The 112,445-nt window shown below is 65.0% G+C and carries 104 protein-coding genes and 4 pseudogenes (1 of these 108 running past the window's edge); 68 read left to right on the forward strand and 40 right to left on the reverse strand.

Going from position 1 to position 112,445, the window contains the following annotated elements:
- Positions 1–27: 27 nt before the first annotated feature.
- From QJT82_RS18940 to QJT82_RS18955, 4 genes are all read left to right on the forward strand, one after another.
- Positions 28–498, forward strand: coding sequence for a chemotaxis protein CheW (locus tag QJT82_RS18940; protein ID WP_259244671.1), 471 nt, complete (start codon positions 28–30; stop codon positions 496–498).
- Positions 499–561: 63 nt separating this feature from the next.
- Positions 562–927, forward strand: a complete 366-nt coding sequence (locus QJT82_RS18945; protein ID WP_018273268.1) for a response regulator — start codon at positions 562–564, stop codon at positions 925–927.
- A gap of 154 nt (positions 928–1,081) precedes the next feature.
- The gene (locus QJT82_RS18950) at positions 1,082–2,248 is read left to right on the forward strand and encodes a chemotaxis response regulator protein-glutamate methylesterase (protein WP_028341268.1); all 1,167 of its coding nucleotides are present in this window, start codon (positions 1,082–1,084) and stop codon (positions 2,246–2,248) included.
- Positions 2,245–3,117 carry a protein-glutamate O-methyltransferase CheR gene (locus QJT82_RS18955; RefSeq protein WP_028341267.1) on the forward strand — a complete coding sequence of 291 codons (873 nt, stop codon included), beginning with the start codon at positions 2,245–2,247 and terminating at the stop codon, positions 3,115–3,117. The genes QJT82_RS18950 and QJT82_RS18955 overlap by 4 nt, the downstream gene beginning before the upstream one ends.
- 166 nt (positions 3,118–3,283) lie before the next feature.
- On the opposite strand, the pseudogene QJT82_RS18960 reads toward QJT82_RS18955, so the two are convergent.
- The 5 genes and pseudogenes from QJT82_RS18960 to QJT82_RS18980 form a co-directional block, all read right to left on the reverse strand.
- Positions 3,284–4,439 (reverse strand): annotated as a pseudogene (locus QJT82_RS18960) (glutathionylspermidine synthase family protein).
- A 33-nt stretch (positions 4,440–4,472) separates the two neighbouring features.
- Positions 4,473–4,805: a hypothetical protein gene (locus QJT82_RS18965; RefSeq protein WP_028341265.1), complete on the reverse strand. Its 333-nt coding sequence runs from the start codon at positions 4,803–4,805 to the stop codon at positions 4,473–4,475.
- The gene (locus tag QJT82_RS18970; protein WP_028341264.1) at positions 4,805–5,236 is read right to left on the reverse strand and encodes a hypothetical protein; all 432 of its coding nucleotides are present in this window, start codon (positions 5,234–5,236) and stop codon (positions 4,805–4,807) included. Before QJT82_RS18970 ends, QJT82_RS18965 begins: the two co-directional genes overlap by 1 nt.
- 16 nt (positions 5,237–5,252) lie before the next feature.
- The gene (locus QJT82_RS18975) at positions 5,253–5,657 is read right to left on the reverse strand and encodes a DUF350 domain-containing protein (RefSeq protein WP_016848561.1); all 405 of its coding nucleotides are present in this window, start codon (positions 5,655–5,657) and stop codon (positions 5,253–5,255) included.
- A gap of 168 nt (positions 5,658–5,825) precedes the next feature.
- A complete protein-coding gene (locus QJT82_RS18980; RefSeq protein WP_016848562.1) occupies positions 5,826–6,527 on the reverse strand; it encodes a response regulator transcription factor CtrA in 702 nt (233 codons plus the stop codon).
- Positions 6,528–6,894: 367 nt separating this feature from the next.
- Between QJT82_RS18980 and fliI the strand changes: the two genes are divergently transcribed.
- The 4 genes from fliI (at position 6,895) to QJT82_RS19000 (ending at position 10,477) form a co-directional block, all read left to right on the forward strand.
- Entirely contained in the window at positions 6,895–8,220 is a 1,326-nt protein-coding gene (gene fliI / locus QJT82_RS18985; RefSeq protein ID WP_028341263.1) for a flagellar protein export ATPase FliI, read from the forward strand.
- A gap of 108 nt (positions 8,221–8,328) precedes the next feature.
- Positions 8,329–8,748 (forward strand): flagellar export protein FliJ, encoded by a 420-nt coding sequence (fliJ, locus tag QJT82_RS18990; RefSeq protein WP_016848565.1) that lies wholly within the window; start codon positions 8,329–8,331, stop codon positions 8,746–8,748.
- Positions 8,749–8,959: 211 nt separating this feature from the next.
- Positions 8,960–9,505 carry a sigma-70 family RNA polymerase sigma factor gene (locus tag QJT82_RS18995; protein WP_028341262.1) on the forward strand — a complete coding sequence of 182 codons (546 nt, stop codon included), beginning with the start codon at positions 8,960–8,962 and terminating at the stop codon, positions 9,503–9,505.
- Between the two features lie 3 nt (positions 9,506–9,508).
- On the forward strand, positions 9,509–10,477 hold the full coding sequence (locus QJT82_RS19000; RefSeq protein ID WP_028341261.1) for an anti-sigma factor: 969 nt from the start codon (positions 9,509–9,511) through the stop codon (positions 10,475–10,477).
- 288 nt (positions 10,478–10,765) lie between these two features.
- Here QJT82_RS19000 and QJT82_RS19005 read toward each other — a convergent pair whose 3' ends face one another.
- From QJT82_RS19005 to QJT82_RS19020, 4 genes are all read right to left on the reverse strand, one after another.
- The gene (locus QJT82_RS19005; protein ID WP_028341260.1) at positions 10,766–10,966 is read right to left on the reverse strand and encodes a hypothetical protein; all 201 of its coding nucleotides are present in this window, start codon (positions 10,964–10,966) and stop codon (positions 10,766–10,768) included.
- A gap of 385 nt (positions 10,967–11,351) precedes the next feature.
- Positions 11,352–13,484, reverse strand: coding sequence for a flagellar biosynthesis protein FlhA (flhA, locus tag QJT82_RS19010; RefSeq protein WP_281446653.1), 2,133 nt, complete (start codon positions 13,482–13,484; stop codon positions 11,352–11,354).
- Between the two features lie 420 nt (positions 13,485–13,904).
- A complete protein-coding gene (locus tag QJT82_RS19015; protein ID WP_028341258.1) occupies positions 13,905–14,201 on the reverse strand; it encodes a hypothetical protein in 297 nt (98 codons plus the stop codon).
- 101 nt (positions 14,202–14,302) lie between these two features.
- Positions 14,303–14,512 carry a hypothetical protein gene (locus tag QJT82_RS19020; protein ID WP_155258534.1) on the reverse strand — a complete coding sequence of 70 codons (210 nt, stop codon included), beginning with the start codon at positions 14,510–14,512 and terminating at the stop codon, positions 14,303–14,305.
- 244 nt (positions 14,513–14,756) lie between these two features.
- Here QJT82_RS19020 and QJT82_RS19025 point away from each other — a divergent pair, with 244 nt between their 5' ends.
- The gene (locus QJT82_RS19025; protein WP_259266136.1) at positions 14,757–15,215 is read left to right on the forward strand and encodes a hypothetical protein; all 459 of its coding nucleotides are present in this window, start codon (positions 14,757–14,759) and stop codon (positions 15,213–15,215) included.
- Positions 15,216–15,327: 112 nt separating this feature from the next.
- Complete coding sequence (locus QJT82_RS19030) at positions 15,328–16,560, forward strand: MFS transporter (RefSeq protein WP_051447908.1); 1,233 nt, start codon at positions 15,328–15,330, stop codon at positions 16,558–16,560.
- A gap of 155 nt (positions 16,561–16,715) precedes the next feature.
- On the opposite strand, the gene QJT82_RS19035 is transcribed toward QJT82_RS19030, so the two are convergent.
- Positions 16,716–17,207, reverse strand: coding sequence for a MarR family transcriptional regulator (locus QJT82_RS19035; RefSeq protein WP_196238170.1), 492 nt, complete (start codon positions 17,205–17,207; stop codon positions 16,716–16,718).
- A gap of 329 nt (positions 17,208–17,536) precedes the next feature.
- On the opposite strand from QJT82_RS19035, the gene QJT82_RS19040 reads away from it, so the two are divergent.
- The 3 genes from QJT82_RS19040 (at position 17,537) to QJT82_RS19050 (ending at position 21,669) form a co-directional block, all read left to right on the forward strand.
- Positions 17,537–19,093 (forward strand): porin, encoded by a 1,557-nt coding sequence (locus QJT82_RS19040; RefSeq protein ID WP_028341254.1) that lies wholly within the window; start codon positions 17,537–17,539, stop codon positions 19,091–19,093.
- Positions 19,094–19,639: 546 nt separating this feature from the next.
- Entirely contained in the window at positions 19,640–20,113 is a 474-nt protein-coding gene (locus QJT82_RS19045; protein WP_028341253.1) for a MarR family winged helix-turn-helix transcriptional regulator, read from the forward strand.
- Between the two features lie 413 nt (positions 20,114–20,526).
- Complete coding sequence (locus QJT82_RS19050) at positions 20,527–21,669, forward strand: hypothetical protein (RefSeq protein WP_063607084.1); 1,143 nt, start codon at positions 20,527–20,529, stop codon at positions 21,667–21,669.
- 22 nt (positions 21,670–21,691) lie between these two features.
- On the opposite strand, the gene QJT82_RS19055 is transcribed toward QJT82_RS19050, so the two are convergent.
- The gene (locus QJT82_RS19055) at positions 21,692–22,096 is read right to left on the reverse strand and encodes a DUF4864 domain-containing protein (RefSeq protein WP_028341251.1); all 405 of its coding nucleotides are present in this window, start codon (positions 22,094–22,096) and stop codon (positions 21,692–21,694) included.
- Between the two features lie 120 nt (positions 22,097–22,216).
- Positions 22,217–22,648: a hypothetical protein gene (locus tag QJT82_RS19060; RefSeq protein WP_051447905.1), complete on the reverse strand. Its 432-nt coding sequence runs from the start codon at positions 22,646–22,648 to the stop codon at positions 22,217–22,219.
- Positions 22,649–22,769: 121 nt separating this feature from the next.
- Here QJT82_RS19060 and QJT82_RS19065 point away from each other — a divergent pair, with 121 nt between their 5' ends.
- Positions 22,770–23,540 (forward strand): helix-turn-helix domain-containing protein, encoded by a 771-nt coding sequence (locus tag QJT82_RS19065; protein WP_080686767.1) that lies wholly within the window; start codon positions 22,770–22,772, stop codon positions 23,538–23,540.
- Positions 23,541–23,841: 301 nt separating this feature from the next.
- Here QJT82_RS19065 and QJT82_RS19070 read toward each other — a convergent pair whose 3' ends face one another.
- Positions 23,842–24,570, reverse strand: a complete 729-nt coding sequence (locus tag QJT82_RS19070; RefSeq protein ID WP_155258532.1) for a hypothetical protein — start codon at positions 24,568–24,570, stop codon at positions 23,842–23,844.
- A gap of 67 nt (positions 24,571–24,637) precedes the next feature.
- Positions 24,638–25,186, reverse strand: coding sequence for a cupin domain-containing protein (locus QJT82_RS19075; protein WP_018273259.1), 549 nt, complete (start codon positions 25,184–25,186; stop codon positions 24,638–24,640).
- A gap of 160 nt (positions 25,187–25,346) precedes the next feature.
- Here QJT82_RS19075 and QJT82_RS19080 point away from each other — a divergent pair, with 160 nt between their 5' ends.
- The 3 genes from QJT82_RS19080 to QJT82_RS19090 all read left to right on the forward strand — a co-directional run bounded on the left by QJT82_RS19080 (position 25,347) and on the right by QJT82_RS19090 (position 28,650).
- A complete protein-coding gene (locus tag QJT82_RS19080; protein WP_035631725.1) occupies positions 25,347–26,675 on the forward strand; it encodes an aspartate aminotransferase family protein in 1,329 nt (442 codons plus the stop codon).
- A 106-nt stretch (positions 26,676–26,781) separates the two neighbouring features.
- Positions 26,782–28,047, forward strand: a complete 1,266-nt coding sequence (locus QJT82_RS19085) for a D-amino acid dehydrogenase (RefSeq protein ID WP_028341248.1) — start codon at positions 26,782–26,784, stop codon at positions 28,045–28,047.
- 156 nt (positions 28,048–28,203) lie between these two features.
- Entirely contained in the window at positions 28,204–28,650 is a 447-nt protein-coding gene (locus tag QJT82_RS19090; protein ID WP_028341247.1) for a GNAT family N-acetyltransferase, read from the forward strand.
- Positions 28,651–28,698: 48 nt separating this feature from the next.
- Here QJT82_RS19090 and QJT82_RS19095 read toward each other — a convergent pair whose 3' ends face one another.
- The gene (locus tag QJT82_RS19095; RefSeq protein ID WP_028341246.1) at positions 28,699–31,830 is read right to left on the reverse strand and encodes a multidrug efflux RND transporter permease subunit; all 3,132 of its coding nucleotides are present in this window, start codon (positions 31,828–31,830) and stop codon (positions 28,699–28,701) included.
- 390 nt (positions 31,831–32,220) lie between these two features.
- Entirely contained in the window at positions 32,221–32,424 is a 204-nt protein-coding gene (locus QJT82_RS19100) for a hypothetical protein (RefSeq protein WP_028341245.1), read from the reverse strand.
- A 158-nt stretch (positions 32,425–32,582) separates the two neighbouring features.
- Here QJT82_RS19100 and QJT82_RS19105 point away from each other — a divergent pair, with 158 nt between their 5' ends.
- The 4 genes from QJT82_RS19105 (at position 32,583) to QJT82_RS19120 (ending at position 34,622) form a co-directional block, all read left to right on the forward strand.
- Entirely contained in the window at positions 32,583–32,924 is a 342-nt protein-coding gene (locus QJT82_RS19105; protein WP_028341244.1) for a hypothetical protein, read from the forward strand.
- Positions 32,925–33,304: 380 nt separating this feature from the next.
- Positions 33,305–33,748 carry a hypothetical protein gene (locus QJT82_RS19110; RefSeq protein WP_028341243.1) on the forward strand — a complete coding sequence of 148 codons (444 nt, stop codon included), beginning with the start codon at positions 33,305–33,307 and terminating at the stop codon, positions 33,746–33,748.
- A gap of 36 nt (positions 33,749–33,784) precedes the next feature.
- Complete coding sequence (locus tag QJT82_RS19115; protein ID WP_028341242.1) at positions 33,785–33,970, forward strand: hypothetical protein; 186 nt, start codon at positions 33,785–33,787, stop codon at positions 33,968–33,970.
- 52 nt (positions 33,971–34,022) lie between these two features.
- Positions 34,023–34,622, forward strand: coding sequence for a hypothetical protein (locus tag QJT82_RS19120; RefSeq protein ID WP_051447904.1), 600 nt, complete (start codon positions 34,023–34,025; stop codon positions 34,620–34,622).
- A 119-nt stretch (positions 34,623–34,741) separates the two neighbouring features.
- Here QJT82_RS19120 and QJT82_RS19125 read toward each other — a convergent pair whose 3' ends face one another.
- Positions 34,742–35,374, reverse strand: a complete 633-nt coding sequence (locus QJT82_RS19125; RefSeq protein WP_028341241.1) for a TetR/AcrR family transcriptional regulator — start codon at positions 35,372–35,374, stop codon at positions 34,742–34,744.
- A 164-nt stretch (positions 35,375–35,538) separates the two neighbouring features.
- Here QJT82_RS19125 and QJT82_RS19130 point away from each other — a divergent pair, with 164 nt between their 5' ends.
- Genes QJT82_RS19130 through QJT82_RS19140 form a run of 3 tightly spaced genes read left to right on the forward strand, consistent with a single transcriptional unit; the run spans position 35,539 to position 39,350 of the window.
- Complete coding sequence (locus QJT82_RS19130) at positions 35,539–36,036, forward strand: (2Fe-2S)-binding protein (RefSeq protein ID WP_028341240.1); 498 nt, start codon at positions 35,539–35,541, stop codon at positions 36,034–36,036.
- Positions 36,033–37,079: a xanthine dehydrogenase family protein subunit M gene (locus tag QJT82_RS19135; RefSeq protein WP_028341239.1), complete on the forward strand. Its 1,047-nt coding sequence runs from the start codon at positions 36,033–36,035 to the stop codon at positions 37,077–37,079. Before QJT82_RS19130 ends, QJT82_RS19135 begins: the two co-directional genes overlap by 4 nt.
- 3 nt (positions 37,080–37,082) lie before the next feature.
- The gene (locus QJT82_RS19140; protein ID WP_028341238.1) at positions 37,083–39,350 is read left to right on the forward strand and encodes a xanthine dehydrogenase family protein molybdopterin-binding subunit; all 2,268 of its coding nucleotides are present in this window, start codon (positions 37,083–37,085) and stop codon (positions 39,348–39,350) included.
- Between the two features lie 174 nt (positions 39,351–39,524).
- On the opposite strand, the gene QJT82_RS19145 is transcribed toward QJT82_RS19140, so the two are convergent.
- Positions 39,525–40,172: a cupin domain-containing protein gene (locus QJT82_RS19145; protein ID WP_035631738.1), complete on the reverse strand. Its 648-nt coding sequence runs from the start codon at positions 40,170–40,172 to the stop codon at positions 39,525–39,527.
- A gap of 182 nt (positions 40,173–40,354) precedes the next feature.
- Between QJT82_RS19145 and QJT82_RS19150 the strand changes: the two genes are divergently transcribed.
- From QJT82_RS19150 to QJT82_RS19180, 7 genes are all read left to right on the forward strand, one after another.
- Positions 40,355–41,122, forward strand: coding sequence for an ABC transporter substrate-binding protein (locus QJT82_RS19150; RefSeq protein ID WP_028341236.1), 768 nt, complete (start codon positions 40,355–40,357; stop codon positions 41,120–41,122).
- Positions 41,123–41,290: 168 nt separating this feature from the next.
- On the forward strand, positions 41,291–41,944 hold the full coding sequence (locus QJT82_RS19155) for an amino acid ABC transporter permease (protein ID WP_028341235.1): 654 nt from the start codon (positions 41,291–41,293) through the stop codon (positions 41,942–41,944).
- Positions 41,941–42,672, forward strand: coding sequence for an amino acid ABC transporter ATP-binding protein (locus tag QJT82_RS19160; RefSeq protein WP_028341234.1), 732 nt, complete (start codon positions 41,941–41,943; stop codon positions 42,670–42,672). The genes QJT82_RS19155 and QJT82_RS19160 overlap by 4 nt, the downstream gene beginning before the upstream one ends.
- 226 nt (positions 42,673–42,898) lie before the next feature.
- Positions 42,899–44,191 carry an FAD-binding oxidoreductase gene (locus QJT82_RS19165; RefSeq protein ID WP_028341233.1) on the forward strand — a complete coding sequence of 431 codons (1,293 nt, stop codon included), beginning with the start codon at positions 42,899–42,901 and terminating at the stop codon, positions 44,189–44,191.
- A gap of 80 nt (positions 44,192–44,271) precedes the next feature.
- Positions 44,272–47,502, forward strand: coding sequence for an adenylate/guanylate cyclase domain-containing protein (locus QJT82_RS19170; RefSeq protein WP_028341232.1), 3,231 nt, complete (start codon positions 44,272–44,274; stop codon positions 47,500–47,502).
- A 48-nt stretch (positions 47,503–47,550) separates the two neighbouring features.
- Positions 47,551–48,045, forward strand: a complete 495-nt coding sequence (locus QJT82_RS19175) for a hypothetical protein (protein WP_028341231.1) — start codon at positions 47,551–47,553, stop codon at positions 48,043–48,045.
- A 7-nt stretch (positions 48,046–48,052) separates the two neighbouring features.
- Positions 48,053–48,751: a methyltransferase domain-containing protein gene (locus QJT82_RS19180; protein ID WP_028341230.1), complete on the forward strand. Its 699-nt coding sequence runs from the start codon at positions 48,053–48,055 to the stop codon at positions 48,749–48,751.
- A gap of 12 nt (positions 48,752–48,763) precedes the next feature.
- Here the strand turns inward: QJT82_RS19180 and QJT82_RS19185 are convergent, their stop codons facing one another.
- Both QJT82_RS19185 and QJT82_RS19190 read right to left on the reverse strand, forming a co-directional pair.
- Positions 48,764–49,135, reverse strand: coding sequence for a PaaI family thioesterase (locus QJT82_RS19185; RefSeq protein WP_028341229.1), 372 nt, complete (start codon positions 49,133–49,135; stop codon positions 48,764–48,766).
- A gap of 424 nt (positions 49,136–49,559) precedes the next feature.
- Positions 49,560–51,149 carry a gamma-glutamyltransferase gene (locus QJT82_RS19190; RefSeq protein ID WP_028341228.1) on the reverse strand — a complete coding sequence of 530 codons (1,590 nt, stop codon included), beginning with the start codon at positions 51,147–51,149 and terminating at the stop codon, positions 49,560–49,562.
- Positions 51,150–51,253: 104 nt separating this feature from the next.
- Here QJT82_RS19190 and QJT82_RS19195 point away from each other — a divergent pair, with 104 nt between their 5' ends.
- Positions 51,254–52,027: an enoyl-CoA hydratase-related protein gene (locus QJT82_RS19195; protein WP_028341227.1), complete on the forward strand. Its 774-nt coding sequence runs from the start codon at positions 51,254–51,256 to the stop codon at positions 52,025–52,027.
- 260 nt (positions 52,028–52,287) lie between these two features.
- Here the strand turns inward: QJT82_RS19195 and QJT82_RS19200 are convergent, their stop codons facing one another.
- The gene (locus tag QJT82_RS19200) at positions 52,288–53,301 is read right to left on the reverse strand and encodes an NAD(P)-dependent alcohol dehydrogenase (RefSeq protein WP_028341226.1); all 1,014 of its coding nucleotides are present in this window, start codon (positions 53,299–53,301) and stop codon (positions 52,288–52,290) included.
- Positions 53,302–53,503: 202 nt separating this feature from the next.
- Between QJT82_RS19200 and QJT82_RS19205 the strand changes: the two genes are divergently transcribed.
- Positions 53,504–54,373: a DUF2066 domain-containing protein gene (locus tag QJT82_RS19205; protein WP_028341225.1), complete on the forward strand. Its 870-nt coding sequence runs from the start codon at positions 53,504–53,506 to the stop codon at positions 54,371–54,373.
- 28 nt (positions 54,374–54,401) lie between these two features.
- Here QJT82_RS19205 and QJT82_RS19210 read toward each other — a convergent pair whose 3' ends face one another.
- Positions 54,402–55,355: a helix-turn-helix domain-containing protein gene (locus QJT82_RS19210; protein ID WP_028341224.1), complete on the reverse strand. Its 954-nt coding sequence runs from the start codon at positions 55,353–55,355 to the stop codon at positions 54,402–54,404.
- Between the two features lie 452 nt (positions 55,356–55,807).
- Between QJT82_RS19210 and QJT82_RS19215 the strand changes: the two genes are divergently transcribed.
- From QJT82_RS19215 to QJT82_RS19290, 16 genes and pseudogenes are all read left to right on the forward strand, one after another.
- A complete protein-coding gene (locus QJT82_RS19215; protein ID WP_028341223.1) occupies positions 55,808–56,347 on the forward strand; it encodes a hypothetical protein in 540 nt (179 codons plus the stop codon).
- A gap of 21 nt (positions 56,348–56,368) precedes the next feature.
- A complete protein-coding gene (locus QJT82_RS19220) occupies positions 56,369–57,361 on the forward strand; it encodes a formylglycine-generating enzyme family protein (RefSeq protein ID WP_028341222.1) in 993 nt (330 codons plus the stop codon).
- Positions 57,362–57,378: 17 nt separating this feature from the next.
- Positions 57,379–59,022 (forward strand): arylsulfatase, encoded by a 1,644-nt coding sequence (locus QJT82_RS19225; protein WP_245288735.1) that lies wholly within the window; start codon positions 57,379–57,381, stop codon positions 59,020–59,022.
- A gap of 90 nt (positions 59,023–59,112) precedes the next feature.
- The gene (locus tag QJT82_RS19230) at positions 59,113–60,123 is read left to right on the forward strand and encodes a MoxR family ATPase (RefSeq protein WP_051447902.1); all 1,011 of its coding nucleotides are present in this window, start codon (positions 59,113–59,115) and stop codon (positions 60,121–60,123) included.
- 8 nt (positions 60,124–60,131) lie between these two features.
- Entirely contained in the window at positions 60,132–61,118 is a 987-nt protein-coding gene (locus tag QJT82_RS19235; protein WP_028341219.1) for a DUF58 domain-containing protein, read from the forward strand.
- Positions 61,111–61,602: a DUF4381 domain-containing protein gene (locus QJT82_RS19240; RefSeq protein ID WP_035631723.1), complete on the forward strand. Its 492-nt coding sequence runs from the start codon at positions 61,111–61,113 to the stop codon at positions 61,600–61,602. The genes QJT82_RS19235 and QJT82_RS19240 overlap by 8 nt, the downstream gene beginning before the upstream one ends.
- Positions 61,595–62,593: a VWA domain-containing protein gene (locus QJT82_RS19245; protein WP_028341217.1), complete on the forward strand. Its 999-nt coding sequence runs from the start codon at positions 61,595–61,597 to the stop codon at positions 62,591–62,593. Before QJT82_RS19240 ends, QJT82_RS19245 begins: the two co-directional genes overlap by 8 nt.
- Positions 62,594–62,940: 347 nt before the next feature.
- Positions 62,941–63,669: a hypothetical protein gene (locus QJT82_RS19250; RefSeq protein WP_245288734.1), complete on the forward strand. Its 729-nt coding sequence runs from the start codon at positions 62,941–62,943 to the stop codon at positions 63,667–63,669.
- A 35-nt stretch (positions 63,670–63,704) separates the two neighbouring features.
- A pseudogene (locus tag QJT82_RS19255) lies at positions 63,705–64,401 on the forward strand (HAD family hydrolase).
- 45 nt (positions 64,402–64,446) lie between these two features.
- The gene (locus QJT82_RS19260) at positions 64,447–65,889 is read left to right on the forward strand and encodes a DUF1254 domain-containing protein (RefSeq protein WP_028341216.1); all 1,443 of its coding nucleotides are present in this window, start codon (positions 64,447–64,449) and stop codon (positions 65,887–65,889) included.
- Positions 65,890–65,978: 89 nt separating this feature from the next.
- The gene (locus QJT82_RS19265) at positions 65,979–66,218 is read left to right on the forward strand and encodes a DUF3302 domain-containing protein (protein ID WP_028341215.1); all 240 of its coding nucleotides are present in this window, start codon (positions 65,979–65,981) and stop codon (positions 66,216–66,218) included.
- Complete coding sequence (locus tag QJT82_RS19270; protein WP_028341214.1) at positions 66,218–67,159, forward strand: efflux RND transporter periplasmic adaptor subunit; 942 nt, start codon at positions 66,218–66,220, stop codon at positions 67,157–67,159. The genes QJT82_RS19265 and QJT82_RS19270 overlap by 1 nt, the downstream gene beginning before the upstream one ends.
- A gap of 190 nt (positions 67,160–67,349) precedes the next feature.
- Positions 67,350–68,537: pseudogene (locus QJT82_RS19275) on the forward strand (DUF1254 domain-containing protein); the annotation flags it as partial.
- Positions 68,538–68,624: 87 nt separating this feature from the next.
- Entirely contained in the window at positions 68,625–69,599 is a 975-nt protein-coding gene (locus tag QJT82_RS19280; protein ID WP_155258537.1) for a DUF1254 domain-containing protein, read from the forward strand.
- A 49-nt stretch (positions 69,600–69,648) separates the two neighbouring features.
- Positions 69,649–70,674, forward strand: coding sequence for a transporter (locus QJT82_RS19285; RefSeq protein ID WP_028341213.1), 1,026 nt, complete (start codon positions 69,649–69,651; stop codon positions 70,672–70,674).
- Positions 70,675–70,695: 21 nt separating this feature from the next.
- Positions 70,696–72,798 (forward strand): adenylate/guanylate cyclase domain-containing protein, encoded by a 2,103-nt coding sequence (locus QJT82_RS19290; protein WP_028341212.1) that lies wholly within the window; start codon positions 70,696–70,698, stop codon positions 72,796–72,798.
- Positions 72,799–72,937: 139 nt separating this feature from the next.
- Here QJT82_RS19290 and QJT82_RS19295 read toward each other — a convergent pair whose 3' ends face one another.
- The 8 genes and pseudogenes from QJT82_RS19295 to QJT82_RS19330 form a co-directional block, all read right to left on the reverse strand.
- On the reverse strand, positions 72,938–73,219 hold the full coding sequence (locus tag QJT82_RS19295; protein ID WP_028341211.1) for a hypothetical protein: 282 nt from the start codon (positions 73,217–73,219) through the stop codon (positions 72,938–72,940).
- Positions 73,220–73,414: 195 nt separating this feature from the next.
- Complete coding sequence (locus QJT82_RS19300) at positions 73,415–73,927, reverse strand: MarR family transcriptional regulator (protein WP_028341210.1); 513 nt, start codon at positions 73,925–73,927, stop codon at positions 73,415–73,417.
- Between the two features lie 77 nt (positions 73,928–74,004).
- Positions 74,005–75,318: an MFS transporter gene (locus QJT82_RS19305; protein WP_028341209.1), complete on the reverse strand. Its 1,314-nt coding sequence runs from the start codon at positions 75,316–75,318 to the stop codon at positions 74,005–74,007.
- A gap of 37 nt (positions 75,319–75,355) precedes the next feature.
- The gene (locus tag QJT82_RS19310; RefSeq protein WP_028341208.1) at positions 75,356–75,679 is read right to left on the reverse strand and encodes a non-heme iron oxygenase ferredoxin subunit; all 324 of its coding nucleotides are present in this window, start codon (positions 75,677–75,679) and stop codon (positions 75,356–75,358) included.
- A gap of 8 nt (positions 75,680–75,687) precedes the next feature.
- A complete protein-coding gene (locus QJT82_RS19315; protein ID WP_051447900.1) occupies positions 75,688–76,203 on the reverse strand; it encodes an aromatic-ring-hydroxylating dioxygenase subunit beta in 516 nt (171 codons plus the stop codon).
- A pseudogene (locus QJT82_RS19320) lies at positions 76,203–76,940 on the reverse strand (SRPBCC family protein); the annotation flags it as partial. The pseudogene QJT82_RS19320 and the gene QJT82_RS19315, both read right to left, overlap by 1 nt.
- A gap of 18 nt (positions 76,941–76,958) precedes the next feature.
- On the reverse strand, positions 76,959–77,576 hold the full coding sequence (locus tag QJT82_RS19325) for a Rieske 2Fe-2S domain-containing protein (RefSeq protein WP_264641715.1): 618 nt from the start codon (positions 77,574–77,576) through the stop codon (positions 76,959–76,961).
- Positions 77,577–77,820: 244 nt separating this feature from the next.
- Positions 77,821–78,717: a LysR family transcriptional regulator gene (locus QJT82_RS19330; RefSeq protein WP_051447899.1), complete on the reverse strand. Its 897-nt coding sequence runs from the start codon at positions 78,715–78,717 to the stop codon at positions 77,821–77,823.
- A 109-nt stretch (positions 78,718–78,826) separates the two neighbouring features.
- Here QJT82_RS19330 and QJT82_RS19335 point away from each other — a divergent pair, with 109 nt between their 5' ends.
- The 4 genes from QJT82_RS19335 to ilvA all read left to right on the forward strand — a co-directional run bounded on the left by QJT82_RS19335 (position 78,827) and on the right by ilvA (position 85,771).
- Entirely contained in the window at positions 78,827–80,446 is a 1,620-nt protein-coding gene (locus QJT82_RS19335; RefSeq protein ID WP_051447898.1) for an FAD-dependent monooxygenase, read from the forward strand.
- Between the two features lie 11 nt (positions 80,447–80,457).
- On the forward strand, positions 80,458–81,249 hold the full coding sequence (locus QJT82_RS19340; RefSeq protein ID WP_051447897.1) for an alpha/beta hydrolase: 792 nt from the start codon (positions 80,458–80,460) through the stop codon (positions 81,247–81,249).
- An 18-nt stretch (positions 81,250–81,267) separates the two neighbouring features.
- Positions 81,268–83,895 (forward strand): MFS transporter, encoded by a 2,628-nt coding sequence (locus tag QJT82_RS45610; protein WP_080686764.1) that lies wholly within the window; start codon positions 81,268–81,270, stop codon positions 83,893–83,895.
- A 334-nt stretch (positions 83,896–84,229) separates the two neighbouring features.
- Positions 84,230–85,771, forward strand: a complete 1,542-nt coding sequence (gene ilvA / locus QJT82_RS19355; protein ID WP_028341205.1) for a threonine ammonia-lyase, biosynthetic — start codon at positions 84,230–84,232, stop codon at positions 85,769–85,771.
- Positions 85,772–85,799: 28 nt separating this feature from the next.
- Here the strand turns inward: ilvA and QJT82_RS19360 are convergent, their stop codons facing one another.
- From QJT82_RS19360 to QJT82_RS19370, 3 genes are read right to left on the reverse strand one after another with little or no spacing between them, the layout of a single operon-like run.
- Positions 85,800–86,828, reverse strand: coding sequence for a class II aldolase/adducin family protein (locus tag QJT82_RS19360; protein WP_028341204.1), 1,029 nt, complete (start codon positions 86,826–86,828; stop codon positions 85,800–85,802).
- 11 nt (positions 86,829–86,839) lie between these two features.
- Positions 86,840–87,709: a TIGR01459 family HAD-type hydrolase gene (locus tag QJT82_RS19365; RefSeq protein ID WP_028341203.1), complete on the reverse strand. Its 870-nt coding sequence runs from the start codon at positions 87,707–87,709 to the stop codon at positions 86,840–86,842.
- A complete protein-coding gene (locus tag QJT82_RS19370) occupies positions 87,706–88,986 on the reverse strand; it encodes an FGGY-family carbohydrate kinase (RefSeq protein ID WP_028341202.1) in 1,281 nt (426 codons plus the stop codon). Before QJT82_RS19370 ends, QJT82_RS19365 begins: the two co-directional genes overlap by 4 nt.
- Positions 88,987–89,118: 132 nt before the next feature.
- On the opposite strand from QJT82_RS19370, the gene QJT82_RS19375 reads away from it, so the two are divergent.
- From QJT82_RS19375 to QJT82_RS19420, 10 genes are all read left to right on the forward strand, one after another.
- Positions 89,119–90,135, forward strand: coding sequence for a sugar-binding transcriptional regulator (locus tag QJT82_RS19375; protein WP_028341201.1), 1,017 nt, complete (start codon positions 89,119–89,121; stop codon positions 90,133–90,135).
- A 28-nt stretch (positions 90,136–90,163) separates the two neighbouring features.
- Positions 90,164–91,603 (forward strand): extracellular solute-binding protein, encoded by a 1,440-nt coding sequence (locus tag QJT82_RS19380; RefSeq protein WP_016846935.1) that lies wholly within the window; start codon positions 90,164–90,166, stop codon positions 91,601–91,603.
- A gap of 117 nt (positions 91,604–91,720) precedes the next feature.
- A complete protein-coding gene (locus QJT82_RS19385; RefSeq protein ID WP_028341200.1) occupies positions 91,721–92,650 on the forward strand; it encodes a sugar ABC transporter permease in 930 nt (309 codons plus the stop codon).
- 15 nt (positions 92,651–92,665) lie between these two features.
- On the forward strand, positions 92,666–93,523 hold the full coding sequence (locus QJT82_RS19390) for a carbohydrate ABC transporter permease (protein WP_028341199.1): 858 nt from the start codon (positions 92,666–92,668) through the stop codon (positions 93,521–93,523).
- A gap of 4 nt (positions 93,524–93,527) precedes the next feature.
- The gene (locus QJT82_RS19395) at positions 93,528–94,631 is read left to right on the forward strand and encodes an ABC transporter ATP-binding protein (RefSeq protein WP_028341198.1); all 1,104 of its coding nucleotides are present in this window, start codon (positions 93,528–93,530) and stop codon (positions 94,629–94,631) included.
- Between the two features lie 18 nt (positions 94,632–94,649).
- Positions 94,650–95,759 carry an ABC transporter ATP-binding protein gene (locus QJT82_RS19400; protein ID WP_028341197.1) on the forward strand — a complete coding sequence of 370 codons (1,110 nt, stop codon included), beginning with the start codon at positions 94,650–94,652 and terminating at the stop codon, positions 95,757–95,759.
- A 2-nt stretch (positions 95,760–95,761) separates the two neighbouring features.
- Positions 95,762–97,342, forward strand: coding sequence for an FGGY-family carbohydrate kinase (locus tag QJT82_RS19405; protein ID WP_028341196.1), 1,581 nt, complete (start codon positions 95,762–95,764; stop codon positions 97,340–97,342).
- Positions 97,335–98,375 carry a 2-hydroxyacid dehydrogenase gene (locus tag QJT82_RS19410; protein WP_028341195.1) on the forward strand — a complete coding sequence of 347 codons (1,041 nt, stop codon included), beginning with the start codon at positions 97,335–97,337 and terminating at the stop codon, positions 98,373–98,375. The genes QJT82_RS19405 and QJT82_RS19410 overlap by 8 nt, the downstream gene beginning before the upstream one ends.
- A 17-nt stretch (positions 98,376–98,392) precedes the next feature.
- Positions 98,393–99,121 (forward strand): class II aldolase/adducin family protein, encoded by a 729-nt coding sequence (locus QJT82_RS19415; RefSeq protein ID WP_028341194.1) that lies wholly within the window; start codon positions 98,393–98,395, stop codon positions 99,119–99,121.
- Positions 99,118–100,626, forward strand: coding sequence for a glycerol-3-phosphate dehydrogenase (locus QJT82_RS19420; RefSeq protein WP_028341193.1), 1,509 nt, complete (start codon positions 99,118–99,120; stop codon positions 100,624–100,626). The genes QJT82_RS19415 and QJT82_RS19420 overlap by 4 nt, the downstream gene beginning before the upstream one ends.
- Positions 100,627–100,752: 126 nt before the next feature.
- On the opposite strand, the gene QJT82_RS19425 is transcribed toward QJT82_RS19420, so the two are convergent.
- The 3 genes from QJT82_RS19425 to QJT82_RS19435 are packed head-to-tail and all read right to left on the reverse strand — an operon-like array spanning position 100,753 to position 103,347.
- On the reverse strand, positions 100,753–101,748 hold the full coding sequence (locus tag QJT82_RS19425; protein WP_028341192.1) for an ABC transporter substrate-binding protein: 996 nt from the start codon (positions 101,746–101,748) through the stop codon (positions 100,753–100,755).
- A 22-nt stretch (positions 101,749–101,770) separates the two neighbouring features.
- Positions 101,771–102,580 carry an ABC transporter ATP-binding protein gene (locus QJT82_RS19430; RefSeq protein WP_028341191.1) on the reverse strand — a complete coding sequence of 270 codons (810 nt, stop codon included), beginning with the start codon at positions 102,578–102,580 and terminating at the stop codon, positions 101,771–101,773.
- Entirely contained in the window at positions 102,577–103,347 is a 771-nt protein-coding gene (locus tag QJT82_RS19435) for an ABC transporter permease (protein WP_035631716.1), read from the reverse strand. Before QJT82_RS19435 ends, QJT82_RS19430 begins: the two co-directional genes overlap by 4 nt.
- Positions 103,348–103,454: 107 nt before the next feature.
- Between QJT82_RS19435 and QJT82_RS19440 the strand changes: the two genes are divergently transcribed.
- Genes QJT82_RS19440 through QJT82_RS19450 form a run of 3 tightly spaced genes read left to right on the forward strand, consistent with a single transcriptional unit; the run spans position 103,455 to position 106,928 of the window.
- Positions 103,455–104,582, forward strand: coding sequence for a mandelate racemase/muconate lactonizing enzyme family protein (locus tag QJT82_RS19440; RefSeq protein ID WP_028341189.1), 1,128 nt, complete (start codon positions 103,455–103,457; stop codon positions 104,580–104,582).
- Positions 104,582–106,177 (forward strand): GMC family oxidoreductase N-terminal domain-containing protein, encoded by a 1,596-nt coding sequence (locus QJT82_RS19445; RefSeq protein ID WP_028341188.1) that lies wholly within the window; start codon positions 104,582–104,584, stop codon positions 106,175–106,177. The genes QJT82_RS19440 and QJT82_RS19445 overlap by 1 nt, the downstream gene beginning before the upstream one ends.
- A 28-nt stretch (positions 106,178–106,205) precedes the next feature.
- Positions 106,206–106,928 (forward strand): GntR family transcriptional regulator, encoded by a 723-nt coding sequence (locus QJT82_RS19450; protein WP_028341187.1) that lies wholly within the window; start codon positions 106,206–106,208, stop codon positions 106,926–106,928.
- Positions 106,929–106,938: 10 nt separating this feature from the next.
- Here the strand turns inward: QJT82_RS19450 and QJT82_RS19455 are convergent, their stop codons facing one another.
- The 4 genes from QJT82_RS19455 to QJT82_RS19470 are packed head-to-tail and all read right to left on the reverse strand — an operon-like array spanning position 106,939 to position 110,778.
- Positions 106,939–108,729, reverse strand: a complete 1,791-nt coding sequence (locus QJT82_RS19455; protein ID WP_028341186.1) for a chloride channel protein — start codon at positions 108,727–108,729, stop codon at positions 106,939–106,941.
- Between the two features lies 1 nt (position 108,730).
- Entirely contained in the window at positions 108,731–108,997 is a 267-nt protein-coding gene (locus QJT82_RS19460) for an SUMF1/EgtB/PvdO family nonheme iron enzyme (protein WP_028341185.1), read from the reverse strand.
- Entirely contained in the window at positions 108,994–109,728 is a 735-nt protein-coding gene (locus QJT82_RS19465; protein WP_028341184.1) for an SDR family oxidoreductase, read from the reverse strand. Before QJT82_RS19465 ends, QJT82_RS19460 begins: the two co-directional genes overlap by 4 nt.
- Before the next feature lie 15 nt (positions 109,729–109,743).
- On the reverse strand, positions 109,744–110,778 hold the full coding sequence (locus QJT82_RS19470) for a LacI family DNA-binding transcriptional regulator (protein WP_028341183.1): 1,035 nt from the start codon (positions 110,776–110,778) through the stop codon (positions 109,744–109,746).
- A 181-nt stretch (positions 110,779–110,959) separates the two neighbouring features.
- Between QJT82_RS19470 and QJT82_RS19475 the strand changes: the two genes are divergently transcribed.
- Both QJT82_RS19475 and QJT82_RS19480 read left to right on the forward strand, forming a co-directional pair.
- A complete protein-coding gene (locus QJT82_RS19475; RefSeq protein WP_028341182.1) occupies positions 110,960–112,261 on the forward strand; it encodes a sugar ABC transporter substrate-binding protein in 1,302 nt (433 codons plus the stop codon).
- Positions 112,262–112,319: 58 nt separating this feature from the next.
- Positions 112,320–112,445, forward strand: partial view of a sugar ABC transporter permease gene (locus QJT82_RS19480; protein ID WP_035631714.1) — the 5' end (the start) only. Its footprint extends 762 nt past the window's final position; 126 of the gene's 888 nt are visible here — the first part of the coding sequence; its start codon is at positions 112,320–112,322; its stop codon lies beyond the right edge, outside the window.

The following is a 112,445-nucleotide window of genomic DNA, read 5'->3' on the forward strand; positions in this document are numbered from 1 at the left end:
CATAACAGGGCTTGAAGGAAAAGAGTGATGACCAGCAAGACCGAGACCAGCGAAGGCGCCATGGCCGAATACGTCACCGCCGTGATCGGCGGGCAGCTGTTCGGCCTGCCGATCTCGCGGGTGCAGGACGTGTTCATGCCGGAGCGGCTGACGCGGGTGCCGCTGGCCTCCAGCGAGATCGCCGGCGTGCTCAATCTGCGCGGCCGCATCGTCACCGTGGTCGACATGCGCGCCCGGCTCGGGCTGCCGAAGGCCGACGACGGTAAGCCTCCGATGGCGGTCGGCGTCGACCAGCGCGGCGAATCCTATGGCCTGTTGATCGACCAGATCGGCGAGGTGCTGCGGCTGCCCGACGACGGCCGCGAGGACAACCCGGTCAACCTCGATCCCCGCATGGCCAAGCTCGCCGGCGGCGTCCACCGCCTCGACGGCCAGCTCATGGTCGTCCTCGATGTCGATCGCGTGCTCGAACTGGTACCCGACGCCAAAGCGGCGTGAACAGGGCCGCCCGAACTGAAGAACTGAAACATCCCACCGGGGATGAGGAAGTAGAGGTCGCAGATGAGAACCTGTCTTGTTGTCGATGACTCAAGCGTCATTCGCAAGGTCGCCCGCCGCATTCTGGAAGGGCTCGACTTCCAGATCGTCGAGGCCGAGGACGGCGCCAAGGCCCTTGAAGCCTGCAAGCGCGCGATGCCGGAAGCCGTGCTGCTCGACTGGAACATGCCGGTCATGGACGGCTACGAGTTTCTCGGCAATCTCCGCCGCATGCCCGGCGGCGATCAGCCCAAGGTCGTATTCTGCACCACCGAGAATGACGTCGCGCATATCGCACGCGCGCTGCATGCCGGTGCCAACGAATACATCATGAAGCCGTTCGACCGGGACATCGTCACCGCGAAGTTCCAGGAAGTCGGACTGATTTAGAGCATGATCCGGAAAAGTGGGAACCGGTTTTCCCTGCGACAAACGCGAAGCGTTTGCGCGGAGATCATGCTGACTTAGATTCTTCGTTCGATCCGGCGGCAGAAGCCTTCGGCTCAACGGTTGTTGTGCGTCGTGTTGCGTCGCTGGTGAAGCCATGAGTGTTGCGTTGACAAGTACTGCGGTCCCGACATCGACCCGTACCGACAAGGTGCGGGTGATGGTGGTCGACGATTCCGTGGTGATCCGCGGGATGATCTCGCGCTGGATCGGCGCCGAGCCCGACATGGAGGTCGTCGCCTCGCTGCGCACCGGCCTCGACGCCGTCAACCAGCTCGAGCGCATCAACCCCGACGTCGCGGTGCTCGATATCGAAATGCCCGATCTCGACGGCATCTCGGCGCTGCCGCAGCTCCTGGCGAAGAAGCGCGATCTCGTCGTCATCATGGCCTCCACGCTGACCCGCCGCAACGCGGAGATCAGCCTGAAGGCGCTCTCGCTCGGAGCGTCCGACTACATTCCGAAGCCGGAAAGCACGCGCGAGGCCACCGCCGCGGAAACCTTCCGCCACGACCTGATCCAGAAAATCCGTCATCTCGGCGCCAAGGCGCGCCGCAGTCCGGTGCACACGACGGCAAGTCCGCCGCTTGCGCCCGGTCATGACAGACCGCGTCCGTTGATTCCCGCTGCCGCGCATACGGCGCCGACCCAGGTCACGCGCCGTTCGTTCGGCCTGCTGCCGCCCAAGGTGCTGCTGATCGGCTCGTCGACCGGCGGACCGCAGGCGCTGATGACGCTGGTCGCCGAGATCGGTCCGGTGATCGATCGCTTCCCGGTGCTGATCACCCAGCACATGCCGCCGACCTTCACGACCATTCTCGCCGAGCATCTGGCGCGCACCAGCAAGCGGCCGGCGCATGAGGGGATCGACGGCGAGAGTATCAAGCCGGGCCAGATCTATCTGGCGCCGGGCGGGCGCCACATGCGCATCGCGCGCCACGGCGTCGATGCCACGATCGCGCTCGACGACGGGCCGCCGGTCAATTTCTGCAAGCCCGCGGTGGATCCGATGTTCACCTCCGCGATCGATGTCTGGCAGGGCAGCATCATGTCGGTGATCCTGACCGGCATGGGCTCCGACGGCATGCGCGGCGGCAAGGACATCGTCGCCGCCGGCGGCAGCGTGATCGCGCAGGACGAAGCGACCAGCGTGGTGTGGGGCATGCCCGGTGCCGCGGTCAATGCCGGCATCTGCGCAGCGGTGCTGCCGCTCAATCAGATCGCACCGAAGCTTGTTCGGGTATTTGCGGGAGACCGTTCGTGACGCCGCTGGACTACGAGTATCTGCGTAAGCTGCTGAGGGAGCGTTCCGGCCTCGATCTCTCGGCCGACAAGCAATATCTGGTCGAGAGTCGCCTGCTGCCGTTGGCACGCCGGTCGAATCTCGCCGGGATTCCCGAGCTGGTGCAGCGGATGAGGGGCGGCGCCGAACTGCTGACGTCCGAGGTGGTCGAAGCGATGACCACCAACGAGACCTTCTTCTTCCGCGACAAGATCCCGTTCGACCATCTGAAGGAAGCGGTGCTGCCCGCACTCGCGCAGGCGCGCGCGGCGCGCCGCAGCTTGCGTATCTGGTGCGCGGCGTCGTCGACCGGGCAGGAGCCCTATTCGATCGCGATGCTGCTGAAGGAGATGACAGCGCTGTTTGCCGGCTGGCGCATCGAGATCATCGCGACCGACCTGTCGCAGGCGGTGCTCGAAAAGGCCAAGGCCGGCCTGTTCAGCCAGTTCGAGGTGCAGCGCGGCCTGCCGATCCAGCTACTGGTCAAGTATTTCGTGCAGAAGGGCGAGCTCTGGCAGCTGAACGCCGATATCCGCGGCATGGTGCAGCACCGCCAGCTCAATCTGCTGCAGGACGTCTCGCATCTCGGCACCTTCGACGTGATCTTCTGCCGCAACGTGCTGATCTATTTCGATCAGCAGACCAAGGCCGGCATCTTCGGCAAGGTGGCCCGGATGCTCGAGCCTGACGGCGTGCTCGCGCTTGGCGCGGCGGAATCCGTGGTCGGCATCACCAATCTGTTCAGGCCCTATCCCGACCGGCGCGGGCTGTATCAGCCGAACACTGCGCCAGTCGCGCGCGCCGGCGCCGCGCTGCATGTGCTGAAGGCGGTCGCGTCCGCCGCGCGGTGAGTGCGTTTTCCTGAGCGAAGTTCAATTGTTTGTCCGTCATCCTGAGGAGCGCGCTCTTGCGCGCGTCTCGAAGGATGCACGGCCAACAGCCGGGCCGTCGATCCTTCGAGACGCCGCTTCGCGGCTCCTCAGGATGACGGGGAACGGGACACGTTGACGGACACGGCTACAAAATAGCGTGCGGCAGGAAGCGCGAGGTGTTGCCGGTGATCGGATTTTCGTCTTCCCGAATCGAGAGACCGCAGGGCGTGCCGTCGACCAGCCAGCTGCCGAGTACCGGATACTGCCCGGAAAAGTCCGGCAGCGGCGCGAGTGCCTGGCGGATGAAGCCCTCGGCGCCGTAGGGGCCTTGCTCGGCGACCAGCGTGACGCCGGCGCTGACCAGCTCGACATTGGCGCCCTCGCGCGAATAGATCGGCTTGCGCACGAACGACGTGCCGAGCTGCGCGGCCTGCGGGTCGTCCTCGAAATAGGCCGGCAGCAGATTGGGATGGTTCGGGAACATCTCCCAGAGCAGCGGCAGGATGCCCTTGTTGGAGAGGATCGCCTTCCACGGCGGCTCGATCCATTGCGTCGGCGCAGTCGAGAGGTTCTTGCCGAACGCGTCGTGGAACATCCACTCCCAGGGATAGAGCTTGAACGCGAGCGCGATCGGGCGTTCGTCGAGATCGACGAACTGACCGTCGTCGCGCAGTCCGACCTCTTCGATGTCGAGCAGCGTGGTCTTCAGCCCGGCCTGCGCCGCGGTGTCCTCGAGATAGGCGAGCGTGCCGGCGTCCTCGGGATTTCCGGTCAGTCCGGTGAGATGCAGCGGGTGGGTCGCGCCGATCCTCTTCCAGGCCTCGATCAGCCGGTCGTGGATCGAGTTGAACTGGTCGGCGCGCTTCGGGATGATGTTGCGTTGGATCGCCTGTTCGAGCCAGGTCCATTGAAACCGCGGCCTCGAAGATCGAGGTCGGCGTGTCGGCATTGTATTCGAGCAGCTTGGCCGGGCCGCGGCCGTCGAAGGTGAGATCGAGCCGGCCGTACAGGCTCGGATTCTTGCGGCGCCAGCTTGCCGCGATCAGATCCCAGAACGCCTCCGGCATCTTCAGCCGGCGCAGATAGCGCTCATCCTTGACCGCGCGTCCGGCGAGCTCGAGGCACATCGCGTCGATCTCGCCGGTCGGCGCCTCGATCGAGCGCTCGATCTCGTCCAGCGTGAAGGCGTAGTAGGCGCGCTCGTCCCAGTAACGTTCGCCGTTGATGGTGTGGAAGGTGAAGCCGGCATTCTCGGCAGTCGTCCGCCAATCGTCGCGTTCGGGACATGCAATGCGTTGCATCAGGGGAAACCGCGCTCGCTCGTCAGCCTGGTGTCAGCTTCCGCCATGCGACGGATCGTCGTCGCCGTAGCGGGCGATGGTGCGCGGCGCGCCGCCGAAGCCGCCGGAGGGCGACCGTTCCGCGGACTTTCGCTTCGCGTCGTGCCCCGCGTGGTGATGGTGGCTGCGGGCATGGCTTGGCGTCAGGCCCATCGACGCCGCGCCGATCGCGATACTTCCCATCAATTTCAGCCATACGCGGCGCGAGCGTTTCATGGACGCAATCCCTGCCTTGCCGTCTGCGGAGCCATGGCGAGTTTCCATCAGCTGCGTTCGCCGGGCAAGCGAAAGCGGGATGACATAGCGATGACACGGCAACATGCGCATCACCCGCCGCTGAAGCCGAACGCATGCGCGAATGAACCGAAGCCGCCGCGGCTCACCGACGAGCTTGACGATGAGCTCGACGAAGAAGAGGAGCCGCTCGACGAGGAACTGCTGTAGAAGCTGCTGCGCGACGAGCCGCCGCTGCCGCCCGATCCCGACGACGAACTGCGCGCCGTGCAGTCGACGCCGGGTTGTGGCGGGACCGGTGTGGCGACGCCCGGTGCGGTGACGCCCGGCGGCGTCAGCGGCACCGGCTGGCAATTCGGGCGCGGCATCAGCGCGTAGGCACTGCCGCCGACCGCGAGCGTGCCCATCAAGAGCAGCGCGACGTGGTTGGAGCGCTTGGACGGCGCATCCGGCCGCGGCGGCGTCGGCACCGTCGGCACGACCGGTCGCCGTTTGCCGAAGTCCGGGTTCGGTTTGCGCGCCATGGTTTGGCTCAACGGCTCAGTAGATCATGCAGGCCGCGTTCAGCGCGCCTGCGGCCAGCGAGGACAGCCCGAGCCAGATCGCCGGCGCCATTTCGCCGGAGGCGATCCGCGCCGACAGGTTCGGCACCGGGATCTTCACGATGTAATAGACGATGATCTGCACGATCAGCGCGATGATGCTCCAGATCAGGCAGTCCACCACGTTGGCGGAATGGGCGATGGCGCTGACCACCGGCAGCACGAAGCCGAGCAGGCTTAAGCCCAGCGCAATCGCCGCTGCCGGATCGTTGTCGCGGATCAGCTGGAATTCGTCATGCGGCGTGACGCGCGTGTAGACGAAGAGGTAGGCGACCACGGCGATCAGTGCCGTGCAGAAATAGACCAGGAACGCCGGCAGCCCGGCGAGGGATTGCAGGATCATGTCGGGGCGGTCCGGGAGTTCGTCGGGATTCGCGCGAGGCAGGATTGCACGTTCCCTTGGTCGGCGCATGCCGACAGCCGGTTCAATCCCAAACAAAAACCCCGCCATTTGCGGCGGGGTTCAGGTCGAAAGGAGCGAACCTTGCGGTTCTCTGCGGGCCCAGAAGGGTCAGGCGGGAATGCGCTCGTCAGCCTCGTGCGGCTCGCGCAGCACGTAGCCGCGGCCCCACACGGTCTCGATGAAGTTGCGGCCTTCGGAGGCGTTGGCGAGCTTCTTGCGGAGCTTGCAGATGAAGACGTCGATGATCTTCAGCTCCGGCTCGTCCATGCCGCCATAGAGATGATTGAGGAACATTTCCTTGGTGAGCGTGGTGCCCTTGCGGAGCGAGAGCAGCTCCAGCATCTGGTATTCCTTGCCGGTCAGGTGCACGCGCTGGCCGCCGACCTCGACCGTCTTGGTGTCGAGATTGACGACGAGATCGCCGGTCTGGATGACCGACTGCGCGTGACCCTTGGAGCGGCGCACGATCGCGTGGATGCGGGCGACCAGTTCGTCCTTGTGGAAGGGCTTGGTCATGTAGTCGTCGGCGCCGACGCCGAGACCCTTGACCTTGTCCTCGATGCCGGCGAGGCCGGAGAGGATCAGAATGGGAGTTTTGATCTTCGACACCCGGAGCTGCTTGAGCACGTCGTAGCCGGACATGTCGGGCAGGTTGAGGTCGAGAAGGATGATGTCGTAGTCGTAAAGCTTGCCGAGATCGACGCCCTCTTCGCCGAGGTCCGTCGTGTAGACGTTGAAACTCTCGGACTTGAGCATCAATTCGATCGACTGCGCGACGGCGCTGTCATCTTCAATCAGCAAAACGCGCATGCCAGTCCCCTATAGTCGCCGCTCCGGGCGTCAGGTCGGCCGCACTTGCGGCACTCACAAAACGCCTTTGAACAACTGATTCGGATCCTGACGAGATATGGTTAACAAAAACTGATTCCTCGACGCAAGCTCTAACCGTGCAATTTTTGTCGAATCGCCCTAAGATATTGCGTAGAAGAAGCTTTTCCTAACCGCGCTCGTTCAGTTTCCACATTAAGAGGCGGGCCTAACCGACTCTCGCGACTCGCCCTTCTTCTGATGGGCAAGCGACCTCAGTCACCAAAGACAGTGACGCAATGATTAATGATGCGGGTAAACACGAAGTTAAGCGGCCGGAGCAAAATCGTGGAAACTTAAGGTTTTCGCAATGAAGGCGCTCGCGGAGCAGATCGGCGACATCGACGGCGTCAATATTTATGGCCGCGTGGTCGGCGTCCGCGGGCTGATGGTCGAGATCGCGGGCCCGATCCACGCGATGTCGGTCGGCGCCCGCATCGTGATCGACGTCGGCGCGGGCCGCTTCATCCCGGCCGAGGTGATCGGCTTCTCCGGCGAGAACGCGGTGGTGATGCCGTTCGGCGGATTAGATGGCGTGAGGCGCGGTTGCCGCGCGGTGATCGCCAATGCGGCGAGCCAGGTGCGGCCGTCGCCGGCCTGGCTCGGCCGCGTCGTCAACGCGATGGGTGAGCCGATCGACGGCAAGGGCCCGCTGGTGCAGGGCGCCTCCCCGATGTCCTACCGCAACTCGCCGCCGCCGGCGCATTCGCGCAAGCGGGTCGGCCCGCCGCTGGACCTCGGCGTGCGCGGTCTCAATACTTTCCTGACCTGCTGCCGCGGCCAGCGGCTCGGCATCTTCGCCGGCTCCGGCGTCGGCAAGTCGGTGCTGCTGTCGATGCTGGCGCGCAATGTCGATGCCGCGATCTCGGTGATCGGGCTGATCGGCGAACGCGGCCGCGAGGTGCAGGAATTCCTCCAGGAGGATCTCGGCGAGGAGGGGCTGGCGCGCTCGGTCGTGGTGGTCGCGACCTCGGACGAGCCGGCGCTGATGCGGCGCCAGGCGGCGTATCTGACGCTCGCCATCGCGGAGTATTTCCGCGACGAGGAACAGGATGTGCTGTGCCTGATGGACTCGGTGACGCGCTTTGCGATGGCGCAGCGCGAGATCGGCCTCTCGGCGGGCGAGCCGCCGACCGCCAAGGGCTACACGCCGACCGTGTTCACCGAACTGCCGAAGCTGCTCGAGCGGGCAGGGCCGGGCACTGGCGACGGCACCATCACCGCGATCTTCACCGTGCTGGTCGACGGCGACGATCACAATGAGCCGATCGCGGATGCGGTGCGCGGCATCCTCGACGGTCATATCGTGATGCAGCGGGCGATCGCCGAGCGCGGCCGCTATCCGGCGGTCAACATCCTCAAGTCGGTCTCGCGCACGATGCCGCGGTCGGCCGACCCCGACTTCCTGCCCTACATCAACAAGGCGCGGCAGGTGATGGCGACCTATGCCGACATGGAGGAATTGATCCGGCTCGGGGCCTACCGGCCGGGTTCCAGCGCGGAGGTCGACGAGGCGATCCGGCTGCATGAGCCGCTCGAGGCCTACCTGCGCCAGGCCAAGGACGAATCCACCAGCCTTCCCGACGGCTACCGGCAACTGGCTCAAATCCTGTCGGGTTTGGAAACGGAACGCTAACTTTGTCAGGCCATCATCGCCGGCACACCATAGCTATGCCGGCGGGGCCCAGCGGGGAGCCGGCTCTGTCCCGCGTTCAGATTTGGGACTTCTGGGGAGTATGAGTCGATGAAGTCACGTGAAACGCTGATTCGCCTGAAGAAATTTCAGGTCGACGAAAAGCGCCGTCGGGTTACCCAGATCGAAGGCATGATCGCCGACTTCCAGCGCATGTCGGTCGAGCTCGAGCGCGAGATCCAGACCGAGCAGGAGCGCGCCGGGATCAACGACCCCACGCACTTCGCCTATCCGACCTATGCCAAGGCCGCGATCCAGCGCCGCGAGAACCTGACCCGTTCGGCCGACGAACTGCGCGCCCAGCTCGACGACGCCAAGGCGCTGCTGTCGGAGGCATTCGAGGAATTGAAGAAGGTCGAGCTGCTCGACGAGCGCGACCAGGCGCGCGAACGCGCGGAGGAGAGCGCTCGCGAACAAGCCGACATGGATTCGATCGGCCTGATGCGGGCCCGTCTCGGCGTCATCGCCTGAACCCTCGCTCCCTCCGCTTACCAGATTGAGAGCCCGGGCCGATCGCCCGGGCTTTTTGCTGGGCGCTGTCCACAAGCCGACGACCTGTCGGCCACTTGTTAGCCCCTTGGCGGATCGTGGTGTCCCAAAATATGCTACCACCGGTCCGGACGGGAAGATCGCAGCACGGTGGCAATGACGCGATGGGGGATCGGGGCTTGGAGGGCGCAAGATGCTGACGCCGGCTGAGCTGGTCTGGCTGATCGCCGCCGTCGCCAAGGGGGATGAGGCCGCCTTTGAGCGGCTGTACGCCGCGACCCGCGCGAAACTCTTCGGCGTCGTGCTCCGTATCTTGCGGCGACAGGATCTCGCCGAGGAGGTCCTCCAGGAGGCTTACGTCAAGATCTGGAACAGCGCCGGGCAGTTCAACCCAGCCCTGTCTTCCCCGATCACGTGGATGACGTCGATCGCGCGCAACCGCGCCATCGACGTGGTGCGCAAGCGCGGCGAGGTATCGCTGGAAGACGAGCCGGCCGCGATGGAGGTCGCCGCCGACTCGCCCGACCCGCTGGCGCGACGGGAAATGACGGAAGAGTTGAAGCGGTTGCTGGAGTGCGTCGGTCGTCTGGAGCCGGATCGTCAGAAGCTCGTGCTGCTCGCCTATTACAACGGCTGGAGCCGCGAGCAACTCGCCGCAAAGTTCGAGACACCGGTGAACACGGTGAAGACCTGGCTGCGCCGCAGCCTGATGGATATCCGGGAGTGTCTTGGACTCTGATTGATGGCCTATAGCGAAGACCATATCGCGCTCGCCGCGGAATATGCGCTCGGTACGCTCGATGCCGAGGAGCGCGCGCAGGTCGAGACCATGATGGCCGTCGACAGCGAGTTCGCAGCGCTGGTGCAGGCCTGGCAGTTCAGGCTCGGGCCGCTGAACCAGATGGTCGGCCTGGTCGAGCCGCGTCCGGTGGTCTGGGACAACATCAAGGCGGCGATCGGCCATGCGAGCGCGCCGCAGGCGCCGCTTGTGCTGCCCGAGACGCCGGCCACGACGGTGACGCCGCCGCCTTCGCCAATCACGGACGATCCTGAATTCGGCTCGGCGTTCGATCCGGAGCCTGCGCAGTCGCCCGAGCCCCGGAGGCTGCCCGAGGCCCGACCGCCGCGGGTCATCTTCGACGAACGCAACGTGACGGCGCTGACAGGCCGCGTGAAACGCTGGCGCGGCATCGCGTCGGCCGCGACCGCGATCGCGGCCGCGCTGCTGGTGACGCTCGGCCTGCAGATTTACAAGCCCGACGCCTTGCCGAACGCGATGAGGCCAAAGCCGCGCATCCAGACCGTCGAAGTGAAGACGCCGGCACCGGCATTGACGCCGTCCGCGCAGTATGTCGCGCTGCTGCAGGGGCAGAATGGCGGGCCGGCCTTCATCCTGACGATCGACGGCGCGACCAAGAATTTTACCGTCCGCAAGGTCGGCGCCGCGTCGGAGCCCGGCAGGAGCTTTGAGCTCTGGCTGATCTCAGACAAGCTGCCGCAGCCGCGCTCGCTCGGCGTGATCGGCGCCGACGATTTCACCGCGCGTCCGGTGCTGTCGGGCTATGACGCCGACGTCATCAACGGCGCCACCTACGCGGTGACCGTCGAGCAGGCCGGCGGTTCGCCGAACGGCCAGCCGACCTCGGCACCGATCTTCACCGGCAAGCTGATCGAGACCGTGCCGGGCGCGTCGGGTTCGGCGCCGCGATAGGCCAGCCGTCTAACCGCCGCCCGTCATTGCGAGCGCAGCGAAGCAATCCAATCCATCGTTCCGCGTGCTCGGGAGCAATGGATTGCTTCGCTGCGCTCGCAATGACGAGGATAGAGCTGCGCGTTTCGCAGCAGGTCAGTTCGATCCGCCATCCGCAAAAAAAGAAAACGCCCGTGGGGAGCGGGCGTTTTCGATAGTCAACTTGGGGGTAGTTGGGGGTCTTAAATATCCACGCAGCGACTTTGGGGGGCTGTAAAGAACACTACGTGAATTCGTGAAACTCTCCTGTTAGCGGACCAGCGAGTTGCTGGTGCTGGTGATCGCGACGGGCTTGCCGGCCTTCATGACCCGCGCCGTCTGCGTATATCCATCATCCGACGAATTATGTGCCGCGATGCCGAAGCCCGCGACCAGGATACCGGCGAACAACGCCACGACCACAATCTTCAGGTGCGTCATACGATCGGCGCTGTAGATCGAGTGGTTCATGGAAGTCTCCTGCCGCCTTCCTGCTCTCAGTAAATCTGTCGGTTCGGTCTGTTGTCCGGTTCAACGTCTCGTGCCCCGCTAACGTAGGATTTGCCGATTCCGTTCCCTAGAGGCCATCACAAGGCCGTGATGAGACGTGATCGGGCGCGATCAAAAATGACCCTTTGGTAATCTGAAACGCATTAAAACTATTTAATATCAGTGTCTTGATCCGATGCTGGAATGTTGCATCCCAGATAGGGCCGTTCCGGCCTGTTCCACATAAATCAGTTGCCTGTGGCGAGAAAACACAGACGAAAACGCAAATGATTTGCGGCCGCTAGCGCGATTTCGCGCGGAGTGGACGCCCGGCTCGCCTACGGAAAACGCTTCCGAACAAGAGGTCCTAAACGCTGCCGACCGTCTTCAGCCGGGCGCGGGGATGGATCTCGGCTTGCGACAACACGGTGGTCTGCGAGCGGAACCGTTCCACCAGTGAGCGAACGAACGGCCGGATCGCGGCCGACGTCACCAGGACCGGCGCCTCGCCCTCGCGCGCCGCCTGCTCGAAGGCATTGCGCACCGCGGTCATGAATTCCGACAGTTTCGAGGGCTGCATCGCCAGGCTGCGGTCGTCACCCTGGCCGACGATCGATTCCGCAAACGCCTGCTCCCAGCGCGCCGACAGCGCGATCAGCGGCAAATAGCCGTTCGGCGAGGTGTTTTGCGCGCAGATCTGGCCGGCCAGCCGGGCGCGGACATGTTCGACCATGGTGGCCGGATTGCGCGAGAACGCCAGCGCGTCGGCGATGCCCTCGAGGATGGTCGAGAGATCGCGGATCGAGATGCGCTCGGCGAGCAGCAATTGCAGCACGCGCTGGATGCCCGACACGGTGACCTGGCCCGGCACGATGTCCTTGATCAGCTCGCCTTGCTCCTTCGGCAGGTCCTTCAAGAGCTTCTGCACCTCGCCGTAGGACAACAGGTCTGCCATGTTGGTCTTGAGCAGCTCGGTCAGATGCGTCGACAGCACGGTAGCGGCGTCGACCACGGTGTAGCCTTTCAGCGCGGCCTCTTCCTTCAGGCCGGCGTCGACCCAGGTCGCCGGCAGGCCGAAGGTCGGCTCGATGGTGTGGATGCCGGGCAGTTGCACCTGGTTGCCGGCGGGGTCCATGACCATGAACTGGCTCGGCCAGATCTTGCCGGTGCCGGCGTCGACTTCCTTGATCTTGATGACGTAGCTGTTGGCTTCGAGCTGGACGTTGTCGAGGATGCGCACCGCCGGCATCACGGAACCCATCTCGATGGCAAGCGAGCGGCGCAGCGCCTTGATTTGCTCGGTCAGGCGGTCGGTGCCGTCGGGGCCGTTGACCAGCGGCAGCAGCGCGTAGCCGAGCTCGATCTTGAGGTCGTCGATCTTCAGCGCGGCGGCGATCGGCTCCTCCGCGGCTGCAGCGGCGGCGGCCGCGGCTGCAGCAGGGGCGGCGGCTGCCGCCGCTTCGGCCGCCTTCGCAGCCCGCTTCTGCTTGCGCGCGTTCCAGGCCAGCACCGCGGCGCCGGAGCCCAGTGCCAGGAATGGCAGCGTCGGAATGCCCGGCAGCAGCGCCAGCACCAGCATCACGCCGGCCGACATGCCGAGCGCCTGCGGATAGCCCGAGAGCTGGCGCATCAGCGCCTTGTCGGCGGCGCCGGTGATGCCGGCCTTGGAGACGAGGAGGCCCGCGGCGGTCGAGACGATCAGCGCGGGCACCTGGGTGACGAGGCCGTCGCCGACCGTCAGCACGGTGTAGGTGCGGGCGGCTTCGCTGAAGGAGAGGCCCTGCTGGGCGACGCCGATGATGATGCCGCCGACGATGTTAATGCCGACGATCAAGAGGCCGGCGATGGCGTCGCCGCGGACGAATTTCGAGGCACCGTCCATCGCGCCGAAGAAGCCGCTCTCGTCTTCCAGCGCCTTGCGGCGCTCCTTGGCGGCCTTCTCGTCGATCAGGCCGGCGGAGAGGTCGGCATCGATCGCCATCTGCTTGCCGGGCATCGAGTCCAGCTGGAAGCGCGCCGCGACCTCGGCGATGCGGCCCGAGCCCTTGGTGATGACCACGAAGTTCACGATCACCAGGATCGCGAACACGATGATGCCGATCACGAAGTTGCCGCCCATCACGAAGTTGCCGAACGCCTCGATGACGTGGCCGGCGGCCGCCGTGCCCTCATGGCCGTGGCTCAGGATCAGCCGGGTCGAGGCCATGTTCAGCGACAGCCGCAGCATGGTCGAGATCAGCAGGATGGTCGGAAACGACGAGAATTCCAGCGGCGCCTGGATGAACAGCGAGGTCATCAGGATCAGGATCGAGACCGTGATCGAGACCGCCAGGAAGAGGTCGAGCACGATCGAGGGCAGCGGCAGGATCAGCACCACCAGGATGGTGAGGACGCCGATCGCCAGCGCGATATCGCCGCGCTTTAAGATGTCGCCGATCTCGCCGAGGCTCGGCAATCCGCTCTTGCCTGCCGTGCCCTGACCTGCCGTGATGTCGACCATGGTAGCCGCTCTCCCCCGCGACTGGCGGCTGCGGCCGCCAAGCGTCTGCGCGACGGCCGCAGGGCCGCCGTTCCGAAAGTGAGGCACCGCGCTGGCGTTCACGGGGATCTCCGCCCGTTAGACGCGTTCGACGACACTCGACTTCACTCGGCAATTCTTGCCGGGTGTATGGTTAGCAAAGGGTTAATAAGTGCTTTCGCGCGACCGCACGGGTCGTCGCAGGCGCCGGGCATGGGGGGATTCGCGGCTTGGAGCAGGGGTGATAGGGCCTCGTGGTCGAGATACGCCGCAAGCGGCGCTCCTTATCATGAGGGTCCAGACCAGGATTTTGCCCCGCAACACGGCGTCATCCTGAGGGGCCCCGCCAAAGGCGGGCGTCTCGAAGGATGGCCACGGATGACGCCGCCGGCCTTGCGGCCTCTATCTGAGCGCACCGAGCACGACGCCCGATGCGGCGATGATGCCGAGCGTGATGACGCTGGCGCGCCACAAGAACTGCTGCCGGGCGGCGCGCCGGTCATGAAAGGCCAGCCAGTCGTGGACAAAGCCCGCGGGGATGTCGAACACCACCGCCGACTTGTTGCGACGGTGCGTTTCATGCTCGCAGTACATCGTCCGGACCGTCGGCACGCCCAGCCGCTCGAGCTCGCAGTGCCACTCCCAAGCATGCTTGCCGTTGGTCCAGCGATTTTCAAAGGGGATCACGTGTGATTCCATGACGAGCCTCCTGGCCCACCCTGAACCCACGTCACTATTCTAGCCCAAGGTGCGGACCGGCGCGAGATCGGTGCCGGCCGCCTCGGTCGATCACAGCGGCGCTAGTTGGCCGACTGCGTCCATCTGCGCCAATGCGTCGGCTGGATGTCGAGGTGCTTGCTGCCGACATGGTCGACCCATTCGGCGCCGTCGCGGTGGCACGGGAACATGAGCGCGTGGACCATGCCATCATAATCGAGGACACAGACTTCGAGCTCGTGGTCCGACGGCGCTGATGCAACGGGTAACCACTCTGCTGACGACGAACGCATGATGACCCTCCGACAGTTAAGCGCTTCGATCCTTTACCTTACGAGCCGCGTGCCATCCCTGCGCAATGATAGTCCGGGTTGCGCGCCGCGAGTGTGAACCGGCTCGCAGTGTATCATTTTTCCTCGTCAGCATGGATCGCGATTTGACGCACGATATTCCCGACCTGCTGAGGCGGTGGATTGAACTTGCCGGAGCCTGCGCCCGACGAAGTGCAGATTGCACGTCATGGTCAGGGATGCTGGATTGCCAAACCCGATGCGCTGCACCATCGGATTGAAGAGAAGGCACGGGCTCGCGAAGCGGGGACTTGTCGCGGCGATTTCGGCTTGCGTTGCGACCGCCGCCGCCGCGAAGCCGCCCGGCGCCGAGGCGGTGATGATCCGCATGATCACCTGCGACGGCGAGGGCGTCCGGATGGAGGTCTATCTGCCGCTCTCGGTCGATCGCCATATGCGCGGCGGACAATCCGTCATCGGCTACTACACGCTCGATCTGACCGACGTGAACAAGGGCAAGCCACTCGAGCCGGTGCGTGTCACCCTGAGCACCGACCAGAAGACCGTGACGGTCGATCAGTACCTCCGGGGCCTGCCGCCGACCCGCATTCCGGTGACCGGCGGCACCGTCGATTTCGACCAGCGGTTCGCCAAGCGCGCGAAGTGCGGCCCGTTCCAGTCGCAGGATCCCGATTTCGGCAATTGATCCGGCTCACTTTCCCGCCGCAGGACGCGCGTCCCGTTGTTCGCGCATGCCTAATCTCTCGGCAATGTGGCTTGACCCGGAGGCAAATGCCGACGAAGTTCCGCCTGCCGTCGTGATTTCTTCTGAATTTTCCCCTGAAGTCGCTACGTTCATTCCCGACTCGCGCCGGGCATGGCTGCGCCTTGTCGTGGCCGTGGTGATCGGCTCGCTCGGCAGCGTTGGCATGTGGTCGGTCGTGGTGGCGCTGCCGGTGGTCCAGACCGACTTCGGTGCGACCCGCGGAACGGCCTCGCTCGCCTTTACCATGGTGATGCTCGGCTTCGGCCTCGGCCAGGTCGTGACCGGGAAGATCAGCGACCGCTACGGCATCGTCGCGGCGATCGGCGCCGGGATCGGCATCCTCGGCCTCGGCTATGTCGGCGCCGGCTACGCGCCGTCGATCTGGGCCTTCATCCTGCTGCATTTTGCCATCGGCCTGTCGTCGGCGGCGACCTTCGGTCCGTTGATGGCGGAGGCATCGCACTGGTTCGAGCGCTACCGCGGTCTCGCGGTCGCGATCGCCGCGAGCGGCAATTACGTCGGCGGTACGGTGTGGCCGCCGCTGGTCAATTTCGGCATGCAGAGTGTCGGCTGGCGCACCACCCATATTGCAATCGGCATCTTCACCGCGATCTCGATGCTGCTCGCGCTCATGGTGCTGCGCGTGTTGATGGGCGCGGCGACCAGACGCAGCCATGTCAACGCGGCACCGCCGGGGGTCGACCTCAAGCTTTCCACCAACGCGCTGACCGCGATCCTGTCGCTCGCGTCGATTTCCTGCTGCGTGGCGATGTCGATGCCGCAGGTCCATATCGTCGCCTATTGCGGCGATCTCGGCTACGGCGTGGCGCGCGGCGCCGAGATGCTGTCGCTGATGCTCGGCTTCGGCATCATCAGCCGGATCGGCTCCGGCTTCCTCGCCGACCGGATCGGCGGCATCCGCACCCTGCTGATCGGCTCGATCGCGCAAGGCGCGGCGCTGTTGTTCTATCTGTTCTTCGACAGCCTGACCTCGCTCTACGTCATCTCGGCGATGTTCGGCCTGTTCCAGGGCGGCATCGTGCCGAGCTACGCGATCATCGTGCGCGAGGCGATGCCGGCGTCGGAGGCCGCGACGCGGATCGGCATCGTGATCTTCGCCTCGGTGTTCGGCATGTCCTTTGGCGGCTGGATCTCGGGTGTGATCTTCGACGCCACCGGCTCCTATGCCGCCGCCTTTGCCAACGGCCTCGCCTGGAACCTGCTCAATGTCAGCATCATCGTGCTGCTCATGATGCGGGCGCGGCAGCGGCTGGCGCTGGCATGATCCGGAAAAGTGCGCAGCGGTTTTCCGGAAAGATCATGCCCAAATAAATACATGATCCGGAAAAGTGCGAAGCGGTTTTGCTCGCGAGAAGCGCTTGCGTGGGATCATGCGCAAACTAGGGACTGATCGGGGACTGCGGCGATCTCGGCGACGTCCTAAAGCTCGGCCGAGATCCTCGCGATCGCTTTTTCCAGGCGGTTCTTGATCGAATCCATCTTGCCGGTCAGTTGCTGCAACTCCCGTAGATCCAGCTCGGCATAGACGAACTCGTTCAGGTCCTTGCGTTGCGAGGACAGGTTCGCGATCTGCTTCTTGGCGTGATCGGTCAGCGACAGGTTCACGACCCGGGCGTCCTCGCTCGAATTCTTGCGGCGCAAGAGGTTCTTCTTTTCGAGCAATTTTGACTGCGTGACCACAAACGACTGATCGACACGCAGTGCCCGAGAAACCGCGCCGACGGGCAGGCCGATGTTTCGGTCGTCGGCATTCGCCAGGACCGTCATGATCATCCATTGAGGACCGGTGATTCCGATCATCTTGGCCCAGATGCTGCGCAGCTCCTCGAGGCGCACGCTGGTCGACACGATCTCCCAGGCCAATCGCTCAGCCGCATCCTGCAGTTTGTCGGTCGATTTGCGCTCGGTCATGACGCACCTTAACAAAAATTCATCTTCACAGATATCGAGCAATCCATGAAGCGGGCGCCCGACGAAAATGTTCGTCGAGACGTTGCCTGAATGACACATGGCCGCGCAAACAATAGAATGACTAACTAATATAAGTTGAATATGTGACTTCCCAATAGCATTGTTCCGCCCCGTAGATGGGGGGCATCCACCATCTCACGCCTGCAGTGGCCGAGTTGACCACGAGCATCTCGAAAATGGCTGCGCCGCAGCGGTTTTTGGGAGGGGAAACGTTTGTCGCTTTGCCAGCAGTGCAAGGCATCACTTGAAGGCATCACTTGGAGGATAGCATGAAAATCGTTAAGGGCCTTTTGTTGGGCTCGGTGGCAACTCTCGTCGCGAGCAGTGGAGCCATGGCGGCCGACCTTCCGGTCAGGGCCAAGGCAATCGAGTACGTGAAGGTCTGCTCGCTCTATGGTCCGGGCTTCTACTTCATTCCGGGTACCGACACCTGCATCAAGCTGGGCGGCTATTTGCGTGTCGACGTGCTGGCGAACACCAACTCAGACCACACCGGCAACTACGGTGGCGCGGCCGGCGCACAGAACCGCTTCACCAACGGCTACACCTGGCGCTCGCGTGAAGACCTGAACGTCGACACCCGCACCGCGACCGAGTACGGCGTGGTCCGCACCTTCTTCGATGCGACCTTCAGCTGGACCTCGGACAGCTACGGTGGCGCCGGCAACGGTTCGACGGTCTACTCGCCGATCGGAACGTCCGCTGCCCCCAACAACGCCAGCTCCGGCACAGTCGCGAACGGCACGGTCGGCGTCTATTACGCCTTCATCCAGTTCGCCGGCTTCACCATGGGTAAGGCGGTCTCGCAGTTCTCGGCGCCGTGGGCCAACTATCCGGGCAACAATTTCGACGGTCTCGTCGGCGGCGGCGGCACGATCACTGGCGTGAACCAGTTCACCTACACCGCGCAGTTCGGCAACGGCGTGTCGCTGTCGCTGTCGGCTCAGGATCAGTCGGCCTACACCCAGGCCGGCGTGCAGAATCTCGGCGCGCTCGGTACCGGTGCTCTCGGCATCTACGGCGCGAGCGACTATGCCGGCACGATTGCTCCGGATCTGATCGCGGCTCTCCGCGTCGACCAGGCCTGGGGTCTGTTCCAGGCGTCGTTCGCGGCGCATGACAACCACGCGGCCTACTATGGTGGCACCGAGTTGACCGGTCATCCCGACGACAAATGGGGCTGGGCTGGTGCGCTGGCCTTGTCGATCAAGAACATCCCGACCGGGCCTGGCGACACGATCAACGTCCAGGGCGTCTATACCAACGGCGCAACGCGCTACAACATCCAGGATCTCTCGGGTGCCGGTGCATTCACCTACTTCGGCAACACCAGCGTTCCCGGTGCCTACCAGAGCATCGGCTTCGGCATGGCACCGGACAGCGTGTTCGTCACTGGCGGCCAGCAGCAGCTGATCACGACCTACGGCGTGAGCGGCGCGTATGTCCACAACTGGAATCCGAACTGGAACACCAGCATCTACGGTGCCTGGGCCCAGGTTAACTACAACGGCACCGCCAAGAGCTACATCTGCGGCCCGGGCGGAACGGGTGTGGGCGGATCGTTCGGCACCCTGATCGGCGCCACCTCGAACCTGACCTCGTGCAACCCGGACTACAGCATCGCGCAGATCGGTACGCAGACCCAGTGGACCCCGGTGAAGAACCTGACCTTCTCGGCTGACTTCACCTACACCCATCTGGATCAGAATTACGCCGGCACGATCACCTACCCGGGTAGCGCTGCGATCGGCAAGCCGGCCGCTGTCTACTCTCTCAGCAACCAGGATACCTACATGCTGCTGCTCCGCGCGCAGCGCAATTGGTAAGGCCCGGTTGATCCTGACTTGATCGCTCATCAAAGCCCCGGCGGGAAACTGTCGGGGCTTTAATTTTGAAAGAAGGGTTCGTTGTATGATTTACTAACATTAGTCAATCATGTACAAACCAGCGTCGGTTGCTCTGCCGACCATGATGATGAGGAGATATCAGACATCTTCATGAACTAGCCTCCAAAACCTCCGGCAATGCCCTGCCGGAGGTTTTTTATTGAGCCCGTGCGATCGGCGCATGCTGGCGCGGCGCAAGGCGCGCGGCACCGGCGCACGGCTTCGTGAAGCCCGGGATCGAAAACCGCCGTGCATCGTGATCTGCGGTACAGGCGAAGCGGCGGCGTCAGCTGGACGGAATATGTCACGCCAGTTATATGACTATATCATATAAATGTCGCCCGGTCCGATCAGGAAGCGTCGCTCGGCATGCCGAAGGCAACAGCAAAACCAAGCCGCAACCGTAAACCTTCGACGGGCCATTTTCCGGCGGCGTTCCACGCGACTGCTTCAACCAACCGAATCGCGAAAGCGAGCGAACTGCAGTTGCAGCGTCTCGCGGGCTGCTTGCATTCCCTGTCGTCACGCCACCATCACCTGACCCAGGGCTACGCGGCGCATGCCGGCATCGCCGGCGTTCAGTACACGATCCTGACCACGATCCGCTATCTCGAGACCAAGGGCGACGTCTTCCCCGTCACCGTCGCCGAATACCTCCGCTTGACCAGCGCGGGTGTCACGAAGGCGATCCAGCACCTGACCGAGCTTGGCCTGGTCGAGAAGGCCGGCGATCTGGATGATCGTCGTCGCACCAAATTGACGGTCTCCCAAGCCGGCTGCGCCCTTCTGGACTCGCTCACGCCGATGCAGTCGAAGGTCAACGACGTCTGGCTCGGTTGCATGAACGACAAGGAGTTCTCGATCTTTCTCGATCTCGTCGAGCGATTCATCAGGTCGAGTGATCGCGCGCTGGCGATGCAGGACTACCTGGTTAAGGACAGCGACATCGCGCCCTTCTAGCCGTGCGCTCGCAGTCACGCTGGAGTGACCGATAACGTCGCGGTCCTGGCGATTCCGTGAGGCGGCCGGCGCCGACGGCACGTGCGCGCGAGAGGCGAGCCGGCTGCGTTCAGGTCGTCACCGAGCATCTGCTCGGAAACGATTGCGGCAGCAACAATCGACAACAATCGATCGTCAGACATAAGCACAACGCATTCCTGCGCCGCCGTATCAACGATTGCCGCCGCCGAATTACTTCAATTATATGAACCGGCATTGGAATAGTTTCTTGGGAGAGCTGGGTGATTGGCGTTTGCGATTTCGGCGCCAACGTCACGCGGCTATCGAAGCGGCGCTTCGTCGACGCGAACTGGCGGACTCGTATCGATAACGCGTACCGGCAGCAGAGCCGGGTGCGAACGAGTTGACGAAATATGCATGACCACTGTGGGGTGCGTGGCGCCTCGTCAAGCAGCGTCGAGTTCGATGATCAGGGCTGGCCTGTCTGGCCGGATCGCGAGGATCTGTCGGCGGAGTTCGTCAAAGTGTTGGCCGCCGCACAGGAGGGCGGTTCAACGGTTTCCGAATGTTGGTTGACATTGAGCAAGATCAACCTCGGTTCGGAGAACTCGTGGTCCGGGGAGTGGATCAAGACCGCGCAACTGAACGAGGCGAGAGCCGAGATTTCGTTGCAGAACGGAAACATGATCACCGCTCGTCGCAACTGGCTTCGCGCCACCACTTACTTTCACGCAGCCGCAAGGCCTCCTGGATACGCCAATGACCTGCTGAAATGCGCTGTCGACGGCATGCGTCGCTGCGCGACCAACTTTCTGAACAGCCGGGTTCCGGCGGGCCAGGTGCTGTCGATTCCCTGGACAGACGACCTGTCGCTTCAAGCCTATTATCTGCCGTCGGCTTTTCACGACGATGGGCCCGTGATCGTATGCATTGGCGAGCCGGGTTCCTATAAGGAAGAACTGATCGCCAAATACGCCGGCCATGCGAGCGAGCGCGGCTTCTCGCTGCTCGCCGTGGATTTGTTGGGTACCCAGACGGCGTTGCCACCGGAACGGCTCGAGGGTCGCAAGTTCGAAGCCGCGATGAGCCGCATCCTGGACTTTCTTTCGGAAACGCCCGGCGTAGACAACACGCGGATCGCCATCGTGGCGGACGCGTGGAATTCCTCCCTGGTCGCCCGGGCGGCCGCGAGTGACGCCCGGTTTGCCGCAGCGGTTTGCGACGCCGGCATGTGGGACTCGCACGAAAGGAGTTTCTTTTATCGGCAAGCTGGCGGCAACGAGCAGACTGGATGGCTCGAGGAAGCCAATCCGATTTCACGCAGCATCGATTGTCCGCTCCTCGTCACCGCGGGTGAAGCCGGCTGGCTCCTTCCGGGCACCCTGATTGAATTTGGCGACCAGCTGGGCAGCATTCATCGCGACGCCCGGCTGATATTGTTCCGGCGTGCTGAAACCGCCGCCATGCAGGGGCATATCGATAACCCGACATTGGCCAATGAAGTCATCTTCGACTGGCTTGAAGACAGGCTCCGGCCGAGCAAGGGTCTGGCCTAAGCGGCGGATCCGGTCCCTGCGATCACACCGGCTGGCCGGCCTTGAGCAATGAGCAGCCGGTGATCTTCAGGCTGCCGTCGGCCTGTCGTTCCAGCGTGTAGAGCGCCTCCCATGCCTCGCCATTGGCGTCGACGATATGGACGCGCTGCGCGATCCGGTCGCCGTCGCTGCGCGCCTCGCCGAACTCGAAGCTTCTGTGCCGATAGACCGGCGCGTATTGGTTCTGCACCATCGACATGAAGATGTCGGCTTGCGGAAAGATCTGCCGGATCGCGGGCGCGGCATGCGAATAGGCCGCCGCGGCGTCGTCGCGGCCGAACGCCTGCTCCTGCGCGCGGATCACGGTCTGCGCGGCGCCGACGTCGTCAGCCGCTGCGGGAGCGAGCGAGCCGAGCAGAATAGCGACGAACATCAGGATGATGCGCATGCGGTGGCACCGTCGACAGTCGGACCTTCCAGCCGCCGCAAGGCTACTCCCGCACGACCACGGCGGCAACGGAGCAGGGCGCCTTCGGCGGCTGGCTCCGAACGACCGAGCGGCGCGATGTCAGTTGACGCGCCGACGATGCCGCAGCGCCTCGGCAGTCGGGCATCCGGCGTGCCGCGCATGACGCGTTGCGAATGGCTGCTCGATGGTGACGATCTGGCAACCGTATTGCGCCGAAACCTCGGCGATGACGTTCGACACCGCGTCGTCGATCCGCGAGCCGGGCAGATGCGCGACGATCAGGTCGCCGATGCTGAGCCGCTTGCGGACGCGCAAGTCGTTGTCGATGCGGTAACTGAACAGGGCATGGATCACGCCGCGGCGATCGCGAATCGCGATCAGTCCGGTATCGGGCGAACTGCCGCGGCAGCGCCGGCGCACGAACCGCAGCCACTGATCCGTGGTAATACTGGCGTCATGCATGAACACCAGCGGATAGGCCACGATCGCATGCTGATGGTCGATCGGAAGTGCCTGGAATTGCTCGTTCATCACCGGATTCCCCGATGATAGCGAAACTGCTGGGGAAAGCGCGGCGCAGCATTGATCTGCATCAATGCCGTTGGCGGTTGATCCAGATCAAATCGGGGTTGATAGTGTGAAGCACCTAACCATGCGGACCCTCGAAGCCATGAGCATTGCCGAGCCACTGCAGGATTCGTGTGCCGGCGCGACGCGTTCCGACTGCAGGCACGGCCACGCCACGAATGGCTGCGAGGACTGCAAGGTCAGGCTGTTCAGCGTCTGCGCCGCGCTGGAGCCGGCCGAACTCGAGGAGCTCGACCGGATCAGCCAGGCAAAGCTGGTTCCGGCACGAACGACGCTGTTCGAGCAGAGTGCGCTGGCAGGGAGCGTGTTCAATGTCACCGACGGCGTCGTGCGGCTCTACAAATCATTGCCCGACGGCCGCCGTCAGATCGTGGGTTTCGCGCTGCCGGGCGACTTCCTCGGACTTGCGCTGCAGGACCGCTACGGCGTCACCGCGGAGGCGGTCAACGAGGTCGCGGTTTGCCGTTTCGTGCGATCGGCGTTCCTCGCCTATGTCGACGGCAAGCCGCATCTGCTGCGCCGCCTGCATGAGTTTGCGGGGCACGAGTTGAGCCTGGCGCAGGACCAGATGCTGCTGCTCGGACGGCGCAGTGCCGAGGAAAAGATCGCTGCATTCTTGCTCAACATGCAGGCGCGATACGCCCGGATCGGAAGCGTGTCCGTCACCGTGCCGCTGCCGATGAGCCGGCAGGACATTGCCGACTATCTCGGTCTCACCATCGAGACGGTGAGCCGCACGCTGACCCGCCTTGCGCGCGAGAAGGTGGTGTTGATCGTGCCCGATGGCGTGCGGCTGCTCGACCTCGAACGGCTCAAGCTGAGCGGCGCGAGCTGACGCTCCGGCGTCGGCTTTTGATCCAGCACAAGGCGATACGCGCGCAGGCGCGTTAGGTCTCTGCATCATATGCAGGAGACGACCCATGCCTCTCGACACCATCCTCGTCATGATCGCGGTCACAGCAATGTTCGCCACCATTGCCGCCGTTATTGCGTGGGGCGACCGGCAGACGCGCGATCTGTGAAACTGTCGTGTGATCAGAGCCTTTCCGTTCCGATTCAATCGGAACGGGTCTCTGGATTGTTGTCTTGACGCGTTTTCGTCACGCGAACCGGTATCCACGTCGCCTGAAGACGCTCTATCTGATCGAGCCCTTGAAATTGTCGATGTCCGGCGAGGGCCGGGCGGGAAACAGCCGCGCGGTCGAGGAATTGTCGAGCCGGCGCTTGCATTTCGCTTCGTCGGCGTCCTTGTTCTCGATGCCGCCCTTGTTCGAGTAGCGCTTCTTCGCGAACAAATCGTCCTGCCGGTTGACGATCAGCATGGCGTGATCGCGCTCGAGCGTGTCCGGGTTCTTGCGCTGCTCGTCGGAGCGAAACGTGTCGCCGACGATCTTGCCCGTCATCTCGTAGTCGCAGCCGGCCTTCCAGTCGCCCTGGTCCCACTTCCATCCGGTCGCCTTCACGGCGCCGTTGCTCTCGGTGGTGATCTTGATGATGGCGTTATGGGCGAGCCGGATGCCGGCAAGCCCGCCGCGCTTGTCGTCAAAGCCTTCGAGCAGCGCCAGGCGTTCGCGCTGTAATCCGTCGACGTGGTCGCGGGCATCGACGGTGAAGTGAGCCTGGGAGCTCTGCTTGTTCCAAGCCGGGTGCAGGAATTCCGGATATTGCTGCGCCTGGCTCTTCACCCAGCTGCGCTGGTCGTCGATCAGCGCGCGCCGCGTCGCCTCGTCGAGGTGCGGCTGCAACGCCTTCGCGGTCGGCGCGCTGCTTGATGCGAGCAGGAAATCGTCCATCGCAACGGACGGGCCGGACGCAAGGACCGCGATGGCTGCGACGGCGGCCGCAAGCCGTGGAGAGCAAGGCATCGACGTCACCCGCGCGGCCGCGCCATGCGGCCCCTGCGGCTTGGGTCGCCCGCCGCGCGCGCCGGGTTCAAAATGTCGGCGGCGTGCAGGCCGAGATCACCTCGCACGGCTTGGCGCCGATGCAGCGGAAGCGGTGCGGGCGGCGGCTTTCGAAGTAATAGGCGTCGCCGGCGTTGAGCACCCGCCGCTCGTCGTCGACCGTGACCTCGAGCCGGCCCGAGACCACGATGCCGCCTTCCTCGCCCTCATGCACCAGCGGCACCCGGCCGGTGTCGCTGCCGGGCTCGTAGCGCTCTTTGAGGATCTGCAACGCCCGGCCGAACAGACTGTCGCCGATTTGCAGGTAGGAGATCGGCTTCTTGCCGATCTCGGTCAGCTCGTCGGCGCGATAGAACGCCTTGCGCGGCCGCTCGGGCTCGATCGCGAAGAATTCGGCGAGCCCCATCGGAATCCCGTCGAGGATGCGCTTGAGGGCGCCGACCGACGGGTTCATCTGGTTGGATTCGATCAGCGAAATCGTCGAATTGGTCACGCCGGAGCGCTTGGCGAGCTCGCGCTGCGACAGCTTGTGTCGCGCGCGGATGAATCGAAGCCGACCGCCGATGTCGACGCTCATGACAGTTCCTTTGGCAAATCCCTGTTGCAGGTGTTGCGGATCGAACAAATATTGGCAGAGCCCCTCAACAAGATCAATGGCTTGCGGTGCGGCAGAAAAGGACTTGTTGAGTGCCTGGAAGAGTGGTCCGACTAGCATCAGTCAGCAATGGAGCGCCGCCGTGACCGTTCATCAGATTCCGAACACCATCAAGACCGACTCGTTCTGGATGCCATTCACGGCCAATCGGCAGTTCAAGAAGGCGCCGCGGCTGTTCTCCTCCGCCAAGGGCATGTACTACACCTCGGTCGACGGCCGACAGGTGATCGACGGCTCCGCCGGTCTGTGGTGCGTCAACGCCGGCCACGGCCGCCCGCAGATCGCGGCCGCGGTCGAACGGCAGCTGTCGACCTTGGACTTCGCGCCTTCGTTCAACATGGGCCACCCGCTGGCGTTCGATTTCGCCGAGCGGCTCGCCGAGATCGCCCCGAAGGGGCTGGATCGCGTCTTCTTCACTAATTCGGGCTCTGAATCGGTCGATACCGCGCTGAAGATCGCGCTGGCCTATCACCGCGCCGCCGGCCAGCCGAGCCGCACCCGTTTGATCGGCCGCGAGCGCGGCTATCACGGCGTCGGCTTCGGCGGCATGTCGGTCGGCGGCATGGTCGCCAACCGCCGCCAGTTCGCGACCCATCTGCCCGGCGTCGACCACATCCGTCATACCCATGATCTCGCCCGCAACGCCTTCGCCAAGGATCAGCCGGAGCACGGCGCCGAACTCGCCGACGATGTCGAGCGGATGGTGGCGCTGCATGGCGCCGACACCATCGCGGCCGTGATCGTCGAGCCGGTGCCGGGTTCGACCGCGGTGCTGCCGGCGCCGAAGGGCTATCTGCAGCGGCTGCGCGAGCTCTGCACCAAGCACGGCATCCTCCTGATCTTCGACGAGGTCATCACCGGCTTCGGCCGCCTCGGCACCCCGTTCGCCGCCAACTTCTACGGCGTGACGCCCGACATGATGACGACCGCGAAGGGCATCACCAACGGCACCGTGCCGTGCGGCGCGGTGTTCACCAGCCGCCAGATCCACGACGGGCTGATGGTTGGCCCGGACAACGCCATGGAGCTGTTCCACGGCTACACCTATTCGGCGCATCCGGTGGCCTGCGCGGCGGGTCTTGCCACGCTCGACATCTACAAGGACGAAGCTCTGCTGACCCGCGGCGCCTCGCTCGCCGACTACTGGCGCGATGCCCTGCATTCGCTGAAGGGCTTGCCGAACGTGGTCGACATCCGCAACCAGGGCCTGATGGGTGCGGTCGAAGTCGCGCCGCGCGATGGTGTCGTCGGCGCGCGCGGCTACGACATCATGGTCGATTGCTTCAACCGCGGCCTCTACTTCCGCATGAGCGGCGACTCGCTGGCATTGTCGCCGCCCTTGATCGTCGAGAAGTCGCATATCGACGACATCGTCTCGATCCTCGGCGACTCCATCAAGCGCGTGGCCTGATAATTGCTAGCTATATCTTAGCTGGCTCTACAAATTGCTGTCGCCGTTGCGGAGCAGACTGGTTTCGCAGCGGCGATTGCGTTTTCGCTGCAGGATGTGAGGAAAAGTGAAGGTCCTAGTTCTCGGCAGTGGCGTGATCGGCGTCACCTCTGCCTATTACCTTGCGCGCGCCGGCCACGAGGTGACGGTGATCGACCGTCAGCCGAAGCCCGCGCTGGAAACCTCCTTTGCCAATGCCGGCGAAGTGTCGCCCGGCTACTCATCGCCCTGGGCCGGCCCCGGCGTGCCGGTCAAGGCGGTGAAGTGGCTGTTGATGAAGCACGGCCCGCTGGTGATCCGCCCCAAGCTCGATCCCGTGATGTGGCTCTGGCTCTTGAAGATGCTGCGCAACTGCACCACGGCGCGCTACGCGGTGAACAAGAGCCGGATGATCCCGATCGCGGAATACAGCCGCGACTGCCTGCAGGCGCTGCGCAGCGAGATCGGCATCCGCTATGACGAGCGTGCGCGCGGCACGCTGCAGCTGTTTCGCGAGCAGGCGCAGCTCGATCACACCGGCGACGATATCGCTGTGCTGAAGCAGTACGGCGTGCCGTTCGAGGTGCTGGGCCGCGAGGGCTGCATCGCCGCCGAGCCCGCGCTGGCCGGCGTGAAGGAAAAGTTCGCCGGCGGCCTGCGGCTGCCGCATGACGAGACCGGCGACTGCCACATGTTCACGCAGGCCCTGGCGCTGGAAGCCGAGAAGCTCGGCGTGCGCTTCAAGTTCAATGTCGGCATCGACGGGTTGAATGCGGACACGACCCGGATCACCGGCGTCGCGACCAGCGCCGGGATGATGACGGCGGACGCCTATGTGCTGGCGCTCGGCAGCTATTCGCCGATCCTGCTGCGGCCGCTCGGCATCTCGCTGCCGGTCTATCCGGTGAAGGGCTATTCGATCACCGTGCCGATCAAGGACGCGTCCGGCGCGCCTGAATCGACCGTGATGGACGAGAGCTACAAGGTCGCGATCACCCGGCTCGGCGATCGCATCCGGGTCGGCGGCACCGCCGAGATCTCGGGCTATTCGACCAAACTCTACGCCGCGCGGCGCGCGACGCTGGACCATTCGCTGACCGATCTGTTTCCGCGCGGCGGCGACCTGCCCAAGGCCACCTTCTGGTGCGGGCTGCGCCCGATGACGCCGGACGGCCCGCCGGTGATTGGCGCCACGCGCTTTGCCAATCTCCACCTCAACACCGGCCACGGCACGCTGGGCTGGACGATGGCCTGCGGCTCCGGGCGGGTGCTGGCGGACATGCTTTCGGGGAAGAAGCCCGAGATCGACACCAAGGAGCTGTCGATCAAGCGCTACGACCACCGGTTCGGCTAGAGCGCTTTCGAGCGAAGTTTCGTAGCCCGGATGAGCGCAAGCGATATCCGGGTCTTTGTCCCGCATGTCGCTTTCGCTCATGCGGGCTACGCGGCTTCGGTTCTGATTCAATCAGAACCGAGAATGCTCTAGCGACTTGATCGAAGGAACGCGCCAATGCCGATGCAGCGGATGCCCACCGACTACGAGATATCAGCCGATCCGCACCGCCTGGACGTCGAGGTCATTCACACGTTTCTGGCGGAGGGCAGCTATTGGGCGCGGGGCATTCCGAGATCGACCGTGCAGCGGGCGATCGAGAACTCGATCTGCTTTGGCGTCTATCATGGCGCCGCACAGGTTGGCTTCGCGCGGATCGTCACCGACAGGTCGACCTTCGCATTGCTTGCCGACGTGTTCATCCTCGAGGCGCATCGCGGCAAGGGGCTGTCGAAATGGCTGATGCGTTGCGTTGTCGAGCATGACGACCTGCAGGGCCTGAGGCGCTTCCTGCTCGCGACCTCGGACGCCCATGGACTGTATCGCCAATTCGGGTTCGAGGCGCTCGGCAACCCGTCGCGCTTCATGGAGATCGTCCGGCCGGATATCTACCGCTCGGCTTGACCGCCTCGCCAGGGCGGTTGCGATCGCGGGTTCGAGTCCGCTCCGGGGTTATTCGGCGGCGTTCTTCACGGGCGGTTCGACATCGTTGTCTCGCTTCGTTGCCGTCCAGTTCGACAGCGCATTCGAGAATCGGTCGAGATAGAGATACACGACCGGCGTCGTGAACAACGTGAGCGCCTGGCTCACGATCAGGCCGCCGACCATCGCATAGCCGAGCGGTTGACGGATTTCCGATCCCGTTCCGGTGCCCAGCATCAGCGGGACGCCGCCGAGCAGCGCCGCCATCGTCGTCATCATGATCGGGCGGAAGCGCAGCAGGGCCGCTTTCCGGATCGATTCACACGGCGATAGATGCTCGCCGCGTTCGGCGGCGATCGCGAAGTCGACCATCATGATGCCGTTCTTTTTCACGATCCCTATCAGGAGGATGATGCCGATCAGCGCGATCAGGCTGAAATCGAACCCGAACGCCATCAGGATCGCCAGCGCGCCGACCCCGGCCGATGGCAGCGTGGACAAGATCGTGAGCGGATGGATGTAGCTTTCATAAAGCACGCCGAGGATCAGGTAGACCACGACCAGCGCGGCCAGGATCAGCAGCGGCACCGAGCTCAGTGATTGCTGGAAGGCCTGCGCGGTGCCCTGGAAGCTCGAGCTGAGCGTGGCTGGAGCACCGAGATCGGCGACGGCGTTCTGGATCGCATCGGTGGCCTGGCCGAGCGCCACCCCTTGCGCGAGGTTGAAGCTGATCGTGGTCGCAGGAAACTGCCCCTGGTGCGCGATCGCGAGCGGGCGCACCGGAATCGTGGTCCACTTGCAGAACACGGAGAGCGGCACCTCGTCCCCCGTGGTCGGCGACTTGATGTAGAGCTTGTCGAGCGTGTCGAGCTTGCCCTGCAATTCGGGTAGGATCTCCAGGATGACGTGATAGCTGTTGAGCTGGGTGAAGTATTGGGTCACCTGGCGCTGGCCGAACGCGTCGTACAGCGTGTCGTCGATCAGTTGCGGCTGGATGCCGAAGCGCGACGCGGTGTCGCGATCGATGGTCAGCGTTAGCGTCGTTCCCTCGGTCTGCTGGTCGGTGGCGACGTCGCGCAGTTCCGGCAGCGTCTTCATCCTGGCCAGAATCTTCGGCGCCCATTCGTTCAGCTCGTCGAGCTTTGCATCCTGCAGCGTGTATTCGAACTGCGTCCGTGTCGCGCGGCCGCCCAGCCGGACGTCCTGGGACGCCTGCATGTAGAGACGTGCTCCCTCGACCGCCTCGAGCTTCGGCCGCAGCCGTGCGATGATCTGCTGCGCATTCGCGTCGCGCTCCTCGCGCGGCTTCAGCGTGATGTACATGCGACCCGAATTCAGCGCGGTGCCGCCACCGCCGATGAACTCGGCCATGCTCTCGACCGCGGGATCGGCCCGAACGATCCTGCTGAGTTCTTCCTGATGCCGCTCCATGTCGGCGAAAGAGATGTCCTGGGCCATCTCCGACACGGCGTTCAGGAAGCCGTTGTCCTGTTGCGGGAAGAATCCCTTCGGAATGATCACGAACAGATAGACCGACAGTGCGACCGTCGCGAAGAAGATGCAGAGCGTGGTCCGGCTCCAGCTCAGCGCCCGATCAAGCCCTCGCTCATAGGCATGCAGCATCCTGTCGAATGCCGCCTCGCTCCATTGGTAGAGCCGGCCGTGCCTGATTTCGCCATGCGCGCGCAGGAAGCGCGATGCCATCATCGGCGTCAGCGTCAGCGACACCACCAGGGAGACGAAGATCGCCATCGCCAGGGTCACCGCAAACTCGCGGAACAACCGGCCGATCACGCCACCCATCAGCAGCAGCGGGATCAGCACCGCGACCAATGAAATGCTGATCGACAGGATCGTAAACCCGATCTCGCCGGCGCCCTGCAATGCCGCGGCGAGCGGCCGCGCGCCCTGCTCGACGTATCGCGTGATGTTTTCCAGCATCACGATGGCGTCGTCGACCACGAAGCCGACGGCGATCGTCAGTGCCATCAGCGAAAGGTTGTCGAGCGTGTAGCCGAACACCCACATCAGCGCGCAGGCGCCGAGCAGCGCGAGCGGCACGGTCACGGCGGGAATCACCGTCGCCCAGAAGCTGCGCAGGAACAGGAAGATCACCATGACGACCAGAACGATGGTGATGAGCAGCGTGATCTGCACGTCCTCGACCGCGGCGCGGATGGTCAATGTCCGGTCGCTGATGATCTTGATCTTGATGGCGGGCGGAATCGCGGCAACGAGCCTTGGAAGCTGCTCCTTGATCCTGTCGACCGTTCCGATGACGTTGGCGCCGGGTTGCTTGAAGATGACGAGGAACACGCCGCGTTTGCCGTCCGCCCAGGCGACCCGCTTCATGTCCTCCGGCCCGGCGACGGCCTGGCCGATGTCGCGAATCCGCAACGGGCCGCCGTTGCGATAGGCGATGATCACGTCATTCCAGTCCTTGGCCTCCAGCAGCTGATCGTTGGCGTAGATCGTGTAGGCACGGCTCGTGCCGTCGATGTTGCCCTTCGGACTGTCGACCGTCGTGATCGCGATCTGGCTGCGGATATCTTCCAGCGAGAGCCCCTTGGCGACCAGCTTGGCGGGATCGATCTGCACGCGAATCGACGGCTTCTGCTGCCCGCCGATGAACACCTGGGCGACGCCCGAAATCTGACTGATCTGCTGCCCGAGCTGGGCGTCGACCGCATCGCTCACGGTGATGAGCGGCAGGGTGTCCGAGGTCGCCGACAGCAGCAGGATCGGCGAGTCCGCCGGGTTGACCTTGCGATAGGTCGGCGGCGTCGGCAGGTTCTTGGGCAACTGACCGCCTGCGGCATTGATCGCCGCCTGGATGTCGTTGGCGGCGCCGTCGATGCTGCGGTTCAGATCAAACTGAATGGTGACTGCGGTCGACCCGAGCGAACTCGTCGAGGTCATCTGGGCAATGCCCGGAATCTGCGCGAATTGCCGCTCCAGCGGCTGCGCAACCGAGGAGGCCATGGTTTCGGGGCTGGCGCCGGGCAGGCTTGCGGAGATCTGGATGGTCGGAAAGTCGACTTGCGGCAGCGGCGCGACCGGCAGCAGGGGGTAGGCGACCATTCCGACGAACAGAATGCCGGCCATCAGCAGCGAGGTGCCGATCGGGTAGCGGATAAACCGAGATGAGATGCTCTCGTTCATTTCTGCGATCCAAATGAACGGCAGGCGCATCTTTTCCCGAATGTCGGGAGTCGTCCTCGAAAACTCGAGCGCGAACGCGCGTTTTCCTCGCCATGGCCAATCGGCAGATCGCGGAGTTTGCCTCCGCGTCTACCTGTTTTTTGCCAGCATAATCATTCCGGAGCACGGCGCGCGAATGGAAACGTCGGATCGCGCATTCGACGTTCGTTCAATGGCCGGGATTCGCGTGTCGTTATCGCCGCTTGGGAAGCGTCAAACAGGTCCCTGGCGTGGAATATATCGTGGTGCGACATATTATTGCGCGCCCGGTTGGCTCGACGCCACCAGGTGCGTCATGATCATTCACGCACGGCTTCGGGCTGTTCGGTGCAACTTGCTCGTGCAACGGTCCTAGGCGATGTCGAACTCGTCCTGCATCGCCGTCACGGTGACGCGAAGCTCTCTTTCCTTTGCCTCATCCAGCGCGGTCTCGCGCGTGCCGCCGAGATCCCAGCTTGGCGTATAGCCCTTGAGCCGGATCAGCTTCAGGCCTGTGACACCTGACCGTCTTTCCAGTTCGGCCGTGATCTCGTGCTGCATCTGAAGTGTCTTCATGCGGGGAGCACCTCCCGGACGTTCGTTCTCCGGCCTAACAAGGTCGGCCAGTTCAAGTTCCTCGCGCCGCGCGGAATGCCGCTCCATCCTGCGGCGATGGCTTAGGAACGCCCGCCTTGCGGAGCACGTTGCTCGTCCGAACCAGGAAAGGATTTCACATGAAGAAACTGGCAACGATTGGTCTCGCTGCGGCAATGATGCTGTCGACTTCGTTCGCCTTCGCGCAGGGTGGCGGGGGCGGCGGCGCCGCTGGCGGATCGGCGGGCGGTGCGAGCGCGGGGACGGGCAGTTCGGGTGCGGGAACCGGTACCGGAGGCACCACCGGCATGGGCCAGGGCTCGGGAATGAGCAATCCACCCGGCAGCACGACCGGCAACATGAACAACCCGGGCACCTCGACGCCGAATTACTCGACCGACCCCAACAACAACTCGGCGACAGGGACCGGGACCTCGAACCTGCCCGGCAACAACAGCGGAACGCGGACCAATCCGCGATGATCGCGAAAGCCCCGCCTGGTGCGGGGCTTTTTTGCAGGCCGGAGCCATGAAAAAGCCCGGCACGATGGCCGGGCTGGATCGCGAGTATAAACAGATATGTATGCGCCAGGCTTGGCAATGCGACGATCTAACCGAATGGCAATCTGATCGTCTGTGCACTTTAGCACACTGGTGCGGCCTCCGAGTTCAGCTCACTCGTTGCCACCTACCGCCGCCATCGCATCCGGCCGCGGGCTTATGCGGCTCATATGCCGCGGAGCCTGCGGCGCTCTCGAATTCATATCCCGCCCTGAAGATATTGATCCCGATGCAAGCGCTCCCGCGGACGCCAGGCCGAGGCTCGGCCGGACGCGCGTGAGCGAACGGGAACAGGTGATGTCATGTCTTCGCTTCAGATTGCTACCGGCGACCGGATCATCGAGCCGATGATCGCGCTTGCCGGCTGCACGACGCAACAGCGTATCGTCGTGGCCGGCATGCGGAGCATGGAATTGATGTTCGAACTGCAGCGGCGCGGCTATGCGCGCGCGGCGGCGTCGGGCAATTGCGGCCGCCCGGCCGGTCAGTACGACGTTGCGCTGGTCGATTGGCGGCGGCGTACGCTTCTCGCGCTCGAGCCGGCGCTGGACTGGTTGACGAATGTCCTCAGCGCCCGCGCGGTGCTGGTGGTGTGGGTCGATGCACAGAAGGCCCCGGCCAACCAAAGCCTGCGGGCGTCGCTGGAGCGGCGCGGCTTCGTCGTCGAGCAGGGCATCGTGCATCGATGCGGCTGCGCGCTGTCGGCGCGGCGGTCGCAAGCCCATCCGCTGCAGCTGGCGGCGTGACGCGCTGAACGCGGCTTATCGCGAAGGGAAACCGCCATGTCCAAGGTGCGACGCGCCGTGATCCGCGAATGGATGTTGCTGGCGCGCGAGAAACGGCAATCCAGCGAGCAGGCGGCCGCCTTTGCAAGGGCGGCGCTGCAGCGGCACGACCTGCCGCGCAGCCGGCGAACGCCGCACGCGATCATCATGCGGTGGCTGCGGCCACGCACCGGACGACCTTGAGCGGTGGCCACCGCCGTCGTGGGGCGGGCGGCAATCAACAGCAGAGTGATCGATGCGTGCCCATGAATTTGAGCTGTCCCCGCATGCGCCTTGCGGCGCGGAGGATCTTGTTGCCGAAATCGCGAGGTCAACGTCCGACGCTGCGGCCCGCAGCACCGCGGCGCTCGCGCTGGTGTGTTGCGACATCATTGCGGGCGAGGGACCCACGATGGCCGGCCGGGCGCATTTCTCCCGAACGATCGACGCCGCCGACGCCGCGCTATGCGCGCGCATCCTCTGTGCCGCCGGTCGCGCCGGACATTCGGTCAGTCGCGCCGAAGCCGACGCGCTGTTCGCGATCGATGCGGTCGGAAGCGAACGGGTCGATGACGGACGTTTCGATGACCTGCTTGCCAAGGCGGTGCTGCATCATCTGATGGGCGCCGCCGGCACAACCATTCCCGGCCGCGAGCAGGCGCTGGCCCGCGACAATCCGCTGGATAGCTGGGGATCGGCGATCGTGCTGGCTGCGGAGCCGCGATCCTGGCTCGCCGGTCATCTTGACTGGATGAAGCCGTCATCCCTCGCCGCGCGCACCATCGATGCGGTGTTTCATGTCAATCCGGCAGGACCCCGGCTGCCGCTCGGCATTCTCTTCAACATGGCGGCCTGAACAAGCATAGCCCGTTGAGCCAACGGGTCGCGCGATGGCCCGCCAATGACAGGCTCCGCGATATCCCGGGCAGTCGGTCCCGCATGTCGCTGCGCTCATGCGGACTACGATGGCTACGGTCAGCGCGGCGGCTTTGGGTTGGCTTTCTTCGCAGGCTTTGCCGTTGTGCCGACCGGCTGCACCCGCAGCCCGTCCACGAACACATCCAGCAGCCTGAGCGCGGTGGTCTGCCAGCCGGGCTGGTCGTGCATGTAGCACATGCCGATCAGCGCCCGCAGCACGTCCTCGGCGCTGATGTCGCCGCGGATCGCGCCGGCCGCGACCGCGCGCGCAAGCAGGGTGCCGATCGCCTTGGTCAGGCGGTCGAACGAATAGGCATGCAACTCGGTCGAGCCGTGCGCGACCAGCGCCAGTGCCGCGACCATGCCCTTCTTGGTGGCGACGAATTCCACATTGGCGCGCAGCCAGCGCCGCAGCGCCTCGACCGGCTCGGGCGCGCATTGCAGTTGCTCGGCCAGATCGCCGAGCTGCTCGACCTCGCGGCGATAGACCGCCTCATACAGCGCCTCGCGGGTCGGGAAGTGGCGATACAGCGTGCCGATGCCGACGCCGGCATGGCGCGCCACCGCCTCGAGGCTCGCCTCGCTGCCGCCGGCCGAGAACACGGCCTTGGCCGCTTCCAGCACGCGCTCGCGATTGCGCACGGCATCGGCGCGGGGCTTGCGTGCAATTTCTGGTGATCGAGCGGCCATTAGTTTTTCATCGGCTTTTTCTTTTCACCCTCCCTTGTAAACGGAGGATGCCTCCGTATATGGCGACCAGCACCGGGCCTGACAAGGCGCGCCGATCCTGCATCGGCGGCCACGGGCTTCCGTTGCCTCGATTCAACCCGACCATACACGGATCGGAGCCCCGCATGAATCTCCCACTCAGCCTCACCATCAACGGTGTTCGCCGGGAAATTGCCCTCGACGACCCTCGCGTGACCCTGCTCGACCTGTTGCGCGAGCGCCTCGATCTCACCGGCACCAAGAAGGGATGCGACCGCGGCCAGTGCGGCGCGTGCACCGTCCTGGTCGACGGCCGCCGCATCAATTCCTGCCTCGCGCTCGCCGTCAGCCACGACGGCGCCGAGATCACAACCATCGAAGGCATCGCGCGCGGCGACCAGCTGCATCCGGTGCAGGCCGCCTTCATCGCCCATGACGGCTTCCAGTGCGGCTTCTGCACGCCGGGCCAGATCATGAGCGGCATCGGCCTGATCGAGGAAGGCCAGGCCGGCGGCGATCCTGAGCGCGTGCGCGAATGCATGAGCGGCAATCTGTGCCGCTGCGGGGCCTATCAAGGAATCACCGAGGCCGTGCTCGAGGCGCAGGCCGACATCAACGCGACCAGGCAGAGGCGCTCCGCATGATGAACTTCGACTATGTCAGGCCGGCCTGCGTCGCGGACGCGATCGCGGCGGCATCCGAAAAGGGCGCGAGCTATCTCGCCTCCGGCACCAATCTGCTCGACCTGATGAAGGGCGGGGTCAGCCGGCCGAGCCTTCTCGTCGATGTCACGCGTCTGCCGGGGCTCGACCGCATCGAGCATCTGGCCGACGGCGGGTTGCGGATCGGCGCGCTGGTGCGCAATGCCGATCTCGCGCATGACACCGGGTTCGCGCGCAACTATCCGGCGGTCGCCGAGGCGTTGCTGTCGGGCGCGTCCGCCCAGCTGCGCAATGCCGCGACCGTCGGCGGCAATCTGATGCAGCGGACAAGGTGTGCCTATTTCTACGACGCCGGCAGCGCCTGCAACCGGCGCTGGCCGGGCGCCGGCTGCGACGCGCTGAGGGGCGAGAACCGCCTGCACGCGGTGCTTGGCTGGAGCGAGGGCTGCATCGCGACCCATCCGTCGGATTTCTGCGTGCCGCTGGTCGCGTTCGACGCCGTCGCCGAGATCGAGGGCAAGACCGGCCGGCGCGAGCTGCCGCTCGAGGCGCTGCACCGTCTGCCGGGCGAGACGCCGGAGCGCGAGACCGCGCTGGAGCGCGGCGACCTGATCGTCGCGCTGCGGCTGCCGGCCGAAGCGCAAGGCTTCTCCGGGCATGCCCGCTACATCAAGGTGCGCGAGCGCACGTCCTATGCGTTCGCCGTGGTCTCGGCTGCGGCCGGCTTGCGCATCGAGGATGGAAAAATCCGCGAGGCGCGGCTTGCGCTCGGCGGCGTCGCGGCAAAGCCGTGGCGGGCGCGCGAGGCCGAACAGGTGCTCGCGGGCGCCGCGCCGGATGCGGCTAGCTATCGCGAGGCAGCGCGCGCGGCGCTCGTGGGCGCAAAACCGTCCGGCGACAACGCCTTCAAGATCGAGCTCGCTCAGCGCATCGTCGTGCGCGCGCTCACCCTTGCTGCCGCAGGCACGCCGGATCGCATTCCCGCGCTGCCGGGCTCTCCCTTCTCATCCGTTGCAGGAGCGTAACGCATGACGGCTGAACTCAATCTGACCCGCGACCCCGCCCATCTCAGGCACGGCTCGAATATCGGCCAGCCGCTGACCCGCACCGACGGCACGCTGAAAGTGACCGGCAAGGCCCGCTATGCCGCGGACAATCATCTGCCCGGCATGGTCTATGCCGCGATCGCGACCAGCTGCATCGCGCGCGGCCGCGTCACCGCGCTCGACGTCGCCGCCGCCAGGCGCCACCCCGGCGTCATCGACGTGATGACGCCGGCGCACAAGCCGGAGCTTGCGGAAGACCCCGACGCCAAGGGTAATCCGTTCGCCTTCCGCATGGAGCTCCTGCAGAGCGACGAGGTGCGCTACGCCAACCAGGCGATCGCGGTCGTGATCGCCGAGACGCTGGAGGCCGCGACCGAAGGCGCGGCACTGCTCTCGCCGCGCTACCAGGTCGAGATCGCGCGTGTCGGCCTCGACGCCGGCGAGGCCTATGCGCCGCCGGTGGTCGGCATCGGCAATCCCGCCGAGGTCCGCCACGGCGATATCGATGCGGGCCTTGCCGCTGCATCGAAGCGGATCGACGCAACTTACGAGACGCCGGCGCAGTATCACAACGCGATGGAGCCGCACGCGATCGTCGCGGTGTGGGACGGCGACCGTCTGTTCATCGACACGCCGAGCCAGGGCATGGCGATGGCGCAGATGCGGATCGGCGGCCTGTTCGGCATTCCGCCCGGCAACATCCACATCAACAGCCCGTTCCTGGGCGGCGGCTTCGGCTCCAAGGGCCTGGTCTCCGGGCCGCAGGTGCTCGGCGTCATGGCGGCGAAGCTGGTCGGGCGTCCGGTCAAGCTGGTGCTGCGGCGGAGCCAGATGTATGGCCCGGTCGGCCATCGTCCGCAGACCCGCCAGCGCATCCGGATCGGCACTGGTGACGACGGCCTGCTGACCGCGCTCGATCACGAGGCGCGCGTCACGACGTCGAGCTTCGACGATTTCTACGAGCCGGCGGCCGACGCCTCGCACACGCTCTATGCGAGCCCGGCAATCCGCACCGCGCATGAGGCGGTGCGCGTCGACACCGGCACGCCGCTGTTCATGCGCGCGCCGGGCGAGGCCACCGGATCAATCGCGCTGGAAAGCGCGATCGACGAGGCGGCGTTCGCCTGCGGCATCGATCCCTTGGAATTCCGGCTGAAGAACTACGCCGAGGTCGAGCCGACCACCGGCAAGCCGTTTTCCTCCAAGGCGCTGCGGCAGTGCTACGCCAAGGCGACCGAACGTTTCGGCTGGGCGGGGCGTCCGCTGCAGCCGCGGCAGATGCGCGACGAGAACGGCTTTCTGGTCGGCTGGGGCATGGGCACCGCGACATTCCCGGCGCTGATGTTCCAGGGCAACGCCCGCGCCGTGATCCGCGCCGATGGACGCGGCGTGATGGAGAGCGGCGCGCATGACATGGGGCAGGGCGCCTGGACTGCGCTCACGCAGATCTCGGCCGACGCGCTCGCGCTCGACCTCGAGCAGATCTCGTTCCTGTCGGGCACCTCGGACCTGCCGGATGCCGGCATCGCCGGCGGCTCGGCGCACACTGCAACGGTCGGTGCTGCGATCCACAATGCCGGTGCGGCGGTGATCGCAAAACTCGCCGAGCTTGCGACCTCCGATGAGCGCTCGCCGCTGTTCGGCGCCGGCAATGCCGGCGTGGTGGCGCGGGCCGGGCGGCTCCATCGCCGCGACGATGACGCGCGCAGCGAAAGCTACGCCGAGATCCTGGCGCGCGCCGGCGTTGCCGAGGTCGAGGCCTCCGGCACGGGTGCGGCCGATCCGGCGGCGCAATCGCAATATGCGATGCATGCGCATGGCGCTGTCTTTGCCGAGGTGAAGGTCGATCCGGATCTCGGCCAGATCCGCGCCACGCGGCTGGTCGGCGCGTTCGCCGCAGGGCGCATCATCAATCCGTTGATGGTGCAGAGCCAGCTGCGCGGCGGCATGATCTGGGGCCTTTCCTTCGCGCTGCACGAGGAGGCGGTGATGGACAAGAGGTCCGGCCGCATCCTGAACGCGAACCTTGCCGAGTATCATGTGCCCGTGAATGCCGACGTGCCGCCGATGGAGGTGATCACGGTCGACGAGCACGATCCCCATGTGAACCCGCTCGGCATCAAGGGCGTCGGCGAGATCGGCATCACCGGCAGCGCGGGCGCCGTCGCCAACGCCGTCTTCCACGCCACCGGCATCCGCGTGCGGAATTTCCCGATCAAGATCGAGGAAGTGGTGATGGGGTTGAGGTGATGCGTCTTGACGTGAGGGCTCCGTAATAACAGGTGTCGTCCCGGCGAAAGCCGGGACCCATAACCACGAATGTGAGTTATGGCAGGACGCTGGGGCCGCTTCCCCTTCGACAATCAAGATCGGTGGTTATAGGTCCCGGCCTTCGCCGGGACGACGAGTGGAGAGAGTGGGGCCTCACCCCGCCGCCGTCACGCAGTTCACCCACAGCACCACGGCTTTCGCGTCGCGCGCCGGGTTGGAAAAGCGGTGCGGGCGGCGGCTGGCGAAGCGGAAACTGTCGCCCTGCTTCAGCGTCCAGGTCTCGGTGTCCACCGTCAGCGTCATCTCGCCCTGGAGCACGAGGCCGGCCTCTTCGCCGTCATGCGTATAGAACTCGTCGCCGGTGTTGCCGCCGGGCTCGAGATGCACCAGGAACAGATTGAGCCGGCTCTCGCTGCCGGCTGGGCTGAGCAACTGCTTTGATATCCCGGTGCGCCACAGCTTCAGCTCGGCGCGCTGCACCTCGCGGGTCACGACGCCGCCGGCGGCATCATCCTTCGGCGTCGCGCCGAACAGCGCGGCGATGCCGACGCCGAGCACGTCGGCCAATGTCGCCAGCACGCGCAGCGAGGGCGACGACAGGCCGCGCTCGATCTGGCTGATGAAGCCGATCGACAAGTCGGTGCGCGCGGCAACCACCTCCAGCGACATCTCCTTGCTGCGGCGCAGGTCGCGGATGCGGCGCCCGACCGCGAGATCCATCGCGGGCTCGGCCGGCTTGCTGGCCGGCTTTCTGGCGGCGCGGCGTGCCGTTGCGGGCTTCGCTGCCGCGCCTTTACGCATTCTCTTGCCGCCGCTCACGTCAATCCGCTTCCTTCATGTGCATGAAAACCGCTTGCATTGGCTGCGGTTTCGTGACCACAATTTCATATTGGTGAAAATAGGCCGGAACGGCGTCGCCCGCAACCAAAAGCGCGAAATGCGCGGGCGATGCGGCGCCAGGGCCAGCTTCGGGAGGTGTTGCGATGTCGTTTCAGCGTCTCGTCCAGGCCGCGGTGGCGGCGCTTGCCCTTGCCTTGACCGCGCCGTCAGGGGCGCAGCAGGTGCTCAAGGTCGGCTCGACCCCGACCGGCATCCCCTTCACCTTCCTCGACACCAAGACCAATTCGATCCAGGGCATCATGGTCGATCTCGCCACCGAGATCGGCAAGGATGCCGGCTTTACCGTGCAGATCGAGCCGATGCAGTTCTCGGCGCTGATCCCCTCGCTGACCGCAAACAAGATCGACATCATTGCGGCTGCGATGTTCGCCACCGCCGCGCGCAAGGAGGTGATCGACTTCTCCGAGCCGGTCTACACCTATGGCGAGGGCCTCGTGGTGCCGAAGGCCGACACCAAGGCCTATGCCTCGCAGGAGGATCTGAAGGGCACCGTGGTCGGCGCCCAGGTCGGCACTGCCTTTGTCGATGCGCTGAAGAAGACCGGGCTGTTCAGCGAGGTCAAGGTCTACGATACCATTCCCGACATCCTGCGCGACGTGAATGCGGGCCGCCTCAGGGCCGGCTTCGCCGACTATCCGATCCTCGCCTACAATCTGCAGCAGGGCAATTTCGCCGACGTGCGGCTGGTCGACGGCTACAAGCCGGTCACCGTCGGCACCGTCGCGATCGGCGTCCGCAAGAGCGACACCGAGCTGCTCGCGAAGATCAACGCCTCACTCGGGAAGCTGAAGGCCAACGGCACGATCGCAAAGATCCTGGAGAAATGGGGCCAGAAGGGCGGCGCTTCCTGAGCGTGCGCCCCGGGGTGATCCGTCATCCTGAGGAGCGGCGTCTTCGCCGCGTCTCGAAGGATGCACGGCCCGGCTGGTGGCCGTCGACCCTTCGAGACGCGCTACGCGCTCCTCAGGGTGACGGGAACAATATTCGAGCGTGTGTCGGGACTGGATACGTTTGAGCCGATGCAAAAATTTTTCCATGACGCCGTCGAGTTCGTGCCGATCCTGCTGCAGGGGGTCTGGCTGACCATCGTCGTCACCGTCGGCTCGCTCGTCCTTTCGACCGTGCTCGGGCTGGTGTGGGCCTTGATGCGGGTGTCCGGGATCGGCTTCCTGGTCGGCCTCAGCGCCTCGCTGATCAACGTGATCCGCGGCATCCCGATCATCGTGCTGCTGTTCTACATCTATTTCGTGATGCCGGATTTCGGCATCGCGCTATCGGCGCTGCAGGCCGCGATCATCGGGCTCGGCATCGCTTATTCGGCCTATCAGGCGGAAAATTTCCGCGCCGGCATCGAGGCGATCGACAAGGGGCAGATCGAGGCGGCGCAGACCATCGGGATGGGCTGGTGGCTCACCATGCGCCGCGTGGTGCTGCCGCAGGCGGTCAGGATCATCCTGCCGCCCTACGGCAACATCATGATCATGATGTTGAAGGATTCCTCGCAGGCGTCCACCATCACCGTCGCCGAGCTGGCGCTGCAGGGCAAGCTGATCGCCTCCTCGACCTTCAAGAACACCAGCGTGTTCACGCTGGTGGCGCTGATGTACCTCACCATGAGCATTCCGCTCATCCTGCTGGTTCGGCACTTCGAGAACAAGGCGAACCGCAAATGATCGAGCTGCGTGACGTCCACAAGAGTTTTGGCAAGGTCGAGGTGCTGAAGGGCATCACCGCCTCCGTCGCCAAGAGCGAGGTGGTCTGCATCATCGGCCCGTCCGGCTCCGGCAAGTCGACCATCCTACGCTGCATCAACGGGCTCGAGAGCTACGATCGCGGCGAGATCAGCGTCGAGGGCGCGCGCGTCGACAGCAATGACCGCTCGATCGTGGCGATCCGCACCCAGGTCTCGATGGTGTTCCAGCGTTTCAATTTGTTTCCGCATCGCACCGCGCTCGAGAACGTCATCGAGGGACCACTTTATGTGAAGAAGGAGCCGCGCGAGCAGGCGATCGCCCGCGGCCGCGCGCTGCTCGCGCAGGTCGGGCTCGCCGACAAGGCCGAAGTGCATCCGCCAAAACTCTCCGGCGGCCAGCAGCAGCGCGTCGCGATCGCGCGGGCGCTGGCGATGCAGCCGAAGGCGATCCTGTTCGACGAGCCGACCTCCGCGCTCGATCCCGAGTTGGTCGGCGAGGTGCTGTCGGTGATGCGCAAGCTCGCCGACGACGGCATGACCATGGTTGTCGTCACCCATGAAATGGGCTTTGCCCGCGACGTCGCCGACCGCGTGCTGTTTATCGACGGCGGCGTCATCGTCGAGCAGGGCGCCGCCAAATCCGTCCTCAACCAACCCCAGCACCCGCGCACCCAGGATTTCCTGCGCCGCGTGCTGCATCCGCTGTGATCATCATGACGTTGTTTGATCGAGCTGTAGCCGCATCGGCACTGCACCCCTCTCCCGCTTGCGGGGGAGGGCCGGGGTGGGGGTCTCTCCACGAGTCGCATTGTGGAAAGAGCCCCCACCCGGATTGCATCTACGATGCAATCCGACCTCCCCCGCAAGCGGGAGAGGTGAGTGAGTCTGTGGACGCGCCGTTCGCCACAACATCCATCTAGTTCGGTATCCTCCCATGACCACACCCACCCGCCTGCCGCTGCCACCGAGCCTCTATGCCGACACCGCGGTGGAGGCGACGCCGACGCCTCAGCTGACATCGGATAAGAGCGTGCCGGTCGCGATCATCGGCGGCGGCTTCACCGGCCTGTCCACCGCGCTGCACCTCGCCGAGCAGGGCGTGTTCGCAACCGTGCTGGAAGCGCAGGAGCCGGGCTGGGGCGCGTCCGGCAATAATGGCGGGCAGACCAATCCCGGACTGAAGCACGACCCCGACCGGATCGAGCAGGATTTCGGCGCCGATCTCGGCCGCCGCATGATCGAATTCGCCTACGGCACCACCAACTTCACGCATGATTTGATCCGCCGCTACCAGATCCCCTGCGAAGCCAGGCAGAATGGCACGCTGCGCGCCGCCTACAACGAAGCCAGCGCAGCGGCGATCGAGACTACGGCAAAGCAATGCATCCGGCGCGGCATGCCGGTGAAGCTGCTCGACGCCGCCGAGATGCGGCAGATGACCGGCAGCGACCGTTACCTCTGCGCCATGCTGGATGCGCGCGGCGGCGACCTGCATCCGCTGAGCTATGCGCGGGGTCTTGCGCGCGCCGCGATCGGGGCCGGCGTCGCCGTCCATGGCGAGACCCCGGCGCTGCGGCTGCGCCGCGACGCCGGCCGCTGGCGGATCGCGACCCCGCGCGCGGTCGTGCTCGCCGACAAGGTGCTGCTCGCGACCAACGGATTTACCGATGATCTCTGGCCGGCGCTCCGCCGCAGCATCGTGCCGGTGTTCTCGTCGATCGCGGCGACCGCGCCGCTGTCCGACGAGATCGCGCGCGCGATCATGCCGACCCGGCCGGTGCTCTACGAAAGCGGCCACATCACGGTCTATTACCGCATCGACCAGCACAATCGGCTCTTGATGGGCGGCCGCGGCCCGATGCGCTGGATCAGCAAGCCGACCGACGTCGCCTATCTGATCCGCTACGCCGAGCGGCTGTGGCCGCAGCTCAGGGGCGTCAGCTGGACCCACGGCTGGAACAGTCGCCTTGCCATCACCGCCGATCACTACCCGCATGTCCATGAGCCCGCGGAGAATTTGCTGATCTCGCTCGGCTGCAACGGCCGCGGCGTCGCGCTCTCGACCGCGATGGGCGCACAGCTGGCCCGCCGCCTGATCGGCGGCCCCAAGGCCGAGATCGACATGCCCGTGACCGGTATCAAACCGATCCCGATGCACGCCTTCTGGCGGGTCGGCGTCACCACGGCCGTGCTGACCGGCCGGGTGCGGGACCGCCTCGGTGTGTGAGGCATTTAACACAATTACAGAATGTGCTGGGCTAATCTCGCGCGTCGGATATATTCGCAGTCTTTACTGAAAGGCTGTTCATGCAGTGCGAGCGATGCGGCCGCGCAAACCGGGCTGGCAACGATTATTGTGAAGATTGCGGTGCGCCATTAGGCCTCAAATGTGACTCCTGTCAGCATGTGAACGGGCCCTCCAGCCGCTTCTGCGGCCGCTGCGGCACCGCGCTCGCCGCGGGCAGCGTCCGTCCCGATGCGCCCTCGCAGCGGCTGCTCCGTTCGCTCAGCACCAAGGGCGGCGAACGCAAGAACCTCACCTTGCTGTTTGCCGATATCCGCAACTCGACCAACCTGATCGACAGCCTCGGCGATCCCGAGCTTGGCATGCGGCGCCTCGAGCCGGTGCTCGACCTGATGAAGGAGGCCGTCCACCGCTACGACGGCATCGTCAACAAGATCCAGGGCGACGGCGTCATGGCGCTGTTCGGCGCGCCGCCGCGCCCGCATGAAGACCATGCGGTCCGCGGCTGTCTCGCCGCGCTCGCCATGCAGGATTCGGTGGCCAGGCTGGCCGATCCCGGCATGCAGATCCGGGTCGGGCTGCACACCGGCGAAGTCGTGGTGCAAACGGTGGAAAACACCATCTACCAGACCTACGACGCCGCCGGCGCCAACGTCCATATCGCCAACCGGATGGAGCAGATGGCCGATGAGGGGGCGATCCTCATCACGCGGGACACCTATCTCGGCGCCAGGCAATTCGTCGAGGTCGTGCCGCTCGGCATGCAGGCCATTCGCGGCATCTCGATGCCGGTGGAGGTCTTCAAGCTGACCGGGCTGCTCAGCGCGCCCGCCAGCGACGTTTTCCGCAGCGGCCGCCGCCTGACCTCGATGGTCAACCGGACCGAGCAGATGGCAGCGTTGGAGCATGAGCTGTCGCGCGCGGTTGCCGGCGACGGCCGGGTCGTCGGCATGGTCGGCGATGCCGGCATCGGCAAGAGCCGGCTTTGCTTCGAGTTCGCCGAAAACTGCCGCCGCAAGGGCATTCGCGTCTACGAGGCGCGCGTGCTGGCGCATGGCCGCGCAACACCGTTCCAGCCCGTGCTCGAGCTGCTGCGCGACATCTTCGGCATCCGCGTCAAGGAGCCGATCGAGACATCCCGGCGTCGCGTCATCGACCGCTTTGCCGAGATGGCCGCGTCGGAGCAGGAGCTGCTGGTGCTGCTCGAATTTCTCGGGCTTGCCGATCCGGAGCATCCGGCCCCGAAGCTCGATCCGCGCGCGCTGCGGCTGCAGCTGCTCGATCTCGTTCGAACGCTGGTGCACGCGCGCCCCGGGGACACGCCGGCGGTCGTCATGATCGAGGACCTGCACTGGATCGATGCCGCGAGCGAAGAGTTCGTCGAGACGCTGGTCGATGCCATCGTCGGCACCGCGACGTTGCTGGTGGTCAATTTCAGGCCGGGCTTCACGGCACCTTTCATGCAGCGGTCTCACTACCGTCAGATCGCCATCCCGCCGCTGCCGTGGTCCGATTCGAACGAGCTGCTCCGCGAGCATTTCGGCAGGCACCCCTCGCTGGCCTCGCTGAGCAGCAATGTCATTGAACGCGCGCAGGGCAATCCGTTCTTCATCGAGGAGCTTGCCAACACCGTTGTGGAGCGCGGCAATGTCGAGGGCGAACGCGGCAACTACCGGCTCAAGCATGGCGTCGATGCGGTGCCGTTGCCCGCAACGGTGCAGGCCGTCGTGGCCGCCCGCATCGATCACCTGGAGGATATCGCCAAGCAGGTGCTCGAGACGGCGGCGGTGATCGGCCGGCTGGTCGCGATGTCGGTGCTGCGTCCGGTCGCGGCGCTGCCGAACGACGATTTGCAGAACGCCATCGCGCAGCTCCGCCAGGCCGAGCTGCTGTACGACCTGCCGCCCTACGACAAGGGACTGCTGGCGTTTCGCCATCCATTGATCCAGGAGGTCGCCTATGCGACCCAGTTGCGGTCGCGGCTGACCACGCTGCATGCGACCGTCGCCAAGGCCATCGAGGGCTTCGACTGGGGCAAGCTCGACGAGTTTGCCGGGCTGCTCGCCTATCACTACGAGGCCGCGGGCCAGCCGCTGGAGGCGGTCACCCATTTGCAGCGTGCGGCGCGCTGGATCGGCAAGACCAACTCCGCCGAGGCAATGAAAAGCTGGAAAAAGGTTCGCGCCCTGCTGCAGGACCAGCCCCAGTCCGAATATGTCGACCGGCTGCGGGCGATGTCGAGCGGCCAGATCCTCAACTTCGGCTGGCGTGAGGGCATGTCCGCCGAAGAGGTCAAGCCCTACGCCGAAGAGGCGATCAAATACGCACGCGCGGCGGACCCGGTGCACGAGCCGATCCTGCTCGGCGCCTACGGCAGGATCCTGGCCGCGACCGCGGCGGCCGACGACTATGTCAATCTCGTGCAGGACGCCTTGAAGCTCACTTCCGGCACCGGGGACGTCGGACGGTTTGCGACGGTCAATGCCATGCTGAGCCAGGCGTTCTTCCTGTCGGGTCGTCTTGCCGAGGCGCTCGACGCCGGGCAGGTGGCGGTTGCCGCGATTGCCGAGCAGGGCGGTTTTCACAACAACGTCACACTCGGTCTCAACCCGAACCAGATTCTCGGCTTCGACGTCGAGCACTGGATCAGGTGTCTCGGCACCAGAATTCTGGTGCGGCTCGGCCGGTTTGACGAGGCCGAGCGGCGGATCGCCGAGGTGCTGCGGGCCGAGCCGGAGCGCTTCGCCGCCGTCGTGCAGTTCATTCCGCATTTTGCGATGGTGGAGATGGGCTGGAGCCGCGGCCGGCCGGAACTCGCCAAGCCGCATGCGGCGAGGATCGCCGAATTGGCCGAGCAGTCCGGCACGCCCTATCTGCGGGTCGCGGCGCTCGCCAGCGCCGGCCTCGCCAGCGGCGCCGCAGGTGACTTCAAGGTTGCCGCCGCCCAGCTTCAGGAGGCGATCGACTTTGCGCGCTCTGCGCGAGCCGGCCTCGAATTCGAGGCCCGCATGCTGGCGGATCTGGCCGAAGCGCTCTATCGCGCCGCCGACCACCATGCGGCCCTGCAAGCGGTGGACGAGGCGCTGATGGTCGCGCGGCGAAGGACCGATCGCGTCGCCGAACTGCACGCGACCGTGCTGCGCGGCCTGATCATTTGCGCTTTGGGCAGCACGTCACATGATGAGCTTGACGAGATTGTCGGCGGCGCTCAGAATTTGCTCGATGTCTCGGGGGCAGTCTACTTCACGCCACAACTCGATCAGCTTCGATTGCATCTTGAGCGACGCCGCTAGACGCGACGATTTTTTCATTTCTGGAAACAAGGTATTGAGGGGGTTCTAATGGGACGGATGATTCAAGACGATACGACGCGCGATGTTCTGGATCTGCTGAACAAGCGGTTTGGTCCCGGCGGGATCATGGAGATGGTCGAGCTGCAAAAGGAGTTCGACATCTTCTCTCCCAATCATCCCCTCGAGCAGTCGTTCCGGCTGATCGGGATCGAGCCGGCCGACCGGATCGAACGGAAGCGCTGGTACACCTTCCTCGGCACGCTGAAGGATTATCCTTCCGATCAGCCCAATGTGAGCGGATACAAGCGGGTGGTCCAGGCGTTCCGCCACGCGCTCACGCAGAATCCGTATCTGCCGGTGCTGGTTAGCGTTCACGCCATGAAGGAAAATCCGAAGGTGACGTTTGCGGCCGATGGCCACACGCCGCTGATCTACTCGACCCAGTCGTATCGGGTTCTGTCGATCCCGACCAAGCCAAGCCAGGTCGCCCGCAAGGAGCTTGCCGCGATGGCGAAGCAGCGGCGGGCCAAAGCCAAGAAGTGAGCAAGACGTGAGCATCGCGGCGGAGACCGCAGGTTTCGGCGCCGAAGGCGACCGGGCGCGATTCTCCGATCTCTATGCCGATGTCGAATCCTACTACAGCGCGCGGGTCGCCAAATACGGCGCCACCCCGCGCGGGGTGGACTGGTCGTGCCAGGCCACCCAGGACCTCCGCTTCGTCCAGTTGCTGAAGCTCTGCGACTTCTCCGCACCGTTCAGCCTGAACGACATCGGCTGCGGATACGGCGCGCTGTGCGCCTATCTCGCAAGGCGCCATCCGCAAGCGGAGATCGATTATCTCGGGATCGATCTGTCGCTCGCCATGATCAGCCGCGCGCGCCGCCGTTTCTCGGCGCCGGGGCGCCGCTTCAAGGTCGGCAGGGGCAGCCCGCGCCGCGCGACCTATTCGGTCGCGAGCGGCATCATGAATGTCGATGTCGGCGGCTGCCGCCGATCCTGGGAGGCATTCGTCGCCGGTATGCTGGCTGACCTGCGCCGCGCCAGCGTGCGCGGCTTCAGCGTCAACTTCGTCACCGGGGAGGCGGACCCCATTGCAACCGCCAATGCAGTGCCGGTGCAGCAACTCTATTGCACGAGCCCCGAGCCGTGGATCCGGTATTGCGAACGCGAGCTTGGCTGCACCGTCGAGACCGTCGACGGCTACGGAATGAACGAAGTCACCCTGCTGGCGCGGTGCAGGGATTGCTGATAGGGCTGCGGACTATCGCTTGTCCAGAATCTGCAACTCGGCCGTGGCGCTGGCGACCGTCACATCGTCGGCGTCGATCAGATCGGCTTCGACGATCATGTCGCGGTCGGTCTGCGAGATGACCTTCGCCTTGGCCGTGATCGGGCCGATGCGCGCCGGTTTGAGAAACCGCGTGGTGAGGGTCTTCGTCACGACGGTCCGCGTTGCGGGCAGCGTTGCGAGCGCGCCGAGGCCCGTCGCTGAATCCAGCATTGCGGCAAGGAAACCGCCCTGGATCGTTCCATGGCGGTTGGTGAACAACGGTTGCGCCTCGAAACGGACTGTGGCGGTTTCACCGTCGAAGCCCAGCCACTCGCGTCCAAGAAGTTGCGCGCCGGGCGGCATGTCTGCGCTTGCTTCTCTCAAGCCGGTCACCGCAATTTTTGTCGGTCCAAATGTATCAGCCCGTTCGGGTCATGCAATGTCCGCGGGCGCGGGTTGCGAAAACGCGCCAAATCACTGAGTTACCCGACCTATTGCACCGGGCCCATGGATGCGATCGGCACCCGGCTTTCCCTGCGCCCTCTGTAAAGAGAGAGGGCGGAACGAAGAGCAAAGCTCGGGCAGATCATGTCGCGAGAATGCGAGCGTGTGACTCACAGGTCGTGCAACACGTTCACTGTCGTCCCGGCGAAGGCCGGGACCCATAACCACCGATGGTCGTTGTTTCGCGATGCTGGAACGACGAGCGCGATCCACAATTCTCGCTGCGGCGTATGGGTCCCGGCCTGCGCCGGGACGACGGTGGAGAAGGAGTCGTGCGTATAACTCACCCCTCCGCGACCGCATCGCCCCAGGGCTGGAACGGCTCGGTGGCGCCGCTGTTGGTGGTGCCGTCGCGCAGCACGACGCTCGGGCAGGCGAACTTCATCGGCAGGGTCTGGATACGGGCCTCCTCGAAGTCAAAGCGGCCGCGCAGCGCCTCGCGCACGCTCGCGGGCAGGCGCTTGTCGCCGATCACCACGGCGCCCTCGCTGGCGTCGATCCGCGGCTGGTGGATCGCGGCGTCGAGATCCATGCCGAAATCCATCACGAAAGAGAGCAGTTGCGACACCGCCGGCAGGATGCGGCGGCCGCCCGATGCGCCCGCGGCAAGCGTGCGGCCGTCGGCGGCCTGCGCCACCACAGGCGTGTAGTTGGTCAGGCAGCGCTTGCCGGGCGCGAGCGAGTTCGGATTGCCTTGCGTCGGATCGAACCACATGATGCCGTTGTTCATGGTCAGCCCGGTGTTCGGCGTCACGAATTTGGAGCCGAAGGTCGACAGCAGCGTCTGCGTCACCGCGGCCATGTTGCCGTCGCGGTCGACCGCGGAGAAATGCGTGGTGCAGCTTGGCGCGATCGCTTCGGCGCCGAGCGCGCGGCGGCCGTCGACGTCGCCCATGTCCTTCAGCCGTTCGCGATAGGCGGCTTGCAGCGCCTCGGCATAGGCAGCGTAGGCCGCCGCATCCGGCCCGCCCTGCGCGGGCGCCAGCGCCTTTTGCAGCAGGCCGAGCGTGCGCGCCATGGTCGGACCCGCGGTCAGCTCCGGCGTCGCATAGACCGTGCCGCCGCGATAGGGAATTTTCAGCGGCTCGCGCAGATGGGCGCGGAAGGCGGCGAGGTCGCGTACCGACAGCGCGCCGCCGGCGGCCTGGATGTCATCGGCGATGCTGCGCGCCAGATCGCCCTCGTAGAAATCGCGCGGACCGGCTGCGGCGAGCTGCGCCATCGTGGCCTTCAGCTTGTCCTGTGGCATGCGGACCACCGACCTGATGCCCCATTGCGCGTTCGGCGGCAGGCCGTCCTGCAGATACGCCGCGGCGCTGGCGGGATAGCGCCGCAGATCGGCGGCGGAGCTTGCGATCATCGCGGTGGTCCACCAATCGACCAAAAGGCCCTCGCCGGCGAGCTTGACGCTCGGCGCCAGCAGGTCCTTCCACTCCATCCTGGCGTGGCGGCGATGCGCTTCCTCCATGCCGGCAACGACGCCGGGCACCGCGATCGAGCCGGGGCCGTGCAGGTTGCGGTCGTCCTTGACCCGCGCCCAGGGGAACAGATCGGAGGCCGCGCCGCCGGTCAGCGGATAATCCTCGATGCGCAGGCCGTCGGGCGCGCGCATACCGTAGTCGATCACCTCGACGCGGTTCTCCTTGGCGCGATACAGCACCATCGCGCCGCCGCCGCCGGCGCCGCTCATCCACGGCTCCACGACGCCAAGCGCGAAGGTGGTCGCGATCACGGCGTCGACGCAATCGCCGCCCGCGGCCAATACCTCCGCGCCGACCTCGGCCGCCCGGCGCGACTGTGCGGCGACGATGCCGCCCTTGGCGCTGACGGCCGGCTTGCGGATCACTTGCGAGTTGGAGAACTGGTCGGACATGGCGTTGCTTTCGCTGTTCTTGTTGCGGGTGGGACACGTTGCCGTAGCATGCCAAGCATGGCACTGTCAGTGCAACAACAAGAACCAATTTCAGGGAGCGGAAAATGACTGGTGTTAAGCGTGAACGGGACGGCAAGGTCGGCATCCTGACGCTCAACGATCCCGCGAGCCTGAACGCCATGACGCCGGAACTGCTCGGCGATCTCGCACTCGCCGTCGGCGAGATGAGCCTCGATCCCGGCATCCGCGCGCTGGTTCTGACCGGGGAGGGACGCGGCTTCTGCTCCGGGCAGAACCTCAGGGCGTTCCAGTCGCTCGGCGACAATATCTACACCGGCGTGATGAGACATTATTGGCCGGCGATGCAGGCCTTGCGCGAATGCCGCGTACCTGTCGTGGTCGCGGTCAACGGCGTCGCGGCCGGCGGCGGCTTCAGCCTCGCGATGTCCGGCGACATCATCCTGGCCGCGCGCTCGGCGAGCTTTATTCAGGTGTTCAGCCGGATCGGCCTGGTGCCCGATCTCGGCTCGACCTGGCTGTTGCCGCGCCTGATCGGCCGCCAGCGCGCGCTCGACCTGATGCTGCTGAACGAGCCGCTGCCGGCCGAGCGGGCCAAGGAGTGGGGGTTGGTGCGCGATGTGGTCGATGATGCAAGGCTGCTCGACGAGGCGAAGGCGCTCGCCGGCCGCCTTGCGGACGGACCGACGCGCGCGCTGGTCGCGACCCGGCAGCTGCTCGAGGAGAGCGACCACGCGAGCTACGCCGATCAGTTCCGCCGCGAGATCGAGCTGCAGCAGGTGATCCGCGAGAGCGCCGATGCGAAGGAAGGCCGCCAGGCCTTCGTCGAGAAACGCAAGGCCCAGTTCACGGGGCGCTAGGCTTTGTCGCCGACCTGCTCTAGAGCATGATGAAATTGGGTCAAGCCATAGCCGCATCGGGGTTGCGTCCCCTCTCCCGCTTGCGGGGGAGGGTTAGGGTGGGGGCTCTCTCCGCGAGTCGCATCGTGGAGAGAGCCCCCACCCGCATCGTATCAGATGCGATGCGACCTAAGAGCGAGCTTCGCTCGTCTCGACCCCCGCAAGCGGGAGAGGTGCAGCGAGCGTGCCGCTGGACTGTTTCGACTTCACATCATCATGCTTTACCCGATCGCAATCGCGACCTTGCCGAAATGCGCGCCGCTCGCCATGTGGGCGAACGCGGCCTTGACCTGGTCGAACGCGAACACCTTGTCGATCACGGGCTTGACGCCGTGCAGGCTGATGCCGTCGCACAGTGCCTGCAAATCCTCGATCGAGCCGACGGTGACGCCTTGCAGCCGCTGCTGCTGCATCACCATCAGCGGCAGCCGCGTGTCGGACGGGGCGGGACCTGCGAGCACGCCGATGAAGGCGATGGTGCCGCCGATCCTGGTGGCGCGGATCGACTCGTTCAGCGTGCCGACGCCCCCGACCTCGACGACGAGATCGACGCCGCGCCCGGTCAGCTCGCGCGCCTTCTTGCCCCAATCGGGCGTGGTCTTGTAGTTGAGCGTGACATCGGCGCCGAGCTGCTTCAGCCGCGCGATCTTGGCGTCGCTGGAGGAGGTCGCGATGACGCGGGCGCCGCACATCTTGGCGAATTGCAGCGCGAACAGCGAGACGCCGCCGGTGCCCTGGGTCAGCACCGTCTGCCCCGGCTTGAGGTCGCCGAGCTTGACCACCGCGCTCCACGCCGTGAGGCCGGCGCATGGCAGTGCCGCGGCCTCGATGTCGCTGAGATGATCCGGCGTGCGCACCAGCGCATGCGCGGGGAAGACCCGGTACTCGGTCAGCACACCGTCGACGCTGCCGCCGAGCGCCGCGCGCATCCGCGCCTCGCTCGGCTCGCCCCCAAGCCAGCTTTCGAAGAAGCTGCCGATCACGCGATCGCCGGGTGCGAAGCTCCTGACGCCGGCGCCGACCGCCTCGACCACGCCGGCGCCGTCGGAGACCGGCACCAGCGGAAATTTCTGGCGCGAGCCGTAGCCGCCCTTGACCGTGAGCAGGTCGCGATAATTCAGCGTCGCCGCCTTCAGCCGCACCAGGACTTCGCCGGGGCCGGCTTGCGGGACCGGCTTGTCGACCAGCGCCAGCGCGTCGACGCCGCCGGGGCCTTGCAACTCATAGCATTTCACGGAACGTCTCCTGCTCGGTGCTCTTGTGTTGGGCAGCGCTCGCGGCGCCGCCGCGCATGCTCCGAGCATATGTCAGGCCTGCCGCGCGTGGCCATAGCGCGTAGCGGGACCGATGGAATGGCGCCCATGCCCGAACGTGCTGGCGGTGCCCGAAAATACCGCCAATCTGTGCCGTCAATGAAGTGACCGAGCGGAGGTGACGATGGCTGCCTTGCTTGAGACGAAGCGCGATCTGATCGCCACGCTCGCACGCGGCGCGGTTCGCGTGTTGCTTGCCGCTGCATGGATCGCTTGCGGTGGCGCGATGGCCGCAGCAGAAGACAGCCTCTACCGCGCGCAGACCGTCGTTACCGGCCAGGGCGAGCCGAACCGCATCATCGGCTTCGGTGCGTGTCTGGAGGACGTCCTGATCAAGGTATCCGGTCAGCCAATGCTCGCAGGCGACCGCCGGCTTGCCGCATACAAATCGAAAGCCAAGGCGTTCGTCAGCAGTTTCGACTATCACGATCAATATGCCGGCAAGCCGCATCATGACGAGCAGGGCACCCGTGACCGGCCCTACGACCTGACGGTGGATTTCGACGAGAGGAAGATCGACGGCATTCTCGCCAGGCTCGATCTCAAGCCGTGGCGGTCGCGCCGGCCGGTACTCGGCGTCTTCGCGGAAATGCTGCACGGTCCGAAGGACTACATCGTCACATCCGACGGGACGCAGTCCGATCTGCAACGCGACGCGCTTGCGGCTGCTGCCGAAAAACGCGGCATGCGCTTCGTGCTGCCCGATGCAGCGGCGTTGACGAGTGCCAGCGTCACCGCCGCCGAACTGTTGAAGACGCCGCCGGCGAAGCTGAGTTCGATCGTCGCGCGGCAGGGCGGCGAGGCCACTCTGCTCGGACGGCTGGTCTGGAACGACAATGACCTCGGCTGGGCCACGCAATGGCGGATGGCCTGGCACGGCAAGGATTACAAATGGCAGTTCCGCGGCGTCACCTTCGATGAAGCCTTCCGCCGCGGCATCGGCGGCGCCGCGCAGCTGCTGTCGGGCAATGGCGATCCGGGGCGATCAAAATGAGCTTGTGCGGGGCGCAACGGCTGATTTGCTAGCCGGCGTAACCGAGCGTCTGCGACGGGTATTCACCGAACATCGCGCGGTAATATTGCGAGAAGCGCCCGAGCTCGATGAAGCCCTGTTCGATCGCAACCTTGGAGACGGTGGTCTGGTCCGGGGTGCTTTCGCGCAGGATCGAACGGATCATGCAGAGCCGCTTGTAGCGCAGGAACGTCACCGGGCCGACCCCGAACACCTCGTGGAAGGCGCGGTGCAGGCTGCGTCGCGACAGCCGAAGCTCGGTGCAGATTTCCGAGACATGGACCGGGCGCGTGCCCGCGGCGTGCAGATAGTCCTCGACGTGGCGCACCAGTCGCATCGCCGACGGCAGATAGGTCGTTCCGTCGGGCGGCAGCGATGTGATGACCGTCGCGGTCACGCAGTCGATGATCGCGCGCTTCCAGAAGCCGGCCGACGAGTCCGTCAAGGCATCCGGATAGCGCGCGAGATGCGCGACGATCTGCGGCAGTTTGTCCGCGGCGCCCATGCCGATCGTGGGGTCGGCGCGAAAGTGGTTCTTCGCTTGCCAGGTTTCGGCGTCGGCGAGCCGCGGCTCGCCGCCGAATATGTCGGGCAGCTCAGCCAGGTCGAAGCGGATGGCCGCGTAGGACGAAGCGCTGTGAAAGACCCCGTCATGTTCGACCGATGGAGGAATCACCAGCACATCGGCCGGCTGCATGTCGAACGCCCAATGCGTGACGCGGTCGGTCGCGTTCAGCAGCATTCCGATGATCAGCTTGGGATCGGTCGAGATGCGCTGGGTGCGGACCCCGACATTGAACGCACCGATGCTGAGCGAAAAGTCACCGATCCCGACGTGAGACAATGTGCCGCGCAGCTTGCCGCGCTCAAGCTGCATGACTTCGACATGCGAGCCTTTGACGGCATCGTGGAGACCCTCGAAGCCGTCAAGCTCGCCGGTGCTAACCGTCAGGTGCTGGCCCATATCCACGTTCACAACTGCAGCGCGATTAATCTACTAAAACCAAATGCTTGAAGTCGGTACAAAAAGTGCGGCCGTGACAATGTGCCTAGATTGGCTCGATTCGCATGGCGAGATCGTGGTGTGGATTTGCATACGTGCAGATTTTCGCTTGTTTTTTCGAGAAAGCAACAATGCCGACCGGATCGGATTGATCGAATTGGAGCATCTTTCGTTAAGCCTGCACGCCTCGGGGTTGAGTTTGGCACAAAGTGCACATCACTTGTATAGTGCGTTCCGCTATCGTTTGAACTGACAGCAGAATTCGCTCGTGACAACGTCCAGTGGAACGGGTCACGATGGAGAACGCTGTGCACCCAAATGTGCACATGGATAGCGACGGAGGAAAAGGGAAGAAGGCCTGACGGATCAACGCTGCCGAAACGTGCAGCATAGAAAAATGGAAGGGCGCGACAATGCACTCAGGCACGACGCAATCATGCACGACGTTCGGCCACCGAGATCATAAGGCTCCGATCTTCAACAGGATTTTCCGTCTGGCGCTCGTTGGAGCAACCGCGATCATCGCGCAAGCCGGCCCGGCGTCGGCGGTCAGCATCGGCGCTTCCGCCTCATTGCCGATCATCAAACAGCAAGAAGGCAGCGGTAACGTTGTGCAGGTGCGTGCTGTCGCGCGCCGCGGTGGCGTTGCGGTCGGACCGCGCGGCGGTGCGGTCGCTTATCGTAGCCGGACGGTGGTGCGCCCGGGAGTTCGGCCCGGCTGGCACGGCGGTGGCACGCGCTGGGTCGGGCCCGGACCGCGGCCGGGAGGTTGGGCGCGGCCTGGCTGGTACGGCTGGCCGATCGGGGGCGCGGTCGCGGCCGGCGCGGCGATCGGTTTCGTCAGCGCGGCGAGCGCAGCCGCCTGGGCTGGACCGCCGCCGGCAGCGGGCATGTGCTGGTACTACACCGACCCGTCGCGAACACAGGGCTTCTGGGACTACTGCTCACGGTAATGCGCAAAGAGGTGCATCGCCATGTCCCGGGTAGAGATCGCCTCCGCTGAATCAGAGCGTGACGACCGCGTCCAGACCGACGACATGGTCTGGATTCCCGGCGGCACGTTCCGCATGGGCTCCGACCACCACTACCCCGAGGAGGCGCCGGCGCATCGCGCGTCGGTCGACGGCTTCTGGATCGACCGCACGCCCGTGACCAACGCTCAATTCCGCGAATTCGTGCGGGAGACCGGGCACATCACGGTCGCCGAGCGACCGCCGGATCCTGCGCAATATCCGGGTGCGCTGCCGCATATGCTCTACGCCGGCTCGCTGGTGTTTCAGCCGCCGCGCCGGGTCACCACCCTGCGCGACTGGAGCCAATGGTGGACCTTGATGAAGGGCGCGAACTGGCGCCGCCCCTACGGCCCGCGCAGCAACATCAACGTGCTCGGCAGCCACCCGGTCGTCCACGTCGCCTATGCCGATGCGCTCGCCTACGCCAAATGGGCCGGCAAGGAGCTTCCGACCGAAGCCGAGTGGGAGTTCGCGGCGCGTGGCGGGCTGGAGGCCGAGGAGTTCGCCTGGGGCAACGCCCTGACGCCCGGCGGCAAGCACATGGCCAACACATGGCAGGGCAATTTCCCTATTCAGAACCTCTGCGAGGACGGCTTCGACCGGACCTCGCCGGTGACCGCGTTTCCGCCGAATGGCTATGGCGTCCACGACATGATCGGCAATGTCTGGGAGTGGACCGCCGACTGGTGGTCCACCCGTCATGAGGCCGACGCCGCGAAGCCCTGCTGCATCCCGCAGAATCCGCGCGGCGGCCGCGAGGAAGCGAGCTACGACCCCGCCCAGCCCGCGATCAAGATTCCGCGGAAGGTGTTGAAGGGCGGCTCGCATCTCTGTGCCCCGAACTATTGCCGCCGCTATCGCCCCGCCGCGCGGCACGCCGAACCGGTCGACACGTCCACCAGTCACGTCGGCTTCCGCTGCGTGGTGCGGCCACGAACGTCTCAGCCAGCATAAAGAGTGGGGAGCGACGAATGAGTGATGAAGCCGAATTGAAGAGCAATGGGGCGGCCAAACTCAATGGTAGTAGCCGTGGTGCGTTACTTCGCACCTTGTTCGCGGCGGCGTTGGTCGCGACAAGCCTGTCGCCATTGGGCAGGTCGCCCGCGCTCGCGCAGCAGCCGGGCACGGCGAAGCCGAACATCCTCGTCATCTTCGGCGACGACATCGGCCAGTCCAACATCAGCGCCTATACGCGCGGTGTGGTGGGCTACAAGACGCCGAACATCGACCGCATCGCCAATGAGGGGATGATGTTCACGGACTATTACGCCGAGAACAGCTGCACGGCCGGCCGATCCACCTTCATCACCGGGCAGGCTTGCCTGCGCACCGGCCTCTGCAAGGTCGGCATCCCCGGCGCGACCGTCGGCCTGCAGGATCGCGACGTCACCATCGCACAGGCGCTGAAGCCGCTCGGTTACGCGACCGGTCAGTTCGGCAAGAACCATCTCGGCGACCGCGATGAATATCTGCCGACCAAGCACGGCTTCGACGAGTTCTTCGGCAACCTCTATCACCTCAATGCCGAGGAGGAGCCGGAGCGGCCGTATTACCCGAAGAACGACACAGCGTTCACGAAGAGCAACACACCGCGCGGCGTGTTGAAGGCGTCTGCAGACGGAAAGATCGAAGATACGGGCCCGCTGAACCGGAAGCGGATGGAAACCGTCGATGACGAGACCACGGCTGCAGCCATCGATTTCATGCAACGTCAGGCGAAGGCGAACAAGCCGTTCTTCACCTGGATGAACACCACGCGCATGCATGCGTTCACCCATGTCCGCCAGTCCATGCAGGGGCAGAGCGGCATGCCGGGCAACGAATATGCCGACGGCATGATCGAGCATGACGGCGACGTCGGAAAGCTCCTGAAGGCACTGGACGACCTCGGGATCGCCAACAACACCATCGTCGTCTACACGACCGACAACGGCCCCAACCAGTGGTCCTGGCCGGACGCCGCGACAACTCCCTTCCGCAGTGAGAAGGACACCAACTGGGAAGGTGCATTTCGCGTGCCGGCGATGGTCCGTTGGCCCGGTCACATCAAGGCCGGTGAAGTTTCCAATGAAATGATGTCGGGGCTCGACTGGTTCCCGACGCTGCTGGCCGCCGCGGGCGATACCGACGTCAAGGACAAGCTGCTCAAGGGCGCTGATCTCGGCGGCAAGTCGTTCAAGGTGCATCTCGACGGCTACAACCAGTTGCCGTACCTGACCGGCCAACAGCCGAAGTCCGCACGCAACGACTTCTACTACTTCAACGACGACGGCCAGGTCGTGGCATATCGCTATAACGACTGGAAGATCGTGTTCTGCGAGCAGCGTGAGCCCGGCGGATTCGTCGTCTGGGCGAATCCGTTCACCTGCCTGCGCGCGCCGAAAGTATTCAACCTGCGCATGGATCCCTTCGAACGCGCCGATGTGGTCTCCGACCAGTACTACGACTGGTTGGCCAAGAACGCCTATCTCATTCAATACGGCGTCTGGCGGGTCGCTCCGTTCCTGCAGACCTTCAAGGAGTATCCGCCGAGCCAGCGGTCGGCGAGCTTCAGCATCGACCAGATGGTCGATGCCCTGATGAAGACGCTGGACAAGCAACCAGGCGCAAAATAGCGCGGGCAACGCGCGGATCCGGCCGCCGCTTGCCGGCGGCCGGATCCTTTTTCAGGTTCAGTCCACATGCCGGATCTTCGATCGAGTCAGTTGAAAGCCGCGACGGAGCAGGAAGGCGCAAAGAGCTCGGCGGCCCGCGATGCCGTGCTCGATCTCAAGGCGCGCATCGGCAAGTCGGTGCTCGGGCAGGAGCATCTGGTCGAGAGCATGCTGATCGGGTTGCTGGCCAACGGCAATCTGCTGATCGAAAGCCTGCCGGGGCTTGCCAAGACGCGGGCGGTGAAGACGCTGGCGAAGAATCTCGCCGCGGACCTGTCGCGCGTGCAGTTCACGCCGGACCTGCTGCCGTCGGACGTGACCGGCGCGGAAATCTACCTGCAGACCGAGAAGGGCGGCCAGTTTCAATTCCAGAAGGGGCCGATCTTCGCCAACCTCGTGCTGGCGGACGAGATCAACCGCGCGCCGGCCAAGGTGCAGTCGGCGCTGCTGGAAGCGATGGAGGAACGTCAGGTCACCGTTGCCGGCAAGACCTACAAGATGCCTGACCTGTTCATGGTGCTCGCGACCGAGAATCCGATCGAGCAGGAAGGCACCTATCCGCTTCCCGAGGCCCAGCTCGACCGTTTCCTGATGCATGTCGTGATCACCTATCCCGACGAGGCGACGGAAGGCGAGATCATCAAGCTCAATCGCGCCGAGAATGCGCAGAAGCCGGAAGCCGGAGCTGCCGAGCCGCCGGCGGTGCCGCAGCAGGCGATCCTCGATGCGCGCGGCGAGCTCGACGGCATTTTCGTCTCCGACCTCGCACAGAAATACATCGTCGACCTGATCTATGCGACGCGGTTTCCCGGCCGCTATGGCGAGCCCTTGAGCAAATGGATCCAGATCGGCGCCAGCCCGCGCGGCAGCCTTGCCATCGACCGCTGCGCGCGGGCGCGCGCATGGCTCGACGGGCAGGACTTCGTCACGCCCGACCACATACGGGCCGTCATCCACGACTGCCTGCGGCACCGGCTGATCCTGAGCTACGAGGCCGTATCGCAGGGCATCAGCCCCGACCAGGTGATCGACAAGATCACCGAGCTTGTCGCTGCAGCGTGAGGGCCGTGATGACGGAGACATCAGCCAGAACGCCCGGTGTCTACGTCAGTCTCGACGATCTGATCGCGCTCGAATTCAGGGATCGCAGGGTTTCGTTCCTGCCGCGCCAGCCGGTGCACAGTCTGCTGTCGGGCCGGTTCGCCTCGCGCATGCGCGGCCGCGGGTTGAACTTCGAGGAGATCAGGGACTACCGCCCGGGCGACGATGTCCGCGAGATCGACTGGAAGGTCACGGCGCGGCTGCAGAAGCCGCATGTGCGCGTCTTCAACGAGGAGCGCGACCGCCAGGCCCTGCTCGTGGTCGATCAGCGGCTGTCGATGTTCTTTGGCAGCCGGCGCGCCATGAAGTCGGTCACCGCGGCCGAGACCGCCGCGATCGGCGCCTGGCGTGTGCTCGGCGTCGGCGACCGGATCGGCGCGATCGTGTTCAATGACAGCGATGTCGTCGAGCTGGCGGCGCGGCGCAGTCGGGCGACGGTGTTGCAGATATTGTCCACCATCGTCGCGCAGAACCAGGCGCTCGGCGTCGGCCGCGGCATCGTCCCGGCGTCAGGCATGCTCAACCGGGCGCTCGAACATGCCGAGCGGCGGACGATGCATGACGCAACCGTGATCCTGATCAGCGATTTTGATGGCGCCGATACCGCGACGCGCCGGATGATCGGGGCGATCGCCCGGCATAACAACGTGGTCGCGGTGCTGGTCCACGATCCCTTGCAAAGCGATTTGCCTGCCTCGAGCCGGATGACCGTCACCGATGGCGAGCTGCAGATTCAGCTCGAAGTCGGCCGCGAGAGTGTCCGCAAAAGTATCGCGCAGGCGTCGCAGGAGCGGCTGCGCGGCGTATTCGCGTGGACGCGCGAGCTTGGCATTCCGGTGCTGCCGCTGAGCACAGCCGAGGAAACCGCGCCGCAACTTCGGCGTCTCCTGGGCGGGCTGCCGGCCCGGCACGGACGCGGTGGCGGTCACGCCAGGGCGGAGGCGGCTCTTGGCTGACACCCAACCTGTCATTGTGGATCCCGTCGCGGGCCTGATCGATATCCCGCTGCCGCCGTCGGTGAGCCTGCTTCCGGCGACATGGGCATCGCGGATCGTGATCGTGCTGGTTGTCGCGGGGGTCGCCGTTGCGGCGTGGCGCCTGCTGCGGCGTTTCCGCGCCAACCGCTATCGGCGCGCGGCGCTCGCGGAGCTAGACCGGCTGCTGCAGACACAAGGCGGCGTCCCGGAGGGAATGGCCGCGAGCCTCGCGCTGCTGGTGCGGCAGACTGCGCTCGATGCCTTTCCGCGCGAAACCATCGCGCCGCTTGCCGGCGCGGGTTGGCTTGCGTTCCTCGACCGCAGCTATGGCGGGGACGAATTCTCGCAAGGCGCTGGACGGCTGCTCGCGACCGCGCCGTACGGGCGGACGACGGCGGATGCCGGCGATCTAACGGCGCTGCAGGATCTGGTGCGGCGCTGGATCAGGGGGCACCATGTTTGAGTTCGCATGGCCCTGGATGCTCGCGCTCCTGCCGCTACCGATCCTCGTGTGGTGGCTGTTGCCGCCGCATCGCGCGCGGCAGGCCTCCGTGATGGTGCCGTTCTTCGACCGCCTTGCTGCGGCAACCGGACAGACCCCGCAGCGCGGCGCCGTCGTGCTGCAGCGGCGGCGCATCCAGATGGTGACGGCCGCGTTGACCTGGGCACTGGTCGTCGCGGCGCTGGCGCGGCCGCAATGGGTCGGCGATCCCGTCACCCGCGAGGTTTCGGCGCGCGATCTGATGCTCGCAATCGATATCTCCGGCTCGATGGAGCAGCGCGATTTCCGCGGCAGCGATGGCGCGATGCTGACGCGGCTCGACGGCGTCAAGCGCGTGGTCACAAATTTCATCGCGCACCGGCACGGCGACCGCGTCGCGCTGGTGCTGTTCGGCACCAGGCCCTATGTGCAAGTGCCGTTCACGCAGGATCTGCAGACCGCGACCGCGCTGCTGGCGCAGACCGAGGTCGGCATGGCCGGACAGCAGACCGCGATCGGCGACACCATCGGGCTTGCGATCAAGACCTTCGAGGCAAGCAAGGCGCGCGAGAAGCTTCTCGTCCTGCTCACCGACGGCAACGACACGGCGAGCCGCGTCCCTCCGGAGCACGCCGCAGACATCGCACACCAGAACGGCTTCGTGATCGACACGATCGGCGTTGGTGATCCGGCCGCGACCGGCGAGAACCGCGTCGATCTCGGCGTCCTGCGGTCAGTCGCCGCCACGACGGGCGGCCATTTCTACCGGGCCGAGGACGGTGCGCAGCTGCAGGCGATCTACGCGGATATCGACCGTCTCGCGCCGGCCAGGCTCGATACGCTGTCATGGCGGCCGAAGCAGCCGCTGTTCCAGTGGCCGCTCGGCGCCGCCGTGGTGCTGTCGCTGCTGCTGTGGCTCGGCCTTTCGCTGGAAAGCGGGCTGGGACGAAGGAGAGCGCTCGGCCATGCATGACGCGGTCGCCATCCCGTTCCATCTGCTGCGGCCGCTGTGGCTGCTGGCGCTGATTCCTGTCGCTGCCGTATTCGCGTGGGTGCGGTGGCGGCAGAGTCCGCAAGCGCAATGGGGCGGGGTGATCGCGCCGCATCTGCTCAACCATCTCATCGTGCAACCGGGCGCGGGACGCGGCGTGAGCCCGCTTTATCTGGTCGCCGCCGCGATGTCGCTCGGCATCGTCGCGTTGTCGGGCCCGACCTGGCGGCGCGAGCTGCCGCCCTTCGTCGAGGAAAGCCGCGTTCGAGGGACTCAAGCTCTACCCTGCGCAGCCGTCGCTCCAGGACAAGACCGACGGGCGCACCGATGTGCTGTCCTCGGCGCGTGTCGACAGCGGCGTCTACATGCTCGAGAAGGCCGGCGACTATGTGCTGCCGCCGATCGACCTGCACTGGTGGAACATCGACGCGCAAAGCATCGATGTGGCGCATCTCGACCCGCTGACGCTGCACGTGGAGGCAAACCCCGCAGCCGGCGGCGCGTCGTCAATCGGCACCTCCAGCGCGCGCTGGTCATGGGGCGCGCTGCGCGATGTCATCGCCGATCGCTGGAAGTCGGCCGCAGCCGTGCTGCTGGCGCTTGCCGCGCTCGGCTGGCTGATGCCGCGGATGGTGCGGGCAATCGCGGCGCGTTATCGCCGGCATCGCGAGGCCTATCTGCGCTCGGAAGCGTTCGCCTTCAGCGAGCTGCGGCGTGCCGCGCGCCATGGCGACGCCAAGGCGGTCTACTTCGCGCTGCTCGACTGGCTGCAGCGGTTCGAGCCGGTCGCGCCGCAGCACACGCTCGAGGCGTTCAAGGCCGTCGCCCATGATGCCGCGCTCGATGACCAGATCGGCGCCGTCGAGCGCGAGCTGTTCGCACCGTCTGCCGGCACGGCGCACTGGTCACCGCGCCGGCTGCTGCGCCAGGTCGGCGGCGCCCGGCGCAGCATCCGCCGCGCGGCAACGCGCGCCGCAAGGCACAGCGCGCCGGCACAACTCAATCCCGTTGATGATCGTGTGGTGTCGCTCAACCAGCGGAGGAGGCCTGCGAGATGAGCCGTGATGCTGGCGTCTTTACCATCTCGAAGAGAATGCTTCTGATCGCGTTGATCGCCCTGCAACTCAGCGCGCTGGCGCCGGCGCGTGCGCTGAGCGAGCCTGATCCGCTGCCATCCTGGAAAGACGGCGCAGCGAAATCGGCGATTGTCGGTTTCGTCGCGCGCGTCACGACGGAAGGCGGGCGGGACTTCGTGCCGCCCGCCGAGCGGATTGCCACGTTCGACAATGAAGGCACGCTGTGGACCGAGCAGCCGTTCTATGTCCAGCTTCAAGACCTTCGTCGTCTCCGGCGGCGGGGTCGAATTCATGCGGCCGTGGATGGAGAGGGTCTACGGCATCCCGCCGGAGCGGGTGGTCGGCTCATCCGGCGTGGTCAAATTCCAGATCGGCCCCGACGGCAAGCCGGTCCTGATGAAGCAGGCCAAGGTCGAGTTCATCGATGACGGCCCGGGCAAGCCGGTCGGCATCAACCGCTTCATCGGCCGCCGCCCGATCTTCGCGTTCGGCAACTCGGACGGCGACCTGCAGATGCTGCAATGGACCGTGGCGGGGTCGGGCGCGCGCTTCGCCGGCATCGTGCACCACACCGACGAGGCTCGCGAATACGCCTACGACCGTCAATCGAAGGTCGGCAAGCTCGACAAGGCGCTCGACGCGGCCGCCGCGGGCGGCTGGACCGTGGTCGACATGAAGCAGGACTGGAAGGTGGTGTTTCGGCCCCAGCAATAGATGGGCGCCTGAAGCCGGTAGCTGGACAGCAAGGGAGAACGGGGAATGTTGAAGGGGTGGTTTACAATCATCGGTACTGCGGCAATGCTCGCTGTCGGTATGTCCGGCACGGTGCTCGCCCAGGATCAGCCCGGGAGCCCGGCGCAGGCCGAACGGCTTTCCGCGCAGAAGGCGCGCGAGATCGCGCGTGAGGTCTATCAGTACGCCTATCCCATCGTGCTGATGGATGTGACGATGCGGCAATCAACCGCAGTGGCGAACGCGAGCGCCGTCAGGGGGCGTGCTCCGATCAATCAGTTTGCCTATTTTCGGACCTATCCAGATGCCGATGCGAAGGATGTAGTCCGCTTCAACTTCGACACCCTGTATTCCTTCGCATGGGCCGACCTCAGCAAGGGACCGATGATCCTGTCCGTCCCCGATACCGGCGGGCGCTTTTATCTGGTGCCGACTCTCGACATGTGGACGGACGTGTTCTCGTCGATCGGATCGCGCACGACCGGCACCAAGGCCGGGAATTTTGCCTATTGTCCGCCCGGCTGGAAAGGCAAATTGCCCGCGGGCGTTCAACGTATCGACGCGCCGACGTCCATGATCTGGGTGATGGGGCGCATCCAGACCAACGGGCCTTCGGATTATGACAACGTTCACAAGGTCCAGGACGGACTGAAGCTCACGCCGCTGGCCCGATGGGGCAAGAGCTATTCGCCACCCGCGACGGCGGCGGTGGATGCGAACGTGGACACCAAGACGCCGCCTCTTGTGCAGGTCGGCAAGATGACGGGTGTGGAGCTGTTCACGCGCTTCGCCGAGTTGGTGCAGAAATTCCCTCCGCATCCGAACGATTACCCGATTCTTTTCCGGATGAAGGCGATCGGGCTCGAACCCGGCAAGAGCTGGGACCGCAGCAAGGTTGATGACGCCTCGCTCGAGGCGATCAATGCGGGTGCCAAGGACGGTCTGGAAGACATGATTGCGGGCGTCAAGACAGCCGGCAACCACGTCAACGGCTGGAACTTCATCGTCGACGGTACAGGGACATACGGCACGTCCTATCGCCAGCGCGCCTTGGTCGCCCTGGCGGGGCTTGGCGCCAATCTTCCTGCCGACGCGGTTTACCCGACAGCTTTCCTGGACGGAGACGGGAAACCGATGGATGGCGCGAACAAGTACGTCTTGCACTTCGACAAGGGAAAGACGCCTCCCGCCGGTGCGTTCTGGTCTCTCACCATGTACGACAATCAGGGCTTTCAGGTCCCCAATCCGCTGAACCGGTTCGCGATCGGCGACCGCGACAAGCTGCTTTTCAACGCGGACGGCTCGCTCGACATCTACATCCAGGCGGACTCGCCTGGACCAGACAAGGAATCGAATTGGCTTCCAGCGCCGAAATCCGGACTGATTGGGCCGACGCTGCGCCTCTATGCGCCAAAGCCGGAGGTGCTGGATGGTCGGTGGGTCCCGCCCGCGGTGAAGCGGGTGCAGTGAGAGTGAGGGATGGCAAAGAGGCGACCATGACTGGGGGCAGCACCAAGATTGATGGTCTTGACAATGCTCTGGTGGACTGAGGTGCTCGCATGAGCGGATACGACATCTTTGCCTGGATCGTGCTGGTCATCCTGCTAGCCAGCGCGATCGGGGTATTCTGCATCGCGGGCTGGCTGCCCGGGCATATCGCGAAGTTGCGCAACCATCCCTACGCGCAGGCCGTGACGGTGGCCGGCTGGGTCACGCTGCTGTTCGGCTTCGCGCTGTGGCCGATCGCGCTGATCTGGGCCTATGTCGACGTGCCCCAACGCAAGAGTGGAGCGGTGTGATGGGCGTCGCGATCATCAACACCTATCTGGTGCTGCTGTTCCTGCTGGTGCATTTCAAGATCGTGCGCTTCAACCTGTTCTGGAAGCTGTCGCCGTTCATCGTGCTGGTGCTGGTGCTGTTCGGTCTCCTGGTCCCGATGAACTGGGGTGCCCCGCAGGGCGCGGCGCTGGTGGTGCGCAATGCGGTGTCGATCGTGCCCGACGTCGCGGGCGAAGTGACCGAGGTGCCCGTCACCGCCAACGCGCCGCTGAAGGCCGGTGACGTTCTCTTCAAGATCGATCCGACCCCTTACGACGCACAGGTCAAGGCGATCACGGCGCAGCTCAAGCTGTCGAAGACGCGGCTGGCGCAGATGACGACGCTGTTCGAGCGCGATGCCGGGCGTGGCTTCGACGTCGAGCAGCGCCAGTCCGAGGTCGACCAGCTCAGCGGCCAGCTCGAAGCGGCGCAGTGGAATCTCGACAAGACGGTGGTGAAGGCGCCGGCCGACGGTTACGTCACTAACGTGGCGCTGCGCAAGGGCGCGCGGGTAGCCAATCTGCCGCTGTCGCCGGCGATGGCGTTCATCGATACCTCGAATACGATCATCGGCGTCGAGATCAACCAGATCGATGCCCGCTACGTCGCGCCGGGGCAGGAGGTCGAGGTCACCTTCAAGTTCGCGCCCGGGCAAATCTATTCGGGCAAGGTCGAAAGCGTGCTGCAGGCGATCGCGACCGGCCAGACCCAGACCTCGGGCACCGCCGTGGCGCCGAAAGCGATCGAGGCGGCACCTTTCGTCGTGCGTGTGAAGCTCGACGATGCTACCTTCGCTAATCGGTTGCCCGCGGGCAGCGCCGGGACGGCGGCAATCTATACCGAGCATTTGAAGACGACGCATGTGGTCCGCCGGGTGCTGCTGAGGCAAGTTGCGATCATTAATTATGTCAATCCGTTTTGAGGGGGAGATGATGATTGCGCAGCGGACCATGATCCTGTTCTCGATTGCGCTGCTTTCCGGTGCGATCGCATCCATGCCCGTCAAGGCGGCGGAGCCTGCTGCTTCCGCTGCGGGGCTTGCAGGCGACGTCGTGCAACGGCGCGCGTTCGAAGCCGTCGTCTGGGGCATGCCCGCCGTCAATACCGACCTGATGCTGCAGCAGGCGAAGACCAGGGTCGGCCTGAAGGACAACCAAATCGTCTACTGGTCGCGGCTGCCGAGCTGGAAGAACCAGACGCTGACGCCGAATCCTGACGCGGTCTATTTGATGGCGTTCTTCAACACCGCCCAGGCCGGTCCAATGGTGCTGGAGGTTCCGCCGGCCGGGGAGGAGTCGATCACCGGCAACATCGACACGGTCTGGCAGGTCGCGCTCGAAGATGCGGGACCTTCGGGCGCCGACAAGGGGAAGGGCGGCAAGTACCTGATTCTGCCGCCTGACTATTCGCAGACGCTTCCCGACGGCTATATTCCCCTGCGATCCGATACGTCCTCCGGCTATGCGCTGCTGCGCTCCACACCCAAAAGCGGCAGCGACGCCGACGTCGCCAAGGCCGTGGCTTACGGCCGCCAGATCAAGCTCTACCCGCTCTCGCGCGCCGACGATCCTCCGGAGACGGCGTACGTGGATGCGGTCGACGTCGTGTTCGATTCCACGATCCCCTACGATATCCGTTTCTTCGAGGCCCTCGACCGCATCGTTCAGTCCGAGCCATGGCTCGAGCGCGACAGGGTCATGATCGATCAATTGCGTTCGATCGGCATCGAAAAGGGCAAGCCGTTCAATCCGGATGCCGCGACGCGCCATCGCCTCGAGGCCGGTGCGCGCGATGCACATGCCTGGCTCGAGCACAATTACATGACCGCGCTCGCGCCCTACAATGAAGGCCATCGCTGGGGCGTTCCGGCGGCGCCTGACGTCATCCAGGGCCAGTCGGATTCCTACGCCAGGCGCGACAGTTATCCGGTCGATGCGCGGGGGCTGACCTATTCCTACGGCTTTGTCGGCATCAAGCGGTTGGGCGCGGGACAATTCTATCTGATGACGATCGCCGACAAGACGGGCAATGCCCTTTCCGGCGCGAGCCAGTATCGCTTGACCGTGCCGGCAAACGCACCGGTCGCGCAATATTGGTCCGCGACCGCCTACGACCGCGCCACGCATGCCTTCATCCGGGATATGCCGCGTTTCAGCCGGTCGTCGCAGAATCCCGAACTGCAGAAGAACGCCGATGGCTCGGTCGATGTCTATTTCGGCCCGGCAGCTCCCGCGGGTAAGGAAACGAACTGGATACCGACGCGCGCCGGCGGAGAATTCGAGGTCCTGTTCCGCCTCTACGGCCCGCAGAAGCCGCTGTTCGACAAGAGCTGGGTGCTGCCGGACATCGAACGCGTCGCGGCAGGGACGGGGCCGGCGTCACCGACCGTGGGGACGGCAGCCGCCACGACCGATACGGTCCCGGTGACCGCCGATAACTTCGTCCGCGCCGAAACCGACCTCTATTTCGGCGGGGTAGTGAAGAAGGACGGCTTCGGCAAGTTCGAGCACAATCGCGAAGCCTTGCCGATCGACAAGCAGACGGTGATCCGGACCAACAGGGACACGCTCTATTCCGGCGCGGTGTTCGATCTCGATGCCGGTCCGGTGACGATCACGCTGCCGGACGCCGGCAAGCGCTTCATGTCGATGCAGGTCATCGACGAGGACCAGTACACGCCCGAGGTCATCTACCGGCCCGGCCGGTACACGTTCAGCAAGGACAAGATCGGCACCCGCTACGTGCTGGCGGCGGTGCGCATCCTGGTCGACCCGAACAATCCGAAGGATGTCGAGCAGGTCCACGCATTGCAGGACGCCATCAAGGTCAGCCAGAAGAGCCCGGGCAAATTCGAGGTGCCGAACTTCGATCCGGTCAGCCAGAAGAAAGTGCGCGAGGCGCTGCTTGCGCTGGCGTCGACGCTGCTCGACACCAAGGGGATGTTCGGCGCGCGCGGCAAGGTCGATCCGGTGCGGCGGTTGATCGGCGCGGCATCGGCGTGGGGCGGAAATCCGGAGAAGGATGCGCTCTATCTCAACGTCACGCCCCAGAAGAACGACGGCACGACGATCTATCGGCTCGACGTCAAGGACGTGCCGGTCGACGGCTTCTGGTCGATCAGCCTCTACAACAAGGAAGGTTACTTCCAGGCCAATCCCTATGGCACTTACTCGCTCAACAGCATCACCGCGAAGCGGAATGCCGACGGCGCGGTGGCGGTGCAATTCGGAGGCTGCGACGGGAAGATTGCCAATTGCCTGCCGATCATGGCGGGCTGGAATTACATGGTGCGGCTCTATCGGCCGCGCCCGGAAATCCTGAACGGGAAGTGGAAATTCCCGGAGGCGCAGGCGGTGAACTGAGACGCCCGCGAATCCGCTATGATGTCTTGAACGAAATGGGGAGTTCGGGATGAAGACAGCCAAGAATCACAAGCGCGCCGTTCTCGGCATCGTTGGCGCGCTCGCGCTGTCGGCAATGCCGCGCACAGCGCTGGCCGACTCCGGTGGAGTGAGCTTCTGGCTGCCCGGCGCGTTCGCGAGCCTGACCGCAGCACCGGCCATGCCTGGCTGGGCGTATGAGACGATCTACATTCATCTCGACACAAGCGCCAACGCGGGAAAGAATTTTGTCATCGGCAACCGCGTGCCGGGGTCCGTCGTCGCCGGTCTCAACGCGCATGCGGACGTTCTCATCGAAGGGTTCACCTACACCTGGGCTCAGTCGGTCCTCGGGGGCCAGGCGGCCGTAACCTTCCTTACCGCGCCGGGAAATATCGGCGTCGGCGTAGACGCGACGCTGACGGGGCCGCGAGGCAATACGGTCTCGGGCGTCGCAACCGACAATCGCAACACGGTCTCCGATGTCTTCTACCAGGGCACCCTGAAATGGAATCAGGGTGTCAACAACGAGATGTTCTACATCTTCGGCAACATCCCGAGCGGGACCTATGACAGCAGCCGCCTCGCCAATCTCAGCTTCGGATTCACCGCGATCGACGTCGGCGGCGCCTATACCTATCTCAATCCGGAAACCGGCCAGGAGTTCTCGGTGCTGGCGGGCGTCACCTACAATGGAATGAACAAGGATCTGCAGTACCAGAACGGCATCGACTTCCACGTCGACTGGGGACTCTCGAAATTCGTCGCCAAGAACGTGCATGTCGGCGTGGCCGGCTACTATTTCCAGCAGCTCACCGGCGACAGCGGTGCCGGCGCCAAGCTCGGTGATTTCAAGGGACGCGTTGCCGGCATCGGGCCGCAGGTCGGATTTATCTTTCCGGTGGCCGATGGCTATCAGGGCTATCTGAACGTCCGAGGCTACAAGGATTTCGCCGCCGAGAACCGGCCGGAGGGATGGACGGCGTGGGTGACGTTCCAGCTCTCGCCGGCCGCGCCGGCTACTACACCGACGAAGCCGATCGTGCGCAAATATTAGCGGAGGCGAACGACGAGTGCGATGAGTGATGCGCGTGAGACCAGCCGGGGGCCGGTTCGTATCGGCTTCCGCACCTCGATCATCACGGTGGTCATCGCCGCGGTGCTGGTGGTCGGACTGACGCTGGTCTATCTCAGCTTCAGGCGGGTCTCGTCGATCACGCAGATGGCTGCGAGCACCTTCATCGACAAGGTGGGGCAAGTCGGCGCCGATCGCATCGACGCGCAGTTCAAGAATGTGCGCGACAGCCTCGAGATCCTGGCAGGCCTGCCGGCCATCCAGGAGGCCGACGTCGCCGATAATGTCAGGCTCTACGCCCTGCTGGCCTCGATGCTGCGCAACAATCCGCAGATCTTCAATCTCTATGTCGGATATGAAGACGGCTCCTTCCTGGAGATGGACGTCATCGATCGCGCCAAGCCGCAATTCCGCACGGCGCTGAATGCCGCCCCGGACGCCGTCTACCGCGTCGTCGTCATTGCCCGCTCGGGGGCGGCCGCCGCGGCGCCGGTGACGCTGTTCCTGTCGGAAAACCTGACCCAGGTCGCGAAGGTGGCGGGGCCGCACAGCTACGACCCGCGGCAGCGTCCCTGGTATGTCGATGCCCTGAAGGATCACAAGACGCTGCTCACCGGGCCCTATGTGTTCTACGCGACCGGGGAGCCCGGTTACACGCTGCGCACGCCGCTTGGGGAGGGCCGCCGCGGGGTGGTGGCCGCCGACCTGCTGCTCAATCGCCTCGAGGAGATGCTGAGCCGGCAAAAGCTCGGACAATCCGGGCTGGCTTTCCTGTTCAACGACGCCGACCGTATCGTCGGCCATCCCGAGATGCGCGAGCTGATGACGGAACGCAGCGACGCGTTGCCCCGGATCGATGCCATCAAGCTTCCCGGCCTGTCCGCGGCGATCCAGTCCTGGCGCAGCGACGGACTCGCCCAGCAATTCTTCACCGACGCCGACGGACGGACCCTTGTGGCGGCCTTCCACCGCATCGAGACGGCCGGTGCGGCCAACATCCACCTCGCGGTGGTCGCCCCGCTCGACGAGTTTTTTGCCAAGATCATCTCGGAGCGGCGCGCGCTGTTCGCCATCGCGCTCGGCTTTGTGATCGCGATGCTGCCGTTCGCGTTCTGGCTCGGCTCGCTGCTCGCCCGATCGCTGCGCGAGCTGGCGCGGCAGACCGACGAGATCCAGCACTTCCAGCTCGCGGATCGGCCGCGCATGCAATCGGCCATCGACGAGATCGACGAGCTCGGCCGCTCGGTGTTTACGATGCGTACCGTCGTGCGCAACTTCTCAAGCTTCATTCCGCAGCCGATCGTCCGTCAGCTGATGCAGTCCGGCGCTTCGCTGCAGCTCGGCGGCATCAGGCGCGAGGTCACGGTTCTCTTCACCGACGTCGCCGACTTTACCGCGAAGACCGAGAAAGCGGACCCGTCGCAGGTCATGATCTTCACCTCGCGTTATTTCGCCGCGATGTCGGAGGCGATCATGAAACACCATGGCACCATCGACAAGTTCATCGGCGATGCCGTGATGGCGCTGTGGAACGCGCCGGACGAGGATCCCGATCACGTCGTTCATGCCTGCGAGGCCGTATTGGACTGCATTCACCGCAACGCCGAGCTCAACCGCGCGTTCCGCAGCGAAGGCTGGCCGGTCTATGCCACGCGGTTCGGCCTGCATCTCGGCGATGCCGTGGTCGGCAATGTCGGCTCCGCCGCCCGCATGAGCTACACCGCGCTCGGCGCCACCATCAATCTGGCCTCGCGTCTCGAAGGCCTCAACAAGAACTACGGCACGCAGGTCCTGGTGAGCGCAGCCGTCAGGGCGCGTGCCGAACACAGATTTGCGTTCCGCAGCGTCGACCAGATCCGGCCGAAGGGCTTTGCCGACGCGATCACGGTGTACGAACTGTGCGGCGAACGCGGCGATTCCGAGCTGACGTTCTGCGCGCGCTGGGAAGCCGTCTACAGTTCGATCCGGTACGCGGAGCCCGCCGCGGCGGCGTTGCGCATCGCCGATTTCCTGGTCGAGTATCCCTGGGACTGTGTCGCGCAATACCATGCCGAACGGCTGCGCAATGCTGCTCAGCAGCCGCTGCTTGATCTGTCGGTACACTGAGAAGCGGGCCGAGACATATTTTGATCCGACCCTCGAGCTCTCGCCGGTCCAGGGCCGCTTCGGTCATCGATCGGGATCGCGCGATCGCCGATGCGATCGCTTCAGCCGCCCCGCAAATGCGGGAGCGCAAGGCCGGTGGTTAGGCCGCCATCAGTTGCTGAAGGGCAACAGCCTGCTCACGAGTCTGGAATGCGATGGCGGTGTGGGTAAAACCCGACGAGGCCTGGGTCTGCGCGATGTGATTGAGGACTTCAGTGCCCTTGACCACGTGAAGTTCCATTCCCGGGCCGGCCGGGAAAATCCCCAGAACGACGTCGTAGGCCTCGACGATGGCCTTCAAGGCGCCACCCTTGTCTTCCGACGCGTCGATAAAGATACGAACATCCGCGGCGATACTACGAAGTTCGTCAAAGTCGATCACTGGAAGTCTCCCATACGCAACTCACTGATCGATTCTAGCTACAACTTGCTTACTGAAACATAAATTACGCGGGTTCCTCACCGGACAAGTGTCGCTAGAGCGTTTTCGAGCGAAGTGGATACCGGTTCGCGTGAAGAAAACGCGTCAAAACAAGAATCTAGAGCCCCGTTCCGATTCCATCGGAACGGGAAAGCTCTAGGCGCCGGTCGGCGGTCTCCGCTTCGCAATGCGTTTGACCGGCGCATGGGCCGGCACGGCATTCGAGGTCTGATCGGCCATGTGGGGAATGCGGTGCTCGATATGCGCCACGACGCGGAAGAAGCCGTCCAGCGCCTTGGCGTCGAGGCCGGCCGTGAGGTTGCTGTGCCGGCGCAGGATTTCATCCAGACTGCGGTCGAGCAGCGCCACGCCTTGCGATGTCAGCCGGATCTCGGTCCGGTTCCGGGCGCTGCCTCGCACCGGCGTCAGCTCGATCAGGCCCTTTTTCTTCAGCGAGGTCGTCTCGCGGCTGACGACGGCCTTGTCCAGTTGCGCATTGGTCCAGATGTCGTAGGCGCTTGCCGGCTCATGCTCCCTGAGAAAGGACAGCACCCGCCATTCCGCGAGCGACACGCCGTAGGCTTGCGGGAAGAACGCGTTGGCATTGGCGCGCAACTTCGCGACCAGGCTCGAGAGCACGGTCGGCACGTAACGTTCGAAATCGATCACCAGCTCCGAGCCCGCGTCCCCTTGCGGGGCGCGGCGCGGGGCAGGGGCTCTGGTGCGGTTTGTTGCAGTCCGGCTTTTCATTCTTTCACGAGTTGAGTGCGCGCGATCAGGACCAGGGCCGCCGCGACGAGGAGAACGCCTGTTACCACGAGGAACCCGGTGGTGAAACTGCCCGAGGCGTCCTTGGCGCGTCCGATCACGATCGGGATCGTGGCGCCTCCGATGCTGCCGATGGTGCTGACCAGGCCGATCGCGCCCGGCGCGCTCTGCCGCGACATGTAGGACTGCGGGATGGTCCAGAACACGGCCTGCGTGCCATAGACGCCGACATTGGCAACCATGAAGCCGATGATGATCCAGAGCGGCGATGTCGAGAACGCCGCGATGGCGAAGCCCGCTGCCGCGATCACGAAGGTCATGGCCGCATAATAGAAGCGCTCACCGACATGGTCGGAGTGCCGCGACAATGCGATCATGCCGATCAGGCCGGCGACGGGTGGGATCGCGGTCACGAAACCGACCTGTGAATTCGGCAGCCCGAACGACTTGATGATCTGCGGCAGCCACGGGAACAGCGAAGCCAGGCCGCAGAACAGGCCGAAATTGCACAGGCCGAACAGCAGCACCATCGGCTTGGTGATGGTCCTGAGCACGCCTTCGGCATGCACCACCCCGGTTGCCTTGGCGTCGCGCTCCAGCGCGCTGATCAGCCAGTTGCGCTGCGCCGTCGACAGCCAGCTCGCCTGCTGCGGACGGTCGGTCAGATAGAAGATGCCGACGATCCCGAGAATGACGGGCGGCAGGCCTTCGAGGATGAACAGCCATTTCCAGCCCGAAATGCCGAACGTTCCGTTCAGCTCGAGGATCGCGCCGGAGATCAGCGAGGCAAAGATATAGGAGATCGGCACCGCATAGTTGAACATCGCGTTGTAGCGGGCGCGGTAGCTGAACGGAAACCAGAGGCTCAGCAGCAGCATCACCCCGGGAAACAGGCCGGACTCGGCAAATCCGAGGAAGCCGCGGAATGCATAGAGGCTGAGCGGGCCCTGCGTGAATGCCATCAGCATGGTGGCGATGCCCCACAGGATCGCGATCCGCGTCAGCGTGACGCGCGCGCCGTATTTGCTGAGGATGAGATTGCTCGGGATCTCGAAGATCGAATAGGTGAAGTACATGATGCCGACGGCGATGCCGAACATCTCGGCATTGAGCCCGAGTTCCTTGTTCATCTGCAGTGCGGCAAAGGAGATGTTTCCGCGGTCGAGAATGGCGAGGAAATACATCGCCATGACGAACCACATCAGGCGCAGCGCGACCTTGCGGATTGTGGTGCGTTCGATCTGCGGATCGGCGGTCGTTGTTGCCGCCTTGTCCATCACGATTTCGGTCATCCCTGTTTCCCCCTATTCTTGATTTTTGGTGGTCGTCTTATGCGGGCAGGCAGACCTCGAGCCTGTCGCCCGCCACGCGTACCGGATAGGTCCGGATGTCGATCTCGACCGGGCTGGTCAGCGCCTCGCCGGTTCGGATATCGAAGCGGCCCATGTGCAGCGGGCATTCGATCTCGCAACCGTCCAGCATGCCGTCGGACAGCAGCGCCTCCGCATGGGTGCAGATGTTGCTCGTCGCGTAATACTCGTTGCCGACGCGATAGAGCGCGACGTGATGTCTGCCGATTTCGATGCCGTATGGCTCGCCTTCGTTCAGCGCGCTGAGCGGGGCACCGTCGTGCCAAGTACCTTCGTCTGTCATATACCCTCTTAAATGCTGTAGAAATCGAGCACGGTCGGGACGCGGTCGTTGACCAGCGTGATGACCTTGCGCGCGATCTTCCAGGTCGCGCCGTCACGTCGCAGCGTGTGCTCGTAGCGCCCGTGCCGCAGATGCTCCTTGGCGACGCGCGGGTCGTAGACGTGGACCGAGAACACCGAATGGCAGGTGATCTGATCAGCGCCGGTTTCCGACGCTTCCAGGTTCGAGATCTGGTGCACGGTGCGCGGCAGCGGCAGCGCGGTGATCGATTTGCGCGACTCGATTCGTGCGATCCGCTCTTCCAGCCCGCGCCGCGCATCGTGGTAGAGCAACGAGACCCGCGTGTCGGGATCGTTGGTGGTGGTGTACTCGTCGAGCCAGGCCGGCACCCAATAGACGGCATCCTCGCTGTACATCGCGACCCAATCGGCCCATTCGCCGGTATCGAGCAGGCGCGCCTCGCGGAAGATGGTCGCGGCTGCGACTGCGTGGGCATCGGTTTGCCTGATTGCGCCGGTAGCCATCATGCGGTCTCCCCGGCGGCGTGCTGCAACAGCCTGCGCCACTCGCGATACCCGGGATGGAAGTTCGTCTCGCCGCCGAAGCTGGTGGGACCGAACGACCATTCGGACGGGGTTATGCCGAGCTCGCGCGTGTGCGCGCTCTCGCCGTGGCCGACCTCCGCGACGCCGCGCAGATAACCCTGCGTCGGCGCGGCGGTGGTCGCCTCATAGCCGGTCTGGCAGAACTCATACATGATGTTGTCGTCCGAGCTTGCCAGCCCGGAGGCATTGAAGAAGTCTTCGTAGTTGCGAATGCGAAGCGTGCGCGCGGCGGCGCTTTCGCCGACCGGAGCGAGGCAATGCGACACCATCTCGGTCTTGTCGGGCGCCAGCGGCCGCCAGGTTCGCACCTGCGCCGACAGGATGTCGATGACCTGCAGGTTCGGAAAAATCGTGAGGTTGCGCTGGCGCAGCATCCATTTGGCGCGGGTGCTGCCGACGCGCTGCCGCACGGCATCGAGACGCGCCGGATCCATGCCGAGCGGCCGGCCATAGAGCTGCGTGCGCTTGATCGACCAGTTGACGGCGTGGCCGTAATCGAAGCTGAAGCTGCCTTGCCCTTCCTGCTCGCCTTCCGGCTCCGCAGTGAATCCGGCATCCGGTCCGGCGCTGGCATTGCGCTTCTTCAGGATATCGACGTAGGAGCTGTGCGTGGTCGCGAAGTGATAGTAGTCGAGACCGTTCTCGAACTGCAGCTTCCAGTTTCCATCGAACGTTTAGGTGCTGGCGCCGGGCACGAACTCGACCTCACCGCTGTCGCTTTGATCGATGATGAGGTCGAGGAACGCGCGGGTGTCGCCGAGAAATTCCTCGAGCGGCGGAACGTCGGCCGAGAGGCTCGCGAACAGGAATCCGCGATACGAACCGAGCCGCGCGACCGGAAGAAGGTCGTGATTGCTGTTCGAGAAGGACGGCGGATACTGTCCGCTCGCTTCCTCCGTCACGGAGATGTTGCGCCCGCTCGAATCGTAAGCCCAGCCGTGATAGCGGCAGACGTGAAACTTCTGCCGGCCCTGCTTGAAGGGACAGACGATCGTTCCGCGATGCCGGCAGGTGTTGAGGAAGGCGCCGACTTTGCCCTCAGCGCTCCTCATCACCAGAATGGGATGCCGGCCGATATGGGTGGTGACGAAGTCGTTGGGCCGGGCGACCTGCGATTCCAGGCCGATGAAATTCCACGTGGCCTCGAAGATATATCGCAGCTCGGCGTCGAACACGTCCGGATCGGTGAAGATCCGGCGATCGACTTCGAAGATGCGTTCGCCGGGGCGGTCGTCGATGAGCCGGGAAATCTCGCTCAGCCTTGCCGCGTGGGTCTGCGAAGCAGCGTTCATAACGTCCTCCCTTCGACTAACCGCCGGTCGCAAAAAGTCGCCGCAGAGCCGCGTCACGGCTCGCGTCTTCTCACGGCGGGAACAGCCGGCTTGATCGCCAATCTTGGAATGACTCTATAGTTGTCATGACAACTATGGTCAAGCCGATTGGTCGATCGGAAGCTGGAGCCGGACGCAACGGATACGGCCCGCGCGTCGGGCTACAGCGAGGAATGAGCAGGCCGCTTGGCGTGGAGCGGCGGGTTCAGCTCTTGCGCGTCGGCGCGGTCAGGATAATTCCCGCATCGATCAAGGCGCGGCAGATCTTCTTCAGGGCAGCGATCGCTTCACGGGTTGCCCGGCTCACCGGCCGTCCGCGCGGCAGCGCCAGCACGCGCTCGGCGCGCATCCACGGCAACAGCGCCGCCGACAGCACGCCGGCGGCCACCTCCTGGTGAATGCCCGAGAAGGGCAGCAGCGCGTAGCCGAGTCCCGATGCCACCATGCGCTTCATCGGTGTGCTGTTGTCGACCCGCACCGCGCAGAGCATGGTCGACGGGAACGGGTTGCGACTGAGCGGGGCCACCGCGGATGGCAAGGCGTCGAACTCCTTGCGGGTCAGCCGGCCGCGCTTCAGCAGCGGATCGCGCGACGGTCCGATCAGGAATACCTGCTCGACGACCAGCGTTTCATAGTCGAGATGATCGTTGGGCGACGGCGTCGTCACGATCGCCAGATCGAGCTCACCTCGCAGCAGGCGCTCGGATGCGCTTTCCGTCAGGCCCTCGCTCAGTTCGAGGCGCACGCGTGGAAATTGCTTCACGAAGGTCTGGGCCAGCGGCGGGTAGAGGATATCGCCGAGGCTCGGTGGCGCGCCGATCCGCACCGTACCGCTCGGCTCCCGATTTTCCGTGCGCACCTCGGCCTTGATGTCGTCGATGGTCCCAAGCAGCCAGCGCCCGCGCGCGAGCAGCACCTTGCCGGATTCCGTGACCGAGACCCCGCGCGCGCCGCGTTCGAGCAAGGCGCCGCCGAGTTCGTCTTCGAGTTCCTTGACGTGGCGGCTGAGTGCCGACTGGGCGACATTCAGCGTGCTCGCTGCGGCGGCAAAGCCGCCACGCTCGGCGACGGCGACGAAATAGCGGATCTGCCGCAGGTCCATGACCGGCACTCCATCTCAAATCGAGATGGATACCATATCAAACATATTCTTGTGAGATACCAAAAAAGGAGCAGTCTCCTCGCAACGATCAAACGGAGGAGAGACGAGGATGGGCATCGCCACCGATGAGGCACGCCGGACGTCCGTATTCATCGCCGGCGGCGGGCCGGTGGGCCTTGCGATGTCGCTGCTGCTCGACCGCTTCGGCATCGACTGCGTGGTGGTCGAGAAAAGCCCGACCACGACCGATCATCCCAAGTCGCGCGGCTGCTGGGTCCGCACCATGGAGATCTTCCGGCAATGGGGGATCGAGCAGGCGATCCGCGACCGCGGCCTGCAGGACAACTCCGACATGTTCGTGTTCCTCGACAGCATCGCAGGTCACGAGTTCGGTCGCACCCGTCCCGAGCCGAATGTCGGGCATACCCCCGCCTGGAAGAGCCTGGTCGCCCAGGACGCCGTCGAGGAGGAAATCCTGCGGGTGGTCGAAAAGTCCAAGCACGCCACGGTTCTGTTCAACACGGCCTGTGAATCGTTCGAGGAGACTAACAGCGGCGTCAACGTCACGACACGTTGCGAAAGGACCGGCGAGGTGACGCAGTGGACGGCGACTTACCTGATCGCCGCCGATGGTGCGGGCAGCCAGACGCGGCGCAGCGCCGGCATCGAGATGGTCGGGCCCTCGACGCTGGCGGTGATGTCGAACGAGTATTGGCGTGCCGATCTGTCGCGGCTGCCGATCGCGCGCGAGGCCGCCGGCTTCATCATCGTCCCGGACAAGCCCGATCTGCCGCGCGCCGGCATCCTGAACACCAATGGCCGCGATCGCTGGCTGACCGTGACGCAAATCGGCCTGACCAAGGACGATCGCGAGCGGCCGTGGACCGACCAGGAATTCATCGAGATCGCACGCGGCCATGTCGGCATTCCGGACCTCGACGTGACGCTTCTGAATCGTTCGATCTGGCGTGTCAGTATGCAGGTGGCCGAGACCTTTCGAAAGGGCCGGGTGTTTCTCGTCGGCGACTGCGCACACCGCTTTCCGCCGACCGGCGGCTTCGGCCTGAACTCCGGCGTTCAGGACGCGCATAACCTCGCGTGGAAGCTGGCTTTCGTGCTGAAGGGCCTTGCGAACGAAAAGCTGCTCGACAGCTATTCCAGCGAGCGCCGCCCGATCGCACAGTCCAATGCCAATTTCAGCTACGGCAACAGGCTGCGTTTCGGGCTGACCGACGACGCCGTGCGATCGCGCGATCCGGACCGGATCAGGTTCTGGATCAACGATATGGACAATCATTTGCACAGCATCGGCCAGAACCTCGGCCACAACTACGAGGAGGGCGCGGTGATCCCCGATGGCACCGTCGCGAAGGCGTTGAACTCCCGCTACTACACGCCGGCCGACCGTCCCGGCGCGCGCTTTCCGCATATGTGGCTCGAGCCTTCGCGCAAGAAATCGACGCTCGACTGGTTCGACAAAGAGTTCACCGTCGTCGCGGGCCCACTCGGCGGCGAGTGGCTGGAAGCGGGAAAACAGGTATCCGAGAAGACCGCCTTGCCGCTGTCGCTGAAGCAGTTGCCCTCGGCCGATCCGGCGGACGGATTCCAGCTGGGCATGCGCGGCGCCGTGCTGGTGCGCCCCGATGGGCATGTGGCGTGGCGGATGCCGTGGCTTCCGTCGGATCCGGCGAAGGAACTGGCCGGCGCGCTTTCCACGCTGCTGCATTGACGGGGGCTCCGATGCAATTGTTCGAATCCAACGGCGTCGTCACGGCGTTTGAGAAAACCGGACATGGCGAACCGATCGTGCTGCTGCATGGCGGCGAGGCCGATCATTCGATGTTTGACGGCCTCGCGCCGGTCCTGGCGGCAAACTTCACGGTGATCGCTTACGACCAGCGCGACTCCGGCGCCACCAGGAATCCTGCGTCGGCCTATTCGCTGGCCGACCTGGCTGATGATGCCGCGGCCTTGATCATGGGGCTCGGCTACGATCGTGCCCATGTCTTCGGAACCTCGCTGGGCGGGCAGGTCGCGCAAGTGCTGGCGGCCCGCCATCCCGGCAGGATCGACCGCCTCATCCTGAGCAGCACCTGGAAGGTCAACAGAAGCCCGCTGGACGTCAATGCGGATGTCTTTCGCAAGCTCGCTTCCTACCGCGCGGACACCATCGCCAACGCACCGAAGATTGCGGAGTTCTTCTTCCCGCCGGATTATCTGCGCGCGCGGCCAGAACTCATCGACATCTTCCGTGGCTCCAGCCGCGACGACGGCCAGAAGGCGCGACGCGGCGCCTTGCTCGCGCAGCCTGTCGACGCCGATTTGACAGGCTTCGATCGCCCGACGCTGCTGCTGGTGGGCGGCGACGACCGGCTGATCCCGAATCCAGAGACATTTGCGCTCGCCCGCGACCTTGCCTGCGTCGAGACCAGGATCATCGCGGACGCAGGTCACGTCGCGTCGATCCAGGCTCCCGAGCGGGTTGCGGAGGCGGTGACGGCATTCCTGAATTCAAAAAAGAAGGCGGCTTGACAACAACAGGGGGAGACCATGGCTGAGCAAGCGAACGCAGTGCCGTTCGATGAAGCGCCGGTGACGGCGCGCTATTGGCTATCGATCATCATCTTCGCCGTCACCGGCGTGGTCGATTTCTTCGACTTCTTTGTGGTCGGATTTCTGGTGTCGGTGCTGGCGCCGAAATGGCACCTGACGTTTGGGCAGACCTCGATCATGCTGATGAGTGCCGGCATCGGGGCGATGCTGGGCGCGTTCGTCGCGGGCATCCTCGCGGATCGTTTCGGGCGCAAGCCGCTGGCGATATCAGGCGTTCTGCTCTGCGGCCTGACCTCGGGTGCGATCGCGTTCATTCCAGAAGACGGCTGGGTTGCGTTTGCGATCCTGCGCTTCTTCGTTGGCTTCGGCCTTGCCGCCGGCGCGGCGGCGGCGGTTCCTGCCATCGTCGAATTCGCACCGACCCGCCATCGCACGCTGGTCACGAGCCTCGTGGTCGTTCCGGTCGCCTTTGGCGTGCTTTCGGCATCGGTGACGGCGAGCTTCCTGCTGCCGCTGGTTGGCTGGCGTGGATTGGCGGCGGTCGGATTCTTGCCGATCATCCTCGGGATTCTGACCATGATCATCATGCCGGAATCGCCGCGCTGGCTCATCAGCAAGGGCCGCGTGCGCGAGGCGCAGGCGAGCATCCGAAAACTCTATCGGGTCGGCGGCGATGCGTTCGTCCTGCCCGCGCTGCCGCCGGCGAGCTCCGCGACATTTGCCGATCTCTTTGCCGAGCAACGGCGCTTCTGGCTGACCCTCCTGATCTGGTTCGGCGCCAGCACGGCGAATTACGGTGTGTTCTTGTGGGGACCGACGATCGTGGCGCTGCTGCTTGGCGTCTCTCCCCAGGATGCAGCCAAGATGTTCATCTATGTCAGCCTCGCCGGCGTGCTCGCCCGGACCGGCTTCGCCTTCCTCGCCCATCGGATCGGCCGCAAGCCCTGTGGCCAGTTGATGGGCTATGGCACCGCGGTATCGCTGGCGCTCGCCGCCTATTTTCACAACGACTTTGCCGGCTCGGTACCGTTGTTCCTGGTCTTCCTGGTCGTCGGCGCCGTGTTCTTCGACGGTGGATTTTCGAACATCGGGCCCTATCCGGCGGAAATCTTCCCGGTTCAGCTTTCGGGACGCGCGGTCGGCCTTGCCCAGCTCTCGAACGGGATAGGCAAGATCGTAGGTCCCCTGTGTCTCGCATTGATCGCCGGTGCGGACAATCTCGTGCATCCAGGTGCGACCGCCTCGGCAGTGATGCCGGCGTTCTGCTTTCTTGCCGGCGCAGGCCTCCTGATCGGGCTCGCCTTTACATTCCTCGGCGTCGAGCCGCACGGGCGTCCGGTGGCCCTGTTCGGCGAAAACGGGGCGCGGGCGCTGCACCGAAGTCGCTGGCCGCAAAAGCGGCAGCGGGACAGTGAAAAGACGGAAGGTCATATCATGGACAACGCGCTCGACACGATCGCAACGGCGGCGCCGTTCGATACCGCAAAGCTCGATCGGCTGATGGATGAGGCAGGGCTCGACATCCTGATCGTCACCTCGCGTCACAATGTGCAGTATTTGCTCGGTGGATATCGTTTCTTCTTCTTCGACGTCATGGAGGCGATTGGCACCAGCCGCTATCTGCCGGTGTTCGTCTATCAGAAAGGGCACCCGGAAAATTCCATCTACGTCGGCAATCGGATGGAGAAGTTCGAGCAGCAGCTCGGACGGATATGGGCGCCGACTGTCAGAGCAGAGGCGTGGGGAACGATCGATGCGGTCGGCCACGCGATCGAGCATGTGAGAAAGCTCGGGGGCGCGGCCCTGCGTATCGGCATCGAGACAGGTTTCCTGCCGGCCGACGCCAGGGATCATTTGCTCTCGGGCTTGAACAACGCCGAATTCCGTGAGGCCCATTTCACGCTCGAGCGCCTTCGTGCCGTCAAATCTGCCGCCGAGCTGGACCTCATCAGGGAGGCTTCCGAACGGGTCGTCGATGCGATGATGGCCACGTTCAAGGTCTGCGCGCCAGGTATGACCAAGAATGACGTCGTCGCTCGTCTGCGCCGCGAGGAGCAGGAACGTGATCTCGTCTTCGAATATTGCCTGATTGCCGCAGGCAAGAGCCATAACCGCGCGCCGTCGAACCAGCGTCTTGCGGAAGGCGACGTGATCTCGATCGATTCCGGAGCAAACTACCGGGGCTATATCGGCGATCTCAGCCGCATGGGCGTTCTGGGTGAGCTCGACAGCGAGCTTAGCGAGTTGCTGCAAGAGATCGAGGACATCCAGCAGATGGCCCGGCGCGCGATCCGGCCGGGCGCCATGGGCGGCGACATCATCGCGGCGGGCGAGGTGGCCGTCAAATCCTCTCCGCATCGCGCCGTGCTCGACTTCACCGCGCACGGCATTGGGCTGGTCAGTCACGAAGCGCCGCGCCTCACCGCGACCGGCCCGGTCCCGTACGCGCCGTACGACGCCGACCGGCCGCTCGAATGCGGGATGGTGATCTCGATCGAAACCGCGCTGCTGCATCCAGCGCGCGGCTACATCAAGCTCGAGGACACGCTGATCGTCTCCGAGGTGGGCTGGGAGGCGCCCGGTGACCATGGCAGGGGATGGAATTCATCGCGTCGCATGGCGTGAAGCGGTCAACGCCAGGGCGGCATTTTTGGCTGGGTCACCGATGCAGCTGCGGTGCTGGAGGCGCTCGCCAGCCAAGTTCGGAATACTAGAAATATATCCCTGAATTGCCCGACGTGTCAAGTTGCCCGGTCGACGCCGGCCGCCAACGGCTACTTTGCATGGGGTTGTTTTCGATATTTTGGCAGCGGCTGTCTTTGCTTCACTCCAGCCTCCGGCCATGCGATGCTTCGAGCGGGATGTAGCGGCGGCTCCGTGCCGTCTGCTCGCCAGGTCGGCGCCGACGATGGGCAGGTGCAACCGATAAGGATTGCCTCCCATCGACAGAAGCGACCCGATGACCGCCAACGCGCTCCGCGACTACGCCCAAAGCATCCTGACCGCACGGGTCTACGACGTGGCGGTCGAGACGCCGCTCGATCCGATGCCGCGGCTCTCGGAGCGATTGTCGCGCACGGTGTTGCTGAAGCGGGAAGACTTCCAGCCGATCTTCTCGTTCAAGCTTCGCGGCGCCTACAACAAGATCGTCAGGCTGCCGGACGCAAAGCGCAGGTTGGGCGTCGTCTGCGCCTCGGCGGGCAATCATGCGCAGGGGGTCGCGTTGTCGGCGCGCAAGCTCGGCATTCCGGCGACGATTGTCATGCCGAGGACGACGCCCGCCATCAAGGTCGAGGCCGTCCGGCGTTTGGGCGGTGACGTTGTCCTGCATGGCGATACGTTCGACGACGCGCAGACCAAGGCCAGGGAGATCGAGGCCGCGCGTGGTTTGACCTTTGTGCATCCGTTCGACGATCCCGATGTGATCGCCGGCCAGGGAACGGTCGGGATGGAGATCCTCCGCCAGCATCCCGATCCGATCGAGGCGATCTTCGTGCCGATCGGCGGAGGCGGACTGGCGGCCGGCGTGGCCGCCTTCGTGAAATTCCTCAACCCGTCGATCAAGGTCGTCGGCGTCGAGCCGGCGGACGCCGCGTCGATGGCGGCCGCGCTCGCCAAGGGCAACGTCGTCGCGCTGGATCAGGTCGGACTGTTCGCCGACGGCGTCGCCGTCCGCAAGGTGGGAACCGAGACCTTCCGGCTCTGCCGCGACCTGCTCGACGAGGTCGTCACGGTGGACACCGACGCCATGTGCGCCGCCATCAAAGACATCTTCGACGACGTGCGATCGGTCGCCGAGCCCTCCGGGGCATTGGCGCTCGCCGGCCTCAAGGCCTACGCCGAGCGCGGCGCGCTCAGTGACGGCAGCCTGATTGCCGTCAACAGCGGGGCCAATCTGAATTTCGACCGGCTGCGCACCATTGCCGATCGCGCCGAGGTCGGCGAACATCGCGAGGCGCTGCTTGCCGTGACCGTGCCGGAGAAGCCGGGCAGCTATCGGCACTTCATCCGCATCCTCGGCTCGCGCGCGATCACGGAATTCAACTACCGCTTTGCCGAGACCACCGCGCCGGCGCAACTGTTCGTCGGCATCGCGCTCAGCCGCGGCGAGGTCGAGAAGCGGGAGGTCATGGAGCTGCTTCGGCGCGAAGGCTATCCGATCCTTGATCTCAGCGAGAACGAGATGGCCAAGGACCATGTGCGCTACATGGTGGGCGGCCGCGCTCCGCTGCTCAAGGACGAGGTCATCTACCGCTTCGAGTTTCCGGAGCGTCCCGGCGCGTTGCTGAAATTCCTCGAGAGCCTGGCGCCCGACTGGAATATTTCGCTGTTCCACTATCGCAATCACGGCGCCGACTACGGGCGCATCCTGGCGGGAATTGAGGTCAAGCCTCACGAGCGCGCCCGGTTCGTTCAGGCGCTGGATGCGCTCGGCTATCCCTACTGGAACGAGAGCGAAAATCCGGCCTATCGCCTGTTTCTCTCCGCCGAGAAGGGATGAAGCACCGGGCGCTTCCGTCGACCAACGGTCAGCGATCGGCCGTCAATTGCTGGCGGTAGCGCTCAGCGTCCCAATTCAGCAGCGCATGCTCGTTCTCTGCCGTCAGATAATTGACCCGTGCGGTCAGGGGCAGGCGGCATGTGACCAATGCGAGGCAGCTCAGCATGGCCTCCGCGCCGTCGCTCGCGTCCTCGCGGATGAGGCTGCCGAGGTCTGGGACGAGGAGGGCAACCGGCGGCGGCAGTCCGTTCGCGGTGGTCTGCGCGATCATGGCGTCCAGCTTCTCGCGATGCTCCAGCACCGGCAGGCCCGGGCCAAGGAAGACGACGTGATCGGGATACAACGAGCCGCTGGTCGCGATCGCGCGGCTGTAGCGGTCGGTGGCAATGTCGTGGCCGCGAGGATCTCGCGGCAAGCGATAATTGGTGCCGGCGCAGATATTTCGAAGCGTATCATGATCCGCAGCCGGCGCGCGACGCTGCTCGAGTGCCAGGCGCTTCTCGACGTCGGCGACCAATGCCTCCGCCGCGTCGCAGGTCGCCGCACCGACCACCAGGCCATGATTGCCGAGGATCAGGACGTCGACCGTATCCTGTGCGATTGCCGCGCTGACCGCGCGTGCGAGCGGCAGCCCCGGGTGGTGATAGTCGAGAAAACGCCACGCCAGTCCGTCCAGTCGCCGGGCAAACTCGTCGCGCGCGTCGGTGCGCACCGCCCATGCGATGGTGTTGACGGAATGGACGTGCAGCACGATCCGGTGCGGCATCAGCGCATGCAGCGAGGTCTCGATCGAGGCGCGCAGCGTCGTGGCGGCGTTCGGCGCCAGCGGCACGCGTTCGTCGCCATGCATCAGCGCTGTGCGCGCGGCCGACAAGGCGACCGGCACGAAAATCTCCTTGCCCTCGGCGTCGGCGAGCCAGGTACCCGACGCCTTCACCCACAGCACGTCGTCATCCTTGACCGACGAATTGCCGCCGGCGCCTTGCACCAGCAGCATATTCCTGCCGACGCGTGCCGACATGCGGCGCAGTTCATCCAGCATTTGAGGCGGTCGCATCGGGGCTGTTCTCACCAGGTCAGATGGTCCATCGTCCAGTGCGGCATCCGCGCCGCTGTGCCGGCCACGGTCTTGATCGCCAGCGGCAGATCGTTCGCCTGCGCAAGCGTCGCGCGGTGGGCGCCGGAGCCGATCAGCAAGGTCAGCATGCCGGCGGTCCGTCCACCGGCGATATCGTGATCGAGGGAGTCGCCGATGACGAGGATCCGGTCCGGGGGAGGGTGCCCCAATTGATCGCGCGCGGCGGCAAACATCGGTGGATACGGCTTGCCGACGAACAGCACGGTGCCGCCGAGCGAATGGTAGAATGCGGCGAGTGCGCCCGGCGCAGGGATCAGCCCCGCGACGCCGAACATCACGAGATCGGGATTGGCGCACAGCATCGGCAGTTGGCGTGCGGCAGCGGTTGCCAGCGGCTCACGCCAGCGTTCGGGCTCGGCCGCGTCATCGTCGAGACCGCCGAGCAGGATGAAGTCGGCGTCGCGCATGTTCGAGACCACCACAAGGTCGGTGCCGTCGACGATCGAGCGGTCACCATCGCGCGAGATCAGGAAGCAGGCGCGTCCAAGTTCGGCAAAGGGAGCCTGCTCGCGTGCATGCAGGCCGCGCCAGGTGACCTCGCCCGAGGACAACACGCCGTCATAGGCGTCGGGCGGCAGGCCGAGCGTCGCGAGCCGCCGCTGGTTGCTGCCGGCGCGCTTGCCGGAGTTGGACAGGATCAGGATGCGCTTGCCGGCTTCGCGCAGCCGCGCCACGCAATCCAGCGCCGCGGGGAACACCGCCAGCCCCTCATGCAGCGTGCCCCACTGGTCGAGCAGCACATGATCGAAGCGGTCGGCGATGGCGTGAAGGCCGGCGATCGCGGTCGCGTCGGCCTTCATGGCGGGCCTCCGTTCAGCGCGAGCAGCGCGGCGCCGTAGCTTGCTTCGGTCTGCTCGGCGACCGAGACGGGAACGCCGAGGACGCGATGCCGGATCCGGGTCCATGCGTCGTTCTTGGCGCCGCCGCCGATGCCGATGACGCGGCGCAGGCGCGGCGCCCCGAGCCGCGCCAGCTGGCGGTAGGCGAGGGCTTCGACCGAGGCGATGCCCTCGAGCAGCGCCTGGAAGAATCGGCAGTCCTCCGCCGGACGCGGCGTGATCCGCGCGGCCAGCGCCGGATCGGCGATCGGAAAGCGTTCGCCGGGTTTTGGCAGCGGATAGTAGTCGAGCCCGGTCGGTTGGTCCGGCGTCAGCTGCGGTGTCAGCCGTTCCATCTCGGCGGCGGTGAAATGCATCAGCAGCGCGGCGCCGCCGGAGTTCGAGGCGCCGCCGGCAAGCCAGCGTTCGCCGAGCCGATGCGAATAGACGCCTTGGTCGGCCGCGAAGATCGGTTGGGTCGCAAGCTGCTTGACCACCAGCGTGGTGCCGAGCGAGGTGACGGCATCGCCAGGCTGGTCGGCGCGCGTTGCGATGAAGGCCGCAACGCCATCGGTGGTGCCGGCGGCGACCTGCGCCGTGGGCGGCAGTCCCAGCGACCGCGCGACCTGCGGATCCATCTCGGCGAATGGCGTGCCCGGCACCAGCACTTCGGGGAGCAGATCGTCGCGCACGCCGAGCTGGTCAAGCCAGGGCGGCCAGACGCGCGCGACCGGGTCGTAACCGAGCTTCAGCGCGTTGTTCTCGTCGCTGATGCCGTGATGGCTCGCGAGCCGGCCGGCGATCCAGTCCGCCTGGTGAACGGCGTGGCGCGCATCGCCGATATAGTCATGGCCCAGCAGATAGAGCAGCTTGGCGAGCGCGCTGCTCGCGCCATGCGCGCCGCTCTCGCGCGGGGCGACCGCCGCGACGCGCGTCGCCTCACGCGTGGCGCGTGCATCATTGTACATCAGACCCGGCGAGCAGGGCCGGCCGGCGGCGTCGACCAGCAGCAGCGTGCCCGACGTGCCATCGACGACGATGCGCGTGACGTCGCCGAGACCGACGCTCCCGCCGAGCTTGCGGATGGCCGCCACCGTAGCCTGCCACCACAGCTCCGGTGTCTGGTCGATGGCGTTGCCGTCGACGCGCGGTGCGGGCAGCGCGACGGCAGCGAAGCCGCGGATGCCGCCCTGCGGGTCGATTGCGCAGGCGCGCACGCCGCCGGTTCCGACATCGATGCCGAGATACAAACCTCCCATGCGACCTCATCGCTCTCTGGTGCGCGCGACGACGTTGGTTGCGCTGCAGCACGTTTGGGGGATTGACGCCCCGTTCGGCCTCTGCAATTTTTTGCAGGACGTGAAGAAATTTGCAAGCGGACTTTTCCTGATATGGCACCCCCGCCCGACAGGCTGCCGGTGATCGACGGCGAGGCGTCGCTCGCGACGCGCGCGGCGTGGCTGTATTTCGCGGCGGGGCTCACCCAGTCGGAGGTCGCCGACCGCCTCAACATTCAGAGCACCAAGGCGCATCGCCTGATCGCGCGCGCCAGCCGCGAGGGCATGATCCGCGTGTTCGTCGAGGGACCGGTCGCCGAATGCGTCGCGCTGGAGAACGATCTCGCGCAGCGCTTCGGCCTCTCGTTCTGCCGCGTCGCACCTGATCTCGGCGAGAGCGACCTGCCGCTGAAGGCGCTGGCGCTGGAAGGCGCGAGCTTCCTGCGCCAGACACTCGAGCGCGGCCAAGACAAGGTGATCGGCTTCGGTCATGGCCGCACGCTCGCGGCGGTCGTGGAGCAGATGCCGCAGACGCCGGCACGCGACGCGCAATTCGTGTCGCTGCTCGGCGGATTGACGCGGAAATTTGCCGCCAATCCGTTCGACGTGATTCACAAGCTCGCCGAGCGCACCGGCGCGGAAGCCTATCTGCTGCCGGTGCCGGTGTTCGCCAATTCGGTCGCCGACCGTGCCGTGCTGATGCAGCAATTCGGCATCGCCGACGTGTTCGCGCTGGCGCGCAAGGCCTCGCTGCTGTTCGTCGGCATCGGCCAGGTCAGCCGCGACGGCTTCCTGGTGTCGAGCGGCATGATCAAGCCCGACGAGGTCGTCGAGCTGAAGCGCGTCGGCGCCTGCGCCGACCTGCTCGGACATTTCTTCAGCGCCGACGGAACGGTGCTGGACACCGATCTGTCGGCCCGCGCCACCTCCATGAGCATGGCCGATCTCAGGAAACACCGCATCGTCGCCATCGCCGGCGGGCCGGCCAAGGTGACCGCGCTGCGCGGCGTGCTGCGCAGCGGCGTGCTGCACGGCCTCATCATCGACGAAGCGACCGCAAAGGCGCTCGCCACCGACAAGCCGGAGACCACATCCGGCAAGACAAGAAGCAAGACCCGGAAGGACACATAAAACAAGCGTCAACAAGGAGAGGAAATACATGTTCGATCGCGAGAAGAATCTGTTCGACTCCTACGCTGCCAAACGCATCAGCCGCCGCGATCTCCTGGACGGCGCCGCCAAGCTCGGCATCGCGGGCATCGCCGCCAACGCCGCCTTCGCCTCCTCGATGTCGAAGGCGATGGCCGCCGACTTCAACTGGAAGGCCCAGAGCGGCAAGAGCGTCAAGCTGCTGCTCAACAAGCACCCTTACGTCGATGCGATGATCGGCGACATCGAGGCGTTCAAGTCGCTCACCGGCATGAACGTCACCTACGACATCTTCCCGGAGGACGTTTATTTCGACAAGGTGACGGCGGCGCTGTCGTCGAAGTCGGACCAGTACGATGCCTTCATGACCGGCGCCTACATGACCTGGACCTATGGTCCGGCGGGCTGGATCGAAGACCTCAACACCTACATCAAGGATCCCGCCAAGACCAATCCGGCCTTCGCCTGGGACGACGTGCTGCCGGGCCTGCGCGCCTCGACCGCGTGGGACGGCGTCGCCGGCTCCGAGCTCGGCTCGGGCAAGGCCAAGCAGTGGTGCATCCCCTGGGGCTATGAGCTCAACAACATCACCTATAACCGTAACGTCTTCGACAAGGTCGGCGTCAAGCCGCCGAAGAATCTCGACGAGATGCTGGAGGTCGCGGCCAAGATCACCAAGGACGCCGGCGGACCCTACGGCGTCGGCGTGCGCGGCTCGCGCTCCTGGGCGACCATCCATCCCGGCTTCCTGTCGGCCTATTCGAACTTCGGCCAGAAGGATTTCGTGATGGAGGGCGGCAAGCTGAAGGCCGCGATGAACACCAAGGCCTCGAAGGATTTCCACGACAAATGGGTCAAGATGATCCAGACCTCGGGACCGAAGAACTGGTCGACCTACACCTGGTACCAGGTCGGCACCGATCTCGGCGCCGGCGCCTCGGGCATGATCTTCGATGCCGACATCCTCGGCTACTTCATGAACGGCGGCGACAACAAGGAGAAGGGGCATCTCGGCTATGCGCCGTTCGCCGCCAATCCGGCCGCCAAGGCGCCGACCCCGAATGTCTGGATCTGGTCGCTCGCGATGTCGAGCTTCTCCAAGCAGAAGGAGGCGGCCTGGCTGTTCATGCAGTGGGCGGCATCCGTCGAGCACGACCTGTTCGGCGCGCGCAAGATGGACTTCGTCAACCCGGTGCGTGCATCGGTGTGGAAGGACAGCGAATTCCGCGACCGCATCGCGAAATCCTATCCGGGCTATCTCGAGCAGCACGACATGTCGTCGCCCGGCGCCAAGATCTACTTCACGGCGCAGCCGCTGTTCTTCGACCTGACGACCGAATGGGCCGCCTCGCTGCAGAAGATGGTGGCGAAGGAGGTCAGCGTCGACGAGGGGCTCGACAAGCTCGCCGACAGCATCAACCGGCAGCTCAAGCAGGCCGGTCTCGGCTGACGGATCAACTGTGCGGTGCCTGATCCCCCGCACCGCACCCATCCGCCGGCTCGGACCCTTGTCCCATCCGAGCCGGCGGCGTTTGCCAGCCGAGCGCGATCTCTTATCATCATGAGCATGGTCCAACTTCTCCAGACGAACGCGCAGGCAGCGCCGGCCAAACCAAGGCCGCGCGTGCGCCTCTTGCCCTATCTGCTCAGCCTGCCGGCGCTGCTCGTCTGCGTGGCGATCCTGGTTCCGTTCGTGACCGCGGCGGTCTACTCGCTGCAGCGCTACCGGCTGAACCTGCCGCATCTGCGCGGCTTCATCGGCGCCGGAAACTACATCGACTTCCTGTCCGACCCGGCGTTCTGGAATACGTTCCAGGTCTCGATCACCTATACCGTGGTGACGGTCGTGCTCGAGCTGCTGCTCGGGCTCGGCATCGCGCTGCTGCTGCGCCGGCCGACCCGCTTCCACAATGCGGTGTCGATCATGCTGCTGCTGCCGCTGATGACGGCGCCGGCGATCGCCGCGCTGATGTGGAAGCTGATGACCAATCCGAGCTTCGGCATCTTGTCCTATTTCGTAAGTCTGTTCGGCGTCACCGATTTCAAATGGGCGTCCGATCCATCGAGTGCGCTGTTCACGGTCGTGCTGGTCGATGTCTGGGTCTACACGCCCTTCATCATGATTCTGCTGCTGGCGGGCCTGCGCTCGTTGCCGCGGCAGCCGTTCGAGGCCGCGGCGCTCGACGGCGTGCCGGCGAGCTTCGTCTTCTTCCGCATCACGCTGCCGATGCTCGCGCCCTACATCATCACGGCGTCGCTGTTCCGGCTGCTCGATTCGATCCAGCAGTTCGACATCATCTATGCGATGACGCAGGGCGGGCCGGGCGACCGGCTGATGGTGTTCCAGGTGCAGGCCTATCTGGAATTCTTCCAGTACACCAATGTCGGCAGGTCGGCGGCGCTGTTGATGATCCTCTGGCTGATCACCAACATCCTGTCGAACATCTTCATCAAGAACTGGCTGCGGTTGCGCGCGCGTGCGCACGGCCACGCGTGACGGGGGAGAGGCGCGATGGAACATTCCAGCCTAGCCGGTCGCATTTTCCGCGGCGTGGCGCTCACGCTGATCCTGATTTTCTTCATGTTTCCGATCGTCTGGATCTTCCTGATGTCGTTCCAGACCAACGAGCAGATCCTGCGGATCCCGCCGCGTATCCTGTTCGAGCCGACGCTTGCGAATTACGAGGCGTTGATCTCCGGCCAGCTGCGCACCGCGGCCGGCAATCTGCAGATCTCCTTCATGCGCAATCTCTTCAACAGCGTCGTGCTGTCGAGCGCGGCGGTGCTGCTGGCGCTGCTGCTCGGCGTGCCGGCCGCCTACGCGTTTGCACGCTTCAAATTCCGTCTCGGCGAGACCATCGCCTTCACGCTGCTGTCGTTCCGCTTCGCGCCGCCGCTGCTCGTGCTGCTGCCGCTGTCGCTGTACTATCAGGAGCTCGGCCTCAACGACACCTACTTCGGGATCGTCTGGGTCTATCAGTTGATCGCGCTGCCGTTGATCCTGTGGATCGTGCGCGGCTATTTCGAGGATATCAGCCCCGATATCGAGCATGCCTACCGGCTGGCCGGCCATTCCTGGCGCGAGGCCTTCACCAGGATCGCGGTGCCGCTGGCAGGGCCGGGGATTGCCGCGGCGGGGCTGCTGTCCTTCATCTTCTGCTGGAACAATTTCGTCTTCGCGCTGATCCTGGCCTCCGCCGACAAGCAGCCGGTGACGGTCGGCGCGCTCGCCTTCGTCACCGCGTCCGGCATCCAGTACGGCCAGATCGCGGCGGCGATCGTGCTGTCGGTGACGCCGACCCTGTTGCTTGCGCTCTATGCGCAGCGCTATCTGGTCGAGGGTCTCTCGCTCGGCGCGGTGAAAGGTTGATCCGATGGCGCGTCTCGAGATCAACTCGGTGAGCAAGGCATTCGGTGCGGCACGGCCCGCCGACGGATTGTCGCTGGCGGTCGAGCCCGGCGAGATCGTGGCGGTGTTCGGACCGTCCGGCAGCGGCAAGACCGTGCTGCTGCGCATGATCGCGGGCATGTTCGAGCCCGACGACGGCGACATCCTGGTCGGCGGCCGCTCGGTCGTCGGCGCTCCGCCAGAACGGCGCGGGATCGGCATGGCGTTCCAGAACTTTGCCTTGTTCCCGCACATGACCGCCCGCGACAATATCGCAAGCGGCCTGCGCGCCAGGGCCGGCGGCGGCGATGTCGCCGGCCGCGTTGCCGCGATCAGCAGGCTGCTCAAGATCGAGCACGTGCTCGGCCACGCGCCGCGCGAACTGTCGAACGGACAGAAGCAGCGCACCGCGCTGGCGCGGGCGCTGATCGGCAATCCGGATGTCCTGCTGCTGGATGATCCCCTGCGCAATGTCGACGCCAAGCTGCGCTACGAGATGCGGCTCGAGTTGCCGAACCTGCTGCGGCGCGGCACTGCCGCGGTGCTCTACGTGACCCAGGACTATCGCGAGGCGATGGCGATCGCCGACCGCATCGCGGTGCTGATCGACGGCCAGCTCGCGCAGGTCGCGACCCCTGCCGATATCTATGCCCAGCCCGCATCGGTCGCGGTCGCGCGCCTGTTCGGCGATCCGACCATCAACCTCGCCGAGGTCTCGCCAGTAGCGGAGCACGGCATGCTGTCGGCTGACATCGCCGGCGCCAGGATGCGGCTCGGCGCGGCCGACGGCACAGCACCTGCCGGTGCATGTTGGCTCGGCGTCCGGCCCGAGGATCTCGCGATCTCGTCGGCGTCCACCGATGACGCCGTCCCGGCGCGCATTCTCGCGATCACGCCGATGCATGAGAAGGCGGTGCTGCTGCTCCGTCTTGCCGACGGAACGGAATGGCTGGCGGCGCTGCCGCCGGATGCACCGCACGGCGCGGCCGACGATGCCGTTTTCGTCCGCTTCGCGCCCGACGCCGCGATGCTGTTCGATCGCACGACCGGGCTGCGGATCGGGGCATCGCACCGGCTCAAGGCGGCATAGGAGGGGATGGTCATGGACATGCTCGAGCTTCGAGGCATCGACAAGGTCTATCGCAGCCGCGGCAAGGAGCCGGTGCATGCGGTGCGCGCGCTCGATATGGCGGTCGAAAAGGGCGAGATCGTCGCACTGTTGGGATCGTCGGGCTGCGGCAAGACCTCGACCTTGCGCATGATCGCAGGCTTCGAGGACGTCTCAGCCGGATCGATCGCGCTCGGCGGGCGGCGGATCCACGAGCTGCCGCCGGCGCGTCGCAAGGTCGCGATGGCCTTCGAGGGCTATTCGCTCTATCCGCCGCTCACGGTCCGCGAGAACATCGCGTTCGCGCTGAAATCGGCCCAGTTGCCGCGAGCCGAGGTGGCGCGTCGCGTCGACGAGATCGCCCGCCTGGTCGAGATCGAGGACATCCTCGACAGCTATCCGCGCGCGATCTCCGGCGGCCAGCAGCAGCGGGTGTCGCTGGCGCGGGCGCTGGTGCGCGACGCCGATCTCTATCTGCTCGATGAGCCGATGGGGCAACTCGAACCGCAATTGCGCGCGGTGCTGCGCGGTCGGATCAAGAGCCTGCTTGCCGAGCGCGGCATGACCGCGATCTTCGTCACCCACGACCAGACCGAAGCGAGTGCGCTGGCCGACCGCATCGCTGTCATGGAAGGCGGCGTGCTGCAGCAGTTCGCCAGCGAAAAGGAGCTGAAGGGCCGGCCGGCCAATCTGTTCGTCGCGAGCTTCATCGGCGAGCCGCCGATGAACCTGCTCGGCGCGGAGATGACGCGGTCGGATGGCGGCTTCCGCCTGTCGGTCGGAACCGACATGCGTTTCGATATCGCCGGCGCCGGACTCGACGTTGAGGCGGCGAAGACGCTCGCGGCCACGCCGCAGGTGCGGATCGGCATTCGTCCGCAGAAGATCGCGGTCGGGACCGGTGACGTCAGGGTCAAGGTCGTCTCCAACCAGTGGCTCGGCGATCAATCGCATGTCGCCGGCGATTGCGGCGGCCGCATGCTGATCGCGGTCACGCCGGGCCGCGTCGCCGCGCGGCCGGGAGAGATTATCACGTTCGCGCTGGAGCCGCGTCACCTGCACATCTTTGGCAGCGACGGGACCTGCATTCGCCATGCGGAGGGAGCGTGACGATGACCGCTTCGGCAAGCCGCGACGTCATCATCGGCATTGACGCCGGCACCTCGCTGATCAAGGCAGTGGCGTTCACGCTGACCGGCGAGCAGCTTGCCGATGTTTCGCGGCCGAATGCGTATAGCAGCCTGGCCGGCGGCCATGTCGAGCAGGACATGGCGCAGACCTGGAGCGACACGGTCGCCGTCATTCGCGCGCTGGCGAAGTCAGTGCCTGACCTGTCGGCGCGGATCGCGGCGATCGCGGTCACCGGGCAGGGCGACGGCACCTGGCTGATCGATGACGACGGCCGGCCGGTTGCGCCGGCGCTGCTGTGGCTCGATTCGCGCGCCGGGCGGCTGGTCGAGGAGATCCGCGGCAGCGAGCACAACGCGATCCTTTACCGTCGCACCGGCTCCGGGCTCAATGCCTGCCAGCAGGGACCGCAACTGGCGTGGCTGCAGGCCCATAGGCCCGACACGATCGCCAGGGCGACCACGGTCTTCCACTGCAAGGACTGGCTGTATTTCCTGCTCACCGGCGAGCGCGCCACCGATCCGTCGGAAGCCACCTTCTCCTGCGGCGATTTCCGCAGGCGGGCATTCGATGCGGAGACCGCGCGGTTGATCGGTATCGCTGACCTGACGCGCCTGTTCCCGCCGGTCGTCGACGGCGCGGTGATGACGCATCCGCTGACAGCGGCCGCCGCCATCGAGATCGGCCTGCCGGAAGGTGTGCCGGTCTGCCTCGGCTATGTGGACGTGATCTGCAATGCGCTCGGCGCCGGGCTCTACGACCCGTCACCCGATGTCGGCTGCACCATCATCGGCTCGACCGGCATGCATATGCGGTTGGTTCCGAACGCCGACGCGGTGACGCTGAATCGGGAGGCAACCGGCTACACCATGCCGTTCCCGGTGCCGGGTCACTATGCCCAGATGCAGTCCAACATGGCGGCGACGCTGAACATCGACTGGATGCTCGATCTTGCATGCGACCTGCTGGCGGCGGAAGGCGTGACGCGCACGCGCACTGAGCTGATCCGCCGGCTCGACGATCAGGTGCTGCGGGCGAGGCCCGGTGAGGTGCTGTTCCACCCGTTCATCTCCGATGCCGGCGAGCGCGGTCCGTTCGTCGCGCATGAGGCCAGCGCGCAATTCTTCGGCCTGCGCTCGCGCCACCGCTATGGCGACCTGATGCGCGGCGTGATGGAGGGCCTGGCCTTCGCCGCACGGGATTGTTACGCAGCGATGGGGTCGCTGCCGCGCGATGTCAGGATCACAGGCGGCGCGGCGAAGAGCCGTGCGCTTGGCGCCATCCTCGGGGCCGCACTGGATTGCGACGTCCGGATCTGCAGCCGTGCCGAGGCCGGCGCCGCGGGCGCTGCGATGATCGCGGCGGTCGCAATCGATGCCTATCCCGACATGCGCGCCTGTGCCGAGCAGTGGGTCGCGCCGCATCTAAGTGCGCCGCAATCGCCGGACGCCGCGCTGGCGAAGCGCTATGCCAGCATCTTCCCGACCTATCTCGAGGCAAGGCTGGCGTCGCGGCCGGTCTGGAAGCAACTTGCTGCGCTGCGCGCCGGAGGCGATCATGTCTAAGTCCATCGCCATCGTCGGCGACCGCTTCATGCTGCCCTCGGTGTTCGCCGAGCACATCCGATCAGCCTGCGGCGATGGCGTCGATATCCGCACCCTGGAGCAGCCCTGGCCGGACGAGCCGATGGAGCACGGTTACGCCGGCTCGAAGCTCGATGGCCTGAAGGAGTTCATGGGACGGCCCGACGAGATCATCGGCTTCATCGGCGATGCCGAGCTGCTCGTCACGCATCTGGCGCCGATCTCGCGGTCGATGCTGGAGCGGCTGCCGAAGCTGAAGTTCATCGCGGTGTCGCGGGGCGGCCCGGTCAACATCGACATGCAGGCGGCGCGCGACCACAACGTGCTGGTGGTCAATACGCCCGGCCGCAATGCGAGTGCGGTCGCGGAGTTCACCATCGGCGCCATTCTGGCCGAGACGCGCCTGATCCGCAGCGGTCACGAGGCGCTGCGTGGCGGTGAATGGCGCGGCGATCTCTATCGCGCCGATCGCACCGGGCGCGAGCTCGGCGAGATGACGGTCGGCATTGTCGGCTATGGCGCGATCGGCAGCCGCGTGGTCAAGCTGCTGAAGGCCTTCGGCTGCAAGATCCTGGTCGCCGACCCCTATGTCCAGCTCAGCGCCCAGGACCGCAATGACGGCGTCGAGCATGTCGCGCTCGGCGAATTGCTCGGCCGCGCCGACGTCGTCACGCTGCACGCCCGGGTGACGCCGGAGACCACCCGTTTCATCGGGCGCGAGGCGCTGGCACGGATCAAGCCGGGCGCGTTCCTGATCAACACCGCGCGTGGGCCGCTGGTCGACTACGAGGCGCTGCATGATGCGCTGGCATCGGGGCATCTCGGCGGCGCCATGCTCGACACCTTCGCGGTCGAGCCGGTTCCGTCGGACTGGCCGCTGCTGCGACTTCCCAACGTCACGCTGACGCCGCACATCGCCGGCGCCTCCGTGCGTACCGTCACCGTGGCCGCCGGGCAGGCGGCCGAAGAGGTTCGCCGCTTCCTGGCCGGCGAGCCGCCACGCAATCCGTGCTGAAGAGAAAGGCAGTTCGTATGACCCGTGAGGAACGACAATTGCGCGAGGCTGTTATCGCCAAGTGCCGCTGGATGAATGCGTCGGGTCTCAACCAGGGGACATCGGGCAACATCTCCGCCCGCTACAAGGACCGGATGCTGATCACGCCGTCGGCGACGCCCTACGATTCGATGAAGCCGGAGATGATCGCCTCGATGCCGCTCGAGGGCGACTATGGCGCGTGGGAGGGGCCGCTGCAGCCGTCCACCGAATGGCGCTTCCATCTCGACATCACGCGGGCCCGGCCCGATGTCGGCGCCATCGTCCATACTCACTCGACCTACGCGACCGTGCTCGCCATCGCGCGCAAGCCGATCCCGGCCTGCCATTACATGATGGCGGCGTTCGGCGGCACCGAGATCCGCTGCGCCGGCTATGCGCGCTACGGCACCAAGGAATTGTCCGACCATGCGATCACGGCGCTCGAAGGACGCAACGGCTGCCTGCTCGCCAACCACGGCATGATCGCGCTCGGCGCCAATCTCGACAAGGCGATGTGGCTCGCGGTCGAGCTCGAGACCATCGCGCGGCAGTACTACCTCTCGCTGGCGCTCGATTCGCGCGTCATCCTGACCGACGAGGAGATTGCCGACACCGCGAAGGGATTCTCCACCTACGGTTTGCAGGCGCCGAAGCCGAACAAGGCCCGCGCGACGGCAAAGGCGGCGCCGCGCCGCGCCGAGAAACGGCGTAGCGGCAAGCGATGACGGGCACTGCGCCGGTCGCAGGTACGGATCACGGGCTGGTCGATATCGCGGTCATCGGTGGCGGCATCAACGGCGCCGGCATCGCCCGCGACGCCGCCGGCCGCGGGTTGAAGGTCCTGCTCTGCGAGAAGGATGATTTCGCCGAGGGCACCTCGTCGCGCTCCGGCAAGCTGATCCATGGCGGGTTGCGCTATCTCGAATATTACGAGTTCCGCCTGGTGCGCGAGGCACTGATCGAGCGCGAGGTGCTGCTCGCGTCGGCGCCGCACATCATCTGGCCGATGCGCTTCGTGCTGCCGCATTCGCCGGAGCAGCGGCCGGCGTGGCTGGTCCGCACCGGGCTGTTGCTCTACGACCATCTCGGTGGCCGCAAGCAGCTGGCGGCGAGCCGCAGCCTGGATCTGTCGCGCGCCCCGGAGGGCGCGCCGCTGCGTCAGGAGTTCCGGCGAGGCTTCGAATATTCGGACTGCTGGGTCGATGACAGCAGGCTGGTGATCCTCAATTTGATCGATGCCGCGCAGAACGGCGCCTGCATCCTGCCGCGCACGCGGGCGGTGCGCGCGCGCCGCGACGGCGGGAGCTGGCTGCTCGAGATGCAGGGCGATGACGGTATGACGCAGGTCGTGCGGTCGCGCGCGCTGGTCAACGCCGCCGGGCCGTGGGTTCAGGATGTCATCCAGGGCGTGGCGCGCCTGAACTCGGCCCAGAGCGTACGGCTGGTCAAGGGCAGCCATATCGTGGTGCCGAAATTCTGGAGCGGGCCGCAGGCCTATCTGCTGCAGAACAGCGATCGCCGGGTGATCTTCGTCAATCCCTATGAGCACGATCTCGCGCTGATCGGCACCACAGATATTCCGTATCACGGCCGCGCCGAGGACGTCGCGATCGGTGAGGACGAGACCGATTATCTGTTGCAGGTCTTGCGCCGCTATTTCCAAACGCCGCCGCAGGCGAGCGCGATCGTGCACGCGTTCTCCGGAGTCCGGCCGCTCTATGACGACAACGCCGACAATCCGTCGGCCGTGACGCGCGACTATGTGTTCGAAGTCCACAGCGCCGAGGGCGTGCCGCCGCTGCTCTCGATCTTCGGCGGCAAGATCACGACCTACCGCCGGCTGGCGGAGCAGGCGATGCAACGCCTCGCGCCGTGGTTTCCGAAGCTGTCGTCGGCCTGGACCGCGCATCGGCTGCTGCCGGGCGGCGACATCGGCGGCAGCTTCGATGAATTCGCGAATCGGCTGGCGCGCGACTATCCCGATTTGCCGCGAACGCTCATCCATCACTATGCCCGTCTCTATGGGACGCGCGCGCGCGAGCTGCTGGGTCCGGTCCGCAGCGCCGTCGACCTGGGCCGTCATTTCGGCGGTGAGTTCTATGAACGCGAAGCGGTCTATCTCCGCGAGAATGAGTGGGCCAGGAAGCCTGCCGACTTCCTGGACCGGCGCACCAAGCACGGCCTGCATTTGACGCGGGCGCAGCGCCTCGCGTTCGAGAGCTTTCTCTAGAGCATTTTCGGTTCTGATTGAATCAGAACCGAAGCTCTAGATTCTTGTTTTGACGCGTTTTCTTCACGCGAACCGGTATCCACTTCGCTCGAAAACGCTCTAGGACGGTATCCGCATCCAGATGCGTCACGCAATCGTTTTCAAATACAGGCTCGGATCGAAGTATTTGCTTGCCGGCGTAAAGTCCTTGATGCCGGCATTGGCCATGAAGAAGTCGGTCGATTGCTGCAGCCAGTTGGTGACCGTGCCGTCGGAATACATCCGCTTCCAGTCCCGCGACGAGAACATCTTCTGCGCCTTGAACGATTCGTCGATGTCGGCCATCGGCGTCTGGCTGTAATGGCCCTTCTGCAGCTTTTCCATCGCCTCGGTGCTGTTCGCGATGATGTAGTCATTCGCATCGGCCCAGCCACGGATCAGCTTCGCCAGCGTTTCCCTGTTGGGCTCGTAATAGTCGTTGGCCGCGGCCCAGCCGCCGATGATCGCGGCCTTTGGATAGTAGGCTGAGGCGTCGGCGAGCTTGACCGCGCCCGGCACCTTGTCGCGAACCGTCACATTGAAAGGCACCCAGAGCGCAACGGCAGGCACCGCGCCTGAAATGAAGGCGGTTACGGCGGCCGGCATGGTCTGGTTGACGAGTTCGACCTGTTTGGGATCGACCTTGTTCGCGCGCAGCGCGGTGTCCAGAAACACATGCGCGGTGGTGCCGGTCGCAGTTGCGATCCGCTTGCCCTTCAGATCCTCGAACGACTTGATGCCCTGGTCGCCGCGCACCCAGAGCTGCGCGGTCGCGACCTCGATGTCGTTGATGAGGAAGACCTTGCCCTGGCCGCGGGCCGGGAAGTTCGAGAGCACGGCGCCCGTCGCCAGCACGTCGAGGCTGCCGCCGATCAGCGCCTGGAAGATTTCGAGGCCGGTATTGAACTGCCGCAGCTCGAGATCCAGTCCCTGCTTTTCGAAGGAACCGCGGTCCATGCCGGTCCAGATCTGGCCGTCGACGGCAACGGTGTGCAGATAGCCGACACGAATTTTTGTTTTTGCCTGCGCAATCGCCGGCGCTGCGGCGGTGAAGGACCCCAGGGCAAGCCCGGCCGTCGTGGTCAGAAACTGTCGCCGATCCATAGGTCGTCCTCCGCTGTGTTGTTTATTCCGAGAATGAGACCGGACGCATCTGCGCCTGCTGGGCGCGATACTCGTCCATCACCAGATGCTTGATATGGCTTCGCAGCTCGCCGAATTCCGGCCGCTCCTGGATCGATTCGTCACGCGGATAGGCGAACGGCACGTCGATGATCTGCCTGATCCGCGCCGGCCGCGCGGTCACCACCACGATACGGGACGCGAGATAGATCGCCTCCTCCACGGAGTGGGTGATCAGCATGACCGTCTTGCCTTCGGTCTGGAGCACCTTGAGCAGCAGGTTCTGCATGTTGGAGCGGGTCTGGGCGTCGAGCGCACCGAACGGCTCGTCCATCAGCAGGAACTGCGGCTTGACGGCGTAAGCCCGCGCGATCGCGAGCCGCTGACGCATGCCGCCGGACAAGTGCTTCGGATAGGAGTTGGCGAAGTCGGACAGCCCCATCAGGCCGAGATAGTGATCGCAGATCGAATCGCGCTCGCCGGCCGCGACGTGATTGGCCCGGAGCGTCAGGCCGAAAGCGATGTTCTGTTTCACGGTCAGCCATGGGAAGACGCCGTATTCCTGGAAGATGACGCCGCGCTCGGGACCGGGACCGGCGACGGGCTGTCCGTCGAACAGCACGCTTCCGGTCGTCGGCTTCTGGAAGCCGGCGAGCATGCTCATCATCGTGGTCTTGCCGCAGCCAGAAGGGCCGATTACCGCGATGAAATCGCCATCGTTGATATCGTAGCTGACATCCTCGACGACGTTGAGGCGTCCCTTCGGGGTCTCGAAGGCAAGCGAAACCTTGTCGAACCGTGCACGCGTGGTCATGCGATGGCCCGATCCTGCCAGACCAGCAACCGGGCCGTGATCTTGCGCAGGATCATGTCCATGATCAGCGCGATCAGGCCGATGCAGATGATGCCGACATAGATGACGTCGAGCAGGAAGTAGGTCGACGCATTCTGGATCATGGCGCCAAGCCCACGCTGGGCTGCGATCAGTTCGGATGCCACCAGCGTCGCCCAGGCTACCCCAAGCGCGACCCGCAGCGCGGTGAGGATGTGCGGAACGGTGAGGGGAATGATGACCTTGCGGAAGATTTCCGCCTGACTGGCGCCGAGCGTCTGCGCCACGCGGATATAGAGCGGCGTGATCTGCGAGACTCCCTCATACATGACGATCACGCCGGAGAAGAACGAGGCGTAGAACAGGATGACGAGCTTTGCGAGCTCGTCCACGCCGAAATAGACGATGACGAGCGGGATCAGCGCGATCGGCGGCAGCGCGCGGAAGAAGTTGATCATGGGGTCGGCGAAGGTGCGGGCCGGGCGATACCATCCGAGCAGAAAGCCGACGGGCACCGCGACGAGAATTCCAAGCGAGACGCCGAAAAAGACGCGCCTGGTCGAGGCGAAGATGTCGATCAAAAGGCCTTCCTTGGTGAGAAGCTCGACGAACTTCGCGGCGACCTGGTGCGGGGCGGGGATCAGCGATGCGTTGACGAAGCCGCTCCAGCGCACGGCATACCAGAGCAGGATCGCTCCGACCCACGGTATCAACCCGAGACCAAAGCGTCTCACGCCAGCTCCGTCCATTCGACGCATCCACCCAGATTGCAGTTGATGTTTGGCCAAGTCATATTATAAATAGGATGACCATACAAGCGCCGCTTTGGTCGTAGGCGCCGCAGGCTTTTCCGCGCATGACATCGCCGCCTTTCACTATCCGGAGCGTCCAGGCCTTTGGCTTTCGCTATCCGCTGACGACGCCGGTCATCACCTCGTTCGGGCGCATGGCGGACCGGCCTGCCGTGTTCGTTCGGGTCGAGGACACGGACGGTTACGCGGGCTGGGGCGAGGTCTGGTGCAACTTTCCCGCGCCGGGCGCCGAGCATCGTGTTCGGCTGGTCAACGAGGTACTGGCACCGGCGCTTGTCGGATTCAGGGCAAGCGAACCTGATGCCGCATTCGAGCGATTAACGCGGGGAACTTCGGTGCTCGCGTTGCAATCCGGCGAAGCGGGCCCGTTCGCGCAATCGATCGCCGGCATCGATCTCGCGGTCTGGGATCTCCATGCGCGCCGCCGGAACGTTGCGTTGTGGAAACTGCTTGGCGGATCGCGGAAGCGGATCAAGGTCTATGCCAGCGGCATCAATCCAGTCGGATCGGAGCGAGCGGCGGAAGCAGCCCTCGGCCGCGGCTACCGCGCCTTGAAGCTGAAGATCGGCTTCGATCCGGCAGACGACCGGGCCAACCTCGCCGCGCTGCGCCGCCTCGTCGGCAATGGCATGCTTGCAGCCGACGTCAACCAGGGTTGGACCATCGCGCAGGCGCTCGAGCGTGCGCCGCAGCTCGAGCCGTTCGGCCTTGACTGGCTCGAGGAGCCCATCCGCGCGGACCGTCCGCGGCAGGAATGGAAGCAATTGAGCGAGACGATCCGCTTTCCACTCGCGGCCGGTGAGAACATCACGAGCCACGCCGGCTTTGCCGAGGTGCTGAGCGAGCCGGTTCTCGGTATCGTCCAGCCTGACATCGCCAAGTGGGGCGGGCTCTCGGCTTGCGCCGGCGTCGCCCGCGACATCCTGACGTCAGGTAAGATGTTCTGTCCGCACTATCTCGGCGCCGGCATCGGCCTGTTGGCATCGGCGCATCTGCTGGCGGGCGTCGGCGGCGAGGGACTGCTGGAGGTCGACAGCAATGAGAACCCGCTGCGGGATCAATTCTGCGGCCCCGTGCTTCATGTCAGCGATGGAATGATCGAACTCGGCGACGAGGCGGGTCTCGGCTTCACGCCCGATCTTGCCTCGATCGAACAATACCGGACCGCCTGATGTCGGGGCTTGGCTACGATTACATCATCGTCGGTGCGGGGTCGGCCGGCTGTGTGGTCGCAAACAGACTGTCGGCCGATCCTGCCTGCCGCGTGCTGCTGCTGGAAGCCGGCGGATCGGACCGGAATTTCTGGCTCAAGCTGCCGGTCGGGTATTACCGGACCATCTACAACGAGCGCTTCTCGCGCCTGTTCAAGACCGAGCCGTCGGAAGGAAGCGGCGGCCGCGCCATCATCTGGCCGCGCGGCCGCGTGCTCGGCGGATCGTCGTCGATCAACGGCCTGATCTTCATCCGCGGCCAGCACGAGGATTTTGACGACTGGGAACGTCTCGGCGCTGCCGGCTGGAGCTATCGCGACGTCCTGCCCTATTTCCGGCGCTACGAGCGCTACCGCGGCGGCGAGAGCCAGTTTCACGGCGGCCTCGGTGAGTTCGAGGTCTCCGATCTCCGGAACGACAACCCGGCGTCGAGGGCCTGGGTGGAGGCTGGCGTGCAGTTCGGTCTGCCGCGCAATCCCGACTTCAACGGCGCGACGACGCTTGGTGTCGGTTCCTATCAGCTCGGCATCGGGCGGCATTGGCGGACCAGCTCGGCATCCGCCTTTCTTCGACCGATTGCCGACCGGCGCAACCTGACCATCATCACGCACGCACAGGTGAGCAAAGTCACCTTCAACGGCCGCGTCGCGACCGGCGTCGAGTGGATCAGCAAGGGGCAGGTTCATCGCGCGACAGCCGATCGCGAGGTCATCCTGTCCGGCGGCGCGCTGCAATCGCCGCAAATCCTCCAGCTTTCCGGGATCGGTCCGGCCGACCTGCTTCGCAAGCACGGTATCGCCGTCGTCACCGACTCGCCCGAAGTCGGCTCCAATCTGCAGGACCATTACCAGGCACGGCTGATCGTGCGCCTGAAGGAGCGGATCTCGCTCAATGACCAGGTCCGCAATCCTGTCGAGCTCGCGAAGATGGGGTTGCAGTGGATGCTGGCCGGGCGGGGGCCGTTGACGGTCGGGGCGGGACAGGTGGGCGGAGCGGCCTGTTCCGAATATGCGGTCGGTGGCCGTCCGGACGTGCAGTTCAACGTGATGCCGCTCTCCGTCGACAAGCCCGGCGAACCCCTCCACAGCTATTCCGGCTTCACGGCTTCGGTCTGGCAATGCCACGGCCGGTCGCGCGGACAGCTCGCGATCCGCTCGGCCGATCCGTTCGAGCAGCCGCTGATCGCGCCCAACTATTTCGCCGAGGAGATCGACCGCAAGACCATCGTTGCCGGCCTGAAGATCCTGCGCGAGATCTATCGGCAAAAGGCCTTCCGCCCGTTCTGGGATGCCGAAATGGTGCCGGGCGAGACCGCAAGCAATGATGCCGGGCTGTGGGATTTCGCGCGCAATACCGGCGGCACGGTGTTTCACTGCGTCGGGACCTGCCGCATGGGCAGCGACGAGCGGGCAGTACTCGATCCGCAGCTGCGGGTGCGCGGCGTCGAGCAGCTGCGCGTGATCGACGCCTCGGTGATGCCGCGGATCACCTCGGCCAACACCAATGCGACCAGCCTGATGATCGGCGAACGCGGTGCAGCCCTTGTCATGCCGTGATTGGGCCGCTTGATTTCTGGAGGGCGAGATGGAATTGAGTTCCGACAGTCACGTCCCCAAATACGCGCAGATTGCCGATATCTTTCGCCAGCGGATTGCGCGCGGTGTCTGGAGTCAAGGTTTTCGCCTGCCGGCCAACGAGGAGCTGGCGGCCGAGTTCGGCGTCTCGCGCGTCACCATCAGGCAGGCCGTCGAACTGCTCGCCCGCGACGGTGTCATCGAGGCGCAGCAGGGCCGCGGCACCTTCGTCACCGGGACCGTACGACAGGACCGCTGGCTCAAGGTCGAGACCACCCTGTCCGATCTCGCGGACATGTACCGCGACACCTCACCGGAGATCATCAACATCTCGGAAAGCCGGAGCGATGCGCCGTTGCTTCCCGAAGACGGCAAGCCGGCCGAGAAATATGTCTTCATGCGCCGTCTGCACTCGCGGCAGAAGCAACCTTACTGCGTCATTTCCATCTACCTCGATGAGAAGATCTTTCGCAGGTCTCCAAAGCGCTTTCGCAACGAGACGGTGATCCCGATCCTCAACGATCTCAGGGATCCGGCGATTGCCAGCGCCCGCCAGACATTGACCATCGGAACCGCAGACATCGAGGCGGCGCGGCTGCTGCGCGTACCTTTGAACTCGCCGGTCGCCGAAGTCCGCCGTGTCTTTACGACCAGCGATCGCACCGTGATCTATCTCGGTGAAGTCACCTATCGCGGCGATTTTGTGCGGATCGATATGGATCTAAGGCCATAGCGCGCGAGGATCACCGCGAAAACAGCTCCTGGTTCCGGCGTTCGAGCTCTTCCCCATAGGTACGCAGCACATGGGATTCGCTTAAGGTGCCGATCGTGACGCGATGGTCGGCACGGTCAATGACCGCGAGGACGTCGGCTTCGCTCCGTTCAAAGGCCTTCAGGATCTCGCGAACCGACGTGGTCGGAAGCAGGTATTCATCCTGCTGCTGGGCCAGCGACCCGAGCGGTTCGTCGTCCCGATTGGTGACGGAATGCAGTGTCGCCGCCGCAACGATGCCGGCATAGCTGCCGTTCGGATCGCGCAGCATGACCTGTCGGACCTGCGCCGGAGAAAACAGCTTCTGCGCCTCGCCGATCGGCATTGTCGTCAGTGCATTCTCGAAGTCGGCGCGCATCAGGGAAGCCGCGCTCATCTGACGGACCCAGCCGATGTCCTGCGGACCGCGGATCACCTCGCCGCGCAGGTGGAAGCGCCATGTCGCAAAGCTGTAGCCGAACAACTCGCGGACGATGAGCGCGCAGACCGATGATGCGACCACGGCCCCGACGGTCACGGAGAAATCGCCGGTGATCTCGAGCGCGAGACAAACCATGCTGAACGGTGCGCCCAGCACACCGGTTCCGAGTGCGGCGAGAGCCGCGATGGCGGCGGTGCCGGGCTGAAGCGCGAGCGTGGGGAGGGGGCCGGTCAGCACGACGCTGTAGAGCTGGCCGATCAGCGCGCCGAGCAGCAGCGAGGCGAAGAACAGGCCGCCGCGAAAGCCGGAGCCGAGCGAGACGGCCGACGCCAGGATCTTGAGCACGATGGTCGTCGTGAGCAGGAGCCAGGTCGGATTGCTGACCAGCAGGATCTGCATTGCGCCATGGCCTGCGCCGAGCACGGTCGGCGTCAGCAGGGCGAGGCCGCCGAGCAGCAGGCCGCCGAGGATCGGACGCATGAAGCCGCTGAAGAGCGTGACGCGCTGAAAGCAACGCTCGGAGAATGCGACCGCGAGCATGACGAGGATGCTGACGAATGCGCAAATGACGCCGATCAGCACGGTCTGTCCGATCATCTCGACGGACACGGGCGATGGGAAACCGGGCACCATCAGAAAGGACTGGTGCGTCAACTCCCGCGCCACCAGCCAGGCCGTGACTGCGCTGGCGATGACGGGCACGAGAGCGGCCGAAGTGTAGGCTCCCAGCACGACCTCGAAGGCATAGAAGGCGCCGGCCAGCGGAGCCGAAAACGCTGCGCTGATCGCCCCCGCCGCGCCGCAGGCCACCAATAGCCGCATGTCGTTGCGGCGGGCGGCGAGGCGCTGGCCGACATGGGAGCCAAACATCGAGCAGATCTGCGTGTATCCCGCTTCCAGTCCGACCGATCCACCGAACCCGTTGGACAGCAGCGTCTGGATCGAGATCAGCAGGCTGCCGCGGAAGGACACCCGGCCGCCATAGAGCGCGTTGGCTTCGATGGCGTCAGCGAGCTGTTGTCCCTTCACGCGCCGCGCGAAGTACAGCCCGATCAGCGCCAGGACCAGGCCGCCAACTGCCGGGATCAGCAGTGTGCGCTGCCAGGAAATGACGCCGGTGGCGCTGAGATGTGCGTCGAGGGGAATGTCGAACAGCAGTGCGTGCGAGGCCTGGCTGAGGCCCGAGATCGCGGCAACGAGGACGCCGCTCAGCAACCCGACGACAATGCCGACCAGCACGAGGCCAGTCTCGCGATTGCGCACGAAATTTCGCAAGAACTGCGGCAACAGACGGGTGCCGGGAGCAGGGGCCGGCTTCGCGGCATTTGTCGCCAGCGTCATCCTATGCTTGGCTCCGCAGCGGCCCGGTGCGCGCGACAGGAAAGCCGATCTTGCTCGACGAGCCGACCGACCCGTTCAGGTTTCGTGCTGCGAAGTGGTGGCGGCTGCCGCAGGACTCGTCGCTGAGGAAGGATTCACCGCGCGTCGAGCGGTTCGGTGCGGGCTCGCGATTCAAGGGGACTCCCGGCGGTGCGAGGCGGTCCTCGCACCATTCCCAGACATTTCCGGCGACATTATGCAGGCCGTATTCGTTGGTTTCCTGGCTCATCCGGCAAGAAATCCGCCATCCACCGCGACGACGGTGCCGGTCGCATATTGTGATGCCGGCATGCAGAGGAACGCGACGGCTCCCGCGATGTCCTCCGGCTGACCCCAGCGCTTGAAAGCGGTGCGGTCGGCGATGCGCTGATAGTGCACGCGATCGGTGCGGCCGGCTGCATTGATCGCCGTTTCGATATAGCCGGGTGCAACCGCATTGACCCGGATGCCTTGCTCGGCCCATGCCAAGGCGAGCGCCTTGGTCAGCATCACGACACCGCCCTTGCTGGCGCAATAAGCCGGGATTCGCGGCAGCGCCAATGTCGCATTCATCGAGGCAAGATTGACGATCGAGCCCTTGCTCTCGGCGAGAAGCGGGCGGAACGCCATGCAGGTTCGAAAGGTGCCCGTGAGATTGACGTCGAGCACCTTCATGAAGGTCTCGATCTCGTATTCCTTGTCGCGGGCGAGAATTCCCGCGCAGTTGACCAGCGCATCGACGCGCTTGTGCTGGCGGGCGAAAGAGGCGACGGCGTCGTCGTTCGTAACGTCGAGCGTCGCGAGTGTGAGTCCGGGGCGCGATTTCAGCAAAGTGCGCGCCAGATCGGTCTCGTTGGCCGCCGTTGCGGTCACCGTCGCACCGAGGTCGCAAAACTGATTGCTGATTGCAGCGCCGATGTCGCCGGCGCCGCCGATCACCACGGCATGGAAGTCGGGCGCAAGAGAAAAATTTGAGCGCATTGGAGGGGTCTCACTTCAGGATTTGAGAGGGGGAGCCGTCGATTCACGGACCACCAGGGAGAAGTCGATCTCGCGATGCATGATGGTCTGCTCGCCGGCGAGGCTGCGCACCAGATATTCCCCGGCGCGCTGCCAGGTTTCTCCGGTCGGTACGTGGATCGTGGTCAGGCTCGGCCGCAAATGGCGGCTCCAGTCGAGATCGTCGAAGCCGACCACCGACAGGTCGCGCGGCACCGAAAATCCATCGCGCTCCGCCTCGAGCAACACGCCGTAGGCGATGACATCGTTGCCGCAGACGACGGCGGTCGGACGATCCTTCAGGTTGAGGAGATAGCGGGCCGCTTCGCGCGCGTCGTCCAGCGTGTAGGGCACCTCGACATGCCATTGCGGAGGAAGCTCCAGGCGGTTCTCGGTGAGGGCGCGGCGAAAGCCGGCGACGCGAGCGCTGGCGCGATCGTTGTTGCGCTGGAGCGCCGAGACGATCCCGATGCGGCGGTGGCCAAGCTCGATGACGTGCGCGGCGGCGCGATGGGCGGCCGCTTCGTTGTTCGTTCCGACGCAAGGGTGGGGCCGATCAGGCTGGTAGATGCCGACATTGATGAAGGGAACCGCATTGTCCGCAAGCAACTTGCGCAGTCCGTCGTGATGGCAATCACCGCGCAGCACAAGTCCATCGACGCCGCGGCTGATCAGATTGCGCGCTTGTTGCAATTCGACGTCGAGATCGTAGCCGCTCGTGGTGAGAAACAGCATGTATCCGACCGAGCAGAGATACTGCTGGAGCGAGGCGATGCCGCGCGCGAACATCGTGTTGTCGATTGTCGGAACGATCGCGCCAAGAGTGCGCGAGCGCCGTGACGACAGAATGCGCGCCGGCGCATGCGGAATGTAGCCGAGCGCATCGATGGCCTGTTCGATGCGCGCCCGCAAGGAAGGGCTTACCGCATCGGGATTGTTGAGTGCGCGCGACACCGAGGCCGTTGAGACGCCGGCGCGGGCCGCCACGGCGCGGATGCCCTGTTTCACGGATTTGGCGTTGGTCAATCGCATCAATGTAACGTTACATTCGATGGAGCAAACCGCGCGGTAGCGGTAATCTCGTAAATTTGCCGCAGAATATTCGGTTTGTCCATTGCTTGACACAACCGATGTGAGGTCTAGATTGTAACCGTTTTCAAGCCGCGTTCAAATGGCCCGCCAGCTTAAGGCGGCCAGCCGGGAGGAGAGTTCGATGAAGGCCAGGATGCTCGCGACGCACGTCGCGTTGCCCGTTCTCGCGATTGTCGCCGTCAGCGCGCAGGCTCATGCAGCCGATTTCGACTGGATGAAGTTCAAGGGCAGGACCGTCACCTTTCTCGCCAATAACAATCCGGTCGCGCAGGCGCTGCTGACCTACAAGGCCGATTTCGAGAAGCTGACCGGCATGACCCTGAAGGTCGACGGCTATCAGGAACAGCAGATGCGCCAGCGTCTGGTTACCGTCATGAATGCGAACAGCGACGAGGTTGACGTGTTCATGACGCTGCCTTCGCGCGAGGGCGAGCAGTTCGCCGCGGCCGGCTGGTACGGTGATCTCACTGCGATGGCCAAGAACGAGGTGGCCAAGGAATACGACCCGGCCGGGTTGAGTCAGGCCCTGCTCAAGGCTGCGACCTTCGGCGGCAAGCTGACCAGCATGCCGATGAACATCGAAGGTCCGATCTTCTATTACCGCACCGACATCTTCAAGAAGTGCGGCCTTGAGGCGCCAAAGACCATCAAGGATGTCGCGGCGGCCGCCGAGAAGATCAAGGCCTGCGACAGCGCTGTCACGCCCTTTGTCTCGCGTGGCCTCAAGCCCGCGGTTGCCTACACCTTCAGCAACATGCTGCACAACATCGGAGGCAGTTACATCGCAGGCGGCAAGTCGAACCTCTGCTCGGCCAAGGGCAAGGAAGCGCTCGACACCTATAGCCGGCTGCTGCGCGACTTCGGTCCGCCGGGTGTGGTCAACTACAGCTTCCAGCAGATTTCGGCGCTCTACCGCAGCGGCCGCGCCGCGATGGCATTCGAATCCTCGAATGAGTTGCGCACGGTGATGGAGGGCGGCGCGCGGCTCAAAGACACCGGCCTGTTGCCGTTCCCGGCAGGCGAAGCCGGCCAGGTGCCGACCACGATCGGCTGGGGCATGGCGGTGTCCTCGCACAGCAAGCAGCCGGACGCAGCCTGGTACTTCGTGCAGTGGGCGACCAGCCCCGAGGTGCAGAAGAAAATGGCGCTCCAGGGCATTGCCCCGCCGCGGCCGTCGGTTGCCAAGGATCCTGAGTACCGCAAATGGATCGACGAAGAACCCGTCCGCAAGGAATGGCAGGCTGCGCTCGACGTGCTGGCCACGAAGGGCTCCTCCGAGGTCGGCTATCCCATCATCGCTAACCCGGAATCGCGCGAGTTCATCGGCCAGGCCGTGCAGGACCTGATCTTGAAGCAGAAGCCGATCGACCAAGCCTGTGCTGATGCCGACAAGGCGCTCGATGCGCTGATCGCCCAGAAGTAACCGCTTGATGCTGGCAGGCTTGTGCGTGCCGGCGCCTCACTCTCAAGGAAACGGATGCATGTCGGACGCGGCTGCGACACTCACGCAGGACCGGCAAAAGCTGGAAATGTCGGCGCTATCGGCGCCGGCCGTGATCTTCACGGTCGCGATGATCGCGTTTCCGGTCGTCTATACGATCTGGCTC

Origin of the sequence: Bradyrhizobium sp. Mp19 (genome assembly GCF_029952935.1) — a bacterium.
Lineage (GTDB): Bacteria > Pseudomonadota > Alphaproteobacteria > Rhizobiales > Xanthobacteraceae > Bradyrhizobium > Bradyrhizobium elkanii.

What these genes read in the sequence shown, in the direction of transcription:
- QJT82_RS19105 (WP_028341244.1), top strand. Translation starts at nt 32,583, where the DNA reads ATGAAGAAACTGGCAACGATTGGTCTCGCTGCGGCAATGATGCTGTCG.
- QJT82_RS19125 (WP_028341241.1), bottom strand. Translation starts at nt 35,374, where the DNA reads ATGGCCGCTCGATCACCAGAAATTGCACGCAAGCCCCGCGCCGATGCC.
- QJT82_RS19220 (WP_028341222.1), top strand. Translation starts at nt 56,369, where the DNA reads ATGTCCCGGGTAGAGATCGCCTCCGCTGAATCAGAGCGTGACGACCGC.
- QJT82_RS19160 (WP_028341234.1), top strand. Translation starts at nt 41,941, where the DNA reads ATGATCGAGCTGCGTGACGTCCACAAGAGTTTTGGCAAGGTCGAGGTG.
- QJT82_RS19285 (WP_028341213.1), top strand. Translation starts at nt 69,649, where the DNA reads ATGAAGACAGCCAAGAATCACAAGCGCGCCGTTCTCGGCATCGTTGGC.
- QJT82_RS19155 (WP_028341235.1), top strand. Translation starts at nt 41,291, where the DNA reads ATGCAAAAATTTTTCCATGACGCCGTCGAGTTCGTGCCGATCCTGCTG.
- QJT82_RS19425 (WP_028341192.1), bottom strand. Translation starts at nt 101,748, where the DNA reads ATGGATCGGCGACAGTTTCTGACCACGACGGCCGGGCTTGCCCTGGGG.
- QJT82_RS19165 (WP_028341233.1), top strand. Translation starts at nt 42,899, where the DNA reads ATGACCACACCCACCCGCCTGCCGCTGCCACCGAGCCTCTATGCCGAC.
- QJT82_RS19395 (WP_028341198.1), top strand. Translation starts at nt 93,528, where the DNA reads ATGGCGCGTCTCGAGATCAACTCGGTGAGCAAGGCATTCGGTGCGGCA.
- QJT82_RS19405 (WP_028341196.1), top strand. Translation starts at nt 95,762, where the DNA reads ATGACCGCTTCGGCAAGCCGCGACGTCATCATCGGCATTGACGCCGGC.
- QJT82_RS19305 (WP_028341209.1), bottom strand. Translation starts at nt 75,318, where the DNA reads ATGACCGAAATCGTGATGGACAAGGCGGCAACAACGACCGCCGATCCG.
- QJT82_RS19420 (WP_028341193.1), top strand. Translation starts at nt 99,118, where the DNA reads ATGACGGGCACTGCGCCGGTCGCAGGTACGGATCACGGGCTGGTCGAT.
- QJT82_RS19060 (WP_051447905.1), bottom strand. Translation starts at nt 22,648, where the DNA reads ATGAACGAGCAATTCCAGGCACTTCCGATCGACCATCAGCATGCGATC.
- QJT82_RS19290 (WP_028341212.1), top strand. Translation starts at nt 70,696, where the DNA reads ATGAGTGATGCGCGTGAGACCAGCCGGGGGCCGGTTCGTATCGGCTTC.
- QJT82_RS19400 (WP_028341197.1), top strand. Translation starts at nt 94,650, where the DNA reads ATGCTCGAGCTTCGAGGCATCGACAAGGTCTATCGCAGCCGCGGCAAG.
- QJT82_RS19410 (WP_028341195.1), top strand. Translation starts at nt 97,335, where the DNA reads ATGTCTAAGTCCATCGCCATCGTCGGCGACCGCTTCATGCTGCCCTCG.
- QJT82_RS19000 (WP_028341261.1), top strand. Translation starts at nt 9,509, where the DNA reads ATGGCCTATAGCGAAGACCATATCGCGCTCGCCGCGGAATATGCGCTC.
- QJT82_RS19310 (WP_028341208.1), bottom strand. Translation starts at nt 75,679, where the DNA reads ATGACAGACGAAGGTACTTGGCACGACGGTGCCCCGCTCAGCGCGCTG.
- QJT82_RS19440 (WP_028341189.1), top strand. Translation starts at nt 103,455, where the DNA reads ATGACATCGCCGCCTTTCACTATCCGGAGCGTCCAGGCCTTTGGCTTT.
- QJT82_RS19185 (WP_028341229.1), bottom strand. Translation starts at nt 49,135, where the DNA reads ATGCCGCCCGGCGCGCAACTTCTTGGACGCGAGTGGCTGGGCTTCGAC.
- QJT82_RS19205 (WP_028341225.1), top strand. Translation starts at nt 53,504, where the DNA reads ATGGCTGCCTTGCTTGAGACGAAGCGCGATCTGATCGCCACGCTCGCA.
- QJT82_RS19470 (WP_028341183.1), bottom strand. Translation starts at nt 110,778, where the DNA reads ATGCGATTGACCAACGCCAAATCCGTGAAACAGGGCATCCGCGCCGTG.
- QJT82_RS19110 (WP_028341243.1), top strand. Translation starts at nt 33,305, where the DNA reads ATGTCTTCGCTTCAGATTGCTACCGGCGACCGGATCATCGAGCCGATG.
- QJT82_RS18965 (WP_028341265.1), bottom strand. Translation starts at nt 4,805, where the DNA reads ATGCGCATGTTGCCGTGTCATCGCTATGTCATCCCGCTTTCGCTTGCC.
- QJT82_RS19170 (WP_028341232.1), top strand. Translation starts at nt 44,272, where the DNA reads ATGCAGTGCGAGCGATGCGGCCGCGCAAACCGGGCTGGCAACGATTAT.
- QJT82_RS19225 (WP_245288735.1), top strand. Translation starts at nt 57,379, where the DNA reads ATGAGTGATGAAGCCGAATTGAAGAGCAATGGGGCGGCCAAACTCAAT.
- QJT82_RS19065 (WP_080686767.1), top strand. Translation starts at nt 22,770, where the DNA reads ATGCGGACCCTCGAAGCCATGAGCATTGCCGAGCCACTGCAGGATTCG.
- QJT82_RS19390 (WP_028341199.1), top strand. Translation starts at nt 92,666, where the DNA reads ATGGAACATTCCAGCCTAGCCGGTCGCATTTTCCGCGGCGTGGCGCTC.
- QJT82_RS19090 (WP_028341247.1), top strand. Translation starts at nt 28,204, where the DNA reads ATGCCGATGCAGCGGATGCCCACCGACTACGAGATATCAGCCGATCCG.
- QJT82_RS18940 (WP_259244671.1), top strand. Translation starts at nt 28, where the DNA reads ATGACCAGCAAGACCGAGACCAGCGAAGGCGCCATGGCCGAATACGTC.
- QJT82_RS19435 (WP_035631716.1), bottom strand. Translation starts at nt 103,347, where the DNA reads ATGGACGGAGCTGGCGTGAGACGCTTTGGTCTCGGGTTGATACCGTGG.
- QJT82_RS19195 (WP_028341227.1), top strand. Translation starts at nt 51,254, where the DNA reads ATGACTGGTGTTAAGCGTGAACGGGACGGCAAGGTCGGCATCCTGACG.
- QJT82_RS19015 (WP_028341258.1), bottom strand. Translation starts at nt 14,201, where the DNA reads ATGGAATCACACGTGATCCCCTTTGAAAATCGCTGGACCAACGGCAAG.
- QJT82_RS19075 (WP_018273259.1), bottom strand. Translation starts at nt 25,186, where the DNA reads ATGAGCGTCGACATCGGCGGTCGGCTTCGATTCATCCGCGCGCGACAC.
- QJT82_RS19035 (WP_196238170.1), bottom strand. Translation starts at nt 17,207, where the DNA reads ATGACCGAGCGCAAATCGACCGACAAACTGCAGGATGCGGCTGAGCGA.
- QJT82_RS19020 (WP_155258534.1), bottom strand. Translation starts at nt 14,512, where the DNA reads ATGCGTTCGTCGTCAGCAGAGTGGTTACCCGTTGCATCAGCGCCGTCG.
- QJT82_RS19120 (WP_051447904.1), top strand. Translation starts at nt 34,023, where the DNA reads ATGCGTGCCCATGAATTTGAGCTGTCCCCGCATGCGCCTTGCGGCGCG.
- QJT82_RS19215 (WP_028341223.1), top strand. Translation starts at nt 55,808, where the DNA reads ATGCACTCAGGCACGACGCAATCATGCACGACGTTCGGCCACCGAGAT.
- QJT82_RS19005 (WP_028341260.1), bottom strand. Translation starts at nt 10,966, where the DNA reads ATGAACCACTCGATCTACAGCGCCGATCGTATGACGCACCTGAAGATT.
- QJT82_RS19270 (WP_028341214.1), top strand. Translation starts at nt 66,218, where the DNA reads ATGGGCGTCGCGATCATCAACACCTATCTGGTGCTGCTGTTCCTGCTG.
- flhA (WP_281446653.1), bottom strand. Translation starts at nt 13,484, where the DNA reads ATGGTCGACATCACGGCAGGTCAGGGCACGGCAGGCAAGAGCGGATTG.
- QJT82_RS19315 (WP_051447900.1), bottom strand. Translation starts at nt 76,203, where the DNA reads ATGGCTACCGGCGCAATCAGGCAAACCGATGCCCACGCAGTCGCAGCC.
- QJT82_RS19335 (WP_051447898.1), top strand. Translation starts at nt 78,827, where the DNA reads ATGGGCATCGCCACCGATGAGGCACGCCGGACGTCCGTATTCATCGCC.
- QJT82_RS19465 (WP_028341184.1), bottom strand. Translation starts at nt 109,728, where the DNA reads ATGCGCTCAAATTTTTCTCTTGCGCCCGACTTCCATGCCGTGGTGATC.
- QJT82_RS19445 (WP_028341188.1), top strand. Translation starts at nt 104,582, where the DNA reads ATGTCGGGGCTTGGCTACGATTACATCATCGTCGGTGCGGGGTCGGCC.
- QJT82_RS19415 (WP_028341194.1), top strand. Translation starts at nt 98,393, where the DNA reads ATGACCCGTGAGGAACGACAATTGCGCGAGGCTGTTATCGCCAAGTGC.
- QJT82_RS19130 (WP_028341240.1), top strand. Translation starts at nt 35,539, where the DNA reads ATGAATCTCCCACTCAGCCTCACCATCAACGGTGTTCGCCGGGAAATT.
- QJT82_RS19150 (WP_028341236.1), top strand. Translation starts at nt 40,355, where the DNA reads ATGTCGTTTCAGCGTCTCGTCCAGGCCGCGGTGGCGGCGCTTGCCCTT.
- QJT82_RS19380 (WP_016846935.1), top strand. Translation starts at nt 90,164, where the DNA reads ATGTTCGATCGCGAGAAGAATCTGTTCGACTCCTACGCTGCCAAACGC.
- QJT82_RS19325 (WP_264641715.1), bottom strand. Translation starts at nt 77,576, where the DNA reads ATGAACGCTGCTTCGCAGACCCACGCGGCAAGGCTGAGCGAGATTTCC.
- QJT82_RS19135 (WP_028341239.1), top strand. Translation starts at nt 36,033, where the DNA reads ATGATGAACTTCGACTATGTCAGGCCGGCCTGCGTCGCGGACGCGATC.
- QJT82_RS19100 (WP_028341245.1), bottom strand. Translation starts at nt 32,424, where the DNA reads ATGAAGACACTTCAGATGCAGCACGAGATCACGGCCGAACTGGAAAGA.
- QJT82_RS19265 (WP_028341215.1), top strand. Translation starts at nt 65,979, where the DNA reads ATGAGCGGATACGACATCTTTGCCTGGATCGTGCTGGTCATCCTGCTA.
- QJT82_RS19235 (WP_028341219.1), top strand. Translation starts at nt 60,132, where the DNA reads ATGACGGAGACATCAGCCAGAACGCCCGGTGTCTACGTCAGTCTCGAC.
- QJT82_RS19340 (WP_051447897.1), top strand. Translation starts at nt 80,458, where the DNA reads ATGCAATTGTTCGAATCCAACGGCGTCGTCACGGCGTTTGAGAAAACC.
- QJT82_RS19260 (WP_028341216.1), top strand. Translation starts at nt 64,447, where the DNA reads ATGTTGAAGGGGTGGTTTACAATCATCGGTACTGCGGCAATGCTCGCT.
- ilvA (WP_028341205.1), top strand. Translation starts at nt 84,230, where the DNA reads ATGACCGCCAACGCGCTCCGCGACTACGCCCAAAGCATCCTGACCGCA.
- QJT82_RS19190 (WP_028341228.1), bottom strand. Translation starts at nt 51,149, where the DNA reads ATGTCCGACCAGTTCTCCAACTCGCAAGTGATCCGCAAGCCGGCCGTC.
- QJT82_RS18975 (WP_016848561.1), bottom strand. Translation starts at nt 5,657, where the DNA reads ATGATCCTGCAATCCCTCGCCGGGCTGCCGGCGTTCCTGGTCTATTTC.
- QJT82_RS19375 (WP_028341201.1), top strand. Translation starts at nt 89,119, where the DNA reads ATGGCACCCCCGCCCGACAGGCTGCCGGTGATCGACGGCGAGGCGTCG.
- QJT82_RS19455 (WP_028341186.1), bottom strand. Translation starts at nt 108,729, where the DNA reads ATGACGCTGGCGACAAATGCCGCGAAGCCGGCCCCTGCTCCCGGCACC.
- QJT82_RS19095 (WP_028341246.1), bottom strand. Translation starts at nt 31,830, where the DNA reads ATGAACGAGAGCATCTCATCTCGGTTTATCCGCTACCCGATCGGCACC.
- QJT82_RS19055 (WP_028341251.1), bottom strand. Translation starts at nt 22,096, where the DNA reads ATGCGCATCATCCTGATGTTCGTCGCTATTCTGCTCGGCTCGCTCGCT.
- QJT82_RS19070 (WP_155258532.1), bottom strand. Translation starts at nt 24,570, where the DNA reads ATGCCTTGCTCTCCACGGCTTGCGGCCGCCGTCGCAGCCATCGCGGTC.
- QJT82_RS19360 (WP_028341204.1), bottom strand. Translation starts at nt 86,828, where the DNA reads ATGCGACCGCCTCAAATGCTGGATGAACTGCGCCGCATGTCGGCACGC.
- QJT82_RS19050 (WP_063607084.1), top strand. Translation starts at nt 20,527, where the DNA reads ATGCATGACCACTGTGGGGTGCGTGGCGCCTCGTCAAGCAGCGTCGAG.
- QJT82_RS19430 (WP_028341191.1), bottom strand. Translation starts at nt 102,580, where the DNA reads ATGACCACGCGTGCACGGTTCGACAAGGTTTCGCTTGCCTTCGAGACC.
- QJT82_RS19145 (WP_035631738.1), bottom strand. Translation starts at nt 40,172, where the DNA reads ATGCGTAAAGGCGCGGCAGCGAAGCCCGCAACGGCACGCCGCGCCGCC.
- QJT82_RS18950 (WP_028341268.1), top strand. Translation starts at nt 1,082, where the DNA reads ATGAGTGTTGCGTTGACAAGTACTGCGGTCCCGACATCGACCCGTACC.
- QJT82_RS19460 (WP_028341185.1), bottom strand. Translation starts at nt 108,997, where the DNA reads ATGAGCCAGGAAACCAACGAATACGGCCTGCATAATGTCGCCGGAAAT.
- QJT82_RS18995 (WP_028341262.1), top strand. Translation starts at nt 8,960, where the DNA reads ATGCTGACGCCGGCTGAGCTGGTCTGGCTGATCGCCGCCGTCGCCAAG.
- QJT82_RS19450 (WP_028341187.1), top strand. Translation starts at nt 106,206, where the DNA reads ATGGAATTGAGTTCCGACAGTCACGTCCCCAAATACGCGCAGATTGCC.
- QJT82_RS18945 (WP_018273268.1), top strand. Translation starts at nt 562, where the DNA reads ATGAGAACCTGTCTTGTTGTCGATGACTCAAGCGTCATTCGCAAGGTC.
- QJT82_RS18980 (WP_016848562.1), bottom strand. Translation starts at nt 6,527, where the DNA reads ATGCGCGTTTTGCTGATTGAAGATGACAGCGCCGTCGCGCAGTCGATC.
- QJT82_RS19365 (WP_028341203.1), bottom strand. Translation starts at nt 87,709, where the DNA reads ATGAAGGCCGACGCGACCGCGATCGCCGGCCTTCACGCCATCGCCGAC.
- QJT82_RS19175 (WP_028341231.1), top strand. Translation starts at nt 47,551, where the DNA reads ATGGGACGGATGATTCAAGACGATACGACGCGCGATGTTCTGGATCTG.
- QJT82_RS18970 (WP_028341264.1), bottom strand. Translation starts at nt 5,236, where the DNA reads ATGGCGCGCAAACCGAACCCGGACTTCGGCAAACGGCGACCGGTCGTG.
- QJT82_RS19140 (WP_028341238.1), top strand. Translation starts at nt 37,083, where the DNA reads ATGACGGCTGAACTCAATCTGACCCGCGACCCCGCCCATCTCAGGCAC.
- QJT82_RS19370 (WP_028341202.1), bottom strand. Translation starts at nt 88,986, where the DNA reads ATGGGAGGTTTGTATCTCGGCATCGATGTCGGAACCGGCGGCGTGCGC.
- fliJ (WP_016848565.1), top strand. Translation starts at nt 8,329, where the DNA reads ATGAAGTCACGTGAAACGCTGATTCGCCTGAAGAAATTTCAGGTCGAC.
- QJT82_RS19040 (WP_028341254.1), top strand. Translation starts at nt 17,537, where the DNA reads ATGAAAATCGTTAAGGGCCTTTTGTTGGGCTCGGTGGCAACTCTCGTC.
- QJT82_RS19475 (WP_028341182.1), top strand. Translation starts at nt 110,960, where the DNA reads ATGAAGGCCAGGATGCTCGCGACGCACGTCGCGTTGCCCGTTCTCGCG.
- QJT82_RS19210 (WP_028341224.1), bottom strand. Translation starts at nt 55,355, where the DNA reads ATGGGCCAGCACCTGACGGTTAGCACCGGCGAGCTTGACGGCTTCGAG.
- QJT82_RS19245 (WP_028341217.1), top strand. Translation starts at nt 61,595, where the DNA reads ATGTTTGAGTTCGCATGGCCCTGGATGCTCGCGCTCCTGCCGCTACCG.
- fliI (WP_028341263.1), top strand. Translation starts at nt 6,895, where the DNA reads ATGAAGGCGCTCGCGGAGCAGATCGGCGACATCGACGGCGTCAATATT.
- QJT82_RS19330 (WP_051447899.1), bottom strand. Translation starts at nt 78,717, where the DNA reads ATGGACCTGCGGCAGATCCGCTATTTCGTCGCCGTCGCCGAGCGTGGC.
- QJT82_RS45610 (WP_080686764.1), top strand. Translation starts at nt 81,268, where the DNA reads ATGGCTGAGCAAGCGAACGCAGTGCCGTTCGATGAAGCGCCGGTGACG.
- QJT82_RS19385 (WP_028341200.1), top strand. Translation starts at nt 91,721, where the DNA reads ATGGTCCAACTTCTCCAGACGAACGCGCAGGCAGCGCCGGCCAAACCA.
- QJT82_RS19115 (WP_028341242.1), top strand. Translation starts at nt 33,785, where the DNA reads ATGTCCAAGGTGCGACGCGCCGTGATCCGCGAATGGATGTTGCTGGCG.